Consider the following 112480-nt stretch of genomic DNA (forward strand, 5'->3'; position numbering starts at 1 on the left):
CCGGTACGGCTCACCGGCGCCGTCTGGAGCGGCGACCTCAAGGAGAGCAGGCACACCTTCCAGGCGGACTACAACCGGGTCCTCGTGGGCCGTTCGCACAGCGGTGACGAGAACGGCAAGACCCGCTACCAGCACGCCCTTGTGACCTTCGAGGGCTGATCCGCCCATCGTCGGCCCGGTCGCCGAGGTGATCGGGCCATCCCGGCGGGAGACGGGTCCTGTGGCCGTCATCGCACAGGCCGTGCGGGTCCGTACGAGGCCGCGCGGTTCCGCGCAGGTTCACGCGGGTCCGTGCCGGGGTCGTGCGACCGTGCCGCACCGTGATCCGTGTCCCGCCTTTCGGCCGCAAACGCACGCAGAAGGGAACCGAGAAGATGAAGACGAGGACGTACGGCAGGGCCGTACCCGTGGTGGCGGCCGCCGCCGCGGCGGCGCTGACCATGGCCTCTCCCGCCTCGGCCGCGACGATCAAGGTCGAGCGCATCTACCAGGAGACCGTGCTGGAACGGGCGGACGCCTTCGACTGCCCGGCGAACCAGGTGCTCACCGGTCGTTCGCACATCGGTGACGAGAACACCAGGACCACGTACTACTGCAGCTGGATCTTCATCAACGGCGAGCAGGTCGAGGTGCACTCGGGAGACTGGACCGCCAGCCAGCGGGAGAGCAAGTCCAGCTACATCGCCCCCACGGACCAGGCGCTCGTCGGCAGGTGGCACACCGGTGACGAGAACGGCATGACGCGCTACCGCACCGGCGCCCTGTACTGGCAGGGCCGTCAGGTGCGGCTGACCAACCTGACCTGGAGCGGTGAGTACAAGGAGAGCAACCACAACGCGCAGGCCGGCTACAACCAGGTCATCGTGGGCCGTTCGCACAGCGGTGACGAGAACGGCAAGACCCGTTACCTGTACGCCACGGTGACCTTCACGGAGTGATCCAAGGCCCCCTGTGACCCTGATCGCCGCCGACACCCCCCACGGCGGCGATCAGCCGTTTTCCGAGGTGCCCGCCGTACGGTGAAGGCTGTCAGGTCAGGGGGCCCGCGAAGACGATGATCTCGTCGATGTCTCCGGCGGTGGTCACGTGGACGACGTCCGTGCCGGACAGCACGGTCTCGCCGTCGGCCGTCTCGTAACGCCAGCCGAACCTCGCCCACTCTCCCGGGGCGTCCACCCGGGTCGTCCTGACGAGGCGCCCCGGCCCGGCGGGGTGGCCGTGGACGACCTCGGTGATGAAGTCGTTGACGGCCTCACGGCCGACACCCCGGCCGAGCGGTCCCCAGAAGACGACGTCGGCGCTCACCGCACGGCTCAGGAGGGTGGCGCGACGCTCGGGGTCGGAGGTGGCGGTGGCCTCGACGAAGACGTCGATCGCCTGCGTGTGGAGGTCGTGGAGATCGTCGTCCATGGCCCCGGGGTCCTTTCGACGGTACGTTCCCGACACGCTACAGCGAGCGTACGACGGTCAAGATGTCCTAGGTCGTGGGGGAGGGGCGTTCTACGATCCTGGGAAGGGGGTGGGGGCCATGGCGGAGGAACTGACGGGTCTGGCGGGGCTGCTGTACGAGATGGGGTTGCTCAAGCGGTACCGGCGCACGGGATGGCTGGTCGCGGGGGTGCGGGATCCGGAGAGCATCGCCGACCACTCCTTCAGGGCGGCGGTCATCGCGAGCGTGATCGCGGCGCTTGAGGGCGGGAATCCCGAGCGGGCCGCGTTCATGAGCCTGTTCCACGACACCCAGGAGACCCGGATCACCGACATCCCCTACCTCGGCAAGCGTTACCTGAAGGCGGCCTCGAACGAGGAGGTCACCGCCGACCAGGTGAGCGGGGTGCCCGAGGTCGTGGCGGGGATGGTGCGCGGCGCGGTCGCCGAGTACGAGGAGAAGACCAGTCTCGAAGCCGTCTGCGCCCGTGACGCCGACAAGCTCGAATGCCTCGTCCAGGCCGTCGAGTACCGCGAGCAGGGGCACCAGAACGTCCAGCCGTGGATCGACAGCTCGCTGGCCGCGCTGCGGACGGCCTCGGCCAAGCGGCTGGCGGACGAGGTGCTCGACACGGGGTCGCTGGAGTGGGTGACCCAGGTCCTCAACGGAGACTGAGCGCTTCCCGAGCGGGCGGGCCCGGAGGTCAGGGAACCGTCAAGGGAAGGTATCGTGAGGATGTTCGCCCAGCTCAGCCCCCTTCCGCCTGCTCGGCGGCCCCGTTCGGGGAACCGCCGGAGGAAGGCCGGGGAGAGCCACGGGGAAGCTCGGAAAGCTTAGGAAAGCCCCATGAGCACTCACGTTCACGTCCGTGTCAGCGACGGCTTGGCCGTCACCGAGACCGGCGACCTGGTCGAGGGCTACCGCTGCGGGTGCGGCGCAACCTGGACGAGGATCCACCGGGCCGACGAGGGACAGCCGGAGCGCTGAACCCCCCGCCGTCCCGAGGCGCGTGAGGGCGCGGGTCAGGCGCGTACGGCGCACAGGAGACGGTTGTGGCCGCGCTGCCACAGGCAGCCGACCTCGACGAAGCCCGCGTCCAGCAGCGCGTCGACGTGCGTGGACAGCAGCGGGGACTCGGAGCCGTGGTGGTCGGCGCCCGCGGTGGCCCGCTCGGTGTTGAGCTCGGCGAAGTCGGGGTCGGCGGCGACCGCGTCCCACCACTGACGCCAGTCCTCGGGACGGTTCCCGGCGAACCTGCGCTCGGCCTCCCGGTCGTGCACGACGCGTTCGAGCCGGGCCAGGACCGGGGTGGTGTCGTCGGTCTCCAGGTGGTCGCCGTTGAGCAGCAGCCCGCCGGGGCGCAGTACGGTCGCCACCTCGGCGTACACCTTCGCGATGTCCTGCGGGGAGATCCAGTGCAGCGCCGTGGTGCTCACCACGGCGTCGGCGGGCCCGTCCAGGCCGAGCAGGTCGCTCCAGCCGGGGACGCGCAGGTCGAGGGAGACGAACCTGAGGCGCGGATCGGGGTAGGCGGCCCGGCCGAGACCGAGCAGCAGCGGGTCGGCGTCGACCGCGACCACCCTGGCCTCGGGGAGGCGTTCCAGGATTCGGGCGGCCAGTGAGCCGGGCCCGCAGCCGAGGTCGAGGACGAGAGGGTCGGGACGGCCCGCCGCCTCGACGGCGTCGACCAACGCGGTGAAACGCTCCTCGCGGTCGGGCAGGTAGCCCTCCTGCTGGCGGTCCCAACGCGTGATCCACTCGTGTGCGACATCGTAGGTGAGCACACAGGCCTCCTTGTGACCGTCTTCTATGCTTTAGGCAGTTACAAGCTAGAACGCGAGAAGGTAACCGGTCAAGTGGATTTCAACAGTCACACCGATGGGGTCGTCCGGATCGCGGTCGCACTGGTCAACGCGTTGACGCCGGGAGAGGCCCGAGGCCGTCCCTTCGCGCCGCCCCACGACCTCGCCGCCGCGGCCACCGGGGTGCTGCGGGACGCCGGATACCCCGACCACGAGAGGCTCACCGAGGACGAGGCCGCCGAACTGACCGGGATCGCGGTCAGACTGCGCGAGGTCTTCGAGGCCGTCGCGGCCGAGGACGTCGACACCGCCGCCCTGAGGGTCAACGACCTGCTCACCGAGACGCGGGCCCGGCCCTCACTCCAGCGGCACGACGGCGAACCCTGGCACCTGCACTTCCACGGCCCCGGCGGGACCGTGTCCGCCGACTGGGGGGCCAGTTGCGCCACCGGCCTGGCGATCGTGCTGGGCGGCGAGTTCCGCGACCGCCTCGGCGTCTGTACGGCCCCGCACTGCGACCGCGTCTACGTGGACGTCTCCCGCAACGGCACCCGCCGCTTCTGCGGCACCGCCTGCCAGAACCGCGTCAAGACCGCGGCCTTCCGCGCCAGGGAGGCCAGGGGGAGACTCACTCCGTGACCAGGCCCGCCTCGTGGGCCAGAACGGCGGCCTGGACCCGGTTCCGCAGGTCGAGACGGGTGAGGATGGCGCTGACGTGCCCCTTGACCGTGCCCTCGACGAGCCCGAGCCGCCTGGCGATCTGGGCGTTGGACAGCCCGGCGCCGAGCAGGGCGAGCACGTCGCGCTCCCGCTCCGTGAGCGTCTCGACCCTGGCACGGGCCGCCGTGGCACGGCCCAGCCGGGGCGAGCGGAGCTCCCCGATCACCCGCGCGGCCATCCTCGGCGACAGGTAGGCGCCGCCCCCGGCGACCGCGTGCACCCCGGCGATCAGCTCCCGGGGGTTGCCCGACTTGAGCAGGAAACCACGCACACCGTCGTCGAGCGCCCTGGTCAGGTAGGCGTCCTCACCGAAGGTCGTGAGCACGGCGACGGAGACCGAGGGGGCCGCACGGATGATCTCGACGGCGGCGGAGAGGCCGTCGAGCCGGGGCATGCGGATGTCGAGCAGGGCGACGTCCGGCCGGTGCGCGAGGGCCATCTCGACGGCCTCCCGCCCGTCCCCGGCCTCGGCCACCACCTCGATGGCCGGATCGGTGGCGAGGATGGCGCCGACCCCGGCCCTGACCATCTCGTCGTCGTCGGCCAGCAGCACCCTGATCATGACTCCCCCACGTGTGGCAGCGTGGCCACGACCTCGAACTCCCCGCCGCGCGGTCCCGCGCGGAAGGTCCCGCCGTGCTGCGAGACATACTCCCGCAGCGCCGCCAGGCCCGCCCCTCCTCCCGCGCCCCGCCGTACACGCCGGGGGAGGGGGTTGACGACGGTGACCACGGTCGCGCCGTCCGAGGTGGCCAGCCGTACCCGCACGGCCTCCCCGGCGGCGTGTTTCGCGGCGTTGGTCAGCGCCTCCTGGACGACGCGGTGGGCGACCCGGCCGACCACGGGCGGCAGGTGCCCTACACCGTGCCGTTCGAGCGAGACCGGCAGGCCCGCGCCCGAGGCCCGATCGACGAGGGCCCGCACGTCCTCGGCGTCGCGGGCCGGGGCCGGGCTCAGCGGCGCGGGGCCGCCGTCGCGCAGCAGGGCGAGGACCTCGGCCAGGCGCTCGGTCGCGAGCCCGGCGCCCTCCCGCAGCTCGGCGGCGGCCCTGCGGTGGCGTTCGTCCAGGTCGGAGGCCATCTCAAGGGCCCCGGCGCGCAGCGCGAGCAGGCTCAGCTCGTGTCCGAGCGTGTCGTGCATGTCGTGGGCGATACGGGCACGTTCCTGGAGCATGGCCCGCTCCGCGGTGACCACGACCAGTTCGGCCTGCTGGTGCGCGGAACGGCCGAGCAGCCACGGCAGCGCGACCGTCAGGCCGAGCAGCAGCGCCCCCACCCCCCACACCTCGCCTCTGACCAGGCCGAACACGACGTCGAGCACCACCCCGGCCGCGCACGCGCCCAGAGCGGGAGCCACCTTCGGCGCCCCGCGCCCGGCCAGCAGACTGATCACGAAGACGGCCACGCAGAGCGCGCTGCTCCACACCGGCACGTTGTCGGTCATGCTCAGCGCCACGGTGACGCTCGTCACCGCGCACACCCCGAGCGCGACCACCGGGTACGGCCCCAGCAACGCCACCCCCGCGACGGGGGCGAGCAGGGCGGCGACCAATGCCCACCCGGCCAGCTCGTCATGGGACATGGCGACGACGGCCAGCAGTCCCACGAGCAGGACCGACGCCCACGGCGGGACAGGCGAACGCGCCGCCGCCCGGCGTATCCGGCTCGTCATGACACCGACACTATCCAGGCCATCGCCATCCAGGTCATCACCGGTCAGGAGGTCACCGTCCGGGATGAAAGGTACGGCGGAGCCGTACGAGGGCGACGACGCGGGTGGTCAGCACGGCGAGGTTTGACAGGGCCGCGACCGCCGTCCAGGTGACCAGCGCGACCGAGTAGTAGAACAGCTGCAGGTGGGTGAGGTCCCGTCCACCCCCGGCGAGCATGCCGAGCAGGCGGGGCAGGAGGACCAGCAGGACGAGGGGGAACAGCCGGGGCAGCAGCCTCGGCAGGAGCCGCCACGACGGCCGGGAGACGAACCGCCCCGCCCAGCGTCCGGTGCGCCGCAGGTTGCGCACCCCCAGGGCCAGGCTCAGCAGGGTGAGGCAGGCCAGCACCAGGTCGATGATCAGTCGCAACGAGGAACCGGCCTCCGGGCTTGCGCCGGTCACGAGGGTGGCCAGCTCCTCCGCCAGCGCGCCGATGCCCTCGTTGCCGAGGCCGATGCCGCCGTTGCCGATGACCGCGATGCCGTAGCCGCCGGGAAGCAGCAGCTGGTGGGCGGTGTAGGTGAACCAGATGCCGCTGTGGCTCACCCGGCCCCTCGCGTCGGTGTCCCAGCCGAGGCCGTACGTCCAGCGCCGGTCGGAGGGGGTGTGCGTGGTCCGCACGCCCTCGGTGGACAGCAGCCGGGTACCGTTCGGGGCCACGCCCCCCTTGTTCTGCGTGATCAGCCAGACGGCCATGTCCTCGGCGGTGGTGATCACGCCGTCCGAGCCGCCGACGAACCGCTTCGGCTCCGGGGCGGGGACCGACATCCCGTAGGCGTAGAGGTGTCCCTCGCGCACCCCGGGCGGCAGGTCACGCGGCGTCTGGGAGATCGTGGTCGTCGAACGCATCCCGGCGGGCCCGAACACCTGCCGCCGCATGTACTCGGCGAACGGCTCACCCGTGACGACCTCGACCAGCCGGGCGGCGAGGTGGTAGTTCGTGTTCGTGTAGAGGTGCCGGGTGCCCGGCTCCGCGGCCAGCGTCGCCGTCCTGGCCCGCGTCACGGCGTCGGCGGGGGAGTCGGGCTGCGGCAGGCTCTTCTCCGGGAAGGTGCCGTCGCTGAGCCCGGAGGTCTGCTCCAGCAACTGGCGTACGGTGATCCGCTCGCCACGGGGGTCGGCGATACGGAAGCCGGGCAGATAGCCGCGCACCGGGGCGTCCAGGACCACCTTGCCCGCCTCGGCCAGCCGCATCACGGCGAGCGCGGTGAAGGACTTGCTGACCGACGCGACCGGCATCGGCGTCGCCGCGGTCACCGCCGCGCCCGAGGAGTCGTGGCCGTACCCGCCGGTGTACAGCACCCGGTCACCCAGGGTGATCGCGGTGGCTATGCCCGGGTAGCCGGTCCTGGCGGCGTACTCGGCGACCACCCGTTCGATCGCCGCGGGAGTCGGCTCCCGTACGGCTCGCGCCTCCCGCGCGGCGACCGCCGCGGCCGGCGGTACGGTGACCGCCGTGGTCATCAGGGCCATCAGGAGGGCGACCGCCGTGGTCGCCGTTCTCCGCCTCGAACCTCTGTTCCGCCACACAACGCGCTCCGATCGTCTCGTTGACGAACGTCACGCTAAACACCGCGAATCACCAGGTCAGGAGCCCGAAGTAAGGGGCGACCCCTGACTTTCGTCAGGTGCGGGTTTTCTCTTGGTGGCCTGGGAGGTTCGTGGGGCGCCATAGGCTGTGGGGCATGCAGGAACCGGTGGAGAAGCAGACGAGCGCCCTGTCGAAGATCGCCCTGCTGGCCGGTGCCGGGGTGGCAGCGGGCGCGCTGGTCGCGGGACTCGCGCTACCGGCGGTGGGCGGCGCGGGCTTCGGACTGATCTCAGCGAGTAACGAGATGAACCTCGCACCCGAGGAGCTCGTGGAGCCGCCCCCGGCCGAGGTCACGGTCGTCGAAGACTCCAAGGGCAAGCCGATCGCCCGCTTCTACGAGCAGTACCGCGAGGTCGTGGGGTTCGACGAGATCGCCCCGATCATGAAGACGGCCATCATCTCGATCGAGGACTACCGCTTCTACGAGCACGGCCCGATCGACATCGAGGGCACGATCCGGGCGCTCGCCAAGAACCTGCAGGCGGGCGGGGTCGCCCAGGGCGGTTCCAGCATCACCCAGCAGTACGTCAAGCAGGTGCTGCTCAACGCCGCCGACACCGAGGCGGCCAAGAACAAGGCGCTTGAGGCCAGTTACGCGCGCAAGCTCAAGGAGCTGCGCTACGCCATGGCGGTCGAGAAGAAGTACACCAAGGACGAGATCCTGGCGAAGTATCTGAACATCGCCTACTTCGGTGCGAGCGCCTACGGGGTCGAGGCGGCGGCCAAGCGGTTCTTCGGCATCAGGGCCGACCAGCTCACCCTGCCGCAGGCCGCGACGCTGGCCGGGGCCGTGCAGGACCCCAACGCCACCGACCCCAACCTGGGCAGGAAGCAGCAGGAGAAGCTGCTGAAGCGGCGCAACGTCGTGCTCGACCGGATGGCCGAGCTCGGCAAGATCTCCAAGGACGACGCCGCGAAGGCGAAGGCCACCAAGCTCGGCTACAGGGGCACGGGCCTCCCCGGCGGCTGCGAGTCCAGCAAGTACCCGTACTTCTGCATCTACGTCCGCAACGAGATCCTGAAAAATCCGGACTTCGGGAAGAAGGCCGCCGACCGGCTGAAGTTCCTCAACCGGGGCGGCCTGACGATCAAGACCACGATCGACTCCGACATGCAGGCCGCCGCGGAGAAGGCCATCAAGAAGCGGGTCCACGCCTCGGACAACCCCCTCGCCGCCGAGGCGCTGGTCCAGCCGGGCACCGGGGCCATCAAGGCCATGGCCGCCAGCAAGCCGTACGGCGGGGACACCGACAAGCACGAGCTGGCCTACAACCCCGTCGCCGACGCCGCGCACGGCGGCCTCACCGGCTTCCAGGCCGGATCGACCTTCAAGACCTTCACCCTGATCACCGCGCTGAGCAAGGGCATGAAGATCAGCGACGGCTTCAACGTCGGCGCGGGCTACACCGCGGCCGGTTACTCGACGTTCAAGAACTGCGCGGGCGGCACCGCCGGAGACCCGAGCCACACCGTCACCAACGACGAGGGCTCTCCCGGCTGGCGGACCCTGCAGACGGGCACGTGGGGCTCGGTCAACACCTTCTTCATGACGCTCGAACAGCACGTCGGGCTCTGCGAGGTGGTCAAGACCGCCAAGTCGCTGGGCATCCACCGCTCCGACGGGGCCAAGCTCCAGGAGTACGAGACCTTCACCCTCGGCACCAACGAGATGGACCCGGTGACCGTGGCCAACGCCTACGCCGCGATCGGCGCCCGCGGGAAGTACTGCGCGCCGATGGCGATCTCCCAGATCACCGACCGCGACGGCAAGGTCACCACCTACAAGCCCAAGTGCCGTCAGGCACTCGACCCCGAGGTCGCCGACGCGACGGCCGACATCCTCTCCGGCGTGCTCACCAAGGGCACCATGCGGGGGGTCGGCGGCATCGGCCGGGACGCGGCGGGCAAGACCGGTACCACCGACGGCTACGCCTCCGCCTGGTTCGCCGGGTTCACCCCCGACCTGGCGGGCGCCGTCAGCATCGGCGACCCGCGCGGCTCGCAGACCCACAAGCTGGTGGGCGTCACCATCGGCGGCACCTACTACGGCTCGGTCGTCGGTGCCAGCATCTCCGGGCCGATCTGGAAGGACACCATGCTGGCGGCCCTGAAGGACGTCCCGCCGACCAAGTTCACCCCGATCAACACCTCGCGGTTCGGCGGATGCGGCCAGAGCTGCCAGCCCGCGCCCCCGCCGGACGAGAACGACCGGGGTCCGGGCGACGACAACAACGACGACTGGCGGAGCGACAACGGCGACCGGGGCGGCTGGGGGAACCACGGCCGTGAGAACGACACGGGGGGCAACGGCCGGGGTCCCTTCGGCTGACAGGCGGGCCCGCTCAGGCGGGCCGGGCGATGGTCTCGGTCAGACGGGAGAAGGAGTCACCCCCGTGACCGGCCTCGACGGCCCGCCGCGCGACCGCCCTGGCCGCGTCGATCACCCCGGTGTCCAGCCCCCTCGCCTGGGAGGCGTGGGCGATGTGGTCCATCCCCGCCAGGGCCGACAGCAGCGCCGAGGCGGAGCCGGGATGCTCGCCCTCGTCGACGTGGCGGGCGAACTCGTCGATGGCGACGGGCAGCAGGGCGCCGATCCCCTTGGCGAACGGGGCCAGCTCCCTGGCTGACACGCCCTCGGCCCTGGCCAGCGCGAAGGCGTGGACCAGGCCGCTCACCGACGTCCAGAACAGGTCGAGCAGGGCGACGTCGTAGGACGCGGCCCGCCCGGGGTCGGCGCCCAGATAGACGCCGCCCGCGCCCAGCGCCCCCAGCGTCGCGCGGTGCTCCTGGTAGGTCTCCTGGTCCCCGCTGTACAGGATGACGGCCTCGGGACCCCCGATGGACGTCGTCGGGGTCATGATGGCGCCGTCGAGATAGCGCACGCCGTTCTCCTCGGCCCAGGCGGCGGCCCGGCGGGAGCGTTCCGGCGTGTCGGCGGTGAGGTTGACCAGGGCCCTGCCCTTGAGGGCGGGTCCCGCGGGTTCGACGATCGCGTGCACGACGTCGTAGTCGATCACGCAGACGACCGTCAGCGGGCTCGCCTCGACGGCCTCGGCCGGGGTGCCCGCCCTGGCCGCGCCCCTGGCGACCAGGGTCTCGTCCTTGCCCGCCGTACGGTTCCACACGGTCGTCGGGTGGCCGTTGTCGAGGAAGGCGCCCGCCAGCGCCTGGCCCATCGGCCCCAGGCCGAGAACCGTCACCGGAACACGGTGGTCGTGTGTCATCTTCCATCCGTCTCTGAGTCTGGGAAAGGGGATGTCCTGCCGGCGGGGACGTTTCGATGCTGGTTCCCAGCCCGGGTTTCCTCAAGTACCCACTCTCCTGTCAGCTGCTTACCTCCCGGTAAGTGACCGTGGGGTTCCGTGGACCGCTGCCCGGAGGCCGGGGCCCGGGGTACGGGGTACGGGGTACGGAAAAATCCTGAGAAAAGTTTCGGGTGGGGTGTCGAAATCGCGTCGGCCCGTTCGAAGCGTGGTCAGAAGGCCGGACACACGCCCGGACGATCCGGGCGAAGAAGGAGACACACGATGCGGTACATGATCACCCTCAGCCTCAGCGAGCAGCCGCAGACCCCGCCGCCCGCCGAACTGATGGAGGCCATCGCCAAGCTGGGGGAGGAGGCCACCGCCGCCGGTGTCCTGCTCGACACCGCGGGGCTGGCACCGAGCGACCAGGGGGCACGGGTCGAGCTGACCGGCGGACGGCTGAGCGTCACGGACGGCCCCTTCACCGAGTCGAAGGAGCTCATCAGCTACGCGCTCTACCAGGTGGGCTCGAAGGAGGAGGCCGTCGAGTGGGCCTCACGCTTCCTGCGGCTGCACCGGGACCTCTGGGCCGGTTGGGAGGGGCAGGCGGACATTCGGCGCGTTTTCGGCCCCGAGGACTTCGCCGCCTCCGCCTAGGATCGGTGGCCGTGACGGGTGATGACGTTCGCCGGGTGGTCGAGGCGGTCTGGCGGATGGAGTCCGCCCGGGTGGTCGGTGGGCTCGCCCGCATGGTGCACGACGTCGGGCTCGCGGAGGAACTGGCGCAGGACGCCCTGGTCGCCGCGCTCGAACAGTGGCCGGAGACGGGCGTGCCGGACAACCCCGGCGCCTGGATCACCCTCACCGCCAGGCACCGGGCGATCGACCGGCTGCGCCGCGTGACCCGTTACGACCGCAAGCTCGAAGAGGTCGGCCGGGACATGGAGATCCGCAGGCAGGCGGCGGAGGCGGAACTGGACGACGTCCTCGACGACCACGTCGGCGACGACGTGCTGCGACTGCTCTTCACCGCCTGCCATCCCGTGCTGCCCACGGAGGGACGGCTCGCGCTCACCCTGCGTCTGCTCGGCGGGCTGACGACGCGGGAGATCGCGCGGGCCTTCCTGGTGCCCGAGCCGACCGTCGGACAGCGGATCTCCCGGGCCAAAAGGACCCTCACCGAACGGCGGGTGCGGATCGAGATGCCCGCGCCCGCCGAGATGGGGGAGCGGCTCTCGTCCGTCCTCGAAGTGATCTACCTCATCTTCAACGAGGGTTACTCGGCGACCGGAGGCGGCGACTGGACGCGTCCGGCGCTGTGTGAGGAGGCGCTGCGGCTGGGCAGGCTCACCGCGGGTCTCGTGCCGGGCGAGCCGGAGGCGCACGGCCTGGTCGCGCTGATGGAGATCCAGGCGTCCCGTCTCGGCGCGCGGACCGGGCCGGACGGTGAACCCGTGCTCCTGCTCGACCAGGACAGGAGCATGTGGGACCGGCTGCTCATCCGTCGTGGCCTGGAGGCGCTGGGCCGGGCCGAGGCGCTCGGCACCCTCGGCCCGTACGGCCTGCAGGCGGCGATCGCCGCCTGCCACGCCCGTGCCCTCCACGCCGAGGACACCGACTGGGAGCGGATGGCCGCGCTCTACCGGGTGCTCGCCCACGTGGCGCCCTCTCCCGTCGTCGAGTTGAACCGCGCGGTCGCGGTCGCCATGGCGTACGGCCCGGCGAAGGGCCTGGAGATCGTGGACGGGCTGGCCGGGGAACGCGTGCTCAGGGACTATCCGCAGTTGCCCGCCGTACGGGGGGATCTGCTGGCGCGGCTCGGCCGTACCGAGGAGGCGCGGGCGGAGTTCGGGCGCGCCGCCGCGCTGACCCGCAACGAGCGGGAGCGGGCCGTCTTCCTAGCCCGCGCTTCAGGCCCGGTCGTACCAGGTGACGGTCGCGCCGTTGCTGAAGGAGCGGCTCGCGGCCGGGGTGAAGAGCGTGGGACCGAAGGCTCCGGAGAAGGCTGAGACGCCCGCGCCCGCGACCACGGGGTAGCTCTTGACGATCATTTCGTCGATCTCCGGGAGCAGGGAGCCCGCGAGCTTGCCACCCCCGCACAGCAGGATGTCCAGGCCGTCCTCCTTCTTCAGCGCGCGGACCAGCTCCACGGGATCGCCGGAGACGAGATCGACCGTGGGGTCGGCGATCTCGGGGATGGTGGTCGAGACGACGTACTGCCTCAGGTGCGTATAGGGGCTGGTGATCCCGGCGTCGAGGGCGGGCTGGTAGGTGCCGCGTCCCATCAGGACCGTGTCGAAGCGGTTGTTCGGCGCGTCGAGGCCGAAGTGCGCCCGGACGTGGGCGGGGACGGTCTCCGGGTACCTGGCGTTCATCCACGTCGTCATGTCGTCGGCCAGGGGGTAGAAGTCGTACTCGCCACCGGGACCCGCGATGTAGCCGTCGATGCTGACACCGATGTAGTAGACAAGCTTTCGCATACATTCACTCCATTTGAAGTACTATGTTCGTAGTGGTTTGGACCGTAGTACTACATGTGGAGTGGTGTCAACCGAGATGCGACAGAACCAGGCGAGACGGGCCGCGCTGCTCGACGCCGCCATCGACGTGCTGGCCCGCGAGGGCGCGCGCGGCCTGACCTTCCGTGCCGTGGACGCCCAGGCGGGGGTGCCGGGCGGTACGGCCTCCAACTACTTCGCCAACCGCGACGACCTGCTGACCCAGGCGGGGGTGCGCGTCTACGAGCACCTTGAGCCGGACGCCGAGACCGTGGCCAGGAGCCTTGAGGGCACCCGTGACCGCGAGCGGGTGAAGCAGCTCATGCACGAGCTGGTCGAGCGGGTCAGCACCTACCGGGCCGGCTATCTGGCCCTGCTCGAACTGCGCCTTGAGGCGACCCGCAGGCCCGGACTGCGCGACGTGCTCACTCCGAGAATCAGGGCGGACGTCGACGCGAACATCGGCTATCACCTGAACTCGGGGCTTCCCGGCGACGCGACGGCGGTGACCCTGCTCTATCTGGCGATGAACTGGCTGATCGTGGAACGGCTCACGCTGCCCGGGGTCTTCGGGGAGGAACAGGCGCGTGAGCTGGTCGAACGCGCGGTCGAACGCCTCATCCCGGAGGGGTGACCGTTTCGACGGAAAAGCACTACAAAGCGTGATATAAGTGGCGAGAATTGTCGTTTCGTGAAACCTCGATGAACAGAATATTCGTGGTGATATGAGAATTTTCGCGCTGGTCGCCGGGGCTGTTGTGGCGGTTTTAGTGGCTTTTGGAGTGCTTGGTGATTTAAGTGGAGAAAGTGGCTTTTCCACCTCATCGGTAAGCTCGGTGAACTCGGCGGCGACCGTGCGCGAGGTGGCCTCTGCCGAGGGAGTGCGGGCGGCGGGTGCTCAGGTGGCCGCCGCCGGCACCAAGACGGTGAGGACCTCGATCCTGAAGGTCGGCGGGAAGTCCTACCTCTCCGCCCGCGTGACCAGCACGTACGGCGTCGCCAGGCGGTTCACCGTGAAGCAGCGCGTCTGCGCGGCCCGCACCTGCCGGACGGTCGACGTCGTCCTGACCGTCGGGGCGGGCATGACCGGCTGGCAGGAGAGGTATCTCGGCACCGGCTCCTACCGCAGAAGCGGCGCCCCCCGCGTCACGGCGACCGCCCCGCCCGCGCAGCCCGCCGTACCCGCCGCTCCGCTGCCCGTCGCCACGCCCACGGTGACCGTGACGGTCAGGGAGACGGTGCGGGAGACGGTCACCCTCGCTCCCGTCGTCGCGGCCACCCCCACGGTCACCGTCACCGTCACGGCTCCTCCGCCGGGAACCGTGGACACGTGCGGCGCGCCCGCCAACGCCTACGGCTTCACCTACTGCACGTCAGGCGCCAGGGTGACCACGCCCGTGACGGAGGCCTGCCAGGTGTTCGACTGCATCGACAACTTCTCCGAGGGCCGGGGCTACCTGGTCATGTGCCAGGACGGGAAAGTGAGCATGTCCGGCGGGCTCGACGGGGTCTGCTCCTACCACGACGGCTGGCTCAGGGACATCTACCGCTTCGCGGTCTGAGGGCTTTTCGCGGAGGACCGGGGGAAATACCCTGCACGGCATGATTGAGGTGGAGCTGCGCGGCTGGGGGCCGGACGACGTGGGGGTCGTGATCGGCGCGTTCGAGTCGCCCGACATGGCCGACCAGGCGGCACGGCCGATCGACACGCGGCGGGCCGCGCTCGAATGGATGGGGACGTGGGGCTTCCGTGACGACGCCCACGCCTTCGCGGTCGTCTCCGGCGGCCAGGTGGTCGGCAACGTCGCGGTGAGCAACATCGACGCGCACGACACCGGCTGGGTGTCCTACTGGACGGTTCCGCACGCCAGGGGCCGGGGGGTGGCGGTCGCGGCCGTCACCAAACTGGCCCGCTGGGCCTTCGCCGAACGGGGGCTGTTCCGCCTCGAACTCGGGCACCGGACGAACAACCCGGCCTCGTGCACGGTGGCGACCCGGGCGGGCTTCCCGGCCGAGGGGGTCGAGCGGGCCAAGCTGAACTACGGGGGCGTGCGGCACGACGTGGAGCGGCACGCGCGCCTGGCCACGGACTGATCCAATGGACCGTGCGGGCCAAAATACTGATCCCAAAGCAGGATTTTTCGCGCTATAGGGGAGTTTGTCGATAGCTGCAATATCCGTGCTTGACGCCCTGGTCAGGGCGGGGAAACGGGTGCCGGGGCGGGCGCCGTGCCAACAGCTGATGAACAACGCGGGGGGCGGAAGCTAATCGTTTTTCGGGAAATATAGAGTTTTCTCGGAAACGGGAACCTTTGGCTTCTAAGGCGCGTCCACACTGAGAAAGGGGGAGGCGATCCACGGTGGATGACATCGCGAGGCTGATCGGCTTCGAGGCGAAGCTGGCGTCGCAGGAGGCGCTGGCTCACGGCGGTGACCTGGAGAGCGCGGGCGCCGTCCAGCTCGTCAGGTTCTGCCCGACGCTGATCACGGCGGAGGTCGACGACGACGCCGCCTGTGTACGGTTCCAGATCGTCGACGAGGACCTGCGCTGGTTCTGCACCTGCGAACCGGGCAGAAAAGGCAACTTCTGCGCCCACTGCGTGGCGACGGCCAACTCGGTCGCCGGAGCCGTCCGACGCACCGAGGCCCTCCAGCCCCGCAACACCTCACGCCCGATGGCCGTGTGAACAGGCCCTGACGCACCCCCTGGCACCCGCACCGGTGCCAGGATCGCGGGGGTGTCGGGGCATGATCCCTCCAAGATTGATGAGCGCCGCCGCTTGAGGCGATCACGGGCCTAATCATGTGGGCGTTGCTTGCGAACCCTTCAGGGCGATGAGTGACAACCTCTCTTCCTCATCTCCTTCTTCGACAGGGAGATCACCGCTTTAGCGGCATGTTCGCGTGAACCAGCGGTCTCCCGGCGAACCCGTCTTCGTACGGACCCGGATGGTGTGGCCTTCCACGTGAGGGGTCAGGGGCAGTGGGCGTGGTCGTGGAGGGCTTCCAGGAAGCGTGTGGTGTCGCTCAGGTCCGGTAGGACACAGGACGCCCCCGCCTGTCGAAGCTCCTCGACCCCGGTGCGGCCTGTCGCCACCGCGATGACCGGCACACCGTTCTGAACGGCGGCCTCCACATCAGCCGGGGTGTCGCCGATGACCACTGCCTCGTGCGGTTCCAGCGGCCCGCCGTACAGGGCGGCGGCGCGTTTCACCGCGATCCGCACCAGCTCGGCCCGCACGTCGTCGTCCTCACCGAACGCGCCCGCCTCCCAGGCGATGGCACGGTCAAGCCCGAACGTGTGCAGTTTGAACCGGGCGACCTCGCGGACGTTACCGGTCACCACCGTCTGCACCACCCCGTCTCGGTCGGCCACGGCTTGCAGCGCGGCAGCCGCTCCCGCCAGGGCATGGCCCCGCTGTCGTACCTCAACCCGCCGCAGTAGATGAGCCTCGGCCAGGGCGGCGGCGAACCGCTCGAAATCATCCCTGCCGGTCGTCAGGCCGTGCAGCCGGGCGGTCTCCCGGAAGATCACCGCCTCGGTGAGGCCGTCGATCCTGGCCTGCTGCCGCATGACCGCCCCGGTCACTTGCTCGAACGCCTGCGCCGACAGTTCACGCCCGATGCCTCGCATGTCGATCAGTGTGTGATCGATGTCCCACAACACCACCCGGGTCACCGCCACCCCCTCGATGTACGGCTCGCTCTTGTCGGAATCCGGATCGCCCGAAGATCAAATGTCGGTAAGAGGGTCACTTTATGGGGGGTTCCCGGTGAGGGGAGGCCTCAACGCCAGGCGTGAGGGAGGGGCGTGTTCAGGCTGGTTCGGCGCCGTGGGCGGTGGCGATGGCGTCGATGTGGTGGGCCAGGTCGAAGTCCTTGGCGGTGAGGCGGTGTCCGGCGTCGTGGGTGGTGACGGCGAAGCGGATGCGTTGCCAGGTGATGTGCATGTCGGGGTGGTGGCCGACCTCGCGGGCCTTGGCCGCGACGTACATGGCCAGGTGGACGCACTCGTGGTAGGTGTGCTGGAAGGTGCGCTCGATCGTGTGCCCGTTCCGTTCCCAGCCGGGCAGCCCGGCCAGGCGCTCGGCGATCTCCTCATCGGACAACGGGTGGAGGGTCATTGTCATCTCCATCGTGAGGGGTCAAACCAAGGAAATGATCTCAGCCAGTTCCCGGCCTGAAGCGGTGGCCGCCCATGCCGTCGCGTGTCGCGGAATGGCCTTGAGCTCCTGACGTAGCCGCACCGATCCTGTGCCCTGAGCGATCGGTGCGGTGGTCGAAACGATCTGGATGACTCGTTCCGGCTCGGGAATCGCCGCCAGAGCGCTTGCCTGACGCGCCCAGAAAACGCCGTTGTCGCGCCGGGCTGATTCCGGGGCTGCGCCCAGGATTTGGTCCCAGAGCGTGATGGCCTCACGGTAGGCCCCGAGCCGCAGGTACGCGGTCGCCCGTTGGATGTCGATGTATCCGGGGGTTCGGCGGCATGCGTTGCCCCACGGGTGTTCGTCATCCACACGACCTACCAGTTCGGCCGCCCGGTCAAGGAGACGATCGACCTGCTCCTTGTCCTTCGCGGGAAGCATCGAATGGCCATGCGCCTGATGCACCAGAGCGAGAACGCAGACCTTTGGGCACAGTTTGCTCTCCTCAGTCAGCGCGGCCTCTGCGTAGTCGACCACCATCCGGCCGTCCTCCAGATCGACGGCCAGCATCGCCTTGTTGGTGAGGGCATAGCTGATGAGTTGCGGGTTCTGGGAACGATGGGCCATATCCAGAGTGAGGGTTCGCCAATTTCCGGAGCGCTTGATGTCGCCCGCGTCCTGGTAGAGCCAGCCAAGCAGCGCCGCGTAGGCGACTCCGGCGCTCAACAGGCCACGGCGCACGGGCGCGTCAGCTGCTTGGGCGAGTTCTCTGATCAGCTGAGCCTGGGTTGCGACGGTGGGAATGAGGTGGCGAGGTCCTAGCCACATGTCGGCCTTGTAGTGGCCGGGAAGCTGTTCGAGGAAGTACATGACGAGCTCCGGTGCTACGGGGCCTTGATGGGGCGGGTACGGAGTGGGCTCGACGGTACTTGCGTCCACGTCGGTGATGGTGCGCTGTTCTGGCCGGGCGGAATCGAAGAGCCGGGCCTCTTCAAGGCAGAACACCTGGCAGTACAGCAGGCGGTAGGGGTCTTTGGGCTGGTGTTCGCCAGCTTCCCATTTCTTGATGTTGCGGATGATGCTTTCACGTTCGGGAAGGCGGCTCTGCGTTTCCGGCCCGGCGGCCCTGACGAGCGCCGGGGACGTGCTGTTGGTGCGGGCCGGGTCCGCCGAGGAGCTGGATCGGAAGTTGAGCACCCAGGTGCCTCAGGTGGTGCCGCCGAGCATTCAGGCCGTCGCCGTCGCCCGTGCCATCCAGATCCGGGCCGCCCGGGTCTCCCGGACCGTTCAGGCCGTATGTCCTGGTCAGACCGTTGTGTCGGGTCGCGCTACGGCGTTGCGCAGGTTGCTGCGCTCCCCATAGCCGGTACGGCGACCCCTTAAGCGTGCGGTCCAGGGATGAGGGACCTGGACCGCACTCAACCCCCTGAAAGCCGGTACGGCGGGCGGTGGAGACTCATCCCACCCGTCGCCCGCCGTACCTCCTCGAACGTGCGGCTCAGGTAGGAGGGACCTGGGCCGCACACCTTCGCGAGGTGGCTTCCACGCACGCTGTTCGTGCGGGGGAAGGGGAGCCGCCTGGCGCGCCGGTCTCCATATGCGGAGGCCGGTCCTCCTCCAGGGTGCCCGGCCGTCGTGCTCCCCGGCTCGGGGCCGGGCACCCGCCCCCTGAAAAGGCACCCGCCCCTGAAAAGGCACCCGCTTCCCACCACTCCCGCACCCAGGGACGACCATGACCGACGACGAGCGACGCCTGATCGACCTGCTCATCAGCACCCACCCCGCCTGGCGGTACGAACGCCTCCACCTGCCCGGCCTGCCCACATGGTGGGCCATCCGGTACCGGCCGTTGCGACCCGACCAGCGCAGGGCCGGGGCCAGAGACATGCTCGGCCGTACGACACTGCGCCGCCTCGCCGGAGCGTTGGCCCGGCACGACGAGATCATCCACCGCAGCCGCTACTGAAGGAGTCCCTCCAATGTCCCCCCTCAAGGCCGTCGCCCCTGACGGCACCTTCTCCACCGGGCCCGGCACCACCGAACGTCTCCTCACTCCCGGTGAGGTGGCCAGGATCTTCGGTGTGGACCCCAAGACCGTCAACCGGTGGGCCCTCACGGGGAAGATTCCCTCGGTCAGGACGCCCAGCAGGCAGCGGCGTTACCGGGAGAGCGACATCAACGCCCTGCTCGACGCCGGCTGATCCGGCATCCAGAAAAGCCGCGAAAGACGTGGGTCAGTCGGGGAGGAGGACCGAGAGGAACGCCGCTGAGGCGGTGTCGTCGGCTACGGCGTCGGAGAGGACGGAGCGGATCGACTCGAACGCCGGCGGGTCGGCCTCGCGCAGTGTCGAGGAGCGCGTCCAGACCAGCAGGTGTTCACCGGCAGGCAGCCATTCGAGGTCGGTGAGGCAGTCGTAGAGGGCGTCGAGGTTGTGCCCGAAGTACTCGGGGAACGACAGGGCCTCGGCGATCGCCGACATGGCCTCCGCCGAGGTGGTGATCCCGGAGCCGTCGACCCGGTGCGTGACGGCGTCGCCGTGGTCGGTCTCCACCTGCTCGGCGACCCCGGGAACCTCGGGGACCTCCGTGACCCTGGAGACGCGCGGCGCCCCCGAGGACGACTCGGTGATCTCCGTCGCCTTCGCGACCGTGGGATCCTGCGGGCCGCGGATGGCGCGCAGGGTGCGCAGACTCTCCTGGGCGGTCGGCCCCTCCTCGAACGTTCCCCTGGGCAACGTCGGTCACCTCCGTACGTCGACGATGACGAAAGTCCGGTAGTGGTCGCCGGTGTAGTAGAGCTCCCGGGTCCCGTCGCCGCTGATCAGGCGCCGTGCTCCCCGGTCGCGGCTGCCGGGGGTCGGGACGGTGTACTCGTGGTAGTAGCCCTGCTGCCTGACGGGCAGGCGGCGTTCCCGGTTCTGGAAGACCACGCCGTCGCGGGAGTAGGGGAAGGGGCCACCCTGCCGGATGCGCTTCCAGGTGGCGGCGGCCTCGGGAGGCAGCGCCGACAGCGTCCTGGTGGGCATCGTGCCGTCAGCCCGAGGGCTCGCCGCGGGCGCGCTGCTGGCGCGGGCCGTCTGCTCGGGGGTCGTGCATCCGGACAGCACCATCACCAAGGACAGCACTGCGGACGAGACGAGAGCGGCGGTTCCCCGAGGTGTCACCTGGCCAAGCTACCCGTGACCACGTCAGGAAAAACGGCCGGGGGTGTGTGGCCGACGCAAGGATTGGACAGGCATTGTCTAGTTGTCAGACAATGTCCGAATGAAGTTCGCCGTCGTCGCCGCAGCCGTGCTCTGGGGGACCGCGGGCACCGTGGGGATGCTCGCCGCCGGAGTCGATCCGGTCTCCCTGGCCGCCGCCCGACTGGTCCTCGGAGGGCTGGTGCTGGTGGTCGCCGCGCGCAGACTCCTGCCCAGGCTGCCCCGAGGGGGGATGCTCCCGCTCGCCGCCCTGGCCGTGGCCGCCTACCAGCTCTGTTTCTTCGCCGCCGTCGGCAGGACCGGGGTGGCCGTCGGCACCGTGGTCGCCATCGGCAGCGGTCCCGTCTTCACCGGACTGCTGTCCTGGTTGCTCGACAGGCGGGTGCCGTCGGGGCGTTGGGCGGCGGCGACGGCGGCGGCCGTGGCGGGCTGTGCCGTACTGACCGGTGGGGGAGGGCAGGTGCGCCTTGACGGGGTGCTGCTGGCGCTGCTCGGCGGTCTGCTGTACGCGTTCTACGCGGTGACGGCGGCCAGGGTGATCGCCACCGGGGCCCCCTCCGACGCGGTGATGGCCGCGATGTTCGGCGGCGCGGCCGTGGTGATGCTGCCGGTCCTGCTGTGGACGGGCACCGCCTGGCTGGCCGAACCGCGTGGCCTGCTCACCGCCGTCTATCTCGGCTGCGTCTCCACCGCGCTCGCCTACGTCCTGTACGGCAGGGGCCTGCGGGTGACACCCGTGGCCACCGCGGCGACCCTCGCCCTGGCCGAGCCCGCGGTCGCGGCGCTGCTCGGTGTCGTGGTGCTCGGTGAGCGGCTCACGCTCGTCTCGGCCTGCGGCCTGGCCCTGCTCGGCGCGAGCCTGGTGGTGGTCGCCCTTCCCGAACGCGTGGCGGCGTTAGGGTCTTCGGCGTGACCGTTCCCCTGCGCCCTGTCTCCGCTGTGAACGCCCTCGCCGACGCGCTGCGCAGGCGGGTGCTCTCCGGGGAGATCCCCCCGGCGACCCCGTTGCCCGAGCAGGAGCTGTCCACCCTGTACGGCGTGGCCCGCCCGACCGTCAGGGAGGCGCTGGCCGTACTCGTGCACGAGGGGTTGCTCAGGCGGGAACGGCACCGCAGCGCGCAGGTCGTCGAGGTGACCGTGGCCGATCTCGACGACCTGATGTTCGTCAGGCGCCCCCTTGAGGATCTGATGGCCGTCACGCTGGCCGGGCGCAGGGTCGAGGAGGCGGACGCGGCGCTGGGCAGGATGGCCGCGCTGCCCGCGGACGCGCCCTGGTCGGAGATGGTGGCCGAGCACATGGCGCTGCACCAGGCCCTGGTCGTCGCGGTCGGCAGCCCGCGTCTTGAGCGGCTCTACACCTCGCTCGCCGCGGAGACCCGTCTCGGCCTGGTACGGCTGCGCACGGTCTATCCCGACCGGGAGGTGCTGGTGGCCGAGCACCGGGAGCTGCTCGACGCGATCGGAGAGGGGTCGCCGGAAAAGGCGAGGCGGGCGGTGGCGGCGCATCTGGATCACGGCTGGGGCGAATGAGGCTTGCACCCGGCGCCCGGTAGTCGTCACAATCGCGGCCATGCACGGCAATTCAGTGCCGGACTCCTACGTGTACGTCACGGAGGAAGGCGTGGCCCGTCACTACGCGGACGGCAGCGTCGACGCTCTCGCCTGGGAAGACGTCGTCGAAGTTCGCGTGGAGGGTGACTCGGAAACCGAGTCGGACATACTGTACATTTTACTTAACCGGGGTGGACAGGGATGTGTGGTGCCACAATCGGCAACCGACACCACCTTCCTCGCACGCCTGCGGTACCTGCCTGACTTCGACGTGGAGCGGCTCGGTGAGGCCGTCGAGAGCCTCGGTGAGGGTCATGTCGTGGTCTGGCGCAGCCCTGATCCTCCCAATCCGCTGCCCGACTTCGAGTACGACTGACGTCGTGCGGTCCGGCGCGCCCTCAAACCGACCGGTGGTAATCGTGCACGCGTGGACCGTTCCGTCAAGGCGTTCCTTCTGTCCCTCTTCGGCCAGTAGTGGACAGTAAGGCTGTATTCCCCTGCCCAGAGGTGATCACTAGGATTTCAGTGGGTTTCCACGCTCCTGGTGCATTCGGGAAAGCTGTCAACCAATGAAATGAGATGCGCGTCCCGTTACCTGGTAACGATGGGGCATCTGGGTGGGGTGGTATGAGAGTGGGGACAGAGGAGCCCGCTGCTACGCTCCTCGGCGATTCAGTGCGGACCGCTCCAAGTATCTGGACGCGATCCTACGCACGGATTCTGTTGGCCGGCGATCTCGCGTGCGCGGTTGTCGCGTGTGAGACCGTCCTTGGAGTTCGACTCTGGTTCGGCGCCTTCATCCCCAGGACGGAGGCGTTGTTCGGGCTCGGTCTCGCCCTGGCATGGCCCCTGTTCCTGGCAGTCGGCGGCGCCTACCGCAAGCGCGCGCACGGCGAGGGGACAGAGGAGTTCCGTGCGGTCTTCGACGGCGGGGTCGGACTGACGGCCGCCGTCGCGATCGGGGCGTACGCCACACAGGCCACGATCGCCCGAAGTTTCGTGATGGCCATGCTGCCGCTGGCGCTGGCGCTCACGGTCGCCTTCCGCTACTGGATGCGCAAGCGGCTGCACCGCAGGCGCGCCCTCGGCGAGTACATGCGTCAGGTGGTCGCCGTCGGGCACCGGGAGTCGGTGCTCGACCTGGTCATGCAACTCAGAAGGCAGCCCCACCACGGCATGACCGTGGCCGCGGCCTGCCTGCCCTCCGGTCCCGACGACATGGACGTGGACGGGATCCCCGTGCTCGGCGGCTTCAGCGACGTCCCCGCCGTCGTCGCCAAGGTGGACGCCGACGCCGTGGCCATCCTGGCCTGCCCCGAACTGGACGGCGTCGCGCTGCGCCGGATCGCCTGGGGTCTTGAGGACGCGCGAACCGACCTGTTCGTCGCGCCCGCCCTCATGGAGGTCGCCGGACCCCGGATCAGCATCCGCCCGGTGGCCGGAATGCCGCTGCTGCACGTGGAGCACCCCGAGTTCGACGGCGCCAAACAGCTCGCCAAGAGCCTGTTCGACAAGGCCGCCGCGGGCTTCGCGCTGCTGCTGCTCGCCGTACCGATGCTGGTCATCTGCCTGCTGATCAGGACGACCAGTTCCGGGCCCGCGCTGTTCCGGCAGGTCAGGGTCGGCAGGGGCGGCCGGGAGTTCAACGTCGTGAAGTTCCGCACGATGGTCAACAACGCCGAACGGCTCAAGGTCGAGCTTGAGGAGCGCAACGAGTTCGACGGCGTGCTCTTCAAGATGAGGAACGATCCAAGGATCACCCGGGTGGGGGCGTTCCTGCGCCGCTACTCCCTCGACGAGCTGCCGCAGCTGCTCAACGTGGTCCGCGGGGAGATGTCCCTCGTCGGGCCGCGCCCGCCGCTGCCGAGCGAGGTCGCGCAGTACGGCGCCGACGTGCGCCGCCGCCTGGTCGTCAAACCGGGCATGACCGGACTTTGGCAGGTCAGCGGACGCTCCGACCTCAGCTGGGAGGAGTCGGTCCGCCTGGACCTGCGCTACGTCGAGAACTGGTCGCTCTTCCTTGACCTGCAGATCCTGTGGAAGACATGGAGCGCCGTCATGGGCGGAGAAGGGGCTTACTAGCTGTGAAGGCTCTCGTGCTCGCCGGGGGGTCGGGCACCCGGCTCCGGCCCATCACCCACACCTCGGCCAAACAGCTCGTCCCGGTGGCCAACAAGCCCGTGCTCTTCTACGGGCTCGAAGCCATCGCGGCGGCCGGGATCAGGGAGATCGGCATCGTCGTCGGCGACACGCAGGCGGAGATCGAGGCGGCCGTCGGTGACGGCTCCGCTCTCGGCCTGCAGGTCACCTACCTGCGGCAACAGGCACCGCTCGGGCTCGCCCACGCGGTGCTGATCGCCCGGGACTATCTCGGCGAGGACGACTTCGTCATGTACCTCGGCGACAACTTCATCGTCGGCGGCATCGGCGACGTCGTCGACCGGTTCACCCGGGACCGGCCCGACGCGCAGATCATGCTCACCCAGGTCGGCGACCCCAGGCAGTTCGGCGTCGCGGAGCTGGACGGCGACGGCCGGGTCGTCGGTCTTGAGGAGAAGCCCGCCGAGCCGAAGAGCGACCTCGCGCTCGTCGGCGTCTACCTGTTCACCCCGTTGATCCACCGGGCCGTGGCCGAGCTCAAGCCGTCGTGGCGCGGCGAGCTGGAGATCACCGACGCGATCCAGTGGCTGATCGAACGGGGTCACCGGGTCGAGTCGTCCGTCATCTCCGGCTACTGGAAGGACACCGGCAACGTCACCGACATGCTTGAGGTCAACCGGCTGGTGCTCGAATCCCTCGAAACCCGCCTGGAAGGCCGGGTGGACGACGTCAGCGAGCTGATCGGCCGAGTGGTCGTCGAACCGGGGGCCGTGGTCGAACGCTCCCGCATCGTCGGCCCGGCGATCATCGGCGCGGGCGCGCGAATCCTGGACAGCTACGTCGGTCCCTTCACCTCGATCGCCGCGGACTGCGTGGTCGACGGCAGCGAGATCGAGTACTCGATCGTGCTGCCCAGGGCCTCGATCTCCGGGGTCTCCCGGATAGAGGCCTCGCTCATCGGTCACGACGTCGAGGTCACCCCCGCCCCCAACACCCCCAGAGCCCACCGCCTCGTGCTGGGCGATCACAGCAAGGTGCAGATCAGCTCATGAAGGTCCTGGTCGTCGGTGGGGCCGGCTTCATCGGTTCCCACTACGTCCGCACGCTCGCGGCGGACGGTGTCTCGGTGACGGTGCTCGACAAGCTCACCTACGCGGGCAACCTCGCGAACCTGCGAGGCGTCCCGCACAGGTTCGTGCTCGGTGACATCTGCGACGCGGAACTGCTCGCCGAGGTGGTCCCCGGGCACGACGTCGTCGTCAACTTCGCCGCGGAATCGCACGTGGACCGGTCCATAACGGGTGCCGGGGAGTTCGTCAGGACGAACGTGCTGGGCACCCAGACCCTCATGCAGGCCTGCCTCGAAGCCTCGACCCCCAAGGTCGTGCAGGTCTCGACCGACGAGGTCTACGGCTCGATCGACGTCGGCTCCTGGGCCGAGGACGCGCCGCTGCGGCCACGCTCGCCGTACTCGGCGGCGAAGGCGGGCGGCGACATGATCGCCCAGGCCTACGCGGTCACCCACGGCCTGCCGGTCTCCATCACACGCTGCGGCAACAACTACGGGCCCAACCAGTACCCGGAGAAGGTCATCCCGCTGTTCGTCACCAACCTCCTGCAGGGGCGCAAGGTGCCGCTGTACGGCGACGGCGGCAACGTCAGGGACTGGATCCACGTCGCCGACCACTGCGCGGGCATCAGGCTGGTCGCCGAGCGCGGCGAGCCCGGCGAGGTCTACCACATCGCCGGTACGGCGGAGCTGACCAACGTCCAGCTGACCACCCTGCTGCTTGAGGCGTGCGACGCGGACTGGGACATGGTCGAGCGGGTCGAGGACCGCAAGGGACACGACCGCCGCTACTCCCTGGACGACTCCCGGCTGCGGGCCCTCGGCTACCGGCCCTCGGTGCCGTTCGAACGGGGTCTGGCCGCGACCGTCCGCTGGTACGCCGACAACCCCGACTGGTGGAAGGCCGCCGCCGAGGCCCAGGACAGGACCCCCGAGGAGAAGATCGCCCTGGAACGGGCCGTCGCCGGGGAGAACGGATGAGCCGGTGGCTGGTCACCGGCGCCTCCGGCATGCTCGCCGCCGAACTGCTCGGCCTGTTGCGCGCGCGGGAGGAGTCGGTCGTCGCCCTGACCAGGGACGATCTCGACCTGCGTGACGAGCGGGCCGTACGGGACGTGGTCGCCGAGCACCGGCCCGGCGTCGTGGTCAACTGCGCGGCCTGGACGGCGGTCGACGACGCCGAGACGCACGAGGACGAGGCGCTGGCCGTCAACGGGCACGGTGCGCGGGCGCTGGCCGAGGCGTGCGAGCGCCTGGGCGCGCTCATGATCCACCCCTCGACCGACTACGTCTTCGACGGCACCGGGGCCGAGCCGTACGCGGAGGACGCGCCGACCTCGCCGGTCAACGCCTACGGGCGGACCAAGCTGGCCGGGGAACGCGCCGTGCTCGACACGCTGCCACACACCGGTTACGTCCTGCGCACCGCCTGGCTGTACGGCGCGGCGGGCGGGAACTTCGTCAGTACGATCGCGGGTCTGGAGGGGAGCAGGCCGACCCTGGACGTCGTCGACGACCAGCTCGGCCAGCCGACCTGGGCGGGCGACCTGGCGGCCCGGATCGTCGAACTGGCCGAGATCGCCCCGGAGCCCGGGATCTATCACGCCACCTGCTCCGGGCAGGCGAGCTGGTACGAACTCGCCCGGGAGATCTTCACGCTGCTCGGCGCCGACCCGGGGCGGATCAGGCCGGTCTCCTCCACGGAGTTCCCGCGCCCCGCGCCCCGCCCGGCCTACAGCGTGCTGGGCCACGACCGCTGGGCCACGGCCGGTCTACCGCCGATGCGCGACTGGCGAGAGGCCCTGCGAGAGTCGAAAGTCCTGGTCAGTGATTAAGCTGTGCTTCTTTGCTCCGCCTTCGGCGTCGCGGGGCTTGGGCGCCCTGAGTCGATGCTTTCCCTCGTCGCTCATCCGCTGCGCTCCTTCGCTCCTCAGTCCAAGCACCGACGCGCCCAAGCCGACGCTCCTCACGCACGACACCGGATCAGCTTTGGGTGGCGAGTTTCCGGTAATACGCCTGGCACGCCTCGTAGGTCGGGAGAAGGCCGGTTTCGAGGGCTTCCTTGAGGGTGGGGGCGGCGGCGTCCTTGTCGGAGAGGACGGGGTCGAGGCCTGCGGGCCACTCGATGCCCAGGTCGGGGTCCAGGGGGTTGAGGCCGTGTTCGCGGCCCGGGGCGTACGGCTCGGAGCACAGGTAGGAGACCGTGGCCTGTTCGCTGAGCGCCATGAACCCGTGTCCCAGCCCCTCGGCGACGTAGAGACCGCGCCGGGACTCCTCGTCCAGACGTACGGCCTCCCAGCGGCCGAAGGTCGGCGAGCCGACGCGGATGTCCACGACGACGTCGAGGATGGCGCCGGAGAGGCATGTGACATACTTCGCCTGCCCAGGAGGCACGTCCGCGAAGTGGATGCCGCGCAGCACGCCGCGCCGGGAGACCGAGCAGTTGACCTGTGCGAGATCGATCGCGTGCCCGACGGCTTCCCGCAGGTCATGGGCACGGTAGGTCTCCAGGAAGGCGCCGCGCGGGTCAGTGTGGACACGCGGGGTGTGGCACCAGGCTCCGTCGATGCTCAGGGGTTCCATGGGCGGAAGCATGACACAGCGCGTGGCTGTAACACCCCAGGACCGCTGGGCGAAATCCTAGGGTTCGCCCTCATTGGAACGATCTTGCAAGTCACCGGTCGAGCCGCGTCGCGCGGCGAGGGAGCGTATTGATGACAACGTGCCGCCTGTGCGGGTCCACGAGTCTTGCCAGTGTGGTCGACCTCGGGGCGACGCCGCCCTGTGAGTTGTTCCTCACCGCCGAGCAGGTCGACGAGCCGGAGACGACCTACCCGCTGCACCTGAGGGTGTGCACCGGGTGCTGGCTGGCACAGATCCCGCCGCTGATCACTCCCGAGGACACCTTCACCGAGTACGCCTACTTCTCCTCCTACTCGACCTCGTGGGTCGAGCACGCCAGGCGGTTCGTCGACGGGGCGGCCGACCGGCTCGGGCTCGACGAGAACTCGTTCGTGGTCGAGGTGGCCAGCAACGACGGCTACCTCCTCAAGCACGTCGTCGACCGGGGCGTCCGCTGCCTGGGCGTCGAGCCCTCGAAGAACGTCGGCCAGGCCGCCAGGGACAGGGGCGTGCCGACGCTGACCGCCTTCCTCGGCCCGGAGACCGGCGCCGAGGTGCGGGCCGAGCACGGTCCCGCCGACCTCGTGGTCGCCAACAACGTCTACGCCCACATCCCCGACGTCATCGGGTTCACCCAGGGGCTGCGCGCGCTCGTGGCCGACGACGGCTGGGTCTCCATCGAGGTGCAGCACCTGCTGACGCTGATGGAGCTCAACCAGTACGACACGATCTACCACGAGCACTTCCAGTACTACACGGTCGCCTCGGCGCAGCGCGCCCTCGCCTCCGGCGGTCTGGCGCTGGTCGACGTCGAACTGCTGCCCACGCACGGCGGCTCGATCCGGCTGTGGGCGCGTCCCCAGGAGGTCGCGGGCGACCCCACCTCCCGGGTGGTCGAGGTGCTCGCGGCGGAGAAGGCGGCCGGGCTGCACGAGCTGTCCGGATACGCGGAGTTCGCCGCCCGGGTCGCCCGGGTACGGCGGGACCTGCTGAGGTTCCTGGTCGAGGCCGCGGAGCAGGGCAAGACCGTGGTCGGCTACGGCGCCCCCGGCAAGGGCAACACGCTGCTCAACCACTGCGGGATCCGGCCCGACCTGCTGCGTTACACCGTGGACCGCAATCCGTACAAGCACGGCAGGTTCACCCCCGGCACGCGGATCCCGATCGTGGCGCCCGAGCGGATCGCCGAGGACCGGCCCGACTACGTGCTGGTGCTGCCCTGGAACCTGCGCGAGGAGCTCTCCGCGCAGCTGGCCTACGTCCACGAGTGGGGCGGGCGGCTGGTCTTCCCCATCCCGAACCTGGAGATAGTCGAGGTGAACCCGTGAAGGTCGTCCTCTTCTGCGGCGGGTACGGCACGCGGATGCGCAGCGGCACCCCCGGTGACGTGCCCAAGCCGATGCAGCTCGTCGGTCCCCGGCCGCTGATCTGGCATGTGATGCGCTACTACGCACACTTCGGGCACACCGAGTTCATCCTGTGCCTCGGGTACGGCGCGCACCACATCAAGGACTTCTTCCTCAACTACCAGGAGACGACCTCCAACGACTTCGTCCTGCGCGGGGGAGAGGTGGAACTGCTGTCCACCGACATCTCCGACTGGTCGATCTCGTTCGTGCAGACCGGGATCGACTCGCCGATCGGCGAACGGCTGCGCCGGGTCCGCGACCACCTCGACGGAGACGAGATCTTCCTGGCAAACTACGCGGACGTGCTCACCGACGCGCCGCTGCCGGAGATCATCGACCGCTTCGCCGCCTCGGACGCCGGAGCCTCGATGATGGTCGTCCCGCCCGCGGAGACCTTCCACTGCATCGAACTCGGCGAGGACGGCATGGTCGGAGGGATCACCCCGGTCAGCGACATGCCACTGTGGATCAACGGCGGCTACTTCGTGCTCCGCCAGGAGGTCTTCGACCACATCCCGCCGGGCGGTGACCTCGTCGCCGACGGCTGCGGACAGCTCGCCAAGCGCGGCAGGCTGCTGGCCTACCCGCACCGGGGCTACTGGAAGCCGACCGACACGGTCAAGGAGCGCATCGCGCTCGACGAGGCCTACTCCAGGGGTGACCGGCCGTGGGCGCTGTGGGAACGCGAACCGGAGGTGCGGTCCAGATGATCGGATTCCGGCCCGCGGCGGTCGGCGGCGTCGTCCTGCTCGCCGCCCACTGCGACGACCTCGCCATCGGCGCGGGCGGCAGCCTGCTGACCCTCTGCTCCGCGCGTCCCGGCCTCAGGGTCGACGCCCTGGTGCTCTCCGGCGGCGGCACCGAGCGCGAGGAGGAGGAGCACGCGGCGCTGACCGCCTTCTGCCCCGGGGCGGACCTGCGGCTGACCGTGCTCAAGATGCCCGACGGGCGGCTGCCGGCCAACTGGGAGGAGGCCAAGGCCGCGGTGGAGGACCTGCGTTCCAGGACCGATCCCGACCTGGTCCTCGCCCCCAACCCGGCCGACGCCCACCAGGACCACCGGGGCCTGGCCAAGCTGGTGCCGACCGCCTTCCGCGGTCACCAGGCACTCGGCTACGAGATCGTCAAATGGGACGGCGACCTCGGGCGGCCCTCGGTCTACCAGCCGCTGACGCCCGAGGTGGCCGAGGCCAAGGTGACCCTGCTCCAACAGCACTACCCCTCACAACGGCAACGCCCCTGGTACGACCGTGAGGCCTTCCTGGGGCTGGCCCGCATCCGCGGCATCGAGTGCCAATCGCGCTACGCGGAGGCGTTCTACACAAGCAAGATGACTCTCGACCTGGCTGGAGGATGAACCGGATGCGCGTGCTGCTGACCGGGCACCAGGGCTACCTGGGAACTGTGATGGCCCCGGCACTCACCGAGGCGGGCCACGAGGTGATCGGCCTGGACTCGGGGCTGTTCGCCGACTGCCTGCTGGGGCCCGCTCCGGCCGACCCCGCCGGGCACCGGGTCGACCTGCGTGACGTCACCGCCGAGCACGTGGCCGGGATCGACGCGGTCGTGCACCTGGCCGCGCTGTCCAACGACCCGCTCGGGTCGCTGGCGCCCGAGCTGACCTACGACATCAACCACCACGCCTCGGTGCGTCTGGCCAGGCTGGCCAGGGACGCCGGGGTGCGGCGGTTCCTGTACGCCTCGACCTGCTCCGTCTACGGCGCCTCCGGCGGCGACGAGCTGGTCGGGGAGGAGGCGCCGCTGCGTCCGGTGACGCCGTACGCCGAGTCCAAGGTCCGGGTCGAGGACGACCTGACCGCGCTGGCCGACGACGACTTCACCCCCGTCTTCATGCGCAACGCCACCGCCTTCGGGTTCTCGCCCAGGCTGCGCGCCGACATCGTGCTGAACAACCTGGTCGGCCACGCCCTGCTGACCAACGAGGTGCGGGTGCTGTCCGACGGCACCCCCTGGCGCCCGCTGGTCCACGCCAAGGACATCGCCGAGGCGTTCGTGCTCGCGCTGGCCGCCCCGCGGGAGGCCGTACACGCCAGGGCGTTCAACGTGGGCACCGAGCAGAACAACGTGACCGTCGCGGACATCGCGGCCGAGGTCGTGGAGGCGGTTCCCGGCTCCAAGCTCGTCATCACCGGTGAGGCGGGCGCCGACCCGCGCTCCTACCGGGTCGACTTCTCCCGCATCCGTGCGGCGCTGCCCGGCTACGAGGCGAGCTGGAGCGTCAAGGCGGGCGCGGCCGAACTGGTCGACGCCTACCGGAGGTTCGGGATGACCGAGGACCTGTTCAAGAACAGCTTCACCCGGCTCGCCAAGCTGGCCGCCAGGAGCGCCGACGGCACCGTGGACGAGACGATGAGACCGCGTGAGGCGGGCGTCGGTGACAACTGACGCCCCCCAGACGGCAGCAGGGGAGAGCCGCGAGACCGAGGGCCGTGAGATGCACGCCCTGGTCGAGCGGCTCTACCCGCTCTGCAGGAGCATCACCGGCGACGGGCTGCGCCGTACGCTGGAGATCGTCTCCGGGGAGATCCCGCTGGAGGTCAGCGAGGTGCCGACCGGCACCGAGGTCCTCGACTGGACCGTGCCCAGAGAGTGGAACATCCGCGACGCCTACGTCAAGGACCCCTCGGGCGAGCGGGTGATCGACTTCGCCGCGTCGAACCTGCACGTGGTCGGCTACAGCGTGCCGGTCTCGGCGACCATGACCCTCGACGAGCTGCGCGGGCACCTGCACACCCTGCCCGAACAGCCGGACCTGGTTCCGTACCGCACCAGCTACTACGCCGAGACCTGGGGTTTCTGCCTCAGGGAGAACACCCTGGCGGCGATGGGGCCGGGGCCGTACGAGGTGGTGATCGACTCGACGCTCGCCGACGGTCACCTCACCTACGGCGAGCACGTCGTGCCGGGGCGCAGCACCGACGAGGTACTCATCTCCTGCCACGTCTGCCACCCCTCCCTGGCCAACGACAACCTCGCGGGCGTCGCGGTCGCCACCCGCCTCGCCCGGCGGCTCGCGAAGAGCGACCCGCACTACACCTACCGGTTCGTGTTCGCGCCGGGCACCATCGGCGCCATCACCTGGCTGGCGCGCAACAGGGAGCGCGCCGGGCGCGTCAAGCACGGCCTGGTGCTGGCCTGCGCGGGCGACAGCGGATCGCTGACCTACAAGCGCAGCAGGCGGGCCGACGCCGAGATCGACAGGGCGGTCCGGCACGTTCTGCGCTCCTCGGGGCGTGAGCACACGATCCTGGACTTCTCCCCGTACGGCTACGACGAGCGGCAGTACTGCTCGCCCGGATTCAACCTGCCCGTCGGCTCCCTCACCAGGACGCCGTACGCCGGATACCCGGAGTACCACACCTCGGGCGACAACCCGGATTTCGTCTCGCCCGAGGCGATGGCCGACACGCTGGAGACCTGCTGGGAGGTGACGCGGGTGCTCGAAGGCAACCGCCGTTACCTCAACCTCAGCCCGTACGGCGAGCCGCAGCTCGGCCGGCGGGGACTGTACGGCTCGCTGGGGGGCCGTAGCGACACCAAGCAGGCCCAGATGGCGATGTTGTGGGTGCTGAACCTCTCCGACGGAGAGCACACCCTGCTCGACATCGCCGAAAAGTCAGACCTGCCCTTCGCCGTCGTGGCGGAAGCGGCACAGGCCCTGCGTGGTGCAGGACTCCTCAAGGAGTAGTGGAGATGACGCGGTTGCAGGCCGTCACGGAGCCCGGGGTGCTCAACCTCCGGGTGGGGGAGACGGTTGAGGTCCTGAGCGAGGCCGAGATCATGGCCACTCTGGACGAGAGGGGAGAGCTCGACGAGCTGCCCTTCATGCCGGAGATGCTGGCTTTCTGCGGGAAGCGGCTCACCGTGCACAAGGTCGCCTACAAACTGTGCGACACCATCAGCCGCAGTGGCATGCGCAGGATGGAGCGTGCCGTACACCTCACCGGGGCGCGCTGCGACGGGTCGGCGCACGGCGGATGCCAGACGGCCTGCCTGATGTACTGGAAGGAGTCCTGGCTCAAGCGGGTCGATCCCGGTTCCCCGGAGCCGGAACCGGCCAAGGAGGCCGAGGGGTCAGGGGGTCTGGCGAAGGGCCGCGCGCTGCTGCCCATCCTGGAGGTGGCGTCCAGGAAGGAGCCGGGGGAGGACGGGCAGGAGCGTTACTCCTGCCAGGCGACCGAGCTGCTGCGCGCCGCGCCGACCTGCCTGCCGCTGAAGGAGTTCGGGCAGTACGTCACGGACGTGAAGACGGGCAACGCGAGTGTGTTCTTCACGCTCCGCGCGCTCCTGGTCGGCCTGTTCAACCGTTACCAGGAGCGCAGCCGGCGGTTCCTGCCGTCGTGGCTGCAGATCAGGGGCGGCCTGAAATGGGGCTTCGTCAAGGGGCGGCTCACCGGGGCGACGCCGAGCATGACGCTCGACCTCCAGCCGGGAGAGCTCGTCCGGATCAAGCCCAAGGAGGAGATCCTCAAGACCCTCAACCAGGACCTGCTCAACCGGGGGATGGGGTTCGAGGAGGAGATGTCGCGGTACTGCGGGAAGACCGCGCGGGTCCTCTCCCGGGTCGACCGGTGCATCGACGAGAAGACCGGTCGCATGCTCACGATGAAGAGCCCCTGCATCATCCTTGAGGACATCGTCTGCGCGGGCGCGTACAGCGTGAGCTGCCCCCGGCAGTTCCTCCCGTTCTGGCGGGAGATTTGGCTTGAGCGGGTCCACGAGCCCGCCTGATCGGACCGGGACGCTGCGGCGACGGCGGTTCGGCGGCGAACGGTGAAAGGTAAGAGATGGAACACACGCAGGACTCCGGGCCGGTCGTGACGAAGGTGGAGTCCGGGGCCCCCGATCCGGAGGGCGGGCCGGACACGCCCGCCTCCCAGCTCGGGGAGATCGGCCGCCAGGCGGGCCGGGGGCTGCGGTGGAGCGTGCTGGGCAACATGGTGATGAAGGCGGGCTCCTTCGCCATGAGCCTGGTCATGGCCCGGCTGCTCGTGCCGGCGGAGTTCGGCATCTTCGCCATCGCCCTGGCCGCCAGCCAGTTCGTCATCTACATCAACGACGCGGGCATCATCGCGGCCACCGTGCAGTGGCGGGGCAAGCTTGAGGAGATGGCGCCGACGGCGACGGTCGTCGCGATCACGTCGAGCACCCTCCTGTACGCGTTCTTCTGGGTCTTCGCCCCCTACTTCGCTGAGATGTCCGGCAGCGAGAGCGCGACCGGGGTGATCCGGGTCCTCACGGCGGTCAACCTGGTCTACGGCCTGACCGCCGTGCGCAGCGCGGCACTGCTGCGCAGGTTCGAGCAGGACAAGCTCACCAAGGCCAACCTGGTCGGCTTCCTGGTGACCGCGCCGGTCACCATCACCCTCGCCGCCAACGGCGCCGGGGCCTACAGCTTCGCCTGGGGTCAGCTCCTGGGCGCCGTCGCCACCGGGGTGCTGGTCGTCCTGTACGCCAGGGTCAAGGTCGGTTTCGGCCTCGACCGCGCCATGGCCAAGAAGCTGCTGGTCTTCGGGCTGCCGCTGTGCGTCACCCTCGGCATCGAGGGCCTGCTGCTCAACGTCGACTCCGTCATCGTCGGCGACGCCCTCGGCGCCGAGCAACTCGGCTTCTACCTGCTGGCCTTCAACATCTCCAGCTGGGTCCCCGGGCTCGTCGGCACCGCGGTGCGCTACGTCGCGCTGCCCAGCTTCTCCAGGCTCGCCGAGCAGGGCGGTGACTCGGTCTCCGAGGGGGTGCAGCGGGCCATACCGCTGCTGCTGTCCATCGTGCTGCCGTTCGGTGTCCTGCTGGGCGTGCTCGCGCCCGCGGTGATCGGCTTCCTGTACATCCCGCGCTGGGAACCGGCCGCCGAGGTGCTGAGCTTCCTGTCGGTCCTCATGGTCGTGCGGATGATGACGGCGCTGGTGGTGGACATCCTGGCCGCCATGGGCGCGACCAAGGCCACCATGTGGCTCAACCTCGGCTGGGCGGTCGCGCTGATTCCCAGCCTGATCCTGGGCGCCCAGGTGGGCGGCATCCGCGGCGCGGCGATCGCCCACGCGGTGGTCGCGCTGGTGGTCGCCGTACCGCTTTCCGTGCTGACGATGCGCCGCGCGGGCGTCGTCCTGGGCCCGGTCGTCTCCGCCCTGGGGCGCCCGGTGCTCGGCGGGGTGCTCTGCGCCGCCGTCACGGTGACGCTCGTCACCGTCATCAGCGACGGCATCCCCTTCGTCCACCTGGCCGTGGCCGGCGGCGCGGGGCTGCTCGTCTACGTCCTGGTCGTCGTACCGCAGGCGGTACTCAAGCAACTGGGCAGCCGGGTGACCGGCCTGATCCCGGCACGTTCACGTTGACCCGAGAAGGAAATCGGATGGTTGATTCCGACACACTGGTGTCCATCGGACTTCCGGTGCGCAACGGCGCCGATCGGCTGGAAGGCGTGATCCGGTCGGTGCTGGCGCAGGACCACCGGAACATCGAACTGCTGATCTGCGACAACGCCTCGACGGACGGCACCGAGGAGCTCTGCAGGGAACTGGCTCGCTCGGACGAGCGGATCGTCTACCGGCGGCACCCGGAGAACATCGGGCTGCTCAACAACTTCATGTACGCGGGCAGGAACGCGCGGGGGACGTTCTTCCGGTGGATCGGCGACGACGACCGGCTGGAGTCCCACTACGTCTCCACCACGCTCAGGGCGTTCGCGGAGGACGAGCGGCTCATCCTCGTCACCACGCAGATGTCCTACACCGACCCGGAGGGCACGACCAGCACCAGCGCCTACGAGGGCAGCGGGCTGCTCTCCGACGACCCGGTCGACCGGTTCGCCGAGATGCTGCGCCTGCTCAACGAGAGTCACCTGCTGATCGACCCGCTGTACGGCCTCATGCGCCGCGAGCCCGTGATGTCCATCCCCCGGCGGAACATGCTCCGCGAGGACGAGGTGTTCGCCACCAAGCTCGCGCTGGCCGGGCCGTGGGGCCACGTGCACGAGGTGCTCGCCCACCGGCACTGGAAGCACGAGAGCATGAACGTGATCAGCGGCCGTCTCGGCGTCCCCGGCTGGCAGGTGCACTTCTCGACGACCCTGCAGTACATGGAGATCCTCCACTGGCTGCGTGAGGCCGACCTCGGGCTGACCGAGGAACAGCGGCGCCGCGCGCGTGCCGCCGCCCGCCAGATGTACACCCGCCGCCAGCGGCGGGTGGTGTCCCGGCGCAGCCGCAAGCTCGTACGGCTGGCCACCGGGGCGCTCAGGCCCGGGAACTGACCACCGTGGGACCCCAACCCCAGCCAACCCCCGTAAGCCCCTAACGTCGCGGACAAGGAGCACAGGATGACCACCGTCTTTTCCAACAGCGTGGTGGACGACGACACCCGGCGCGGCTTGCTCTACGAGGGGAAGGTGTTCGTCTACTCCTCGACGCCCGCCTCAAGGGACCTCATCGCCTTCGCCCAGGAACTGATCGCCGACGCCTTCGGCGACCGTGACCCGGAGACCGCCCAGTACGACATGCAGGTCGAGGAGTTCGCGGCGCTGCTGGCCGACCTCAAGCCCCGGTTCATCCACCACCCGGAGTGCAAGAAGCTCCTGCCGGCCGTGCTGGAGGAGCTGGGCTGTCGGCTTGACCAGACCTACTTCGACGTCCCCAGGATGCGTACCTCGACCTCGAACGACTACCTCACCTCCGGCATCTCCTACGCCTTCCACCCGCACCGGGACTGCTGGTACTCGGCGCCGTTCAACCAGGTCAACTGGTGGATCCCGATCTACCCGGTGGTGCCGGAGAACGTGATGGCCTTCCACCCGGCCTACTTCGACGCGCCCGTGCGCAACGGCAGCGCCCGCTACGACTACGCCGAGTGGAACCGCAGCAGCAGGCTCTCCGCGGCCCAGCACGTGCGCAGCGACACCAGGGAACAGCCGAAGCCGGAGGAGCCGATCGAGCTCGACCCGCAGGTACGGGTCGTGCCCGAGCCGGGCGGGGTGATGCTGTTCTCCGGCGCCCAGCTGCACTCCACGGTCCCGAACACCTCCGGCAGGACCCGCTTCAGCATCGACTTCCGTACCGTGAACATCGACGACGTCCGGGCGCGCAGGGGCGCGGTGAACGTGGACGCCGCGTGCACCGGGACCACCCTGCGCGACTTCGTGCGCTGCGCCGACCTCGACCCGATGCCCGAGGAACTGGCGCTGGCGTACGAGGCAGAGGCTCTCGCCCGGGTGAGCTGAGGACCGCGCCGACCGTACGCCCCCGCCGTCAGGGCGCGGGGCGTACCTCCGCGCGCGTCCGCGACATCCTGGCCCGCATCGCCGTACGGAGCGCGGGCCAGCTCCGGTGACGCTGGAACGGCAGCTCGAAGACCGCCGCGAACAGCCAGGCCGTGACCAGCGACAGCGGTACGACCAGCGCCGTGCCCACCAGGAAGGCGGGCAGCCCCGTGGGCACGTTCGGGGCGACGACCAGCAGGAAGACCGTCACGACGATGGGCGCGTGGATCAGGTAGAGCGTGTAGGAGAAGGAGCCGAGGCTCCGGATCGGCCGCAGGTCGAGCAGCCTGATCAGGAGTTTCGCCCGGCCGGTGGCGATCGCGGCCAGCGTCAGGCCGACGGCCGGGCCGAGCGCGATGTCCATCCAGAAGAAGTTCCCGACCGTCCACACCGAGCCGCGCGCGAGGATCACCGCGAGCACCGGCAGCGCGGCCGCCAGGGCCAGCCACTGCCAGGGCAGCCGCCGTACCCGCTCGCCCGCGGCCAGGACGCCCGCGGCCACGACGCCGATCGCGAACAGCACCGCGAACTGGGGGGTCAGCCGCAACAGCATGCTCACCACGTGCACGCTCGGCGCCAGCAGCCCGATCACCGCGACGACGGCGGTGACGGCGGCGAGCATCACGACCGCGCCCGCCCTGCGCAGCAGGATCAGCATCACCGGGAAGAGGAGGTAGAGCTGGGCCTCGACGGCGATGGACCAGAAGGCTCCGTTGGGGCTCGGCGCGCCGAAAACGTCCTGCAGCAGGAGACCGTAAACAAGGACGGACTTGGCGGTCGGCGCTCCTTCACCCGGCTGGGCGGCCAGTGTCCAGGCGATCACCAGACTGAAGACCAGGGCCGCCCAGTAAGGCGGCAGAATGCGCCAGGCGCGTCGCCGGGCGAATCTCCGCAGGCTGCCCAGTCGCCATCCGGACCGGGCGGGGGAGACCGCGAGAGAGAAACCGGACAGTACAATGAACACCACTACGGCAAAGTGTCCGTAAAGGAGAAAACCAAGCCAAACCGGCCCGGCGCTTGCCGGGAATCCCGGGAAGGCCATCAGCCAGCAGTGGTGGAGCATGACGAACAGGGCGGCCACGCCTCGGATACCGTCCAGTCCCGCGAGCCTGCCGCGACCCGCGAGCGTCTCGGCGGGAGTCTCTGGCCGGCTTTCCTGGGCGTCCTGGTGGGACGACCCCATCCGATCAACTCCCGTCTCGGGCCCTCACGGGCTCCTGATTTCTACCCTATCTTGGCCTATCAACGGGTCTATCGCTGTATGGTCCCCAGACGTAACATCCCCAGAGGGCGCCGAAGGCTCGGCCTCCTTTCGATCATGTAACAGGAAGAGCGCACTCGGCGATGGGTAACTGTGTTGTCTCGGGGGTTCGCTGTGCCCCGGTGTGAATGAGGGGCGGAGGCATATGGACTTCTGGAAGACCATTTTCGGTCTCGCCAGACGTAAGGCCATCGGCCCGCCCTTGGCGGTCCTGTCCATCATCTCCGCGAGCCTGGTTTTCTTCCTGCTGCCGACCTATTACGTGTCCACGGCGTCGATGGTCCTGACGACCCCGGCCACCGGTGGAACGCTCTCAGCGGACCCGACCAAGCCGTTGGGCCTGACCAACCCGCTCCTGCAGTTCAGTGACGGCCTGCGCGTCACCTCGGGCATTCTCATCCTGTCCATGAACACCCCCGAGGTCGCGGCCGAACTCGGCGTCGTCCCGAACGGCCCCACCCAGATCGTGATCAACGACGGGCGGACCAACCCCGACCTGCTGGGCATCAGCACCAACGGCCCGTTCGTCTACGTCGAGGTGCAGAGCAGGTCGGCCGCCGCGGCCCAGGACGTCGTGCTGCGCGCCAAGCAGCGCATCCGCAAGGAACTCGCCGACCGTCAGCAGGCGCTCAAGGCCCCGCGTTCGACCTTCATCACGGTCGTCGACGTCGTGCCCTCCTCCGTCCCGACGGCGAAGATCTCCGGCAAGCTCACCGCCGCGGGCGCGACGATGTTCCTCGTGCTCCTCGGCGGCCTGAGCATCGTGTACGGCGTGACCCAGATCAGGGGAGGCCGCAGGCGTCCTCCGCAGGACTCCGCGGGTGCCGCGCGCGACGAGCGCGAGGCCCAGGAGGAGCAGGCCTGGGAGGCCGCGGGAGCGGGCCGTGAGAGCAGGACCCCGGTCGCCGAACCGCCCGTGATGGTGCCGCACGCACCCGTCGTCTCCGACTCCGCTGAAGGACCGTTCCAAGACGAGTCCGCAGGTCTGGTGGTCGTGGTCGACGACGAGGACCAGCACGACCAGGCCTCGGACACGGTTGTCTTCACCCGGGTCGGCTGGCGGGACGAGCGGAAATGACATCTCCGGAAGCCCGGGGCCACGCGGCCCCGCCGTACGGCAGGCCGGGACAGTAACGGCCCGCCGGTGCGGGCGATGACATTGACGGATCACGGTCACGGCGGCCGCGATCCGGTTCGGGGAGGCGCGCGTGGACTTCTGGGGAACAGTCCTTGTTCTGTTCCGGCGCTGGTACGTGGTCCTGCCGACCTTCGTCCTCTCGCTGGTCGCGGCGGCGGGGATCTACTCGACCGTTCCCACGACCTACACCTCCTCAGCCGTCCTCATCCTGACCACGCCGACCACCGGCGGCAGCCTGCCGACCAACCCCCGCATGCCCAACGGCCTGACCAACCCGATGCTGAACTTCGACCGGGGACTGAGCATCTCGGCCTCCATCCTCATCGCCGCGATGGGCACCCCCGACATGGCGACCCAGCTGGGCGCGGTCGAGGGCGGCGACACGGCCTTCAAGGTCAACAACGGCAGCAGCAACATCGAGTCGCTGGCCACCGGGCCGTACGTGTTCATCGAAGGGGAGAGCTCGACGCCGCAGGCCGCCAAGGACATCGTGGTCAGGGTCATCGCCAAGACGAAGCTTGAGCTGATCAACCGCCAGGAGGCGGTGAAGGCGCCGAAGGCGACCTACATCAGCGCCTACGAGGCGGTGCCGCCGACCGAGCCGCTGGCCCAGCGCGGACGCAAGATGCGCGCCGTCGCCGCGGCGGCGGGCGTCGGGGTGATCGCGAGCCTGTTCATGGCGTTCACCGTCGAGAGCTTCGTCACCAACCGCAGGCGGCGCCGTGAGGAGGCGGAGGCGAAGGCCGGAGGAGACCCGGGCACCCCGCCGGGGACCTCCAGGAAGGCGACGCCTCCCGCGGAGCCGGTGGCGGGCCGGCTCAACGGCCGTCTGCCCGCGGGCTCCCCGGTCACGAGGCCGTGACCCGTGGCGTCCTCCTCGACCTCCACCAGAGGCTCCACCGCAAGCGCGCGAGCCGTCTCCCGTGACCTCGCCCCGCCGCTGCCCAGGCACGCCGACGGCGCGACCCTCGTCAGCTTCTTCGTCGTCTCCCTGACGATCATCCCGGCCCGCCTGGTGTTCCGCGGCATCCCGCTCTCGCTCACCCCGGCCAACTTCATGGCCCTGCTGGCCGTCTTCTGCTGGATGTTCGCGCACTTCACCACCACGCTGGGGATGGCCAAGGGACGAACCCCCGTGCGCACCGCGCTGTTCGTCTTCCTGACCGCGATGATCGCCACGTTCGGCTACTCCACGTACGGCTACCTGCCCTCCGACGAGCTCAACCTCGCCGACCACGCGCTGATCCTGCTGGTGGCCAACGCCGGGATCGGGCTGATGGTGTGCGACGGGGTCCGGGGTGCCGACCGCCTGGACTTCGTGCTGAAGACCGTCGTGGTGACCGGCGCCGCCGTCGCGCTGGTCGGCGCCCTGCAGTTCCTGATCGAGTTCGACCTCACCCGCTATCTCGCGCTGCCCGGCCTGCGGTACACCTCGGAGGACGCTTCCATCATCGCCAGGTCCGAGTTCCGCCGGGTGGCCGCGACCACCGGCCACCCCATCGAGTTCGGCGTCATCTGCGCGATGGTGCTGCCGCTGGCCGCTCACTACGGCTTCAAGGCCCGTCAGCTCGCCCAGCCCGCCCTGCGCTGGTGGGCGTGCGCGGGCCTGATCGCGCTCGGCCTGATGTTCTCGGTCTCCCGTTCGGCGGTGCTGAGCCTGGCGGGCGTCGCCTTCGTGCTGTTCCTCGGCTGGCCCGCCAGGCGGCGTGTCCAGGCGGTGCTGGTCGCGCTGGTGTTCCTGGTCGGCATGCGGATCGCGGTTCCCGGCCTCATCAACACCTTCTACAACCTGTTCGCCAACGCGGGCAGCGACGACAGCATCCAGTACCGCACGCACGACTACGACGTGGCCGCCTACGAGCTGGCCAAGCACCTGTGGCTGGGCCGGGGGATGGGCACCTGGTACGCCCCCAAGCACCAGGTCTTCGACAACCAGTACCTGCTGTCCGCGGTCGAGACGGGACTGCTCGGCATCGGGGCGGTCGTGGCGATGTTCGTGTGCGGCATCTACTCGGCGCTCAGGGCCCGCCACCTCAGCACCGACCCCGCGGTCAGGGACCTCGCGCTGACCCTGGCCTCCTGCCTGGTGGTCCCGCTGATCGGGGCCGCGACCTTCGACCTGATGTCCTTCGCCACGGTGACCGGCCTGTCCTTCGTGCTGATCGGCGCGACGGGCGCGTTGCTGCGCGCCACGGTGAGCACCGCCGTACCACGGCCCCGCACGCACCGCCTCACCTGGCGGGAGGCCGCGCAGCTGGGGATGCGGCGCCTGTTCGGCCGGTCGGGGCGCTCGGCGGCGCAGGGCTGAGTCCCGGGAGAGGGCGCCCGGCGGTCTGACACGACGACGGGGCGGACGCGTGCGCGCCCGCCCCGTTCTCACGCCGGATGAAGAAGTGTCAGCCCTCGCACTGCAGCGGTCTGACGATGGAGGTGACGTTGTAGTTCCTGTCGATCGTCACGACCGAGTTGTCCTTCCACCTGATCCTGTCGCAGTCGGCCTCGACCGGGCCGTACTGCCAGCTGTCGTCGACGATCTGGTTGCCCTGCACGATCAGCGTGCCGCGCCCGTTCTTCAGCTGGATGCTGTAGGTGCCGCCCATGACGAGGTTGTCGGTGACCACCGCGTCGACGATCTTCGGGTCGGTCAGGAAGATCGGCGCCGTGATGTCCTTGACGCCCCGCTGGTCGATGGTGTTGTGGTCGAAGACCAGGCCCTTGCCTCCGCCGTAGGTCTGGATGCCGTCGGAGTGGTCGTCGGGGTTGGAGCACAGGTCGATGAAGGAGTCGCGGATGCTGACGCTGTCGCCCCCGACCCGGAAGCCGTCGCCGTGGTTCCTGACGAGCACCCGCTCGGCGGCGAACTTGCTCTCCCCGACGCCGGGCAGGCTCTGGCACTTGTTCTCAAGGCCGACGGTCGAGTCGAAGATCTTGAAGCTGTAGGTGTTCGGGCCGTACTCGTTGATGACCCTCCCGTCGATCTGGCTGTTCCTGACCGTCACGTTGTTGGCGGTGATCACCAGGTCGCCGGGGATGCGCACGCTGTCGAGCACGGCCCCCGCCGTGGTGACCCGGTAGCTGTGCCCGTCGTTCAGGCTCTTGGTCGTCAGCCTCGTGCCGGGCGGGACACCGGTGCAGTCGGGGGTGGGGTGGCCGTCGCAGCTACGGTCGCCCGGCTCCTGGGGCCTGGTCGGCTCGGGGGAGTGCGTCGGTTCGGGGGAGTCCGTCGGCTTCGGGGAGCGCGTCGGTTCCGGGGTCCCGGTGGGGGACTTGGTCGGGGTCGGCTCAGCCGTCCTGGTCCTGGTCGGGGTGGGGGTGTTGCTCCGGGTGGGCGTCGAGGTGGGCTCTTCGGTGGGCTCGTCGGTGGGTTCCGAGGTCGGCCAGCGGGTCCACGTGGGCGTCGGGGTCGGCCGGTGCGTGGGCGTCCGGGTGAAGGTCACGGTCGGCGTCGGCTTGTGCGTGGGCAGGCCCGTCGGAAGGTCCGTCGGGAGATCCGTGGGCAGGCCCGTCGGCAGGTCCGTGGGACTGCTGGTCGGCCAGTGCGTCCACGTGGGGGAGGAGGACGGCCAGCGGGTGGAGGTGGGCTTCGGGGTGGTCGGCCTGCGGTGCCGCTCGTGCCAGCGGAAGACGACGTCGACCCAGTAGTTGTAGCCCTTGGGGTTGGACCGCTTGGGGAAGGCGCTGGTGCCGTACCCGAACACCCCGGCGTTGCGCGACGTCGTGCTGAGCGGGCCGGAAGTGGCCGGTCCCGTCGCCTGGGAGCCGACGTAGGTGCCGTTGGTGCTGTGGTAGGAGACGGTGTAGACCTGGCCGGCCCGCAACTGCACCGGGGAGGCGAACCGGGCCTCCTGCCAGCCTGAGGCGGTCTCCTTGGGGAAGGTGACCTGGGCGAGGCGGCGGCCCCGGGAGTCCCAGAGGCTGCCGGTGTGCCGTCCCTTCTCGCCGGAGGCCTTGTAGAAGCGGACGCCGGTCACCGAGCCGCTCTTGGCGGCGGTGAAGCGGGTGCCGAGCTCGACAGGGGAGCGGTCGGTGTGCGTGGGCGCCTTCACCGTCTCCTCCGACGACCAGAGACTGGTCTCCTGAGGCTGTTCCGGCTCCTCGGAGGCGGCGGGCCCGGCCGCAGCCGCGGGCGTGACGGTGACCTCGTCGTTGTGGGTGACGACCCAGGCGACCGGGACGGTCACCCCCACCAGGGCGACGACCAGGGCCGCCACCAGGCCGGGACGCATCCGTTTGCGAGGGGATAAGCCGTGCTGGGGTTCCCCACCCCGGCGAGGGGGGTGTGTACTGGCCATCTCTCTGACCTCCGCACCGACCTGAGGTCGGCTCGACGACATGTCTGCTTGGTCCTCGTGCAGAGGACATTGTTACGACAGAGGCCAGAGATACGCATCATTTTCAGATGATTATCCGTAAGTGTTATGACATATCGGTCTGATGGCGATGCGAAGATCAAATTTTTCGTGTATGCGGCAGGGACCGAAAATGAAGATCGAAAACGGTCACCCCACGCACTTCAGCGGGCCGACGGTCGAGGTGACGCGGTACTCGGAGTCGATCGTGACCAGCGTGTTGTCCGCCCAGTCGATTTTCTCGCACTCGGAGTCGACCGGCCCGTAGACCCATGACCCGTCGACGAGTTTGTTGCCCCGCATCACGAGCCTGCCCCGTCCGTTACGCAGCTGGATGCTGTAGGTGCCGCCCATCACGAGGTTGTCGGTGACCACCGCGTCGACGATCCTCGGGTCGGTCAGGAAGATCGGCGCCGTGATGTCCTTGACGCCCCGCTGGTCGACGGTGTTGTGGCTGAAGACCAGGCCCTTGCCTCCGCCGTAGGTCTGGATGCCGTCGGAGTGGTCGTCGGGGTTGGAGCAGAGCCGTACGAAGGAGTCGCGGATGACGACGTCGTCGCCCCCGACCCGGAAGCCGTCGCCGTGGTTGCGGACGTGCAGCCGCAGGGCGGTGTACTTGTCCTGGCCGACGCCGGGCAGCGACTGGCAGCCGGTCTCCGGGCCGACGGTCGAGTCGACGATGGTGTATCTGAAGGTCTTCGGGCCGATCGCGTTGATGACCAGCCCGTCGATCCGGCTGTTCCTGATCGTCACGTTGTTGGCGGCCACCAGCAGGTCGGCGGTGATGTGCACGCCGTCGAGCACGCTCCCGGGCTCGGTGACGCGGTAGGCGCCGGGCTCGGTCAGCGTCAGCTTCTCCAGCTTGGTGCCCGGCGGCACACCGGTGCAGGCGGGGGTGGGATGGCCGGGGCAGCGGGCCACGGGGCGGGAGAGGTCGCTGGGAGTCGGCGAGGCGGCTCCCGGGGTGTCCCCCGACGTGCTGCACGCCGTCACCAGGGCCAGCGCGGCCGCCGACAGGACACCGAGCGGGATGAGCCGTCGCATCTTCACTCCGTCGCGGTAGGGGCAACGTCAGGGCCGATGAGCCGCCTCTGCAATTGTGCCCACGAACCGGCGGAAAGGTCTCTCCCGCTGATCGACGAGACCGGAAGCGGCCAGCGAATGCCCAGGTCGGGGTCGTCGTAGCGGACGGAGAGGTCCTCGGCGGGGTCGTGCTCCCTGTCGATGCGGTAGCAGACGTCCGTCTGCTCGGTCAGCGCCTGGAAACCGTGCAGCATGCCCGGCGGCACGTACAGGGTGACGAACGTCTCGTCGTCGAGCAGCACCGAGACCTGCTCGCCGAAGGTCGGCGAACCGGGCCGGGCGTCGACCAGCACGTCCTGTACGGCGCCGCGGGCGCAGCGCACCAGCTTCGCCTCTCCCCGCCCGGAACGGCCGTGCATCCCGCGGATCGTCCCCTGCCGTGAGCGGGACTGGCTGTCCTGCACGAAGCGGGCCGGGTCGAGCCCGGCCTTCTCGGCCATGGCGTTGTCGAACGTCCTGGTGAACAGCCCCCGGTCGTCACGGTGTGGCGTCGGAATGAACAACAACACCCCGTCGATGGCGGTTCGTTCTACTCTCATGCTGTGAATCCCTTCGAGAGGCGGAAGGCGGGCCGGTGAACGACGTCACCAGGCCGATCGTGAGCATCGTGGTCCCGGCCCACAACGAGGAGGCCGTCCTCGCGGGCAACCTCGACCGGCTGCTCGCGGGCACCGAACCCGGCGAGTTCGACGTGATCGTGGTGGCCAACGCCTGCTCCGACCGCACCGCCGAGGTGGCCGTACGGCCCGGCGTGCGTGTCGTCGAGACCCCGGTCCCCGGCAAGGCCAACGCGCTGCGCCTCGGAGACGAGCTCTGCGCGACCTTCCCCAGGATCTACCTGGACGCCGACGTGGAACTCGACTCCGGCTCTGTGCGCGCGCTCGTCGCCGCCCTCGACCGTCCCGGCGTGCTGGCCTGCGCCCCCGTCCCGGTGTGGGACATGACGGGGGTGAGCTGGGTGGCCAGGCGCATGCACAAGGTTCACAACGAGCTGGTGGCCCCGTTCAGGGCGCTGGCCGGGGTCGGCGTCTACGTGCTCACCGAGGAGGGACACGCCAAGGTCTTCCCCATCCCGGACGTGCTGTCCGACGACGGCTGGGCACACGGCAGCTTCGCGGTCCACGAGCGGGTCGTCGTGCCGCAGGCCAGGTCGCTCGTGCGCCCGGCCAGGACCGTGTCCGCGCACCTGAAGCGGCGGGTGCGGGTACGCCTGGGCAACCGCCAGCTCGCCGCACTCGGCCGCTCCGCCCCCGAGGGACGCCTGCGCCTGGGCTCCCTGGGGGCGTTGCTGACCGGGGGGAAGGTGAGCCCGCTCGACGCGGGCTGCTACCTCGCGGTCCTGGTGATGGACCGTGCCATGACCAGGGCGCGCACCTCGCGGGGCGGCCAGGTGCAGTGGGGCACCGACACCGGCAGCCGCTCCGAGGCGGGGTAGCCGGACGGGCCGCCCCGCCGTACGGCGCGGCCTGTCAGGCACCGGCACGCTCGGTGATGGTGTATATCCTGATCGTGCCGAAAGGCCCTTCCTGCTTGTCCCGGCGTCCCCGGTTGACGGTCCTGAGGTGCCGGAAGCGCCCGGTGCTCATCAGGAACTCGTCCTCCGTGGGGTTGAAGTAGATCACCGTGACCTCGCGCGGGTTGTCGTCCACGCTGGCGATCAGCCTGCGCATCACGGTCGCGAAGGTCTCGCCCCTGAAGGGGTTGTTGAGGAAGACGACCGTGACGTCCCGGGGGATCTCGTAGTCGAGCACGTCGGAGTTGACCAGCTCGACGTCCGCGCAGCGCAGGCGCAGCCGGGTGCCCGCGACGTTCTGCCTGGCGATCTCGCTCAGCTCGGCGGACAGCTCGACCCCGATCACCTTCCTGAAGGGGTAGCGCCAGGCCGCCTCAAGCACCATGCGTCCCATGCCGGAGCCGAGGTCGACGAACACGTCGTCCGGGCCGACGGCGTCGCGGGGGAGCGTGCGGCGCAGGGTCTGCCAGTTCGCGGCCGAGTAGTAGACCCGTTCCTCGTGCGCGAGCCCGAACTTCTCCAGGCTCACGACGTCGGAGGTCCGCACGCCGTACCGGCGCTCGAACAGCAGCCGTACGGCGCCGCTGCGCAGCGACCGGTAGTGGCGCCTGAACCCACCGGCGACCCCGCCGAGGAGGGCGCCGGCCCCGGCCGTGACCTCGACGGTGGCCTCGGTGACGGCCTCCACGAAGGAGGCCAGTTCACCGGTGGTGACGCTCAGCAGAAGCCCGCTCATCGGGGGCGCTCCTCTCTCGTTGTCTTTCCCGGCGTCAGGAGACGGCGGCCTCGTAGGCGGCCAGGAGCGCCTTGGAGGACTGCTCCCAGGACAGCGGGCCCGCGACACGGGCCCTGCCGATCTCGCCCATCCGCCTGCGCTCGGCGGGGTTGTCGAGCAGGTGCGCGACGAGCTTGGCGAACTCCGACTCGTCGTTGGCCGGGGCGTAGAGCGCGGCCTCCCCGGCGGAGACCCTGGCCTCCTTCAGGTCGAAGGAGACGATCGGGCGGGACATCGCCATGTACTCCATGATCTTGTTCATGGTGGACACGTCGTTGAGCGGGTTGAGCGGGTCGGGGGCCAGGCACACGTCCGCCGCCGACAGGTAGCGCAGCAGGTCCTCGTCGGAGATCCGCCCGGTGAACTCCACCTGGTCGGACAGACCGAGCCGGTGGGAGAGCGCGACCATCTCGTCGAAGGTGTCGCCGCCGCCGAGGAAGACCGCGTGCCAGTCCTTACGGCCGACCTCGTCGCGGAGCTTGGCCAGCGCCCGCAGCGCGTAGTCGACGCCGTCCTGCGGCCCCATGACCCCCAGGTAGCACAGCATGTACGGCTTGCCCTTCTTGAGGCCCTCCTCGACGGGGACCTGGCGGAAGCGCTCGACCGCGGGCGCGCTGCGCACCACGAACACCTTCTCCGGCCGCTTGCCGCCCCGGCTGACCGCCACGTCGCGGTAGCTCTCGTTGGTGGCGATCACCACGTCGGCGGTCCGGTAGGTGAGCCGTTCGAGCCTGCACACCGCCCGGTAGAGGAAGTCCTCACCCCGGTCGAAGCGGGACAGGTACAGCTCGGGCACCAGGTCGTGCTGGTCGAAGACGAACCGCGCGCCCTGCCGCTTGAGTCGCTTGGCGACGAGGTAGAGCAGGTCGGGCGGGTTGCAGGCGTGCACCACGTCCACCCGGCCGACCCGCCTGGCCAGCCGGAAGGTGTGCCACAGCGCCGAGCCGTACTCCTGGACGTAGCCGAGGGGGCCGCCGGTCGCCGCCTTCAGCGGGTAGCGGTGGATCTTCACCCCGTCGATCTCGGCGTACGGTTCGGTGTCGCGTTTGGTGCCCTGCGGGCAGATGACGTGCACGTCCCACCCGGCGTCGCGCAGCGTGGTGCTCTCCTGCCACACCCGCCTGTCGAACGGGACGGAGAGGTTCTCGACGAGGATGAGTGCTTTACCAGCCAAGGCCAACGTATCCAGGGTGCGCCCGGCGCGTCTCCGCGTCGGGAAGGCGGACGAGGTCGATGATCGTGCGGTCTCCCGCGTTGTCGAGCGCGCTCAGCACCGCGGGGTCCTTGCAGCCGACGACGCAGACGTCGGCGTGCGCGAGCACCTCCTCGACGGAGTTGGTCAGCAGGTCGCCCAGGTGCGGGAGCCTGCCGTCGATGTACTCCCTGTTGGCGCCCATGAGCCGCGACAGGGTGACGTTGGCGTCGTAGATGCGCAGGTCGTAGCCCTTGCCGAGGAGCCGTTCGGCCAGCTCGACCAGTGGGCTCTCCCGCAGGTCGTCCGTACCGGGCTTGAAGGACAGCCCGAACAGCCCGACCTTGCGGCTGCCCGCGGCGGTCACCAGGTCGAAGGCGCGCCTGAGGTGGTCCTCGTTGGAGGGCAGCACGTGCGACAGCAGCGGCACCGAGACGTCGGCCCGCCTGGCCGCGTAGACCAGGCCGCGCAGGTCCTTGGGCAGGCAGGAGCCGCCGAAGGCGAAGCCGGGGCGCAGGTAGGCCGTGCTGACGTTGAGCTTGCGGTCGGCGAGGAAGACGTCCATGACCCGGTGCGAGTCGAGGCCCAGCGCCTGGCAGATCGCCCCGATCTCGTTGGCGAAGCTGATCTTCAGACCGTGGAAGGCGTTGTCGGCGTACTTGGTCATCTCGGCCACCGCGACGGGCACCCGGAAGACCTCGCCGGGAAGCCCCTCGTACAGCGCGGCGACCGCGTCACCGCTGGCGGCGTCGAACTCGCCGATGACGGTCTTCGGCGGCTCGAAGAAGTCGCGCACGCTCGTGCCCTCGCGCAGGAACTCCGGGTTGACCGCGACGCCGAAGTCGACGCCCGCCCGGTAGCCCGAGGCCTTCTCCAGGATCGGGATGAGCAGGTCGGTGCAGGTGCCGGGCAGCATGGTGCTGCGGAAGACGATCGTGTGCCGCCCGTCCTTGGCGGTCAGGGCCTGGCCGATCTCCTCGGAGACCCGCTCCAGGTAGACGGTCGACAGGCTGCCGTTCTGGGCCGAGGGGGTGCCGACGCAGATCAGGGAGATGTCGGTCGCGCCGACGGCCTCCGCCACGTCGGTGGTCGCCCGCAGCGCGCCACTGGCCACGACCTCCGCGGTCAGCTCGCCGATCCGCTCCTCGACCACCGGGGCGTTGCCCCGGGAGATGAGGTCGACCTTCACGGGGTTGACGTCGACGCCGACCACCTCGTGCCCGCTGGCCGCGAGGCAGGCCGCGGACACGCAGCCCACATAGCCGAGCCCGAACACGCTGATTCTCATTTGTGCGCTGCCTCCATCGCGTCATGTGCGGCCGGGCGCGAGGCAGGGGGCGTCTTGCCAAGCCTCGCCCGACTCACCCGACGGCCGGATGATTCCTTGTGGTCGTTGCGTTCTGTGTGGTGGTTCATCGTCAGGGTCCCGGCGTGGCTAGCGGTTCAGGTTCCGGAGGCCGTGGACGATCTTTCGCAGGCCGGGGCCGAGAGCGGACGACTTCGCCGTCTCGACCACGGAGTCGCGCGCCCGCCGCAGTGTCTGCCGGGCCGAGCTACGTGTCACCATTCCTTGGCATACCAGCGTTTCGCCGGTTTTGGCACGCCTTTTGTACTCATCGTCGCCTCGCCCGAGGTCGATACGCGTGATTCCCATCGCCGGGGCGGCGATCGCGAGCTCACGCAGCAGCATCCAGCCGGGGGCGAGGTTGCCGAAGTCGGGGTCGTAGACAGGGAACCACCAGTGCAGCACCGAGCCCGAGCGGATGCCGAAGTGCGCCGCGAGCAGGTGCGGGCCCGCGTGCAGCGTGGACAGCACGCCCGCGAAGGAGGTACCCCGGGTGCGCAGCAGCCCGCTCATCAGCTCGTGCCGGTCGGGCGCGGCGAAGTAGTCCTTGGCACCGGTCGCGGTGTACTGCGCGCGTTTGAGCTCGATCACCCGCTCCAGGACGTCCTGGTCGGTGCTGTCGGCGACGAAGCGCACCGGGCCGTGGGTCCGCTCGGCCTTGGCGGCGCGGCGGCGGGCCTGGCCCATGTTGTCCTTGCCGCTGCGCGAGGCGCGTCCCAGATAGCCGTCGAGGCCGCCGGAGACGTCCAGGAACGGGGAGGGCCTGCGGGACTCGATCCACGGCTCGAAGTCCGCGCAGTCCTCGACGAGGTGGTCGAAGGCGAAGCCGCGTACCCCGTCGGTGAGCAGCCCGAGCGGCGGGAAACCGGTGCCGGGGGCGAGCACGGGCCCCTGGAAGTCGGCGGCGGGCCAGCCCGCGGGCCTGATCAGCGACCGCTCACGGTGGTGGGGCAGCAGCGCCCTGACCGCGCCCGTCCCGTCCCTGCCGACGGCGACCGTCACCTGCCGCCCGCTGGCGTGTACGGCCTGCGCGAAGCCGGGGTGGAAGTAGGGACTGTCCAGGGCGGGGTTGGTCTCCCGCAGCCGGTGCCAGGTCTCCAACTCCTGCGCGGTGAGCGCGTCGAGGCGGACCGTCCGTACGGCGTGCACCCGCGCGGGCTCCGTGCTCGCGGGCATGCTCATCGTGGTCTCTCTTCTCGAAGGCGGCGGGGTCAGTCCGCGAGCTTGTGGACGCGGCGTGAGGGGCGCAGGAGCGCAACCACCGAGGCCTTGGAGATGCGGCGTCCCATGAGCGCGCGAAGCGCCTCGCCGAGGACGACCGCCAGGTAGTAGGCGAGGAAGGCGGGGGTGCTCCTGCGTCTGCGGAAGAGCTTCACCTTGTTCACGATGAGCAGGGAGGCGAGCATCGGGTTGATCGCGGAGTCGCCGCCGATGTGCTCGACGACCGAGGCGGGCTCGTACCAGGTGATCCAGCCGTGGTCGCGGGCGCGCAGCGAGAACTCGGTCTCCTCGCTGTAGAGCAGGAACGACTCGTCCCAGGCGCCGATCTCCTTGATGACGTCGGTCGAGATGAGCATGGCGGCACCGGTCGCCCAGGCCACCTCGCCCGCCTTGGCGTACTCACGCGGGTGGGTGACCATCTCGCCCAGCGTGCCGATCCGGCCCGCGAGGTTGCCTCCGATCACCGCCTCGACCACGGCCCTGCCGACGGCGGGCATCCGGCGCAGCGAGGGCTGCAGGCTGCCGTCCGGGTTGACCAGGAGCGGGGCGGCGATGCCGCGCCCCGGCCGCCGCAGCGACTCCGCGAGCGGCAGCAGGGAGCCGGGGCGCAGCCTGCAGTCGGGGTTGAGCACCAGGACGGCGTCGAGGGTGGCGACGTCCAGCACCTCGACGCCCGCGTTGATCGCCGCGGCGTATCCGGCGTTCCTTCCGACCTGGACGACCTGGACGGGAAGGTCGGTGACCTCGCCGACGACCTTGAGGCAGTCGTCCTTGGAGTTGTTGTCGGCCACGATCACGTGTACGAGGTTGACGCCGCGCGCGCCCTCACCGAGGGACCGCAGACAGCCTTCGATCACCTGGGCGCTGTTGTAGGTGACGATCACTATGGCGATCCGGGGGGGACCAGGCGTCATACACGGGTCATCGTCGACCGGCGTGACGCCGTTACTACGTTCCAAATCACGCTCCCGCCTGTCCGGCACCTGGCCCGGCGCCTACTTTGGCAGCCGGATTCCCCTTTTCGCACTCACGTTCAGATCGTCAGTAGACGACCTTTACAGACGTGTTCAGCCGCGAACGCGTTTGTATGTCCGAGAGGCTATGCGGCGCGCACGAACAGGCAAAGGGGGGGTCCCGTCCAGGACACGAGGAGCCCATGTCGCGTCGATGTCGTGGCGCAGGCTGTTGCGGGCCTGGAGCCAGGAGGCGGGCCTGGCGCGGCCTCCGTCGCTGGTGTAGGCGCGCGTCACGTTCGCCTGCCGCAGCCTGCTGAGCACGCGCCTGTCGTAGGAGCCGAAGGGGATCGCGACCCGCGAGACCGGCCGTCCGGTGAGCGTGCCGAGGAACCGGTTGGCCTCGGTGATCTCCTGGACGGCCTGCTCGGCGTCGAGCTTGCGCCAGTCGCGGTGCCCCCAGCCGTGCGAACCGATCCGCATGCCCGCGGCCTGCAGCTCCAGCACCCCGGCCTCGTCGAGCCTTCCCGGCTCGCCGAGCAGCCCCGCCAGCACGAAGAACTCCGCGGTGAGGCCGCGTTCGAGCAGGCGGGGCAGGCCGATCTCCAGATCCGAGGCGTTGCCGTCGTCGAAGGTGATGCGGACGTCCTCCCGGCCGACCACGGCGTCGAGCACCTGTTCGAACTGCTCGACGCTGACCCAGGTCTGGTCCTCGCCGGGGTCGAGCTCACGGTCGGTCGGACCGATGCCGTGCACCGTGAGATTGACGACCGAATGCACCGACTTCCTCGTTTCTGATTCGGCACCCTGATCGTAGAAGGGTGCTGACTTATGTCCGGTGTCTTGGTGGATATCGTATTTTTGGTTGGACCGTTACAGATGCTTCGCGTACCACTCCACGGTCAGCTCCAGTCCCTCCTCAAGGCCGACGGTGGGGCGCCAGCCGAGCACCTCGGTCGTCGGGACGATGTCGGCGATCCTGGCGCCGTCCAGCGGGCGGCCGGGGAGCGCGCCGTACCGGGGACGCAGCGGGCTGTCGGTGATCCGCACCAGCGCCTCGACGGTGTCACGGATGGAGGTGGCCGTCCCGGTCCCCACGTCCAGGCTCAGGCCCGCGGAGCCCGGACTCCTGCCCGCCGCCAGGAAGGCGTCGACGACGTCGTCCACGTAGACCCAGTCGATCAGGCGCGTCCCGCTGCCGATGGCCGGCTCCTCGCCCCGCAGCAGCGAGAGAGTGACGTACGGCACAAGCCTGTGGTGGTTCATGTCCCCGGGGCCGTAGACCATCCCGACGCGCAGGGTGGTCGCGTGCACGTCCCACAGTTGGTGGAACATCCGCGCGTAGCCGTTGGCCGCCCACTTGGCGACCGCGTAGGGGGAGGAGGGAGCCTTGCCGCCCTCCTCCGGCCTGAGCTCCTCAAGCGACCCGGCCAGCACCGTCCGGGTCTCCGGGTGGTGCTCGGCGACCGCCGTCAGCAGGTTGACCACGCTGGCCAGGTTGCTGTCCAGCATCGCGCGCACGACGCCGGGATCCCGGGTGCCCGTGACCTCGCTGGCCAGGTGGAAGACGACGGAGGGGCGCAGGGAGGCGATGAGGGCGCCGATCGTCTCGGCGTCCCCGACGTCGGCGACGTGCCAGGTCGCCGGGTCGTCGGAGTCCTGCCTCGGGGTACGGCTCACGGCGTGCACCCGCGCGCCCAGCTCGCCCAGGCGCCGCACCAGATGGGTCCCGATGAAGCCGCTCGCACCCGTGACCAGGACGCGTGATCCGCTGTACCGGCTGAAATCCTCCTGCCCGGAGGTGAGGCGATCTCCGGCTAACGGAACCGTGAGCATTGGCGTTCTCCTCGCATGGGACGAGTTCGTCGGATGCTTTCCGTCAGACCCTGCCACATAGGGTATGTCTCCCGAAACACGGTGACACGTTGTGTGCGGGTCTTTGTCCCCATACCTCGCCTGACAGGCGAATGTGGAAGATATCAACTTCACCTGAAACTAACCTGGATTTCCGGAAAAGCAAACGGGGCCGCTCGGGTGAGCGACCCCGTTGCCATGCTTTCCGGGCTTTCCGGTACGGCCCCGTCCGGGAGATCCCGGGAGTCGGGGTCGGTCGTCGTGGTCAGCCGATGCGCCAGGTGTCTCCCGCGAGCAACAGGTCGTCCAGGTCACCGGGGCCGCCCTTGCCGGTCGCCTCGGCCAGCTGGCCGGCCATCAGCTCGTCGTAGGAGGGACGGTCAACGCTGCGGAAGACGCCGATCGGGACGTGCTCGAAGGCGGGCTCGTCCAGCCGGGACAGGGCGAAGGCCAGCGTCGGGTCAGGCCGGCTGACGTCGTGGACGAGGATCTCCTCCTCGCTCGCCTCGGAGCGCGGGACGACCTCGATGCCGCCGTCCGGCCTGCGCCGTACGGCCTTGGTCGCCGAGACGATCGGCTGGCCGTGCTCAAGGCGCAGCGTGATGGAGTCACGCTGGTCGGGGTCCTTGAGCTGGTCGAAGGCCCCGTCGTTGAAGATGTTGCAGTTCTGGTAGATCTCGACCAGCGAGGTGCCCTTGTGCTCGGCGGCCTGGCGCAGCACCGAGTGCAGGTGCTTCCTGTCGGAGTCGATGGTCCTGGCCACGAAGGAGGCCTCGGCGCCCAGAGCCAGCGAGATCGGGTTGAACGGCTTGTCCAGCGAGCCCATCGGGGTGGACTTGGTGATCTTGCCGACCTCGGAGGTCGGGGAGTACTGGCCCTTGGTCAGACCGTAGATCCTGTTGTTGAACAGCAGGATGTTCAGGTTGACGTTGCGGCGCAGCGCGTGGATCAGGTGGTTGCCGCCGATGGACAGCGCGTCGCCGTCACCGGTGATCACCCAGACCGACAGGTCGGGCCTGGAGGCGGCCAGGCCGGTCGCGATCGCCGGGGCCCGCCCGTGGATCGAGTGGAACCCGTAGGTGTTCATGTAGTACGGGAACCGGGACGAGCAGCCGATGCCCGAGACGAACACCATGTTCTCGCGCTTGAGGCCCAGCTCGGGAACGAAGGACTGGACCGCGGCCAGGATGGCGTAGTCACCGCACCCCGGGCACCAGCGGACCTCCTGGTCGGACTTGAAGTCCTTCATCCCCAGCTTGACGTCGGACTTCGGCACCAGGGACAGGCCCCTGCCGTTCTGGATCTCACTCACTGTCGATCACGTCCTGGATCACGCCGGCCAGCTCCTCGGCCTTGAACGGAAGCCCGCGCACGCGGTTGTAGCTGATGATGTCGACCAGGAAACGGGCGCGCAGCAGCAGCGCGAGCTGGCCGAGGTTGATCTCCGGAAGCAGCACCTTGTCGTAGGCGCGCAGCACCTCGCCGGTGTTGGCGGGCAGCGGGTTGAGGTGGCGCAGGTGGGCCTGGGCGACCTTGCCCCCCGCCCTCCTGATCCGCCGTACGGCCGCCGCGATCGGCCCGTAGGTCGAGCCCCAGCCGAGAACGAGCACCCGGGCGTCGCCGTCGGGGTCGTCGACGTCGAGCGGCGGGATGTCCTGGGCGATCCCGTCGATCTTGGCCTGGCGGAGCCGGACCATCTTGTCGTGGTTGTTGGGGTCGTAGGAGATGTTGCCGGTGCCGTCGGCCTTCTCGATGCCGCCGATGCGGTGTTCGAGGCCCGCGGTGCCCGGGATGGCCCAGGGACGGGCCAGGGTCTCCGGGTCGCGCTTGAACGGCAGGAACGTCACGCCGTCCTCGCCGTTGGGGCCGTCGGCGAACTCGGTGGAGATGTCCGGCAGTTCGGCGCTGCCCGGCACCCGCCACGGCTCGGAGCCGTTGGCCAGGTAACCGTCGGACAGCAGCATGACCGGCGTGCGGTACTTCACCGCCAGGCGGGCCGCCTCGATCGCGGCGTCGAAGCAGTCGGACGGGGTCGCGGGCGCCACGATCGGCAGCGGTGACTCGCCGTTGCGGCCGTACATGGCCATCAGCAGGTCGGTCTGCTCGGTCTTGGTGGGCATTCCGGTGCTCGGCCCGGCCCGCTGCACGTCGACCACGATCAGCGGCAGTTCGGTGGTCACCGCCAGGCCGACGGTCTCGGCCTTGAGCGCGACACCCGGCCCGGAGGTCGTGGTGACGCCGAGGGCGCCGCCGAACGAGGCCCCGAGCGCCGCGCCGACACCGGCGATCTCGTCCTCCGCCTGGAAGGTGCGGATGCCGAAGCGCTTGTGCTTGGACAGCTCGTGCAGGATGTCACTGGCCGGGGTGATCGGGTAGGACCCCAGGAACAGCGGCAGCTTCGACTGGACCGAGGCGGCGATCAGGCCGTAGGCGAGCGCCTGGTTGCCGGAGATGTTGCGGTAGACGCCCGGCGGCAGCTGGGCGGGCTTGACCTCGTAGGAGACCGAGAAGGACTCGGTGGTCTCGCCGTAGTTCCAGCCCGCCTGGAAGGCCGCGATGTTGGCCTTGGCGATGTCGGGCCGCTTGGCGAACTTGGTCTCAAGGAACTTGATCGTGGTCTCGGTCGGCCGGTGGTAGAGCCAGCTCAGCAGGCCGAGGGCGAACATGTTCTTGGAGCGCTCGGCGTCCTTCTTGGACAGGTCGAAGCCCTCAAGCGCCTTGACCGTCAGCGAGGTCAGCGGCACCGGGTGGAGCCGCCACTCGGCGAGCGAGTCGTCCTCAAGGGGGCTGACGTCGTAGCCGACCTTCTGCAGGTTGCGCTTGGTGAACTCGTCGGTGTTGGCGATGATGTCGGCCCCGCGCGGCAGGTCGCCGAGGTTGGCCTTCAGCGCGGCGGGGTTCATCGCCACCAGGACGTTCGGCGCGTCACCTGGGGTGAGGATGTCGTGGTCGGCGAAGTGGAGCTGGAAGCTCGAAACGCCCGGCAGGGTGCCTGCGGGGGCGCGGATCTCCGCCGGGAAGTTGGGGAGGGTCGACAGGTCGTTGCCGAACTCCGCCGTGCCCGATGTGAAGCGATCACCGGTCAGCTGCATACCGTCGCCGGAGTCACCGGCGAAGCGGATGATGACGCGATCGAGTTGCTGAACCTGCTTGGTCACAGCTCAGTCCTCCTCGACGCGAAAAGGCGCCGTTGATGGTGGCATGTTCTCAGTTCCATGCTAGATCCCTGGGGATAACCCGTAGTGGCTTCGCGTTCCACTCGGCGGAGGAGTGTGACGCATGTCGCAGATCCCTCGGTGGAGGCCGAGTCGAAATCCGGGCGCGGTGAAGACGCGCGTGGCGGCCTGGCGGCGGCCGTGAAGGAGGTCATGATCGCGAGCGGCAGGCCCGACACAGCCCGGCGGCGAGCCGACACAGATCCACGTGCAGGCGGCCGAACAGGACGGTAAGGGTCACGATGCCTAACTATATGTCCCACCAGGGAGGCGGCCTCATCGCCGGTGGCTATGTACTCATAGCCGGCGGCTATGGGGTGACATGGAGACGCCCTCCGCGGGACGCCGGTTCTCGCGTCCCGCGGAGGGCGTCTTCGCCCAGCTCCTCAGCCCTGTGAGCCGTCGGCCGAGATCATCTCGCGCGGTCCCTCACCCGAGTCGTAGACCTCGCCCGGCTTCATGCCGGCCTTGCCGTACAGCTCGGGGACGGTGACGAAGGTGTAGCCCTTGTCGCGCAGTCGTCGCAGGATCTCGGAAGTCGCCTTCGCGGCGGTGCCGCCGACGTCGTGCATGAGGACGATCGATCCGGGCCTCGTCTGCGAGACGACCCGGTCGGCGACGGCCTTGGGATCCCGGGTCTGCAGGTCCTTGGCGTCGACGTTCCAGCGAACCAGGGCCAGGCGGTACTGCCTGGCGACGGGCGGCACCCGGTCGTTGACCGCCCCGTACGGCGGGCGCACCAGGCCGGGATGGCGTCCGATGGCCCGTCCCAGCGTGCACTGGGCGCGGCCGAACTGGTCGCCCATCCTGCTGTCGTCCAGGGTGGTCAGGTCACGGTGCGACCAGGTGTGGTCGCCGACGAGGTGACCCTCCCGCATGATCCGCCGCAGCAGCGCGGTGTGGGCGATGGAGTTGGTGCCGACGGCGAAGAACGTCGCCCTGGCGCGCTGGGCGTTCAGCGCGTCCAGCAGCTTCCCGGTGCCCGGGCCGGGACCGTCGTCATAGGTGAGCGCGACGCACTTGACCTTGGCGCAGTCCACGCTGCCGTAGGCGGCGCTCTCGGCGACCGGCAGGGCGGCGTACTCCTTGTACTTGGCCATCCGCTCGGCCCGGTGGTCGACCCCGGCGCCGAACTCGACCGCGGAGCGCTGTGCCCGCTCACCGGCGGGGGACAGCAGCCCCTTCACCTTCGCGGCCGGTACGGCGACCCTGCTGAGGGTGGCGCTTCCCACCTGCTGGTCGTCGAACTCGGCCACGAGGTCGCCGCGGCGGTTGAAGGCCAGCGAGTCGAACAGCCTCGCGTCGGCGGTGATCGCCTCGGGGTCGATCCCGGATCCCGACCGGCCCAGCTGGTCACGGGTGAGCCTGGCGAGCTCGCCCAGCGCGGCCCTGTCCTTCAGCAGGTCCGCGGAGTCGAGGACACGCTTGTCCACCCGGTCGTACCAGACGGTGGTGTGCTCCTCCGACCAGCGGGAGCCGACGGTTCTGCCGATGGTGAGGTTCACGCCCATCATCTGGGTCGAGACCGTCGGCAGCTGCCAGTCCACATTGAACTCGGGCCCGGGCCGGCCGGTTTCCGTGCCGCCCCTGTTGGCCTGGTTGAACGACCGCAGATGCTCGGTGATCGTGCGGTGCAGTCTCTCCGTCAGGCGTGGCGCGTCGCTGACGGACGGGTAGACGGCGTGGGCGCGCAGGCCCCCGGTCTCCCCTTCGGTGACGGTGTGCATGGTGAGTCCGGGGACGTCGGCCGGGTCCACGGAATCGATCAGTGTGGGTTCCGAGGGGATCGGCTCCTGCGCCCTGGGTGTCGCTGTCGCGGTGCCGCACCCTGCGGCCAGCACGGCGATAAGCGCGATCCCTCCGGAAAACCGGATTTTAGGCATAAACGGCACATTACTTGAAAAAGGGTGGTATTTACGGATGCTTGGTATTAAAGGGTGCAGAGTTTGGGATTGGCGGCAGGGTCGCATGACGGGGGAGGACGGTGCTGCTATAGCTGGTGGGGAAGGCCTCGCCGTACGCGGAGAGACTTCGGGAAACCCCGTGGAGAGGGGGAGTCATGCACGGTTACTACGGCCCCTACGCGGTGGTCGGCGCGCTGCTCGTACTGGGCGTCGTGATCGTGTCCGGAGCGCTGCTGGTCAACCGCCTCCTGCGCCCGAGCCGTCCCACCCCGGACAAACTGACGACCTACGAGTGCGGCGTCGACCCGGTCGGTGAGGGCTGGGCGCAGTCCCAGGTGCGTTACTACGTCTTCACCTACCTTTATGTCGTTTTCGCGGTGGACGCCGTCTTCGTCTTTCCGTGGGCGACGGTTTTCGCCGACCCCGGCTTCGGTACGGCCGCGCTGGCCGAGATGTTCGTCTTCCTGGGCTTCGTCGCGCTCGGCGTGCTGTACGCCTGGCGCAAACGCGTGCTCGCCTGGGCCTGAGAACCGCCGGGCAGGTGGGGGACAATGAACAACATGGCGGACCTTCCGATGCCCACCCGGGCACCCACCGTCGGACCGGCCTCACGGCTGGCCCCGAAACCCATGCGCTTCATCCTCAACTGGGGGCGGCGCTACTCGCTGTGGGCGTTCAACTTCGGGCTCGCCTGCTGCGCGATCGAGTTCATCGCGACCTCGATGAGCCGCCACGACTTCATCAGGTTCGGGGTCATCCCGTTCGCGAACGGCCCGCGACAGGCCGACCTGATGATCGTCTCCGGCACGGTGACCGACAAGATGGCCCCGGCCGTCAAACGGCTCTACGAGCAGATGCCCGACCCCAAGTACGTCATCTCCTTCGGCGCCTGCTCCAACTCCGGCGGCCCCTACTGGGACTCCTACTGCGTGACCAAGGGGGTGGACCAGATCATCCCGGTCGACGTCTACGTGCCCGGCTGCCCGCCCCGCCCCGAGGCGCTGCTCAACGGCATCATGCTCCTCCAGGAGAAGATCGCCGCCGAGGGCATGGAGGACCACCGTGCGTGAGGCCCTCGTGGAGCGGTACGGCCCGCGCGTGCGGCTTTCGGAGTCCTTCGGCGAGACCACGGCCGACGTCGAGCCGGGCGACTGGCTCGACCTGCTCGCCTTCGCCCGCGCCGGAGGGTACGAGTTCTTCGACTGGCTCACCGCGGTCGACGACCCGCCGGACGCCTTCCAGGTCGTCGCCCACCTCCTCGACCCCGTCTCGCACCGGCGGCTGCTGACCCGCACCCGGGTGCCGCGCGCCGACCCCCACCTGCCCAGCGCGGTCGGCGTCTTCAGGGGCGCCGACTGGCACGAACGGGAGACCTTCGAGATGTTCGGCGTCGTCTTCGACGGGCACCCGAACCTCGTCCCGCTGCTGCTGCCCGAGGGCTTCGAGGGCCACCCGCTGCGCAAGGACTTCGTGCTGGCCGCCAGGGTCGCCAAGGCGTGGCCGGGAGCCAAGGAGCCGGGCGAGTCCGACCACGGCTCGCCGAGCCGCCGCAAGACGCTTCCCCCCGGCGTACCCGCCGACTGGGGGCGCGATGGCTGAGGTGCTGGAGGCGGCCCTCAGGCTCGTCCTGGTCGTCGCCGCCTTCCTGGTGCTGCCGCTGGTCGCCGGTCAGGCCGAACACAAGGTCATGGCGCACATGCAGTCCCGCCTCGGCCCCATGTACGCCGGGGGTTTCCACGGCTGGGCCCAGCTGATCGCCGACGGCGTCAAGTTCGCCCAGAAGGAGGACGTGATCCCCGCCGCGGCCGACCGCCGGGTCTTCGGCCTGGCGCCCGCGGTCGCGCTGATCCCGTACCTGCTGGTCATGGTCGTCATCCCGGTCGGTCCCGGCCTGGTCGGGGCCGACCTGGACGCGGGCCTGTTCTTCGCGCTGGCCGTGATGGGGGTCGGCGTGCTCGGCTCGATCATGGCCGGGTGGTCCTCGGGCAACAAGTACTCCCTCATGGGCGGGATGCGCTCGGCCGCCCAGCTCATGGCCTACGAGCTGCCGCTGGTCCTGGCCGCCTCCAGCGTCGCGATGGCGGCGGGCACGCTCTCCCTGCCGGGCGTCGTGGAGGCCTGGCAGTGGTGGTGGCTGCCCTGGCAGGCGATCGGCGCGGTGGTCTTCTTCGTCGCCGGGCTCGCCGAACTGCGCCGCCCGCCGTTCGACATGCCGATCGCGGACTCCGAGATCATCATGGGCCCGATGACCGAGTACACCGGTATGCGGTTCGCGCTGTTCATGCTGGCCGAGTACGCCGGGATCATCGTGCTCTGCGCGCTGACCACGGTGCTGTTCCTCGGCGGCTGGCAGGGCCCCCTGCTGCCCGGGCCGGTGTGGACGCTGCTGAAGACGGCCCTGCTGGTGTTCGTGGTGATCTGGGTGCGGGTGAGCTACCCCAGACTCCGTGAGGACCAGCTGCAACGGCTCGCCTGGGTCGCCCTGGTGCCGCTTGCGCTGCTCCAGCTCGCGCTGACCGGGATCGTCAGGGTCCTCTGACGCGCCGGCCGGGTCACTCCCGGCGGAAGACCAGCGCGAGCGAGCGCAGCGCGAGCACGAAGCCGACCAGCAGCAACGCGAAGCCGACCAGCGCGAACAGCCGCAGCTCGGGCGTCACCATCGGCCCCGAGTCCGCCGCGATGAGCACGATCGCCCCCAGCGTCGCCGCCGCGGCCAGGACGGCGACGACCACCTGCTGCACGAGGCCGGTCAGGAAACGCCGGTCCCCCTCGTCCGCCAGCGGCCTGATGTTGATCGAGATCCTGCCGTGCTCAAGGTCCTCGGTGAGCTTGTTGAGCCGCCTGGGCAGCCGCTGCAGGATCGGCAGGAAACCGGCGAGACGGCTCTCCAGGTCGGCGCGCACCGACTCTGGCGAGAGGGACTCGCGCATCATCTCCCTGCCCTGCTTCCTGACCGCGCCGACCACGTCGAGGTCGGGGCTGATCAGGGTGAGCGTGCCGTCGAGCGCGGCCAGCGCCCTGAAGGCGGCCGCGATCTGCGGCGGTACGGCGAAGCCGTACGCGTGGATCAGCTTGAACAGCGCGGCGAACAGGCCCGCGCTGCCGTTCCTGCCGAACCCCGAGCGGTAGCGGACCATGAGCTGGCCCAGGTCGCGTTCGAGCTCCCGTTCGGCCAGCCCGTCCGGCCGGTCGAGCATCTCGATGAGGGAGTCGGTGGCGCCGATCGCGTCGTTGTTGTCGACGGCCAGCAGCAGCATGCCGAGCGCGTTACGGGTCGACTGGTCGAGACGGCCCACCGAGCCGAAGTCGAGCAGCCCGAGCCTGCCGTCCTCGGTGAGGAGGATGTTGCCCGGGTGCAGGTCGGCGTGGAAGACGCCGGTGTGCACGAGCTGCCTGAGGATCTCGCCGAGCAGCCGTCCGGCGACCGCCTCCCGTTCGGCCGGGGGCAGCGCGGCCAGCAGCTCGCCGGCCTCACCGACCGGGGTGCCGTCGAGGCGGTCCATGACCAGGAGCCTGCCGGTCGAGTACCCCTCGTGGGCGACGGGCACCCTGATCCCGTCGCCCAAGGTGGCCGCGACACCCCGCAGGTTGTCCAGCTCGACGGTGTAGTCGAGTTCCTCGTCGAGGGAGGCGGCGAAGCCCTCGGCCAGCCGGGACACCCGCAGCGACCTGCCCCACGGCGTCGTCCGCTCAAGCCACGCGGCCAGCCTCAGGATGATCTCGACGTCCGAGGTGACCTGCTTGCGCGCCCCGGGACGCTGCACCTTGAGCACGACGGGTTTGCCGTCGAGCAGCCGGGCGGAGTGGACCTGCGCGACCGAGGCCGAGGCGAGCGGGGTGGGATCGACCGTCTGGAAGACCTCGGTGAGCGGCCTGCCGAGCTCCTCCTCGATGGCCCGTTCGATCTGCTCCCACGGCTCGGGCTCCGCCCTGGTCTGCAGGGTCGCGAGCTGGTCGACGAAGACCTCGGGCAGCAGGTCGCGCCGGGTCGAGAGCATCTGCCCGAGTTTGACGAAGGTGACGCCGCCCTCGTTGAGCGCGTCACGCAGCGAACGGGCGATCGCGGCGGGCCTCTCCCCGGCCCTGCTGCGCCGTCCGAGGTAACCGCCGAGCCCGTGCTTGGCGGCGATCCGCACGACCTGGGTGTAGCGCCGGGCCCTGCTCCTGCGGGCCTTCCAGCCGCGCAGGAACGCCGAGGGCGCGGGAAGCGTGCCCGTCGGGACGAACAGTTCGAGCAGGACCAGGACGATCAGGCCGATCACGAAGGTCCACGCGGTGACCAGCGCCGTGACGACGAAGACCACGCTGAGCGGGGCGCTGATCCTGCCGTTGGCGTAGACGCCGGTCAGCGTGCCGACCTCGGTGGCCGCCCACGCGACGCTCAGGCCCAGGACCACGCCCATGACGAGGGCGCGCGGCCAGCCGACCGGCACCCCGAGCGTCCTTCTGGCGAAGAGCGCGACGAGATAGGCGTTGACGATGGTGGCGAAAACAGCGATCAGGTTGGACATGTCAGTATCCGTCTCCGCCGTTCAGGCCGTCCCCGGGTGCCATGGCGCAACCCTAATGCGTTTTCCGGACATAGATCGGTATGTCCGGTGCCGTGTTCACTGGACGATGCGCAGCATGATGTCGGCGGCGGTCGGCCGGTTGCCCGGCTGCTTGTCCAGGCACTCCGAGGCCAGCGGGCGCAACGACTGGGGCAGCGCCGACAGGTCGGGATGCTGGTTGATCACCCGGTTGAGGATCGCCGGGATCGTGTCCTCGCCGAAGGCCACGCGCCCGGACGCGGCGAAGATCATGGTCGCCGCCCAGCTGAACACGTCCGTCTCCGGGCCGATGTTCCCCCCGGCGAGCTGCTCGGGGGACATGTAGGCGGGGGTGCCCATGATGTTGCCCGAGGTCGCGGTGACCTGGTTGAGGGCGCGGGCGATGCCGAAGTCGATCACCCGGGGGCCGTCCGGGCCGATCAGCACGTTCGCGGGCTTGAAGTCACGGTGCACGACCCCCGCCCGGTGGATCGCGGCGAGCGCGCCCGCCGTGGCCAGGGCGAGCCGGGTCAGGCCGTCCTCGTTGCGGGGACCCTGGTCGCGGACGAGCTGCTCCAGCGAGATGCCGTCCACGAACTCGCTGACGATGTAGGCCTGGTCGTCGGTGATGTTCACGTCGAGCACCCTGGCCGTCGAGAAGGTCGCCACCTTGCGCGTCGCCTCGACCTCCCGCAGGAACCTCTCCCTGACCATCTGGTCGCCGGTGAGGTGCTGGTGCAGGAGCTTGATCGCGACCTTCTGCCCCTGCGGGGTGAGGGCCAGGTGGACCGTGCCCTGCCCGCCCTTGCCCAGCTCCCCGATCAGCCGGTACGGCCCCAGCCAGCCCTTGGTCGGGTTCTGCTGCTGGGTGGGAGCCGGCTGCGGCCGGGACGGCTGGGAGTGCTGGAGGTGAGGCTGGGGCTGGGGCCGTACGGCGTGCTGGACCGGCCGGTGGGCGGGCGGGTGGACGTTCGAGGCGACGGTCGGCGCGGTCGGGTACGGCACGGCATGGACGGGGGGCGGGGGCGCGTTGAAGGACTGCACGCCGTAGTTCGGCATGTTCCGCGGGCCCTGCGCGTTGTGGGGGTCCTGCCTGAAGACCGATCCTCTGATGATCAGCGCGTGCCCCATGCCGCCGAGCCAGCTGCCGAAGAGCCCGATCGTCGTGACGGCGTCCAGCCAGCCCGGCATCAGGTCGGTGTCGTCGTAGACGGAGATCGCGACGATGAACACCCCGATGCCCAGGGCGTACAGGACCGCGGCCAGGGCGTGGAGCGGGCTGCGCAGTCTGCGGGCGGCGTGCGCCATGATCAGGGGCGTCCCCATGCCACAGGTGAACAGGGGGACCAGTGCCCACACCACACTCAGCCCCGTATTCGATCGAGGAGGTGGCGGCTGGTTGTGCCACGGGGCACCGTACTGGTGGGACATGTGGCGAAGAATACGTATTTCTGGTTGGTCTTGCAGTCCTCTTCAAGGGTGATTCTTCGGCGGAAGGCGACACTCGAACACACAGTCTGTGGATAACGGCTGTGGATAACTTGGGATGATCGGCGGACGTGTTGTGTTTTGCGAGGTTCTCGCGCACGGGTTCTCGTTCGCGGGGGACGGGGATGTCAAGATGTTGAGGTGGCACGGATACCAGGAGTGGGGCTGGCGAAGGGGCTCTCCGTCACCCTTCGCCACATGCTGAGCAAGTCGGTGACCCAGCAGTACCCCGAGGTGCGGCCCGACCTGCCCGCCCGTAGCAGGGGCGTCATCGGCCTGGTCGAGGAGAACTGCACGGTCTGCATGCTCTGCGCCCGTGAGTGCCCCGACTGGTGCATCTACATCGACTCCCACAAGGAGACGCTCCCCGCCCCCGAGGGAGGACGGCCCCGCGCCCGCAACGTGCTCGACCGCTTCGCGATCGACTTCTCCCTGTGCATGTACTGCGGCATCTGCATCGAGGTCTGTCCCTTCGACGCGCTTTTCTGGTCCCCCGAGTTCGAGTACGCAGAGGGCGACATCCGCAACCTCCTGCACGAGAAGGACAGGCTGGCCGGATGGGCGGAGACCGTGCCCCCGCCGCCCGCGCACGAGCCGAACGCCGAACCGCCGAAGGAACTGGCCGCCGGGTCCCGGCCGACCCGCACCCCGCCGTCAAGGCCCGGCGGCGGCCGTACGGCGGGGGACGGTCCCGTGGCTCCGGGCGACTCCCCGGATGTTCCTTCAGGTGAGTCCGGAGACTCGGGCGCGAGGCCGCCTCGGGACGCTTCCGGACCACCGGGTTCTTCGGCTGGGGACGGGCCGGCGCGGCGTGTTTCCGCGGGGCATGCGAATGTCCGGGCGATCAGGCCGCCGGGTGCGCTTCCCAGGAAGGACACGCCTCCTGCACAGGACGCCTCGGGGGCCTCCGGGTCTTCCTCCGATCCTTCGGGGGCTTCGGGGCCTTCTGCGGCTTCCGGGGCCTCGGCCGGGGGCAGGCCCGCGCGGCGTGCTTCGGCGGGGCATGCGAATGTCCGGGCGATCAGGCCGCCGGGTGCGCTTCCCAGGAAGGACACGCCTCCCGAGGAAGCGGGGGGAAAGTTTTCCACAGGCGAGCCCGCCGGTGAGAAGTTGTCCACAGGTGGGGGTGGCGTGCCACCGGCGGAGGGCGCGACGGAGCAGACTTCTGCCACGGAACCGAACAGCGGGCCTCAGCGGCCTGAGGAGCCCAGGGAGTCCTAGGAGGAGACGTGGCCGACGTGCCGTCCTATCTGTCACCGACGGGGCAGGAGATCGTCTTCCTGCTGCTCGGCGTCGTGGCGGTCGGGGCGGCGCTGCTCGTGGTGACGACCAGACAGCTCGTCCACGCGGCCCTGTGGCTGGTCGTCTGTCTCGGCGCCCTCGCCGGGGGCTATCTCGTCCTGACCGCCGAGTTCGTCGCGTGGGTCCAAGTGCTGATCTACGTCGGCGCGGTCGTGGTCCTGCTGCTGTTCGGCCTGATGCTCACCCGGGCCCCGATCGGCAGGGCCGCCGATCTCGACAGCCGTAACCGGCCCGTCGCCGCCGTCGTGGCGACGGCCACCGCGGTCGTGCTGGTCACCGTGGTCGTCGACGGCTTCCGTACGGCCTACGCCCCCCTTGAGCCGGGTGGCGGGTCCGCCAGAGAGATCGGCTCCAGCGTCTTCCGCACCTGGGTGCTTCCCTTCGAGGTGCTCTCGGTCCTGCTGCTGGCCGCCCTCGTCGGCGCCATCGTCCTGTCCCGCACCGACATCCGCGGGAGGAGATGACGTGCACGTCGTCTATCCGGCGGTCGTCTCCGCGCTGCTGTTCTCCATCGGGGTGTACGGCGTGCTCGCCCGCCGCAACACGATCCTCGTCCTGATGTCGGTCGAGCTGATGCTCAACGCGGTCAACCTCAACCTCGTCGTGTTCGACGTGTGGCTGCGTGACCGGCTGCACAGCGGCCAGGTGCTCACGCTGTTCGTCATCGTGATCGCCGCGGCGGAGGTCGGTCTGGGGCTGGCGATCGTCCTCGGCCTCTACCGCAACCGCGCGACCGTCGACCTCGACCGCCTCCGCGCCCTGGCCGAGTCCCCCGACCCGCCCGCCGAGACTCCCACCGGGAGCCCTTCAGGAGAGCCACGGAAGGGCTCGGCCGGGCAGACCGCCAGGGCGGCCGTCGCCACGGCTCCCACCCACCCGCCGGGCCGGGACGACCCCCCGGAGGTCACGCCGTGACCGCCGTCGCCCTCGTCATCCTGCTGCCCTTCCTCGCCGCCGTCGCCGGGCTGCTGGGCTCCAGACTGCCCGGGGGAGCCAGGGGCGGGGCCGCCGACCTGGCCGCCAACCGCAGGGCGGCCCTGATCGCGGTCGTCCCGGCCGCCCTCTCCACCCTGCTCGCCCTCTGGACGGCCTACACCGCCCTCACCGGCGGGGGCGTGTCAACGGGCACACTCGACGTCATCCCCACCGGGTCACTGCCGATCTCAGTCGGCCTCCTCATCGACCCCCTGTCCGCCTCGGTCGCGGTGCTGGTGACCGTGGTCGCGTTGGCCGTGCAGGTCTACTCGGTGGGCTACCTGTCAGGAGACCGGCGCTACCCCTCCTACAGCGCCTTCGTCAGCCTGTTCACCAGTGCCATGCTCCTGGTGGTCCACGCCGCCGACCTCCTCGTCCTCTACGTGGGCTGGGAGGTCATGGGCCTGTGCTCCTACCTGCTGATCGGCCACTGGTGGGAAGACCGCGCCAATTCCCGGGCCGCGATCAAGTCGTTCCTGGTCACCAGGGTCGGCGACGTCGGCTTCCTGTTCGGGGTCTTCGTCCTCGGCACGGCGGCCGGGAGCTTCAGGATCGCCGACGTCATCGCGGCGGTCCCGCTGATGTCCTCGGGCACGGTCGTCACCGCGACTCTGCTGCTGCTCGCCGGGGTCGCGGGAAAGAGCGCCCAGGTGCCGCTGCACACCTGGCTTCCCGACGCGATGGCGGGCCCGACCCCCATCAGCGCGCTCATCCACGCCGCGACCATGGTCGCGGCCGGGATCTTCCTCGTCGCCCGTCTCCACCCGGTCTTCGCCGGGGCGGGTCCCACCCTGGACGTGCTCGCCGTGGCCGCCGCGCTCGGCATGCTCGGCGCCGCGCTGGCGGCCCTGGCGCAGGACGACCTGAAACGGGTCCTGGCCTACTCCACGATCAGCCAGCTCGCCTACATGGCCGGAGCCCTGGCCGCCGGGTCGGACGACGCCGCGATCCTTCACCTGATCACCCACGGCGCCTTCAAGGCCCTGCTCTTCCTGTGCGCGGGGGTCGTCATCCACACGGTCGGCTCCAACCTGATGAGCGCGATGGGCGGCCTGCGGGGAAGGCTTCCCGTCACCTTCGCCGCGATGACCGTCGGCTTCGCCGCCCTGATGGGCCTGCCCCCGGCCAGCGGCTTCTTCAGCAAGGACGAGGTGCTGGTGTCCATGGAGCGGGCCCTGTCCACCGGGCCGCTCACCGACGCCGCCGCCCTCCTGCTGTACGGCTGCGCCCTGGCCACGGTCGCGGTGACCGGTGCCTACGCGACCCGGGCGTGGCTGCGGACCTTCTTCGGCGAGCGCCGGGCCGTACCGCTTCCGGTGTCCGCCGCTCCGCACACCGGCGGTTCCCGTGAGGCTCCGGCGAGCATGCTCTGGCCGGTCGTCGTGCTCGCGGTGCCCACGCTGCTCCTCGGGTTCACGGGCGTCGGCTTCGCGGGTGCCGCCGACGTCCACTGGGGCACCGCCGTCCTCAGCGTCCTGCTGGCGCTGCTCGGGGCCGCCTCGGTCTACGTCGTCTGGCGCGGCGCCCCGCTGGACGACCCCGCCCGGGTGCTCGGCCCCTTCCGGGTGTTGTTCGAACGGGCCTTCTTCGTCGACTCCCTCTACCGCGCGCTGTTCGTCCTGCCGGTGCTGCGCCTGGCCCGTCTGACGGCCCGCGCCGACGACCGGGTGGTCGACGGCGCCGTCCGCGGCTCGGGAAGGGCGACACTGAGCCTGTCCGGCCTGGTCAGGGCGACACAGAACGGCAACGCCCAGCTCTACGTCACCGCCGTCCTTGCGGGTGTCCTCCTTCTCGCGGTGGGGGCGGTGGTCCTCGGATGACCGGCCACCTCCAACGCCGAGCGCCGTGCCCTGGTCGCCGTGATCCAGGCGGTGGTCCTCGGACGACCGGCCGCCTCCGCCACGGCCCCGCGTGCCAGGTCTCTCCCGCCGACCGTTCCCGCTGCGATTCCCACCGTGATCTCACCGCCCGGGGCACCGTCCCGGCCCAGGAGAGGGGGGCCGGGAGATGAGCTGGGTGCCGGTGGCGATGCTCGCGGTTCCGCTGGCCGGGGCCGTGGCGCTGCTCATGCCGTACGGGAGGGGGCGGCTGCTCAGGGCGCACGCGCTGACGGTCTCCGGGGTGACGTTCGCGCTCTCCCTGGTGGCCGCCGTCACGTACGTCCGTGGCGGCGCGACGGGCATCGGCCTGGAGACCGACCTGGCCTGGGTCCCCTGGCTGAACCTGAGGTTCCACCTCGGCGTCGACGGGGTCTCCCTGCCGCTGGTCGTGCTGACCACGCTGCTGACGTTCCTGTGTTTCGTCTACCTGTGCCGTGGGGGCGCCGGTGGAACGGACCGGCTGCCAAGAGGGAGGCCGGGGCCGGAGCGGGCCAGGGCACTGGTGTTCACGCTCCTGCTCCTCGAAGTCGGCATGGTCGGCACCTTCCTCGCCCTCGACCTGCTGCTGTTCTTCGTGTTCTTCGAGGTCGTCCTGGTCCCGATGTACTTCGTGATCGCCATCTGGGGCGGTCGTGCCCGGCGGGCGGCGGCGACCAAGTTCATCCTCTACACGCTGCTCGGCTCGGTCGTCCTCCTGATCGGCCTGCTGTTCGTCTGGGCGCGGACCGGCACTCTGGACATGGTCTCCCTCGCCGCGGCGCACGGGGCGGGCATGTCCCGCCCGGCGCAGATCCTCGCCTTCGTCGCCATCGGCGTCGGGCTCGCCGTCAAGGCCCCGATGTGGCCGCTGCACACCTGGCTGCCGGCCGCCCACACCGAGGCGCCGACCGTCGGCTCGGTGCTCCTGGCGGGTGTGCTGCTGAAGATGGGCACCTACGGCTTCGCCCGCATCGCCATCCCGATCCTGCCCGAGGGCGCCGCGGCCGTCGCCCCCTGGCTCGGCGCGTTCGCGGTGATCGGCGTCATCTACGGCTGCCTGGCCTGTCTGGCCCAGCGTGACCTGAAGCGGATGATCGCCTACTCCTCGATCGGCCACATGGGGTTCGTGCTCCTGGGCTTCGCCACGCTCACCCCGGTCGGGCTCAACGCCGCGCTCTTCGGCAACATCGCCCACGGCCTGATCACCGCGCTGCTCTTCTTCGTCGCCGGAGCGATCAAGGAGCGCTACGGCACCGCCGACATCCCGGCACTCGGCGGCGGCATGCTGGCGCGCCTGCCGCACCTCGCGTCCCTGCTCACCTTCGCCTGCTTCGCCTCCCTCGGCCTGCCCGGTCTGGCGGGCTTCTGGGGGGAGATGCTCGCCCTCCTCGGCGCCTTCGACCCGGCACCGGGTCTGTCCCGGCCGCTCTTCCTGCTCTTCATGGTCGTCGCGGGGGTCGGCACCGTCCTGACCGCGGCCTACTTCCTGGTCATGCTGTCCAGGGTCACCCACGGCCGTCCGACCGAGACCGTCCACGCCCCCCTGCTCACCGCGGCGGGCGCCACCGGGACGCCGGAGGCGGGTGAGGCGGCCCAGGAGGCGATGGTGGCCGCGGAGCGGGTGACGGAGAAGGTCACCGCGGACGCCGAACAGGTGGTCGAGGAGACCATGGCGGGTGACGGCCCGCCGGACACGACCGAGAGAGCCGGAGGTTCGGGAAGCGCGGGAGAAACCGGAAGCGGCCGAGGCACCGGAGGAGCCGGGAGCGGGCGCACGCGGGACGTGACCGCCCACGAACTGGCCGCCTGGGTGCCGCTGGTCGCCCTGATCCTGCTGTTCGGTCTGTGGCCGAAGGCGCTGCTGTCCCTCACCGACCCGGTGGTCCACAGCCTGCTGGGGACGCCATGATCCAGTCGATCGACTACTTCGCGGTGGCGCCGCCACTGGTTCTGGCGCTGGCCGCCGGGCTGGTGCTGCTCCTGGACGCCTTCCTGCCGCGCAGGCCGTACGTCAGGCCGATGCTCGGCGTGGTCACGCTGGCCGGGGTGCTCACCGCCCTGGGCTTCGTGGTCGCGCAGGCGTCGCGTTCGGGGGAGGCCCTCCGGACCTTCTGCGTGCCCGAGGGCCTGACCACCGCGCCCAGGATCGTCCCGGCCCTCCCACCGGGTGTGCGGCCGACGACGGGGAAACTCACCGGAACGATCGCGGTCGCCGCCTCCGGGCCTGAGACGGGGGCCGTGCCGTCGTGCTCGTTCGTGGTCGACGACTTCACCCTGGTCTTCGCCGGGCTCGCCCTGGCCGCCGGGATCGTCGTGGTGCTGCTGTCCATGACCTTGCTCGCCTCCGGTGAGATCCCCGTCGGCGAGTGGCACTTCCTGCTGCTGTGCACGCTCACCGGCGCCGTCGCCCTGCCCGCCTCCCGAGACCTGATCATGCTGGTCGTCGCGCTTGAGCTGGTCTCGCTGCCGGTCTTCGCGCTCACCGGGCTCAGACGCCACGACGGCCGTGCCTCAGAGGCGGCGGTCAAACTCTTCCTGGTCTCCGTGGTCTCGACGGCGGTGACGCTCTTCGGCGTCTCCCTGCTGTACGGCGCGACGGGAACCGTCCACCTCGACCGGCTGGCCCAGACCCTGCGTGAACGCGCGGCCGTTCCCGCCGTCCCCGGTCCCGGCCAGGCGGCCGGTGACGCGCTGCCCCAGGTGACCGGGACCACCGAGGCCTACGTCTCCGCGCTTCACCTCTCCTACGACTCGCCGCCTCCCGACCTGTCGTCCGTGCTGGCCGTGGCCGTCGTCCTGGTGCTGGCCGGGTTCGCCTTCAAGGTCGCCGCGGTGCCGTTCCACGCCTGGGCGGGTGACGTCTACCAGGGGGCGCCGGTCCCGGTGGCCGCGCTGCTCTCGGTGATCTCCAAGGCGGCCGGGTTCGCCGGGCTGATCCTCATCCTCGTCACGGCGCTGGGGAGCGAGGCGAGCACCTGGGGCCCACCGGTGGCGCTCGTCGCGGCGCTGACCATGACGGTCGGCAACCTCCTGGCGCTACGGCAACGCCACGCCGTACGGCTGCTCGCCTGGTCCTCGGTGGCGCAGTCGGGCTACATCCTGGCGCCGCTCGCCGTCCGTGACGACGAGGCGACGGGCGCGTCGATCGCCTATCTGGTGTTCTACGCGGCGATGAACCTCGGGGCGTTCGCGGTGGTCATGCTGGTCTCGCGGCGCGCCGCACGCAACGAGCTGGACGACTACCGGGGGCTCGCCTTCCGTGACCCGGCCGCCGGGCCGGCGCTGGCGTTCTTCCTGCTCTGCCTGGCGGGCCTGCCGCCGGGGCTGGCGGGTCTGTTCGCCAAGATCGTGGTGTTCCGCGAGCTCGTCGGTGGCGGCGTGGCATGGCTGGCCGTGGTGATGGCGGTCAACACGGTCATCGGCCTCTACTACTACGTGGCCTGGGCGGCACGGATCTTCACCCCGGCCCCGCGCGGAGCCGGCCAGGGGGTTGTTTCGGATATGCCGGATATATCGGCTCCGGGGGTCGTGGCGGCCCCGGAAAACCCGGTCGGCTGGGGGGAGGAAACGGGTGGCGGTCGCAGGGGGTGGTTGCCGGTCGTCGTCGCGATCGGACTGACCGTTGTCGTCGCCCTGGTGTTCTCGGTCGCGCCACAGGTGGTGCTCGACCTCCTCCCCGGGGGCGCCGGCATCGGGAGGTGAACGTTTCCGGGAACGTTCGGCCAGGCCGGAGACGTTGGAGAAGGTGAATCGGCATCAACCGACAAGGGGGGTGTAGTGCACCACAACGGTCTGCGTACCGCCGTCCTCCTTGGCGCACTGTCCGCGGCGATCATCGCCGTCGGGGCGTGGCTGGGCGGTGGCGTGGGCCTGCAGATCGGGGTTCTGGCCGCCCTGCTGACCAACGGTTTCGCCTACTTCTTCTCCGACAGGATCGCCCTGTCGGCAATGCGGGCCCGTCCGGTGAGCGAGGTCGAGCAGCCGACCCTGTACCGGATCGTGCGTGAACTCTCCACCGAGGCCCGTCAGCCCATGCCCAGGCTGTACGTCTCGCCGACCATGCAGCCCAACGCCTTCGCCACCGGACGCAACCCCCGTAACGCCGCGGTCTGTGTGACCTACGGCATCACCCAGTTGCTCGACGAGTCCGAGCTGCGCGGGGTCATCGGACACGAGCTGTCCCACGTCTACAACCGTGACATCCTGATCTCCTCCGTGGCCGGGGCACTGGCCACGATGATCACCTATCTCGGATACATCGGCCTGTTCTTCGGCGGAGGAGACGACGACGAGGGGCCCGGTTTCCTCGGCGCGCTGCTCATGATCGTGCTCGGCCCGGTCGCCGCGGGGATGATCCAGATGGCGGTCTCCCGCTCCCGGGAGTACCAGGCGGACGAGTCGGGGGCCCGGCTGACCGGAGACCCCCTGGCCCTGGCCTCCGCGTTGCGGAAGATCGAGATGGGCGCCCGGCAGCTTCCCCTCCCGGAGAACGCCCGTCTCGCCTCGGCCTCACACCTCATGATCGCCAACCCCTTCCGGGGCGCGGGCATCGGCAGGCTGTTCTCCACCCACCCGCCGACCGCCGAGCGCATCGCCCGTCTGGAGCGGATGGCGGGCTACCGCCGCTGAGCGGGGCGGTAGCCCGACCGGCCGTCACGTATGCCCGGCACACACCTCGCCGCCGGTCACCGTACGTCTCTCAGCAGGCCGACCAACGGGGCGGCGGCCAGCGTCAGCAGGCCGCAGACCGAGAAGAGCACGAAGTAGTTCGGCCCCTCGGCGAAGGGGTCGGACCCCAGGCCGAGCAGGACCGGAGCCAGCGCCGGGGCGATAGCGCTCGGCAGGTGCTTGGCCATCGCGAAGGCGCCGAGATAGCGGCCCGCGTCCCGCTCGTCAGGAAGCACCTGGGTGACCAGGCCGAGATCGACGGCGTAGTAGACGCCGGTGGCGGCGCCGCTGATGACCGCTACGACGATCACCACGCCGACGCTGGCGGTCGCGGCCTTCAGCAGCAGCGTCACACCCAGGATCGCCGTCGCCCACAGCACGAACGGACGGCCCCTGCCGATCCTGGCCGACCAGCGGCCACCGAGATAGGCGAAGAGACCGGACAGCAGGGTGCTGGCGATGGTGGTCAGCCCGACCAGCGCGACGGCCTCGGCGGTCGGCATGCCGATGCGACTCTGCAGGTAGTAGAGCGAGTAGGAGGAGATCAACGCGAAGCCGATGCTGACGAGCAGCCGCTGCACCCACAGCAGCCGGTAGTCACGGGCGTGCCGGGGCAGTACGAGCAGCGCCGAGGCGAGACTGCCGACGTTCACCGGGCGTCGCTCGGCCGGGTCGAGACGACGGTCGGGCAACAGCGCGCAGAGCACGCCGGCGGCCGTCACGGCGAGTCCACCGCAGATCGTGAACTGCAGCAGCAACTCGCCCTTGAACATCTGGGACAGCGCCATGGCCGGGACGACGCCGAGCATGTTGCACATCGAGAACACGCCCGCCACCCGGACGCGGCGTTCCACGGGGAACTGGTCGACGACCGTCGCGGTCAGCCCGGCGACCATGGCCTGGTAGCCGGTGACGGCGACCATCCAGCCGACCGCGACGAGGGCGATCGACCCGGCGAGCGCCAGGAGGATCAGCCCGGCCAGGCCGAGCAGGGAACCGCCCAGGATCCACGGCCTGCGCATGCCGTACCGGCTGGTGGTGCGGTCGGACAGGTGGCCGCTGAGCGGGTTGGAGATCACCGTGGCCACTCCGCCGAGCGCGGCGACGAAGCCGAGTACAGCCTCCTTGTTGGCGGGCGCGATCTCCTGGACCTTGAGGCCGAGACCGAGGATCAGCGGCAGGGCCCCGGCCGCCGCGTAGAAGAGTTCGGCCACACCGATGGCCGCGACCAGCCCACGGCCGGTTTTTTGGGGTGCGCCGGTTTTCCGGGGAAGGGTGAGGGACACGGGGTCGCCTTTCTGGTCAGCCGACGAGGGCGGCGCGCAGCCGCTGGACGTGGCCCTCGGTCAGACCGTGGGCGGTGAGCAGCCGTTCGGCGCCCCCGCGGGCGTCGAGAGCGGTCAGAAAGGTGCGGATGGCGGCCTCGGGGGCGTCGAGCAACCCGGACACGGCCCCCGCCACCGAGACCGAAGCGGCCGGGGACAGAGCGGCCGGGGGCGGGGTGGTCAGGGGCGAAGCGGCCGGGGGCGGGGTGGTCAGGCCGAGCATCGTCATGATCTGGGGGAGGTGCGTCACGGTCGCGGCGTAGTCGCGGACGATCGCCTCGTGATCCACCCCGACCAGATCGAGGATCAGGGCGACGACCAGGCCGGTGCGGTCCTTGCCCGCCGCGCAGTGCACCAGGGCGGGCAGCCCGTCGGCGATCTCCGCCACGACGGAGGCGAACCAGGCGGTGCGGTGGTCGAGCATCAGCACATAGAGGTCGCCGAGGTCGATTCCCGGCGGAAGGGCGGACAGGTCGGCGGGGGATCCCGAGGTGCCGAGGCGGGTGACCCTGACACCGAGGTCGGTCAGGAGGGCCCAATCGTCCCCGGCGAGTTCGGCCTCGCTTCGCAGGTCCGCGACGAGCCGTAGTCCTTCGAGCTGCCCACCGAGGAGATCCGCCAACCGGTCGGTGTCGGCGGCGGTCAGCCGGTGGGGTTGCGCCGAGCGCAGCAGCATCCCGGAGCGGACAGGAGTTCCGGCGCCTTCGGCGACGTCACGGAGGTTCAAGAGCGGCATGAGTCATATATATGACTGGCTGACCTGCGTGAACGCGGCGAAAAGATGGATTCGCGATGAACGGCCGGGCAATCCCTGGATCATCGGCGGGGCAGGGAAGGCGGGAGCCGTACAGTTGTCCAGATGCCCAGAGAAGCCCGCTACCGCGCGATCGCCCGTGAGCTCGGGCGGCGCATCGAGTCCGGTGAGCTGCCCCCCGGTGAGCGGTTGCCGACCGAGGACGCGCTCGCCGAGCGGTTCGGCGTGCACCGGCTCACCGCCAGGCAGGCCATGGTCGAGCTGCGCAGGGCCGGGCTGGTCGAGACACGGCACGGTCTGGGGAGTTTCGTCAGGCGTGTCCCGCGCCGGATCGAGGTGTCCATCGACCCGGTGACCCGCAGGCACCGGCGGGCCGACCTGGAGGGGCTGGCGACGGTCTTCGCCGGGGGAGAGGAGATCCTCGGCCGGGGGCTCGTCGAGCATCCGGCGGGGGCGCGGCACCTGAGGGTCGCGGGTGAGGAGGTCTACGAGATCACCACCCTGCTCAGGTCCGAGGGGGCGCCATGTGTGCTGAGCCGCTACCGGCTCCACCCGGAGCGCGCCGACCTGCTCTGCGACCCCGAACTCGGCGTGCTCGGCTCTCTGGAGGCCGGTGGGGTCTCCTACCGCTACACCTGGCACGCGATCTCGGCGGACCTCGCCGACCTCGCCGACCAGTCCGCCCTCGCGCTCGACGCGGGCGCCGCCGTACTGGTGCGTGAGGGGCTCGTCATGCACGGCGACGAGCCCCTGTGTCACGTCGAACGGCGCTGCCGGGCCGACCTCGTCTCCTTCGTCACCCGCTATGACCGGCCAGGTGACTGAGCAGCACCTCGGTGTCCAGCTCGTAGACCGGGGGAGCCGACGTCATCGGGACGACCGTGGTGATCACACCGTCCTCGGTGACGTCCACCCGGCTGAAGGCCTGTGACGGTATGCCCCTGGTCTTCCCCGCGGGCGCCATGGTGTCGGCGGCGTAGGCCCCGCCGGGGCCGATCCAGACGGGGATGCCCGCCAGCGTGCCCGCGGACGCGCTGTGCGTGTGCCCGGCGAGGACGATCCGTACGTCGGAGCCGGTCAGTGCCCGCGCCAGCCTCTCCGGCTCCCGCAGGCCGATCCCGTCCATCAGCGGCAGCACACTGGGGATGGGCGGATGGTGCAGCACCAGCACGCTCCCGTCGGGCGCGGGCTCGGCCAGCACCGAGGCCAGCCACTCCAGCTGGTCGGCGGACAGTTCGCCGTGGTGCTCACCGGGCACGGTGCTGTCCAGCGTCACGATCCGCAACCCGCCGACCCAGGTCACCACGTCGTACGGCTCACCGCCCACCTGGTCGCCTGTCCGGTCACCTTCTCGGCCGTCCGCCTGGTCGTTGACGAGGGCCGAACGGAAGGCGCCCCGCTCGTCGTGGTTGCCCATCGCGACCACGACGGCCGCGCCGAGCTCACCGGCGGCCTTCTCCAGCGCCCGCGCGACCAGCCGGTAGGAGGGTTCGTCCCCCTGGTCGGCGATGTCGCCGGACAGGATGATCGCGTCCACGGGCTGCCCCGCGGCGACCACGGTGTCCAGCGCGTTCCTGAACGCCGTGGTCGAGTCGACGTGGCCGTGGAGCAGGCCGTCGGCGACGGCGTGGACGTCGGTGAGATGGATGAGGGTGTAACGCTTCATGACCACAACGGTCGTCCACGCCACTGAACGTGACCGGTCATCTATATGAATTACGGCCGTACGGCTCGCGGCGCACCGGTCAGGAGTGCTGGGTGACCGGGTCCGTCTCCTCGGGGGCCAGGCCGGCGATGCCGTCGATGCTCTCCCGGTTGTTCTTCGCCCGGTAGATCCGTCGCTGCTGCACGTCCTTGCGCTCCGCCCACTCGTCGAGCAGCGTCCGGTCCTTGTCGAACGACATGAACGGCACCGAGAAACCACAGGAGTCGGCGATGCGCTCACAGTCGACGACGATGATCGACCGGACACCCGGATGCGACCCGAACCTCGTGAGCAGCCCGGAGAACTCGGCGTCGCCGGGGGTGACGACCCGGCCTGTGCCGTACAGGCGAAGGATGTTCGGAGGACCGGAGAAGGCGCAGAACATGATCGTGATACGCCCGTTCTGGCGGAGGTGGGCGATGGTCTCCACACCGCTGCCGTCCAGATCGAGGTAGGCCACGGTGGTGTCGTCGATCACGGAGAACGTGTCGGCGTATCCCTTGGGGGAGACGTTGACGTGACCGCCCTGCTCGGGAGCGGTGGCGACGAAGAAGACCGGCTGCGCCTCGATGAACGCACGCAACCGGTCGCTGAGCTTTTCATGGACTTTCCCCATGAAGAGAAGATATGTCCTCCCACCCGCCAAGCCTTGGCGCACCCGCCGGGTTCCAGACCACCGGCCATCAGCGGGCCTCGACTCATCAGCCGGGCTCTGGGCCGCTTGCCGGGCCTGGGTCGTCGGCCGGGCGTTGGATCACTCGCCGGGTAGCCACCAGCTCCACGGGGCGTTCTTGATCGGGAAGGAGTCCACCGTGTGGACGGTGCCGGTCCTCGCGTTCACCGTACGCTTCGCCGCCGAGGTGACCTGTCCGCCGTGGGCCTCGCTGAAGCTCGTCCAGAGCGTCAGCGTGCCCGCCGGGTTCCAGGAGAGCCGCTGCGCGCCGTCGTTGACCGAGACGCCGAGCCGGACCGCCGCCGAGACCGTGTCCGAGGTCAGGCTGTAGGTGTGCAGCCGAGCCTTCTTCGTCATCGCCCCGGTGACGACGAACGCCGTCGTGGTGCCGTCGTTCGCCAGCGCGACCGGGGAGTTGTTGGCCACGATCTGCGGCACGACCCGGCTGGCCGTCACCCGCCCCGCACCGTCGAAGACCACGAACTCGGTGGTGCTGTCATCGGTGTAGCGGCTGGTGAGCACGTGCCGTCCGTCCGGGCTGAAGCCCATCACGTTGATCTTCGCGGGAAGCGTGGCGATCTTCCCGCTCTCACGGTCGACGAGCAGGGACGGCAGTCGCTCCTCTTCGTCGAGGTAGTCGATCACGACGGCCGATCCGTCCTCGGAGAGCATGGTGTCCACGCTGGCCTGGTCGAGCCCCTTGGGCAGGGTCGCGGCCCTTCCCGGCAGCGGGACGACCTTCCCACTGGTGACGTCACGAACGACGAGGACGTCCTCCCTGAGGTAGTTCACGACCCGGCCGTCACCGCTGACCGCGAAGGTCGTGCCCGCGTCCTTGTCCACGGTGCCGTTGGCCCGCCGGGGATTGACCCGCGCGTCGTCGAGCCTGACGGTCCTGCCGCTGCGCAGCGTCAACGTCCACTTCCCGCAGGGGACCGTGTGGTCTCCCTTGGCGCAGCTCTTGATCCACGCGTACCGGACCAGGTCGTCCGTCCCGGCCTCCGCCGGGGGAACGGTCATGGTCATGGCCACCACGGTGGCTGTCACGGTGCCGAGCGCGAGTACGGCCAGGCCGCGGATCGAGGACATCGCGTCTTCCTTTCGTCACCGAGGTAGATGCCTCCTCCGGGCGAAAGGTTCTGTCACGGATCAGCCACACCACCGGTTCCGGTACTCCAGCGGGGTGAGCCCGATCCTGCGGCGCATCAACGCGCGCAGGTTGGCGGCGGTTCCCAGCCCGCTGCGCCGCGCGACCACCTCGAAGCGCGACTCGCCACGCTCGATCATCCGGCACGCCACGTCGAGCCGTTCCCCGGTGAGCCAGGCCAGCGGCGTGGTGCCCAGCTGCGCCCGGAAACGGCGGTGCAGCGTCGCCTGACTGACCGAGGCCCGCGCCGCCAGGTCGGAGACCGTGAGCGCGGTGTCCAGCCGTTCCTGCGCCCAGGCCAGGAGGGGTGCCAGGGACTCGTCCGGTACGTCGGGAACCGGCCGTTCCACGAACTGCCGCTGCCCGCCGTCGCGGTGCGCGGCGAAGACGAGCCGCCTGCTCACGGCGTTGGCGACCTCCGCGCCATGGTCGAGCCGGACGATGTACAGACCGAGATCGAGCGCCGCCGAACTCCCCGCGGCGGTCAGGATGTCGCCGTCGTCCACGAACAGCACGTCCGTCTCCAACCGTACCGACGGGAACCGGGACCGGAAGGAGTGCGCCCACTGCCAGTGCGCCGTGGCCCGCCGTCCGTCGAGGACCCCGGCCTCGGCAAGGGTGAAGGCACCGCTGCAGAACCCGACCAGCCGGGCGCCCCGTGCGTGCGCCCGCCGAATGGCCGCGAGTACGGCGGGGCGCCGGGGAACCTCCACGTCGGGGCGGTTGGGGACGATCAACGTGTCCGCCGTCTCGGCCGCCTCAAGGCCCGCGACGCCTGTGAGCGTGAAGAAGCCGTCCCGCATCGGCGTACGCGGCTCCGGCGAGCACAGCCGAAAATCGTAGAGGTCACGCCCGAGCTCCGGCCTGCGCAGACCGAAGACCTCGGTCGCGCACCCCAGCTCGAACGGGTTGGAGTTCTCGTCCACGATCACGACAACCCGGTGCAGCGCCTCCCCCGCACCCACCGCTCGTCTTTTGCCCTGCTCCGCATGCGCTTCGCGGACCGCGCGCACCGCCTGTTCCATGTGCGCTTCACGAGCTGCGTGTGCCGCTTGTCCCATGTGTGCTTTACGGACTACGCGCGTTGGCTGTCCTGCACGCGCTGTCTGCTCCGTATGCGCTTCGCGGGCCGTATGCACCGCCTGTTCCGCGTGCGCTTCTCGAACCGTGTGCGCCATCCGTTCTGTGTGCGCCTCACAGGTTGCCTGCTCTGCGTGCTCTGCCTGCTCTGCGTGCGAGGATTCTTGCGCCATGTGCTATTCCTAGCACTCGCCCCGGCCGTACCGGTGGGCCAGGATTCACCTGTGAGCAACGAACCCATCGCCCTCGACGAGGCCCTGACCTCGTTCGACGCCCTCTGGAGTCCCCGCGTCGTCACGCACGTCAACGACTACGACGTTCGGATCGCCAAGGTCGAAGGCGAGCACATCTGGCACGTCCACCAGGAAACCGACGAGTTCTTCCTGGTGCTCGACGGGGAACTGACCATCGGCCTGCGCGAACCCACCGGAGAACGCACGGTACGGCTCCCGCGCGGCTCGGTGTTCACCGTCCCCCGCGGCACGGAGCACAGACCGTCGGCACCGAACGGCGCCGCGATCCTCATGTTCGAGCCGACCGGAACCTCGTCGGTCGGTGACCGGCCAACCGAGATCCCCGCCCACATCGACGCCACGACGGGCCACCCCCTCGGCACCTGACCGGAAGACCCGTGATGCCGCACAGCACCGCCAACCTTCGGGGGCCGGCATCACACGGACACGGCCGCCGTCGTGGGGAGGGCGGGGCGCCGTACGGGGGCTCCACTCCGGGCCTTGTCGCCGTGGACGCACGCCAGGCTTCTCGTGGGGCGTTTCTTCCCGGGAACGGACACGGCCGCCGTACGAGGGCCTTGCGTCGTCGTGGACGCACACCACACCTCTTTAGGGCGCGGCGGCCTCTCTGCGGGCGTGCCGGGTTTCCTTCCGGAGGAAGTGCGCGGAGGCTGCGCCACCATCTCCCCGCGACTGAGGCCGTACACCGGTCCAGATGGGCGCGTCCCGGTCTGCCGGACCGGGGTTTGCCGAAGCGGGGCTCCGTGGGGCCGGAGTTCTGCCGGATCGGAGATTTCGTCGGGTCAGGGCACAGGCCTTCGGCCGTGTGCCCCTGGCATACCCGTTGGCGCTATCGGTAGTTCGTGAACTGCAGCGCGATCTCCAGATCCTTGCCCTTGAGGAGGGCGATGACCTCCTGGAGCTCGTCCCTCTTCTTGGAGCTCACCCGCAGTTCGTCACCCTGGATCTGGGCCTTGACACCCTTGGGGCCCTCATCCCGGATGATCTTCGAGATCTTCTTGGCGTACTCCTGGTCGATGCCCTCCTTGAGGGTGACCACAAGCCGGTACTCCTTGCCGGACAGCTTCGGCTCACCGGCGTCCAGGATCTTGAGGGAGAGCCCCCGCTTGATCAACTTGTCCTTGAACACGTCAAGGACGGCGTTGGCGCGCTCCTCGCTGTTGGCCTTGATCTCGATGGCTTTCTGCCCGCCCGACCAAGCGATGGTCGCGCCGGTGCCCTTGAAGTCAAACCGGTGCCCGACCTCCTTGACCGTCTGGTTCAGCGCGTTGTCGGCCTCCTGGTGGTCGATCTTGCTGACGATGTCAAAACTGCTGTCGGCCATGCGTCGACTGTCCTCTCTAGCTCTCCTGCCGACCCTAGCGCCTCACCTGTCGGCTCATGATGAACGTGACCACCAACACCACGACAACGGTGTCGAAAACCGCCGGGCCCAGCACCCCACGTGAACCGTCATCCCCTTCGTTCCCAGCCGGTACCCCCATGGCGCGGGCGGCAAAAGTCCTGGTACGGCGGGCTTTCGGTAGGCAGTCTCCGCCGATGTCACGTCACACCCGGAAGTCCGCTATTCTTCTTCCTGTCGCCGCCGCAGGCGGAGGACAAGGCAGGTTGCCCGAGTGGTCAAAGGGAGCGGTCTGTAAAACCGTCGGCTCAGCCTACGCAGGTTCAAGTCCTGCACCTGCCACCAGCCAAAACGGCAGCTCAGAGCCCCGCGAGGGGCTCTTTTGCTTTTCCGGGACATGCGGTCGTACGCGGCCAGGAGCAGCCGTGTGTCACCGCTCCACCGACATACGTGCAATGATCTTGAAGGCGTTTCCCCAGGTGGAGCCGGGGTTTCCGGGCGCTGCGGGGGCGGGAACCGGCCTCCGGAAACGCCAAGGGACCCCGGGGTCTCCGAGGTCCTGGTCGTACGGCAGGCAGCTCAGGCGGCCAGTGCGTCGTCTATCCGCCGGTTGGCCACGTCCTTCTGCCCGTCGAGGCACTTGGCGTAGACCCGCAGCAGGACGTCCACGCTGTGCCCGGCCCGCTCGGCCACCTCGGGAGCGGGGACACCCGCGTTGAGTCACAGCGACACCGCCGCGTGCCGCAGGTCGTACGGCCTGCGCGCCAGGGGAGGGGCCACCTGGGCAGGAGTGAGAGCAAGCTTCCTGGCCTTCTGCCAGACCTCGGTGTAGGCCGTCGAGGCGACCACCCCGCCGCGCCACTCCGGAAGAGCCGCCCGTCCTGGCCGGTGCCGTACTCGGCGATGTGCTCCCGGAGGATCTCGACCAGCGTCGGCGGGATCGGCACCGGCCGTACGTCGTCACGCCCTCGATGCTTGAGTCCCCGCTGTCGGTCCACCGCGTGTCGACCTCGGGACGGGAGACGTCGACCGTCAGCTGCCCCCAGCCCTTGAGCGGAAGGTGGCAGTCCTGCACTCGCGGGCCGACCGCCCTCGGCCGGGCGCAGGGCCGCGTAACACATGTACGCGAACAGCGCCATGAGCCGCCGACGCCGGCCGCGACCGCCCACGTGGGTGACCATGGTCAGGAGTTCCTGAGCCCGCCGCGGATTGACCGCCACGCGAGGGTCAACGGTCTCGGTGGTCTTGGGCGGCTTCCACTTGACCTTGTGCAGCGGGTTGGAGTCCAGTTCCTCAAGCTCCACCGCGTACTCAAGGACGGCATGAAAGACGGCCCGCTTACGGGCGATCGTGTTTGGAGCGGCGGCCTTGCCGTCGAGGCGGAGGGCGAGCGCGTCGAGGGCCAGCCGTACCGTCCTGGCCTCGTTCAGGGCCGTCAGTTCGAGCGACGCCGACCGGAGCCAGCGGACCGCCTGCGCCGACTCCGGGGGAGTGGCCGGCCTTCTGCTCTCCGGGAGAAGGAGGTGCTTGCGGAAAGCCGTCCGCAGATCTTCGGCGTCGGGACAGCCGGGGCGGTCCTTGGTCAGCGCGGGAAGGCTCGTCGCGAGCGCGTCGGACATGCCGTCCCTGGTCTTGGCCGCCGCATGGGGCCACTTCATCTCGATGAAGGCCGTGACGAACTCAAGGACGGTCCGGGCGTCCTTAGCGGGCGACCAGCGCGTCACCTCCTATGTCCTCATGCGCAAAAGCGCCATCGCCATCGAATCCGGCGACCATGGCCACGGCCTTGGCCTGGCCAACGCCGCCCTGTCCAACGCCGACGCCCTCACCTCCCGCCTGCGAGCCGTCATCCTGCGCACCCGAGCCATCGCCAACGCCTACCTCGGAGAAGCCGCGGACTCCGCCCGGGACTAAGAAACCGCCCTCATCGAGGCCACCGCCGGAATGATTCAGACCGAGCCCGACCGGGCGCCGTACTGCACGCCCGCCTACGTCGCCATGGAGACCGGAGCCATCCACCTGCTGTTCGGTCAGGCCACTACCGCGATACCGATCTTCGAGGCCAGCCGCTCCCAGTGGACACCCGCCAGCCAGGCCCGCGACCACGCCCTGTTCCCGACCCGCATGGCCACCGCCTACGCCACGGCAGGCGAGCGCGACCAGGCATGCACCGTGACTGAGGAGGCCATCCCGCGTGTCCTGGCATTGCGCTTCAGCCGGGTGGCCGGCCAGCTTGCCGCACTCCGAATCCAGTTGGCCCGGTGGTCGGCGGATCGGTCCGTGGCAGACTTGCTCACCAGACTCGATCTCCTCACAGAGCCCTTCTTTCTGCCAGCATCTCGGCCACCAGAAGGAGAACGGTGATCGACGCGCTGCCCACCGCGACCACCACCGAGGAACACCACCGCAACGCCCCCGTCGCCATCCTGCCTGTCGGTAGCTTCGAACAGCACGGCGACCACCTGCCTTTGAGTACTGACACGATCATCGCCACCCTGATCTGCCGAAAGATCGCTGAGGCCTACCCTGTCCTGCTGCTGCCCCCGATCACGATCTCCTGCTCTCATGAGCACAGCGCCTGGCCCGGAACCGTCAGCGTCTCCGCCCGTACTTTGCACGCCGTCATCACCGACGTGTATGACTCGGTCACCCGTACTGGCCCCCGGGCTCTGGTGGTGGTCAATGCGCACGGCGGCAACTACGTGCTGAGCAACGTCGTCCAGGAGGCCAGTCCCAAGGGCATGCGATGGCGCTGTTCCCCACCCGTGAGGACTGGCAGACGGCGCGGACCGCTGCCGAGCTGGCCAGTTCCACGCACGAGGACATGCACGCCGGAGAGATCGAGACCTCGATCTTGCTGCACGCTCACCCCGAGGTCATCCGCCCCGGCTACGAGGGAGCCGACCACATCGCCGACGACCGCCGCCACCTGCTGACCGAAGGCATGCAGGCCTACACCGAAACCGGCGTCATCGGCCGCCCCTCCCTGGCCACTGCCGAAAAAGGCAAGGCCGTCCTCGACTCCCTGACCAGCAGCTTCGCTGACGTGATGAATCTACTCACCAAGCTCTGAGCACCATGTGCGGAGCGATCACGATCACGTAGCGCGGACACTGCCGAATTGTTCTCATGGGTTATCAAGCGCGCCGCCGCACGGCCCGCCGCCCGAGCGTGCGGCGTGGGCGCGGGTCTCGGACGGCGGCGGGACACGGCCCGCCCGCCGCACCGCGCACCCGCCGTACTCGACCACCGACCGCCGTACCAGGGCCACACCGCCGCTCTCGAAACTCGGGTTTTGGATAGTTGCGCCCGACGATCGCCTGATGATGGCTGATCTTCGCTCAGGGCTGGGGGCGATCGACGGACCGAGACTTCGTTCCTCAGCCCCGGTCCACCGGATATCTCAGCTAGCAGGATCCGGTCGCCAACTTGCCCTGTCGATCTGACCTGCGTAGATGCGATGCATCACCTTTTCATGCGACAGATCATGTTTCGTGAGGCAAAATTTCCCTCACTGGCACCATCAGGAAGCTCGCTGGTCGAACGGAGGGGTTATGACGATCATGACCGATGCCGAGCTCCTGCTTGGCCTCTCAAGACACCTCTCCGTCTTCCAAATGGGACCGGAGAAGGCTGCGCTTGAGCAGCTTGAGTTCGCGGGTCGAGTGCTCGACATGGCCTTTCGGCTGCGCGGGAGCACAACCAGCAGCGCTGAACGTCTTAGTGCCATCGGTTTGGACGCCGGACTTGGCCGCACAATGTTGCAGCCTGTGATCGCCACCATGGAGACCCTCGGCTGGATCAACGTGACGCGGGACACCTACAGCGCCCCCATCGCCGTCGCCGAGAGCATCCCCGCTCCAGGGGATCTTGTAGCCTCCGCTTCCTCCCTCTTGGACATGCTTAGGGCCACCCCTCAGGAACGTGCTGCCCTGTCGATCCTTCGAGCGACCTCGCTCCAACCGTTGTTGGTTGACGACGCTCTCCAGATGGCAACCACCTCGGCCTGTGACGAGGCGACGGGAGAGGACGCGATCCGCCACCTCACCTACCTGAAGCTCGTCCGTCGGGTGAAAACTGAAGCCGATGATCGCGAGGTGCTGTATAACCCCAACGTCTGGACGCAAGGTGACAGCATTGCTCAAGCGGCGCTGAAAGCTGCGGATGCAAGGGCGACCAGAGAGGTAGCAGCTCTTTTGGAGGAGGTTTCGGCTAATCCAGGCATGCCTGAGGCACACGTGAAGTCGACTGACTCCAAGTGGGTCACGTTCGCCGTCTCGCAGGGTTTGGTACAGCGGTCGGTAATTCAGACGTCAGAAGATGCCGAGCAGGGTTTTCTATTCACACCACATCTGACACGTGGGCCGTTTAGCGGAACCGCAGGTGACGCTTCTGGACAAGTGCGTCAGCTTGTGGGGTCGATGATCTACGCTTCAACGTTTGCAGCTTATAGACTCAGGTCCCCTGCGGTCTTTCTCAGGGCACTTATTGATCGGGGTGTCGCAGGCAACGCAACCTCCATCGGCACTGACTATTTGATGCTGGAGAAGGCGGGGGTTGTCAAAGTCATTCAGGGGAGTGGCCTCGGTTACTGCCAACTTGAACTGCTCCAGTCCGAGGTGGCTGAAGACGCTCTACAGTTGCTCATCGCGCGTGAAGGAACCGGTGTCAGCAATGCTTCGTCCGCAGACATTGCGGCCCTTCGAGCGCAACGATCGTACATTCATGTCGAGAGCGACCGCGCTAAGATGGCCTTGACCGCCGATGTCGATGAGATCGAACAAGCGCGCCTGCTCGCCGCCCTTCGCGACGTACCCATTCGGCGCATGATGAGTGGACGCTCATGAGTGAATCTGCAGAGAAGAGCTCAGGTAGTGCGGACCGTCAGCCTCGCTCCGGTTCGGCCGAAGGCCGTGTATCTGAAACCGCACAGAGCGTTAGAAGTTCACGGCGAGGGCCAGCAGCTGGCACAAAGCCGAGTGAAACAAGCGGGGGCCAGCTAGAACGACGCGTTGCCCGCCTTGAGTTCGCAGAAGGGGCTTTTACACGACTTAGAGTACCCATCACAGCTGATGGTGCCGACAGCGGGCGAGATGTCTTGACCGATATCGATGTTCTGTCTCTGGATCTCGATCGGCGGCTTCGTCTTTCCAGGTCAGTTCTAGAGTGTAAGAGCGGAAGAGGGCAGAGTGGCGAGCCGAACACAATCGTCTGGCTCGCCGGTTTCCGCCAACTCTTGAAGCTAGATCGTGCCACACTCGTGCGCCAGACGGTAAGCAGGCGCGGCGTAAGTCTTGCCCAGAAGCTGGATATTACACTTATAGACGAGGAGGCTGTAAAGCGGCGGGAGGTCGCTCACGCTTGGCTTCCGCAGAGGTTTGCGCATCTTGATGGGGCAGCATGCACAGCCGCTGAAGCTCGGACGGATACTCAGCTCAAGGGACTCCCTGGCATATCGCAAGAGCTGATCCGATTCCTGCGAGGAGAGGCTCTCCTAGCAGATTCTCCTTCCATCTTGGCCGCTTTAGAAGCTTTCGGCGCAGCCGTACAGAATCAGGGCATACTTCCTGATCCGAGCGCAAAGGTACTGTCGGGTCATGCCTTTATAGCGATCCTTCTCGCAGGACTTCAAGACGCTGGACGGCTTGACGTTATTCCATCTCGTGCTTTGCTGGGGCGGCTCGAACGGGCTCTTACAGTCGGTAACCCTGATGATGTCCACCTCCTTCCGCTACTAGAACGAGCGGATGCACTGGTGCGTCACATCCAAGACCGCACTCACAAGGCATACGTCAATGCTGGGGCCGAACCGATCCATGTCGACGTACCTTCTCTGCGAGACTCTGTTGCCACTCCACCCGAATATCTTGGCGATTATGTGGATCTCGTGGAGCGGCTGCGCAGCAATCCTCAAGTGTCGCGGGACCTTCTTCAAACTGCTGAGTTGGTCTGCTTCGATGCTCTGCTTGACGATCAGAATTGGCGTGCTCCTGCCTTCTCGCATCTTTTCACCATCGAGCATCGCGGGCTCCTCTTGGTTGCACTTCGATGCCTCACTCGGGTCGCCGGTGTGCAAGCAACCGCACCCTTGCGAGAAATGAGTGACCTTCCTTTCGATGGTCCAGTAGTCGGTGTCCCAGACCGGCATCAGCCACTGCTTAATGAGGGCAACCAGAAGCTCTTTTAATTGACAGCAGGAATGATCGGAGCGCGCTCACGTAATTTTCATTATTCGTTCACTCCGGTAGCTCATCAACGAGGGTCTACTCATTCGTGGACGCGGGCGGACCGTTCGCTCACAAACACGGCTGTACTGGCAGCGACCAGCGAGACACTTTGTCGGTGACCTCGGCCGCGAGAGGGCTTCTCGGGGTAGTCGGTTTCCATCCACGTGGCGGCCAGGTCTCGACAGGCCATCATGACCGTTCTCGGCCGGAAGACGATCTCGTGGCTGCATCTATCGGGGCGTGGCAGGATCTCGTCGAGGATCACCACGCTGCGCGGTTCGATCCCGGAGGGTGCGCGTCTCTCATGCTGTGTGCAGTGGTGTGTGGCTCTCAGCGGGCGACTGCGGCTGGCTGTGCCGAATACGTGCGCAAGTTTCTGGATCGATTTCGGATCATTGTCCACCTCACTCCACAGCAAGCACCGTTCTCTCATGCCCCAAGCCGCAAGCAGGGCAGAGCCCACTCGTCGTGTGCATGTCCCTCAAGGCCGACCGATTATGTAACGATCTCTGCATCCTGTATGTCCGTGACATGCTTGCGCACTGATATGGCCAGTATGGGTCTGCCTGCATGGATGCGTCGCCACCCTTCCCCTCTTCCTGCCGCTCCGCCTCCCCTACGTGAACCCCGACCTGCCGCATGGTGGATCATTCCCATCACCTGCTGATCAGTGGCGTGATCTACGGAGTGGCGTGGTGGTTGCTTGCCAACGCGACCTCTCTCGCCTCGACAGGACCTCTCACCCCAACGGCAACAGCAAGCCTTGCCCCTTCACAAGGCATCAACTCCATTCAGCTCCGCAACGAGGTTTTACGCACCGCTCTAGCAGCAGGTGCCGGCGTCGGCGCAGCCATTACGCTCATGCTGGCCTTCCGCCGTCAACGCCATCAGGAACTCACGACCCTCGCCACTACTGAGGATGAATTCCCGGGGTTAGGTCGGTTCGAGGGCCAGACCGGTCTCGGCGAAGAAGCCGTCGATCAGATCGGGCCGGTACTGCATGCGTTTCAGTCGGGTCTTGATCGTCGCGTTGAGGGCGTCCAGGCCGTCGACCAGGAGATTGCCCAGGCCATGCTTCATGCTGGCCCAGATGCCTTCGACGGGGTTGAGCTCGAAAGCGTAGGCGGGCAGCCGGTAAACCGTCAGCCAGTCACGAGCGGCAATGTAGCTGCGCATCGCGTGGCTGAGGTGGGTGTTCAGATTGTCCCAGACGAGCACGATGGAGCCGCCGAGTTGCTGGTGGGCGGCATCCAGCAGGGCGGCGTAGTCGCGTTCGGCGAAACTGCGCCGCTCGCCCTTGCGGCCGCGGTGCAGCCGGACACGGTAGATCATCCGGCTGCGGTGCCCGGCCTTGAGGCAGATCATGCCGGTGATCGACACCCGGCCTGATCCCTTGCCCGACACCGTCGCCACGGGCGTGTGGCCGCGGCGCGCCCAGGTCCGGCCCCGGGGCGGTCTCAAGATCTGACCGGCCTCGTCCTCGAAGCAGATCCAGCCGTCTAGAGCCGCCGCCGTCTTTTTATCCGCTGCCACTGCTCAGTCTTCCACCAGGTGATCACCACCTCGTCGCGTTCGGCGGCCCGGTGCACGCTCACCTGCGGCGACCAGCCCATCCGGTGCAGCAGCAGCGAGACCCCGCGCAGGCTGTAGCGGATCCGAAACAGCCAGACGATCAGATCCGCCACCCGCGCCAGCGTCCAGCGCTGATCGGCCCAGCCGTGGGCGGCCGGGCCCGCCTGGAGTTCGGCTTCCAGCCGGGCACGTTGTTCCTCATTGAGCCGGCAGGGCCATCCGGCCGCTCCCTTGGAGGCCAGTGCCGCGATTCCGCCGGCTTTCCAGGCCCGATACCAGCGGCTGGCCGACATCGGAGAGACATGTAACCGCCGGCGACCTCGGCTTGGGACACGTCTTGCGCGAACATCTCCGCCGCATGCAGCCGTACCGCTTCGCGTCGTGCCCGGTCTTTGGCGGTCAGCCCGCCACCTTCCGGATACCTCATAATTCCGGCATATCGGATGCATGGCCATCTAGTGGTCATGAATCATGCATGATGATCTAACTTCCGAGCTTCAGCCTCAGTAACTACTACGCCGAACGCACTGCCGGGCACACTGAGCATGACGCCACCGAGCATAGGGTCACGGACCTATATACCAAAGCCGTTGAGCAGCTCGGCAGCGAGAAAGCCGCCGTCCGCCTGGACGGGTTATACGCCTTGGAGCGCCTAGCTCAGGGCAACCCCACCCACCGACAAACCATTGTCAACGTCCTCTGCGCCTACCTGCGCATGCCTTACACCGTACCGAACACCGATACCTGCGCGGCACAACCCCCTGGCCCGTGGCAGATCAAGACCAGTCCCTCCCCCCACGAGGAGGGGGAACGCCAGGTTCGACTCACCGCCCAACGCATCCTTACCGAGCACCTGCGGGATGAACCCACCACAGAGGAATATGACACAGACCAGCCCGCCGACCTTCGCTTCTGGGACGGTATGCGAATCGATCTAACTGGCGCTACCCTCATTAACTTGCATTTCCTAAACTGTCGTATGGTCGAATCCGTCTTCCGTAAATCGACCTTCTCTGGTGACGCCGTATTTATCGGAGCGAATTTCGCTGGAAGCGCCTGGTTCGAGCGGACGACCTTCACTTGGAACACCAGTTTCCAGAGGACGACCTTCACTAGTAATGCAACGTTCGGAGGTAAAGGCGTACGAATATCCAGCCAGGAGGCGACCATTTCTGGCCGGAGGGATGGGCCGTCGTTGTCCAACCGGATGGAACTGGTCTTCTCCAATCACAGGAGAAAACTGCCGCCTCTTCAGCAGACCCGGCTGATTCAGATGGTGATGCCAACGTCTGACCTGTGCGGATCAGTTCGTGCGACCGCTCCGGATTACTCCACACCCCTTGAGTGCGTCGGTGATCCGGCGCTTGGCAGCTTCGTCCTGGCCGAAGATGCACTTAGCGTAGATTGAACCGCGCCGGGATTGCTGGAAGCTTTGGTCTGCCTGGGTCTGGCGGAGGCGCGGTTTATTTGTTGTTCCTATTCGAATCCGGCAGAGCTACAGCAGCGTCCTGAGTGAGTTGGAGGACTGCACCGACGGTCGCGGAGATCATGCCGACGCCTCAGTCGTTGTCTATGATCGTTACCCTGATCACCAGGTCCTCACCGAACTTGATTCCAATAGCTTGCTGGCCGCGAAAGTCATCCTCGGAGCGGCCAACATCGATGAGGTCTGGGGGTTCGGAGAGACCTGTGGCCTGTCGCCAAGCATCGCGCCCGTTGGCACTCTCGCTGAGGTAGCCGCCGTCTTCGCAGTCCTCGCAACTGCCACAAGCACCGCACTCGGCGACACGATTCTCCTCGTGTGTCCGGAAAATGTGCTCCACGAAGCTGCTCGCGTACACGAACGCTTGGAAAGGGTTCTCCCTCACCGGGACGACGACATCCGGACGCGTCACGGTGAGCACGGCCGTGAACCCAGACGCGTCCCGCAGCAGCACCTCGGAGCGGGCGGCGTCGAAGTCCAAGGCGTAAAGATCGCCCTCAAAGATCTCATTGACGATATCGCGATTGCGTCGAAGGAAGCCGAGAAGCACGCTCGCGATGAACTCCGGTGCGGCGATGGCGCTTCCATCGGCCTTTCGCCATTCGTTCAGGGCCGCATCCAGCGGATCCCACCAGCGGTAGGGGTGCAGTCGCGAAAGCTTGATACGGCCATCGGATCCGATGTGATCGGCGATCTCATCCTCAGTGAATTCAGGAAACCCGAATGGGAAGCGCGAGATCTCCAACGCGACACCGTCCCAGTCCGGGTCGTCCCTTCGGTGCTCGATACCCTTGACGTACTGCCACGGAGGCATGTCGTCCCACGTCCCACGCCCCCAGCTTATGGCCGCGTGCAGCACGTACTCTTCCGCTAGGTTCTGGAGTCTCGGCCTTACGCCACTGTCGAGCAGGGACGCCATCCGCTGAAAATTCTTCGCCAGCTTCTCGCGCCATGCATGATTCCCCTGAACCCGGAACAGAACAGAGTCAGGTAGCTCTTCCATAAAGTCTGGAAGATCCGCCTGATCATGGGTACTCATGTCGTAGGCCATGCCGCAAGTGGCTGATAGATGCACCGCCATAGCAGGCGTCAGAGACCCCTCCTGGAAACTCTCGTTCAGCCTCCTCGCGTGTAAGGATAGTTCGGCCGCTTTCTCCTGCGGCCGACGCCGAGTTGCCTTGAGCACACGCTCGACCGCGGACCTGGTTTTGGCCGACACCGACGAGAGGTCGTCCTCGGCGCGTCTCCATGTGGCCACAGAGACGCGCGCGCCCTTCGCCGCCTCGGCTTGGGTCAGCCCAGCCGCCTTTCGCGCGACCTTCACATCGACAACTTCCTCCATCGAACCTCCTCTTGCGAGCACCAACCGATTATTGAGCGCTCAGTGAGCACTCAATCTAAATGACCTTCAGTGCGATGGCAAGTTCTGCGACATCTGGCCCAAGCGACTTCTTTTGTCAGGCAGCGCCATACGATCCCCCTTCTCAAGAACCTCCTCGCCCCACGGAGCTGATCGCTGATTGGCTGGCGGAGGGGCCGGTGAAGACGCAGATCGATCGCCGGATGGATCCCCGGCCGCGCCTGTCGTGGCGTGCAATATACGTGCAATGATCATGATGGCGAGAGGGCTGCGAACGTGCTGCGTACCAGGTCAGCGGCCATGCCACCTGAAGAACGGTCACGAGCTGTAAAACCGTCGGCTCAGCCTACGCAGGTTCAAGTCCTGCACCTGCCATATCAGCAGAAAGAGCCCTCTCACCAGCGAAAACGCGGTGAGAGGGCTCTTCTCGTATGTCCGGCTGACGGCGGGTCGCCATGGCTCGTCGCGGCCAATATGCGGCCAAGTTTTCAGGCCCTGGTCGCCTCACAGAGGCGGCACATCGCCTCGCCCTGTTGGCAGTGGACGCACTTGGCGTAGACCCTCAGCAGGACGTCCACGCTGTGCCCGGCCCGCTCGGCGACCCGGGCGCCGGAACACCGGCGTTGAGCCATGTGGACACGCAGGAGTGTCGCAGGTCGTACGGCCGTTCGGCGGGCATCGGGGCGGCTCCTTCGAGGGCCGGAGGGAGACAGCATGACCGAGACGATCCGCTCGCGCATGCCGGCACCGAACGAGTCCGAGATGGTGGCGCTGCCCGCCACTGAGCCGGGTCATGACCCTGCAGCGGCGTATGTTCACGCGTGAAGGCCGCCTGGTCGGGTTCGCCCGTGGTGTGCACGTCGCGTCGCGCTTCGCGAGTCCTACGCGTTCAAGATTCCCGACTGAGGACAGCTAGAGGCCATGACCGCCGGTGCCGTTGTCCCCGACGTTCTCCGTGCTGACGTCGAGACGTTGTGGAACTACCACGACATGCACCATGCCGTCCGGCCGGCAGACGTCGGCATCGGCCTGGGAAGTCACGACCTCGGAGTCGCCACCCATGCCGCCGATCTCCACCTGCGAGGACTGTTCCCGCTGATCGTGTTCACGGGAGCCAACGCCCCCACCACGATCAGCAGGTTCCCTCACGGCGAAGCCGTCCACTACAAAGAGCATGCCGTCGGACGAGGGGTCCCTGATGGGGCGGTGCTGGTCGAGCCACGGGCGACGAACACGGGAGAGAACTTCACCTACACCCGCGATCTTCTGGCCCGGCACGGGATCACCGTCACGTCGGCGGTGCTCATCTCACGCCCTTACCAGCAGCGGCGCGCGTACGCCACGTGCAAGAAGATCTGGCCGGAGATCGAGATCACCTGCGCGTCACTCCCGCTCTCGCTTGCCGACTACGTCGAGAGCATCGGGGATGTGGATCGCGTGATCAACATGCTGGTCGGCGACACCCAGCGGATCACGGAATACGCCAAGAAGGGCTTCGCCGTAGAACAGCCATACCCGGATGAGGTCCGGACGGCCTTCGAACGCTTGGTGGAAGCCGGGTACACGAGTCGCCTGATCTAATTATGGACGTGCACAGCACGAAGCCCTGACGATGATTCCACCCATGCCGGGGCTCCGCTCTGCTCCGCAGGAGCGTAGGTCCAGGTAGCCGCTCTTACTACCTGGACCTACGCCGCTTCAAGTGCCAGACGACCGCGAAGACGGCGATTCCCAAAGGGAGAACCCATCGCCAGTCGATATGGTCGGACTTTTTCCTATTTATCTGCCTCGCATGCTTTGGCACAGGTACCTCATCTTCCGGACCAGCAAGCTCCTTGCGAGAGACGGGTGATGTGCTTATCCTTCACCGTTTTAGGAAGCTTTGATTAGTACTCTCCTGGGGAATATTTCCGATTTGGTGGATTGGATGATCACCGTTTCTCTGCCTCCCGTGACTTTAAACACGCATCTAAGGTTGCACCATACCTGCGCTTGGGAGGGTGGCGCACACAAAAAGGTGCCGACCGTATACTTTTAGCTGTCGGTCGAGATTCTCGCTTTCCTTGCGTATGCGGGGATGGTCCCCTTAGGTGCGTGTTTATCCTAAGTAAGGGTTAATGCTCCCCGCGCACGCGGGGATGGTCCCAGCGGCTGATCTACATCGAGTGGATCAACGGCTGCTCCCTGCCATGAATCAGGTGGTGTCCAGCCACAGGTCCCGCTGTGGCCCTGGAAGACAGGAGAACGGTTCAAGTCTTCCTCGAGCGCAAATCGGTCGCCTTTGGAGTCCTGGTCACGAGCAGAAGTGACCAGGACTCTTTGCTTGGACGGGTGGTGGACCAGCCGTAGGCCGATATTCCCGTAGATCTTGACCTTCCGTATCAGGTCGACCCGCGTGAGAACCGGACCATGTCGCCGAGTTCACGCGTCACCTCAGCCGTCTTGGGGATGGACGTGCACGCGGCTGAGGAGCGTCCTACGGCCGAGCTTTTCCTGGAGCCATCCGGCGACGAGCGCGGGGTTGGCCCCCGCCTCAAGAGTGGCGCGGTGCTGGGCGGTCTGGTGGCGGGAGGGATTCGCCGTTCGCCGCAGCGCAGAACCGGACGATCGGGGCGGCGGGCGGTGACCCGCGCGACACTATGCTCACTCGCGGTGCAGCCGTATATCGCCCCCCGGGCCAATGGTTGAAGATCCGGCAGGCCCATAGGCTCGAACGAGGTCCCACACCGCAGCATCGGCGGACGGCGTGTTCCGCCGCGCCGGCGAAGGACACGCAGATCCCACCAGGGGAGGCACCTCGATGGAAGGCCGCCACGAACAGGACAGCGCGACCGCCGACGGCCGAACGTCGGCGTCCTTCCTGATCGACGAAGCGCTCATGTTCTATTATCCGGCCGCCCTGCGGGCCGTGGCCGCGACCGGCGTGGCGGACCATCTCGCGGACGGTCCGCGTACCGTCGAAGACCTGGCCCGGCGTACGGGTGTCAACGCGCGGAGCCTGTACCGGGCCCTGCGGGTGTCGGTGACCCGCGGGATCTTCGAGGAGTTGGACGACGGCCGGTTCCGCCTCACCCCTGCGGGGGACGCGCTGCGCACGGACGCGCCCCTGTCGGCGCGGTCGGCCGTACTGATGCTCACGGACCAGTCGATGTGGCGGCCCGCCGGCGAGATGGAACGCTGCCTGCAGCAGGGCGGTCCGGCGTTCGACGACATCTTCGGCATGCCGTTCTTCGACCATTTCGCACGAGATCAGGCGACGGCGGCCATCTTCCACCATGGGATGGCGGCCATGTCCGCCCAGGAGAACGCGCCGATCGCCGCGGCCTGCGAATTCCCCGAATCGGGAGTCGTCGTCGACGTCGGTGGTGGCCAGGGCGGGCTGCTGCGGGAGGTGCTGGGCCGGAGGGACGGCCTGCGGGGCGTGCTCTTCGACGCCGAGCACGTCCTGCGAGACCACCTGCTGGACGTGGCGGAGACCCGTGGCCGCTGGGAGCTGGCCGTGGGGGACTTCTTCACCGAGGTCCCCAAAGGAGACGTCTACCTGCTGAAGCGCATCCTGCACGACTGGGAGGACGACCAGTGCGTGGCCATTCTGCGCAACTGCCGTACGGCGATGCGGCCGGGCGGGCGGATCCTGGTCATCGACGCGGTCGTTCCCCCCGGCAACGCCCCGCACCAGGCGAAGCTCGTCGACCTTCTGCTGATGGCCTCTCTCGTCGGTCGTGAGCGCACGGCGCAGGAGTTCTCGCAGCTTTTCGAGGCGGCCGATCTGCGGCTGTCCCGCGTCGTCCCCACCGGTACCGTCCTGTCCGTCGTGGAGGCGACTCCGAAGGACCCGGACGGCTGATCCCGGCCCGCGCCGAGCCTCCGGCGAGCGGGTGAGAACTCCTGTGCGGCTGCCCGCCGCCACCGCCCCGCGGGGTCGAGCCGATCTGTCCGAGCGACGACGTCAACGGACACCGGCGCGCGTTCCAGGTGTCTCCGTCGTACGGACAGGGGGCGGTCGGTCCGTCTCCCGGATCCCGCACGTCGCGGGGAGAGGGTGGTGCCCGAAGCGCTCCGGGCCGTCCCAGGTTTCAACTCGTGCGGTCACAGGGGCCCGCCTTTGGGGAGGTCACGGACGGGTGGCCACCAGTAGATCGACCACGTAGGTCTCCTCCAGGGTCTCGTCGGGGAAGGCGTCGCGCAGGCGTCGACGCTCCTCGGTGAGGAAGGCCTGGGCCGTGGCCTGGTCGAGGACGAGGAACGCCGAGCGACTGCCGATGTTGGCGAGGTGCGTGTCGAAGGAGACCGTCCGCTGCCAGCGGAGCAGCCGGCGGACGACCCGTAGGCCGGTCAGACCGGTGAGCCGGATGGCCTCGCCGTCGTCGGGACGTGTCACAGGGTGCGGGGGCACTCCACAGTGATGCGCGATGCGCTCGTCCTGGGCGCGGATCCACGGAATGTCGAAGGCGTTGGTGTTCCACCACAGGGCGAGCGCGCCACCCGGGCGCAGGACACGCAGCGCTTCCGGGACGGAACGCTCGATATCGGTCCACTGCCAGGACTGCGCGTACGTGATGAGGTCGTGAGAGGAGTCAACCAGCGGCAGGGCGTTGCCGTCGCCCCGGACGATCGGCACGTCAGAGAGCATCCGGCGGAACTCGGTGACCATCGCCTCACCGGGTTCGACGGCGATCACGTCGGCGCCCCGTTCACTCAGAAGTCTGGTCGCGATTCCAGTCCCTGCGCCGATGTCCGCGACACGGGCACCCGCCAGTGAACGGCCCAGTGATTCCTCAATGAAGTCAAAGAGCGCGGGAGGGTACGAAGGACGGCTCGCCTCGTACTGGGCGGCTGCCGCGTTGAACGAATGGGCGCGGGATTCGGTGGTCATCTCCTCGTTATCTTTATCCGGTTCATGTTGACGATCGCTTCCGGTATCGGTCGGACCGTGGACATTGGAAAGCGACGGAGAAAAGCCACTCGTCGGGAAGTCGCGGCGGCACGTTCACGACGCGCTCCCGGAACCGACGGGCACACGCCTCAGCCGGGCCGCGCCGACGGCGTTGAGACCTACGCCCCAGATGAGGAGGACGGTGCCCCATTGCAGCCATGCCAGGGGGGTCATCTGGCCGGAAAGCAGGTTCCGGGCGGTGGCGTACGGCGCCAGCCAACCTTGGACGGGACTGGCGCGCAGCACCAGCCACAGGCCCATCGGCAACACGATGGTGCCGAGGCAGGCGACCACGGGTGACCGTAGCAGCAGGCCCAGCGCCGTACCCGTCAGCTGGGCCACGACCTGTACCAGCACGCCGCCCAGGACGAGAGTCTCCACGTTGAGCCAGGGGTTCGCTCCGGGGACGGCCGGAGTGAGGATGAGGGCCAGGGCGCAGGTCAGGGCCCCGAACACGCCGAAGGCGGCGGCCAGCAGAGTCGCCGCCAGCAGGGTCGGGGCGAGCCGTGCCGTACGAGGTGTTCTTCGCAGGTCGTGGGTGAGCAGTACGCCCAGGAACGGCACCGTGATCGACATCAGGCTCTGCGCCGCTTCCGTGAGCATGGCGAACGTCCGGCCTGCGGGCGGTGCCTTACTCATGCCCACGGCCGCCGCCACGCCCGCCAGCAGGGTGATCGTGACCAGTCGGCGGCGGGTGCGTGTTCCGACGGAGCGCCGGAGCGCGTCGCCCAAACCGTTGTCAGCGTTCACCGGACATTCCCTCCAAAGTTCGCCCCGTCCACTTCTTATGGCATATGTCGCGCGATTGTTGAAGGTATCGGCATTAAGACCGTGTCCTATGTGGTGATGGCTTGTTGGTTGGGGCATGGGGCGGGGTACGTGGAGTTGGATTGTCCCGGACGGGTTGTGGGAGATCGCGAAGCCGCTGATCCCACCGGACCGGGTGCGGCCGCAGAACGCGCCCGATGAGCCGCTGTTCGCGGCGATCGTTCACGTGCTGGTCAGCGGGTGCGCATGGCGTGCGTTGCCGCCCTGTTTCGGGGTCTCCACGTCCACCGTTCACCGCCGCCTCCTCATCGAAGGCCGGTGTCTGGGGTCGGCACGCAACCGGTCCAGGGCCGGGCCCAGGTGCTCGACTGTGGTCGCTTCGGCGCCGGCCCGGTCGGGGAAGCGCACTCGCACGTCGTCCCCGCCCAACGGGACGGACGGCCCCTCTGATCAACTTCCTGTTCGACGGCGGCGTGCTCAGCCCGGCCGAGGCCGCTCTCGCCACTCGGCTGCCGCGCGGCGAGAGGTGAAGGGCTTCGTCGGCCCCGTCCTGGCTGTCCCGGTGATCCTCTACGCCGCTGCGGGCCCTGGAGAGGATTCTCCGCCGCGCGTCGGCCGATTCGCCGTCGAACGCCACGCGAGTGACGTCCGGCGGCGAATCCTTGCGCTCAAGTTCGTCCGACGAGCCGCCGGTGAAGCTTGAGGAGTATCTCGGACCATCACCAATGGGGTCGGAGGATTATGTACTGGACGCCGCTGTCGGGTCTTTTCAGAGGGATGTCCCGCCCCTTGGTGTGACCGTGCTGGGTGATGAAGACACCTCCCCAGGCGACATTGGGGCTCCCCTTTTTGGTGACAACGGCCGCATGACGCCATGGGTCCTGGCCCGCGGACTTCTTGTGATGGTTGAACCAATAGATGATGTCACCGACCCGGACCTCGGGCCAGGTACCGTAAAGGCGGACTTCGGTGGCTCTTCTCCGCTTGCTGTAGAAGTGGTCGAAGTTATGCCGTACCGCCGCCCAGGAGTATGAATCGTGATCGAACCGTTCATACCAGAGCTTGTTGTTTTTCCGATGCTTCCAGCCATCCCATTTGCCGAACATCCGTAGCCCTCCGCCGTGGTTGAGGACACGGGAAACGAAGTTGGTGCAGTCCTGGCCGTATTCCCAACGGTCGTAGGCGTGCTTGTGGGCCCAACGAACCATTCCTCCGGTGTTCACGGCGCTCTGGGACACCACGCCGGCACGGGGTGTCTGGGCCCCTGAGACAGTGCTCACCGGCGGTTCGGGGATCTCCTCCCCGTCTGTCAGGCCGTTGAGCTCGAACGAGGAGGGTTCGACCTTGGCATCGACGTAGTCACCGCCGAGCTGCCGGGTCATCTCATAACCCGATGTCTGCGCGGCCTGGGCCCGGAGGTGCAAGGACGCCGCCGGCGTTCGCTGCTCGAAGACGTAGTCGGTGGTCTCCTCCCAGTCACCACCGGTGGGTGTGTCCGCGTCCTGCGCGGGATAGACCAGGTCCGCGCTCACGGTCGCGCGAACAGTGATCTTCCCGGCCGAGGTGACCGACACGAGCGTGTCGCTCAGCCGGATGTTCCTCGTGGTCTGGCTGTTCTCCTGCGCGGGTGGGGGGATGTCGTCGGCCACCGTGCTCAGCACGGCGTTCACCGTCTCACCTTGCGGGCTTTCGGCCAGGGCGTCGTCAGCGGTCGTGTACTGACCGTCGGCGATCCCGGCACGCGCCTGGACGTAGGCGCGCACCGCATCGAGGTACTGCCCGGGGCCCCCGGGGACGGCGGCCGGGGTGGTCACCTCGCTGGTGACCCACGGCCCGCTGCCGAACGTGGTCCGTGCGCGTACCCGGAAGCGGTAGGCGGTGCCGTTGGTCAGTTCGCCGACCACGACGCGCTGCCCTTCGCTGTCGACGGTGCGTACGACACCGCCGTCCGCTCCGATCACCTGCAGGTCGTAGCCGTCGACAGGAACGGCCGCGCCGACGTCGTCGGGCTGGGACCAGTTCAGGAGCACCCCGCCGTCGCCGGGTCGGGTGTCGATCTTCGTGATCGCTCCCGGTGCCGTGGGCGCCACATACCGGATCTGGACGGTGGCGTTCTCCCCCAGCGAGGCCGCGGGCACGCCGTCATCCGCGATGAGGACCAGGCCAGGGTCACGGAACTCCGAGTCGGCCGGTGTCGCGTGCCAGTCCTGGACGAAGGGCGTGACGTCGAGCGCGGCATCGCCGAATCCGTACTCGGCCTCGGGTTCTTCCACCAGTTGCTGGACGACGTCGGCGCCTGTCGCGTTCTCGGGAAGTTGCTGCTTGAGCGCGTGGAGCTTGAGCTTCGCGTCGGCGGGGCACCCGGCGGCGCAGTGCGCGCTCCCCATGTTCACCGTGGCGGAGGTGATCTGCGCGCCTGCGGGAATCGACGCCGGATCGATGGTGACCAGGGTCAGCTTCCGGGAGGCGCCCCCACCGCCCAGTTGCGCGTCATCCGTCACCGCCAGCTGACACGCCGCGCCGCCGCACGCGTCCGGCGCCGAATGCGCCACCCGGAAGGTGATCGTTTGCCTGTCCAGCGTCGCGGTCCGCTCGGCCGGTGACTCCGGTTGCCGAGGCACGGTGAAGTCGATCGCACCGGAACGCGCGCTGCACGCGCCTCCGTCGGCACATGACTCCATCTGCCAGCGGTAGGCGCCCCCTTGCTCGACAAGGCCCTCGGGGACGCGAAGGCTGACACGCCGGCCGCCTTCGGCCGTGGCCACGCCGAGGGGCGAGGCGCCGACAGGCTTGCCGTCGACGTCGAAGAGGTAGAACCGAGCGGTCATGGATCGGGTGGACACCCTGCTGACGACACCGGACAGCACCGGGCTGGTCGGTTCTTCAAGGCCTGTGGCAAGGTCAGTGGGCACGTTCGCGGCATCGGTGGTGAACTTGCGCCGGACGGACCAGAGACTGACGTCGCTGCCGGTGCTCACCTTCACCTTGAAGTCGTAAGACTTCGCATTCTCAAGGACACCCGCGGGGACCGTCCATGACGACGTGCCCCCTGAGGGAACGTCCGGAACGTCCCCGCTGGCCACGACGTCGCTCCCGCCCTTGGGCATGACCACGAACGAGTGCTTCAGCGGACGCCCGTGAGGATCGACGGCCTTGGCGGTGAGCGTGGGAGTGGTGGTAGCGACGACATCCGCCCACGAGGTGTTCGACACGGCCGGTGTGGCCCTGAGGTCACCAGCCGGATCCGGGGTGGTTTCCTTGTCGACGGCGAAGAACACCGCGTCGAGCGAGCCGCGATACTGGTCGGCCGCCGAGTTCGGTATGCCGCCCAATGTCGGTCGGCCACTGCCGAGCTGGTCGACGAGACCGCCCGGAACAGGCTTGCTGCCCTTCAGCACGTTGCCGATGTAGACGGCCAGGGTCGTGCCGGTCTTCCGGCATTCGACGTCGTGCCAGGCCGTGTCCACGATGGTCCCTGCCTGGACCCGGACTTCGGCACCACCGTCGATCTTGACGACGCAGCTGGCCACTCCGTCGTCGACGTCCAGCTTCCACTGGTCGGAGGCGCTGGGGAAACCCTGCTGGATCACAGTGTGCTTCCCCGCCACCGGCGCGGAGCCGAACCGGATCCTTGCCCCGAAGCGGAAGGTTCTCGCCCCGGCGGCGGGGACGGCGGCGCCGCCTACTTCGATGAGCGCCGAACCGGTGGACGGGAACTGGACGGCGAGCCGACCGTTTTCGCCTGGGACGAGCTGAAGCACGGTGGTGTCGGGTTTGACGGTGCCGTGGTGCTTCTGGCCGGTGACGTCGATTACGGGGGCGAGTTTACCGTCATTGAAGTCGTAGCGGAAAACCTCGTTCAGCATTTCGTTGGACGCTGCCGCCGGGACGGCGGGCACCATAATGACCAATGAAGCAAGTACATTGAATGCGAACACCGTCGCCAAGATTCTTCGCCACACGGGACCACCTGCCGAAAGGTTGAATGATAAATCGGGAGAAAACACCGAAGCATGTAAATTGGAATACCTTCGCCAAGAGTCTTCGCCGCACGAAACAACTTGTCAAGAGAGTGAATAAGGCCGGATAGGCACATCGATGACGGAGGTATGCCGCCCCGGCAGGTGGAGGCGGGATTCCACGCCTCCAGGGTGCGGTGAGACAGGATTTTTACCGACGGTTATCTTTCGTCCACACCCGCATGGGTCCTGAGGGGGATCCTCCGGCTGTGCATCGGCCGATGCTCCCTCAACCTCACCGCTCCGACGATTTTCACCCTGACCGGGCAGGACACAGTGACCGGATCGGCCGCCGTCCGCGCCGCCGGGCTGACCAAGACGTACGCCCCGGGAAGACAGAGGCGATCGCGCTCGCCGACGTCCATGTGGAGTCCCCGTGCGAGCACTTCTCCGCGATCATGAGCCCGCCGGATCGAAGGAGCCAACGCTGCCCTGCCGTCCTCCCCGGAGACGACCGACGAGCAGCACACCAAGCCGGCCCAGTTGCGCGCGGACCGGATGGAGGCTTCAAGGCCGCTCAACGGCGACGAGTGGTGGGGTCGGCGCAGGCCGGCGTCGCGCCCGGGAGAAGGCGTTGAAGGAGGCGGCACGGGAGGAAGGCTGACAGGGAGGCGTGCCCCGCGCTGGTGGCCGGGGCGCGCCTGTCAGGTTCAGGGGATGTATATGAGGAAGTAGAAGCCCGCCCGGCGGTACTGGTCACCGGCGTAGTAGCGGCAGCCGGCCAGCCCGGTGAAATCGCCGTGCTCGGCGGCATCCTGCCAGCCGGCCCGGCAGTCGTCCATCGTCGCGTACCACTTGGACCAATACCAGTCCGGAGGCAGCGGAGCGAAGGCGTGGCTTCCGGCGCTCCCGACCGAGGCGGTCTGGTAGTTGACGGATGCGGATGCGGATGCGGCGCCGGCCAGAACGGCGGCGCCCAGCGCCGTCGCGAGTAACGCGGCAGGTAATCGGCGGATCTTCACGGTGACTCTCCTCGGTCGGGTGGGTGGGAGAACACCTTCAGATGAGCACCGATCGACGAGGTCGGGGAACTCTCGGATTTCCATATTTCGGCTGCATGGTCCCGCTTCGGCGCCTGCCGGCTCGGACCCGAATCAGCTGCTCGCCTGGTCGGCTGTCACGCTGCCCCTCATGCCCGGCCTCGGCGGCTTTCAGCACCGCCTGGTGCACCTGCTCGACGGTCCGGTCTTCGAGCTGGATGGGCGAACCGGCCAGGACATGCCATTACTGCATCCGCACCAGGGCCTGGTCACCGTCGGCTTCGGTGACCACCGTGACATCCCCCGTGATCACGCCCGCCTCATCGGTCATCAGCCGCCCGGCCCTACGACTACTTCGTCCTCGTACTGTGCCGTCTCGCCCATCTCGCTCCTGCTTCCTGGCCGACCTGTCTACAGGTGTCCCGCATCTCAGTCAGTGCCGCCCGCTTGTCCGCCACCGCCGTCTCACCAAATGAGTCAGGTCTGATCCGGATAGCCCAGATCGAAGGCGGCGTCGGTCAGGTGGGCCGTTCTCACCTCCGGGTCGTCGAGGAGTTCGCGGAGGGCGGCGAGTTTCCAGCGGTCGAGGAGGAGGGCGTGCACGACGCCTTCCTCGGCCGCTCCGGTCAGCTGGTACGGGGTCAGCCCGAATCCTTGGAGGTCGTCCGTTTCGTGGAGCAGCCCGGTCCATCGGCGGAACTCGGCCAGTGCCGTCGCGGGTTCGGCCTCGCACTGGTAGGTGGGGCTGTTGCCGGGGAGCATGCCGCGGTTCCAGACGATCGCGTTCGTCCGGGGAACGAAGGAGGAGTCGTCGTAGAAGGACGGGTCGTAGACGTAGGAGACGTCCGCTCCCGCGCAGATCCGGTGTTTCCGGTTGAAGGCGATGAGCTGTTCGGTGGTCATCGCGTGGGTGAACTCCACGACCGCGACGGTTTCGAGCGTCTTCGGGAGGGCGTCCACGGTCTTGCGGGTCTTCTCGGCGAGCGCGTCGTCGGCACCGGGATTCGTCTCCACGGCGGTGATCGCGTCTCCCAGGGCGCCGGAGGGGCCGGAGAGGGAGGGGGCTCGTATGGTGCCGAACAGGTCCTCCGTGATCTCGTACTCCTGTTGGGGCTGGTCATGACCGGCCCGGCGCGGTTCCCCGGTCAACGTGTAGGTCGCACCCAGCAGCCTTCCACCGTCGCTGTAGCCGTCCGACAGGCGTTTGTCGGGGTTCGCGACGCGGGCGACCGTGCCGTACACCTGGGCCAGTCGTTCGTCGTCGAGGTCGACGTATCTCGCCAGGAGTCCTTCGGCCGCGTTGAGCGCCAGGAACAGCAGGACGCTGACGCTCAGGACCTTGAGGAGGGACTTGGCCGCGTACGCCCAGTCGGGCTCTCTCGTGTTCATCGCCACGCTCCGGTGATCTAGATCAAGGAGCACCATAGCCACCCAGGTATGGAAATATGGTGAAATTTCAGCGAAAGGTGCTCGTAACAGAGAGCCTCCGGCTGGAACGGGAGATTTTCCGATCGGCACCTGGCCATGATTGTGGGATGAATTCCCTCAGGACCGTTGTCGCGGTTGTCATGGCCGGGGCGTTTCTCACCTCCTGTGGTTCGGCGCCGACCTCCTCCGCGCAGGTGAAGAACAGTGCGACGGCCACGCCGACGGGAGGCGCCGGCGGCGAAGGCCTTTATCCCTCCGGTTTCGATCCCGGTGCCTACACGCCGCCGGACGACTGGCAGGAGGCCTGCAAAAAGAACTACACCGCTTTCGCCGTCCCCCTGCTCGCCGGATGGAACGCGATCCGGGGACTTGTCGAGAATTCGGAGTATTCCTCCTACCACTCCGGATCGCTCAAGGTGATCCACGAAATGCTCACCGAGCCCGCGCAGCAGAAGGTGCTGAAAGCCTGCCTGCGGGCCGATCCGGTGGTCGGGGGCCGGTTCGAGAACGGTGTGGCGGTCCTCGGGGAGGTCGTGGACATCGTCTGCCGGGGGGAGGAGGCGCGGTCGTGCGGGAGGTGGGAGCTGACGGCGGACGAGCGGGTCGTGCTGGGCAGGAGCATCCCGCAGGTGCTCGCCGCGCTCCCCCCGAAACGCCAGGAGGGAAGCGCGAACGTCTCCGGGCAGAGCTGAGGCGACCGGGACCGCCGGTGCGCCCCGATCGGGTTCCGTCGCCCGGAAGATTCGTCGCCGCACTTGGAAATAGAACCCCTGGGGGGTATGTTGATGCCACACGACGACATACCCCCCGTGGGTAATGAGAGGAGAGGTCAATGTGCACTGCGTGTGCGTGCGGCACCCAGAACGGCGACTCCGCGCAGGCGGTGACCGGTGGCGCCGGGGCGGCTGAGGCGAACGTCTACACGGTCAGCGGCATGACCTGCGGCCACTGCGTCTCGTCGGTCTCCGCCGAGATCGGCAAGGTCGGCGGCGTGACCGACGTCCGGGTCGACCTGTCCAGTGGTGCGGTCACCGTCAGCGGAGCGGGCTTCTCCGACGAGGAGATCCGTGTGGCGGTCGAGCAGGCGGGTTACACGCTGGCCACCGCCTCGCCCGCCGGCGCCGCCTAGGCAATGCCCCCTGGGGGTAGCGAACGCGACCTGTGGGCGGTGCCGTACAGGGGGCGGCGTTCTCCCGGAAACAAGGTGCCGCCCAGGAACAGGACACCCAAGGACAGGAACCAGAACAAGCTGCCCGACAACAGGTGGTGGGCGTGCATTGGCGTGCACGCCCACCGCGGGGCCGGTCGAGTCGAATCACACCCAATCCCCACCCCCATCCTGCCTCGTCGGCAGGAATGCGAGAAATCAGGAGTGCGGCATGAATGCCGTCAATCCACGCAGGTGGCAGGCACTCGTCGTGCTCGCCGCCGCGCAGTTCATGGTCATCATGGACACCTCGATCATCGGTGTCGCCCTGCCCGACATGCAGCGCGACCTCGGCTTCTCCCCGGGCGGTCTGCAGTGGGTCTTCAACGCCTACGTGATCGCGTTCGGCGGCCTGCTGCTTCTCGGCGGGCGGCTGTCCGACCTGCTCGGCGCCCGTAAGGTCTTCACCACCGGCTGGGTCATCCTGATCGCCGGATCGGTCGTCGCCGCGGCGGCGAGCACCGCCTGGGTCGAGATCCTCGGCCGTGGCATCCAGGGAGTCGGCGGAGCGCTCATCGCCCCCGCCTCGATGACCCTGCTCATGATGCTCTTCGGGCACAACCCCCGTGAGCTGGGAAAGGCCATGGCCCTGTACGGCGCGGCCGCCCCGGCGGGAGGCACCGCGGGGGTGTTCCTCGGCGGCGTCATCACCGAGTACCTGAGCTGGCCGTGGGTCTTCATCGTCTACGTGCCCATCGGCCTGGCCACCCTGGCGGCCGTACCCGCGCTGCTTCCCTCCGTCCGGGGCAGGCGCGGTTCGGTCGACGTGCTGGGCGCGGTCTCCGTGACCGCGGGAATCGCCCTGGCGGTCTACGCCATCGTGCGGGCCCCTGAGCAGGGCTGGACCTCGGCGGCGACGGTGCTTGAGTTCGCCGGAGCGCTCGCGCTGCTGGCGCTGTTCCTGGTGGTCCAGCGCACCGTTCGCGAACCCCTCATGCCGCTCGCCGTCTGGCGCACCCCGGGCCTGGCCACCGCGAACCTCGCGATGACGCTGCTCGGCGCGGCCTGGATCCCGATGTGGTACTTCCTCAACCTCTACCTCCAGCAGGTCCTCGGCTACGGCGCGTTCCCCAGTGGCGCCGCGCTGCTGCCGATGACCGTAGCGATCATGATCTTCATGATCGGCATCACCGCCCGGCTGCTCGGCCGGTTCGGCGCCAAGCCGCTCATCGTCATCGGCCTCGCGGTCATGGCGGCGGGTGTCGGAGGCCTGTCCCTCGCCCGGCCGGACGGCGTGTTCGCCGTGGACGTCCTGCCCGCCTCCCTGATCGCGGCCGTGGGAATGTCCCTGGCGTACATCCCGGCGATGATGTCGGCCATGTCAGGGGTGGGGCCGCAGGAGAGCGGACTGGCCTCGGGCATCGTCAACACCACCTACCAGATCGGTTCGGCGATCGGCCTGGCGGCCATGACCGCGATCGCCACCTCCCGGCCGGTCGAACCGGGTGACCTCGCCGGTCTCACCGACGGTTTCCAGGGCGCCTTCGTCGGCGCGGGAACGGTGGCCGTCGTGGGAGCCGTCCTCGCCCTGCTGCTCATCCGCAGACCGAAGCGGGCGGCCGAGAGCACGGGTGGGGAAAAGGAGACGGCTCACGCGTGAGACGGTTTCGGGGGTCCGCTTCGGCGGGCCCCCGAATCGTCGGTTCAGCCGTGGACCGGTATTCCAGTGGATGATCCGGCATGTCAGGCCATATGCGGTAGAAGTAAGAAGCATGACCGCAGAACATTCGTCCGTGAGACTCGTGAAGCTCGGAGCGAGCGTCCGGATCGGGGTGCTGTTCGGGGCGGTTTTCGGGGCGGCGACCTCTCTGGTCAACGCGACCTCCAACCACTACGCGGACCTCGAAAGCCGGGTCGCCACGACCAGTGGGGCGTCGGCCATCGAGATCGTGAGCGTGATGATCGACTCCGGCTGGGCCTGGGCGGGGTTGGCGGTCGCCATGGGATGGCTGATGGCCCGCACCATGGGGGGTGACCCAGGGGAGAGGACTTCCAGGCCGCTCGTCCGGGGGGCCGTTGCCGGGGCCGTGGCGCTGCTCGCGGCCACGGCGGCCTACGCCTTCGTGGACACCGTCTGGAGAGGCGAACCGCTGCTCTCCTGGTATCTCTCCGAATCGCCCATATGGTGGGTGGCCGGTGTCGTCCTCGGGGCGCCCCTGGGGGCCGTGGGTGCCTGTGCCGTACGGCCGGGAGCGATCGGTCTTCTCGCGAGGATGGTCGTGCCGGTCGGCGCGGCCGTACAGATGGTCGTGCTTCCTCCGGGCAGGAACGAACGGATCACGACCATCGGTCAGACGGTCGTGTGGACGCTCGCCGCCCTGTTCGTCGGCTTCGTCGGCGCCCGCTTCCTCAGCGGACGCCGTTCCGCACCACCGGTCCCGGAGCCCGAGTGAACACCGAGGGCGTCACCGCCCCAGCAGGTCGGGCTGGTCGATCGTCCACAGCCACGTGCCGTCACTCTGACGACGGGCCACCTCGACGGTGACACCGCCGTCGGGCAGGAGCACAGAGGTGAGCGCCAGGTCGCCGTTGCGCAGCGCGGGCAGCCTCCGTCCGGGGGTGAAGACGGGCCGGTCGCCGACCAGCCGTGTGTAGGCCTGGCGGATCTCGTCGGCCCCCCGGGCGAGCAGGCCGCCGGGCAGCGCCAGCACCGCGTCCGGCTCGTAGAGCGCCACCAGCCCCTCGACGTCGCCCGCGTTGAGGCGCTCCACGACGAACCGGCTGAGATCCTCCGGTTGGACGGCACGCTCTCGGACATCGTCAACGCTCATCGCCCATGCTCCCCTCGAACGCGGCATGTCGCCTCGGACGACAGGGATCATGCCAGGGAGGTCCGACAGAACCGGGACTCAGCGAAGGAACTCCAGGAGCACCGGGGTGATGGCCTCGGGGGCGGGGCCGTGGCCCTGGCCGGGAAGGACGCGGCGGGTCGCGTTGGGCAGGGCCGCGGCCACCGCGTCGGCGGCCTCGGGAAGGCCGGGGAAGGTCTGGTCACCGGAGTAGACCACCGTCGGCACGGTGACCGAGGACCAACGACCGGCCCAGTCGGGGTCGACGTTGATCTCGTGGACGCCGGCGAGGTCGTAGACGAGCGTCGGGGCGACGGAGACCATCTCCGCCCAGCCGGGAGACTGGGCCATCCCGTCGACGACCTCGGCCGGAACCCCGATGACCGAGGTCAGGTTGTAACGCATCGCCTCGTCGTTCTCGCCCTTGGCCAGCAGGGCGCGTAGCGCGGCCAGGTGCTCGGTGTGGTCGGCACCGGCGAACAGCGGCGGTTCGTAGAGCGCCAGTGCGGTGACGCCGATCCCGGCCTCCGCGGCGGCCAGGGCCACGGTGGCCCCTGAGGAACTGCTGTAGAGGGTGGCGGTCCCTCCGACGGCCTTGACCAGCGCGGCGAGATCCTCGACCTCGCGCTCAAGCGCCCACGGCGCGGTGTCGCCGGAGCGCCCACGGCCGCGCCGGTCGTAGTCGACGGCGGTGAAGCCCTCGGCGGCGAGCAGTCGCGCGACCTGGCCGGTGTTGTGGTCGATGGCACGGTGCTGGGTGGCGCCGCCGACGAAGACGACGGCGGGTCCGTCACCGTATCGGTCGTAGTCGACGACCGTGCCGTCCTGGGAGATGACTGTGCTCAAGATCCTGTCTCGATTCGTGAGGTCGGGTGAGGGACGTGTGGCGCGCCGCCGTCGCGGCCAAGGGTAGGTCGCGGCCAAGGGTAGGGAGGGGGACCGACACTTTCGGTCCCTCCTTCGGCGATCAGGTCGACATCCGGGCGTTTCCACCTGGTGAAGGCGCCAACGGAGTGGGGGTAAGTCCGATTTGAGGGCACATGTAACATGCGTCTCGCCTGACCGATTCAGCACCAGTCCGAGCGAGGAGCGGCTGTGCGAGACATCACCGTGTTCAGCGGAAGCGCCCACCCTGAACTGGCGGAGGAGATCTGCTCCCACCTGGGGACACCGCTGCATCCGGTAAGGATCAAACGGTTCGCCAACGACTGTCTTGAGGTGCAGTTGCAGGCCAACTGCCGGGAACGGGACGTGTTCCTGATCCAGCCGCTCGTCCCGCCGGTTCAGGAGAACCTGGTCGAGCTGCTGCTGATGCTGGACGCCGCGCGAGGGGCGTCGGCGGCCAGGACGACCGTGGTGATGCCGCACTTCTCCTACGCGCGCTCCGACAAGAAGGACGCCCCGCGCATCTCGATCGGGGCGCGGCTGGTCGCCGACATCCTGGCGACCGCGGGCGCCGACCGGGTGCTCACCATGACCCTGCACTCCCCGCAGGTGCACGGCTTCTTCAGCGTGCCGGTCGACCACCTGCACGCCCTGCGCGAGCTGGCCGCCCACTTCCGGCAGTACGACCTGTCCAACACCGTCGTCGTCTCTCCCGACCTGGGCAACGCCAAGGAGGCCGCGGCCTTCGCCCGCTTGCTGGGCACCGAGGTCGCGATGGGGGCCAAACAGCGCTTCAGCGACGACCGGGTCACGATCGGCTCGGTGATCGGCGACGTCACCGGCAAGGACGTCATCGTCCTGGACGACGAGATCGCCAAGGGCACGACCGTGATCGAACTGCTCGACCGGCTCCGCGAGCGGGACGTCAGGTCGGTGCGGATCGCCTGCACCCACGGGGTGTTCGCCGCAGGGGCCCTCGACAGGCTGGGGGAGCAGCCGGACGTCGAGGAGATCGTCTGCACCAACACCGTCCCGCTTCCCGATCTCAAGCCGGACTCCAAGCTCCGCGTCCTGTCGATCGCCCCCGTGCTCGCCGAGGCCATGCGCCGCATCCACGACGGCGAGTCGGTCAGCGCCCTGTTCGACGCCTCCTGAAACCCGGCCCCGCCGTACGGGAAATCCGCCGTACGGAAATGCGCCGTACGGGAAAGGTGTCTTTCCCGTACGGGGAACCACTTCGAGAATGCGGTCTTTCCGATTTCCGGGCTTCTCAAAAACGGTGTTCACGAAGGGGCCGGAAAACAGAAAGCCCACGAAGGGCTCCATGGTCGTCTCCAGGTCGCAGATTGGCGCCGAAGTGCGTTCTTGTGTCCTTCCTCCCGGCATTCCAGGATGAGGTCGTGTAGCTCATCCGGCATACCAGAAGAGGCGACAGTGACACAGACCGTGGAAATTCCGGGATATGTGACGGGGACGTGGACGATAGATCCGGCCCATTCCGAGGTCGGTTTCGTCGTACGGCACCTGCTGATCAGCAAGGTGCGCGGGCGGTTCACCGCGTTCGAGGGGCGGATCGTCACCGGGGCCGACCCGCTGGAGTCGAGCGTCACCGCGCGGGTCGACCTGGCCTCGGTGGACACCGGAAACCCGCAGCGGGACGACCACCTGCGCTCGGCGGACTTCCTGGAGATCGACAGGTATCCGACCCTGACCTACCACGCCGACGCGTTGCGGCGTGAGGGGGAGGAGTTCGTCCTGGACGGCGAACTCACGCTCAAGGGGGTCACCCGCCCGGTCCCGCTGAGGGTCGAGATCAACGGCTTCGGCCCCGACCCCTATCTTCCGGACCCCAGGGCCGGTGCCCGGGTCGGTTTCTCGGCGCGCGGCGAGATCGACCGCACGGATTTCGGGGTCAGTTTCAACAGCCCCATTCCCGGCGGTGAGGGGCTGACACTGGGGGAGAAGGTGCAGATCTTCCTGGAGATCCAGGCGGCGCTCGTCGTGTGAGAGGGGATCACCCGCCGAGCGCGTCCCACAGGGTGGCGAACTCCTCCTCGGTCAGCGGGTTCAGGCCGAAGTCGTCGGGATAGAGCGGGCCCTCGGCCAGGAAACCGTGTTCGTCGGAGATGTGCCGCCACGAGTACCGGCGGGCGACGCCGTCGGCGCCGAGTTCGGCGTGCCTGACGGGCCAGTACTCGCCGCCGTCGTCGATGACGGCCTCGAACAGCCACACGTGGCCGTCGCCGTCCCTGCCGTACCAGTACCAGTGCCGCCGGTCGCTCTCGTCGAGCGCCCGGATCGCCGCCCTGCGTGGTTCCTGGGACATCGCGCTCCTTTGCGTAATGTGAAATACGCTACTTTCCGTTATGTTGCGTGTTCTTGGTCCGCTCCAGGCGGAGGTCAACGGTCGTCCTGCGGACCTGGGCGCCTTCCGGCAGCGGGCCGTACTGGCCCGGCTGGTCGCCGCGGGCGGCCACGTGGTCTCGACAGATCGTTTCATCGACGACCTCTGGCGTGGACAACCCCCGCCCAAGGCGCTGGCCGCGCTCCAG

General features: G+C 68.7%; 111 protein-coding genes, 1 tRNA gene and 2 pseudogenes (2 of these 114 only partly in view). 63 read left to right on the forward strand and 51 right to left on the reverse strand.

Translation table 11 applies throughout. From position 1 onward, the window contains the following. Positions 1-159, forward strand: partial view of a hypothetical protein gene (locus ABZ470_RS19155; RefSeq protein ID WP_362780815.1) — the end only. 417 nt of this gene lie to the left of the window's left edge; 159 of the gene's 576 nt are visible here — the last part of the coding sequence; its start codon lies off the left edge, out of view; its stop codon occupies positions 157-159. A gap of 215 nt (positions 160-374) precedes the next feature. Next, complete coding sequence (locus ABZ470_RS19160) at positions 375-938, forward strand: hypothetical protein (protein ID WP_352010888.1); 564 nt, start codon at positions 375-377, stop codon at positions 936-938. Between the two features lie 91 nt (positions 939-1029). Here ABZ470_RS19160 and ABZ470_RS19165 read toward each other — a convergent pair whose 3' ends face one another. Next, a complete protein-coding gene (locus tag ABZ470_RS19165; protein ID WP_362912536.1) occupies positions 1030-1410 on the reverse strand; it encodes a nuclear transport factor 2 family protein in 381 nt (126 codons plus the stop codon). 118 nt (positions 1411-1528) lie between these two features. Here ABZ470_RS19165 and ABZ470_RS19170 point away from each other — a divergent pair, with 118 nt between their 5' ends. Together ABZ470_RS19170 and ABZ470_RS19175 are read left to right on the forward strand one after the other, a co-directional pair. Continuing rightward, entirely contained in the window at positions 1529-2104 is a 576-nt protein-coding gene (locus tag ABZ470_RS19170) for an HD domain-containing protein (RefSeq protein ID WP_352010886.1), read from the forward strand. A gap of 171 nt (positions 2105-2275) precedes the next feature. After that, on the forward strand, positions 2276-2416 hold the full coding sequence (locus ABZ470_RS19175; protein WP_362912538.1) for a hypothetical protein: 141 nt from the start codon (positions 2276-2278) through the stop codon (positions 2414-2416). A gap of 35 nt (positions 2417-2451) precedes the next feature. On the opposite strand, the gene ABZ470_RS19180 is transcribed toward ABZ470_RS19175, so the two are convergent. After that, positions 2452-3213 carry a class I SAM-dependent methyltransferase gene (locus tag ABZ470_RS19180; RefSeq protein WP_362912540.1) on the reverse strand — a complete coding sequence of 254 codons (762 nt, stop codon included), beginning with the start codon at positions 3211-3213 and terminating at the stop codon, positions 2452-2454. A 72-nt stretch (positions 3214-3285) separates the two neighbouring features. Here ABZ470_RS19180 and ABZ470_RS19185 point away from each other — a divergent pair, with 72 nt between their 5' ends. Beyond that, positions 3286-3870: a CGNR zinc finger domain-containing protein gene (locus ABZ470_RS19185; RefSeq protein ID WP_362912542.1), complete on the forward strand. Its 585-nt coding sequence runs from the start codon at positions 3286-3288 to the stop codon at positions 3868-3870. Here the strand turns inward: ABZ470_RS19185 and ABZ470_RS19190 are convergent. From ABZ470_RS19190 to ABZ470_RS19200, 3 genes are read right to left on the reverse strand one after another with little or no spacing between them, the layout of a single operon-like run. Then, positions 3860-4513 (reverse strand): response regulator transcription factor, encoded by a 654-nt coding sequence (locus ABZ470_RS19190; RefSeq protein ID WP_352010882.1) that lies wholly within the window; start codon positions 4511-4513, stop codon positions 3860-3862. The two genes, ABZ470_RS19185 and ABZ470_RS19190, sit on opposite strands and share 11 nt — an antisense overlap. Next, a complete protein-coding gene (locus tag ABZ470_RS19195) occupies positions 4510-5622 on the reverse strand; it encodes a histidine kinase (RefSeq protein ID WP_362912544.1) in 1113 nt (370 codons plus the stop codon). Before ABZ470_RS19195 ends, ABZ470_RS19190 begins: the two co-directional genes overlap by 4 nt. A gap of 52 nt (positions 5623-5674) precedes the next feature. Then, positions 5675-7126 carry a serine hydrolase domain-containing protein gene (locus ABZ470_RS19200; protein WP_362912546.1) on the reverse strand — a complete coding sequence of 484 codons (1452 nt, stop codon included), beginning with the start codon at positions 7124-7126 and terminating at the stop codon, positions 5675-5677. A 221-nt stretch (positions 7127-7347) separates the two neighbouring features. On the opposite strand from ABZ470_RS19200, the gene ABZ470_RS19205 reads away from it, so the two are divergent. Beyond that, a complete protein-coding gene (locus ABZ470_RS19205) occupies positions 7348-9582 on the forward strand; it encodes a transglycosylase domain-containing protein (RefSeq protein ID WP_362912548.1) in 2235 nt (744 codons plus the stop codon). A gap of 13 nt (positions 9583-9595) precedes the next feature. On the opposite strand, the gene ABZ470_RS19210 is transcribed toward ABZ470_RS19205, so the two are convergent. Then, the gene (locus ABZ470_RS19210) at positions 9596-10453 is read right to left on the reverse strand and encodes an NAD(P)-binding domain-containing protein (protein WP_362912550.1); all 858 of its coding nucleotides are present in this window, start codon (positions 10451-10453) and stop codon (positions 9596-9598) included. A gap of 327 nt (positions 10454-10780) precedes the next feature. On the opposite strand from ABZ470_RS19210, the gene ABZ470_RS19215 reads away from it, so the two are divergent. Continuing rightward, the gene (locus ABZ470_RS19215) at positions 10781-11155 is read left to right on the forward strand and encodes a YciI family protein (protein ID WP_362912552.1); all 375 of its coding nucleotides are present in this window, start codon (positions 10781-10783) and stop codon (positions 11153-11155) included. 56 nt (positions 11156-11211) lie between these two features. After that, positions 11212-12507, forward strand: coding sequence for an RNA polymerase sigma factor (locus ABZ470_RS19220; RefSeq protein ID WP_362912771.1), 1296 nt, complete (start codon positions 11212-11214; stop codon positions 12505-12507). On the opposite strand, the gene ABZ470_RS19225 is transcribed toward ABZ470_RS19220, so the two are convergent. Beyond that, a complete protein-coding gene (locus ABZ470_RS19225; RefSeq protein WP_362912554.1) occupies positions 12409-12978 on the reverse strand; it encodes a dihydrofolate reductase family protein in 570 nt (189 codons plus the stop codon). The genes ABZ470_RS19220 and ABZ470_RS19225 overlap by 99 nt on opposite strands. Positions 12979-13054: 76 nt before the next feature. On the opposite strand from ABZ470_RS19225, the gene ABZ470_RS19230 reads away from it, so the two are divergent. From ABZ470_RS19230 to ABZ470_RS19245, 4 genes are all read left to right on the forward strand, one after another. After that, positions 13055-13630, forward strand: coding sequence for a TetR family transcriptional regulator (locus ABZ470_RS19230; RefSeq protein ID WP_352010875.1), 576 nt, complete (start codon positions 13055-13057; stop codon positions 13628-13630). Between the two features lie 229 nt (positions 13631-13859). After that, entirely contained in the window at positions 13860-14558 is a 699-nt protein-coding gene (locus ABZ470_RS19235; RefSeq protein ID WP_362912556.1) for a hypothetical protein, read from the forward strand. A 40-nt stretch (positions 14559-14598) separates the two neighbouring features. After that, positions 14599-15090 carry a GNAT family protein gene (locus ABZ470_RS19240; RefSeq protein WP_362912558.1) on the forward strand — a complete coding sequence of 164 codons (492 nt, stop codon included), beginning with the start codon at positions 14599-14601 and terminating at the stop codon, positions 15088-15090. A 266-nt stretch (positions 15091-15356) separates the two neighbouring features. Then, complete coding sequence (locus ABZ470_RS19245) at positions 15357-15683, forward strand: hypothetical protein (RefSeq protein ID WP_352010872.1); 327 nt, start codon at positions 15357-15359, stop codon at positions 15681-15683. 287 nt (positions 15684-15970) lie between these two features. Here ABZ470_RS19245 and ABZ470_RS19250 read toward each other — a convergent pair whose 3' ends face one another. From ABZ470_RS19250 to ABZ470_RS19260, 3 genes are all read right to left on the reverse strand, one after another. Continuing rightward, on the reverse strand, positions 15971-16681 hold the full coding sequence (locus ABZ470_RS19250) for an HAD family hydrolase (RefSeq protein WP_362912560.1): 711 nt from the start codon (positions 16679-16681) through the stop codon (positions 15971-15973). A 130-nt stretch (positions 16682-16811) separates the two neighbouring features. Next, positions 16812-17120 (reverse strand): 4a-hydroxytetrahydrobiopterin dehydratase, encoded by a 309-nt coding sequence (locus ABZ470_RS19255; RefSeq protein ID WP_362912562.1) that lies wholly within the window; start codon positions 17118-17120, stop codon positions 16812-16814. 21 nt (positions 17121-17141) lie between these two features. After that, positions 17142-18338, reverse strand: a complete 1197-nt coding sequence (locus ABZ470_RS19260; protein WP_362912564.1) for a hypothetical protein — start codon at positions 18336-18338, stop codon at positions 17142-17144. Positions 18339-18873: 535 nt separating this feature from the next. On the opposite strand from ABZ470_RS19260, the gene ABZ470_RS19265 reads away from it, so the two are divergent. Both ABZ470_RS19265 and ABZ470_RS19270 read left to right on the forward strand, forming a co-directional pair. After that, the gene (locus tag ABZ470_RS19265; protein ID WP_362912566.1) at positions 18874-19107 is read left to right on the forward strand and encodes a hypothetical protein; all 234 of its coding nucleotides are present in this window, start codon (positions 18874-18876) and stop codon (positions 19105-19107) included. Between the two features lie 13 nt (positions 19108-19120). Continuing rightward, positions 19121-19342: a BldC family transcriptional regulator gene (locus ABZ470_RS19270; RefSeq protein WP_362912568.1), complete on the forward strand. Its 222-nt coding sequence runs from the start codon at positions 19121-19123 to the stop codon at positions 19340-19342. 33 nt (positions 19343-19375) lie between these two features. Here ABZ470_RS19270 and ABZ470_RS19275 read toward each other — a convergent pair whose 3' ends face one another. Further along, a complete protein-coding gene (locus ABZ470_RS19275; RefSeq protein WP_362912570.1) occupies positions 19376-19876 on the reverse strand; it encodes a barstar family protein in 501 nt (166 codons plus the stop codon). 6 nt (positions 19877-19882) lie between these two features. Next, positions 19883-20305 carry a ribonuclease domain-containing protein gene (locus ABZ470_RS19280; RefSeq protein WP_362912572.1) on the reverse strand — a complete coding sequence of 141 codons (423 nt, stop codon included), beginning with the start codon at positions 20303-20305 and terminating at the stop codon, positions 19883-19885. Between the two features lie 100 nt (positions 20306-20405). Between ABZ470_RS19280 and ABZ470_RS19285 the strand changes: the two genes are divergently transcribed. The 7 genes from ABZ470_RS19285 to rfbD all read left to right on the forward strand — a co-directional run bounded on the left by ABZ470_RS19285 (position 20406) and on the right by rfbD (position 26899). Beyond that, a complete protein-coding gene (locus ABZ470_RS19285) occupies positions 20406-21257 on the forward strand; it encodes an EamA family transporter (protein WP_362912574.1) in 852 nt (283 codons plus the stop codon). Continuing rightward, a complete protein-coding gene (locus ABZ470_RS19290) occupies positions 21254-21874 on the forward strand; it encodes a GntR family transcriptional regulator (protein ID WP_362912576.1) in 621 nt (206 codons plus the stop codon). The genes ABZ470_RS19285 and ABZ470_RS19290 overlap by 4 nt, the downstream gene beginning before the upstream one ends. Before the next feature lie 40 nt (positions 21875-21914). Then, positions 21915-22271: a hypothetical protein gene (locus ABZ470_RS19295; RefSeq protein WP_352010859.1), complete on the forward strand. Its 357-nt coding sequence runs from the start codon at positions 21915-21917 to the stop codon at positions 22269-22271. A gap of 251 nt (positions 22272-22522) precedes the next feature. Continuing rightward, a complete protein-coding gene (locus ABZ470_RS19300; RefSeq protein WP_352010858.1) occupies positions 22523-23977 on the forward strand; it encodes a sugar transferase in 1455 nt (484 codons plus the stop codon). Positions 23978-23979: 2 nt separating this feature from the next. After that, positions 23980-25047, forward strand: coding sequence for a glucose-1-phosphate thymidylyltransferase (locus ABZ470_RS19305; protein ID WP_362912578.1), 1068 nt, complete (start codon positions 23980-23982; stop codon positions 25045-25047). Continuing rightward, the gene (rfbB, locus tag ABZ470_RS19310) at positions 25044-26045 is read left to right on the forward strand and encodes a dTDP-glucose 4,6-dehydratase (protein ID WP_362912580.1); all 1002 of its coding nucleotides are present in this window, start codon (positions 25044-25046) and stop codon (positions 26043-26045) included. The genes ABZ470_RS19305 and rfbB overlap by 4 nt, the downstream gene beginning before the upstream one ends. Further along, positions 26042-26899 carry a dTDP-4-dehydrorhamnose reductase gene (gene rfbD / locus ABZ470_RS19315; protein WP_362912582.1) on the forward strand — a complete coding sequence of 286 codons (858 nt, stop codon included), beginning with the start codon at positions 26042-26044 and terminating at the stop codon, positions 26897-26899. The genes rfbB and rfbD overlap by 4 nt, the downstream gene beginning before the upstream one ends. Before the next feature lie 148 nt (positions 26900-27047). On the opposite strand, the gene rfbC is transcribed toward rfbD, so the two are convergent. After that, positions 27048-27647 carry a dTDP-4-dehydrorhamnose 3,5-epimerase gene (gene rfbC / locus ABZ470_RS19320; RefSeq protein WP_362912584.1) on the reverse strand — a complete coding sequence of 200 codons (600 nt, stop codon included), beginning with the start codon at positions 27645-27647 and terminating at the stop codon, positions 27048-27050. A gap of 131 nt (positions 27648-27778) precedes the next feature. Here rfbC and ABZ470_RS19325 point away from each other — a divergent pair, with 131 nt between their 5' ends. The 9 genes from ABZ470_RS19325 (at position 27779) to ABZ470_RS19365 (ending at position 37331) form a co-directional block, all read left to right on the forward strand. Then, positions 27779-29014: a class I SAM-dependent methyltransferase gene (locus tag ABZ470_RS19325; RefSeq protein ID WP_362780764.1), complete on the forward strand. Its 1236-nt coding sequence runs from the start codon at positions 27779-27781 to the stop codon at positions 29012-29014. Beyond that, positions 29011-29805, forward strand: a complete 795-nt coding sequence (locus ABZ470_RS19330; RefSeq protein WP_362912586.1) for a sugar phosphate nucleotidyltransferase — start codon at positions 29011-29013, stop codon at positions 29803-29805. The genes ABZ470_RS19325 and ABZ470_RS19330 overlap by 4 nt, the downstream gene beginning before the upstream one ends. Next, positions 29802-30452, forward strand: coding sequence for a PIG-L family deacetylase (locus ABZ470_RS19335; RefSeq protein WP_352010851.1), 651 nt, complete (start codon positions 29802-29804; stop codon positions 30450-30452). The genes ABZ470_RS19330 and ABZ470_RS19335 overlap by 4 nt, the downstream gene beginning before the upstream one ends. A 5-nt stretch (positions 30453-30457) precedes the next feature. Then, a complete protein-coding gene (locus ABZ470_RS19340) occupies positions 30458-31501 on the forward strand; it encodes an SDR family oxidoreductase (protein WP_362912588.1) in 1044 nt (347 codons plus the stop codon). Beyond that, positions 31491-32804 carry a DUF4910 domain-containing protein gene (locus ABZ470_RS19345; protein WP_362912590.1) on the forward strand — a complete coding sequence of 438 codons (1314 nt, stop codon included), beginning with the start codon at positions 31491-31493 and terminating at the stop codon, positions 32802-32804. The genes ABZ470_RS19340 and ABZ470_RS19345 overlap by 11 nt, the downstream gene beginning before the upstream one ends. Before the next feature lie 5 nt (positions 32805-32809). Then, positions 32810-33847 (forward strand): hypothetical protein, encoded by a 1038-nt coding sequence (locus tag ABZ470_RS19350; RefSeq protein ID WP_362912592.1) that lies wholly within the window; start codon positions 32810-32812, stop codon positions 33845-33847. 56 nt (positions 33848-33903) lie between these two features. Further along, positions 33904-35451 (forward strand): oligosaccharide flippase family protein, encoded by a 1548-nt coding sequence (locus tag ABZ470_RS19355; RefSeq protein WP_362912594.1) that lies wholly within the window; start codon positions 33904-33906, stop codon positions 35449-35451. Positions 35452-35468: 17 nt separating this feature from the next. Continuing rightward, a complete protein-coding gene (locus ABZ470_RS19360; RefSeq protein WP_362912596.1) occupies positions 35469-36368 on the forward strand; it encodes a glycosyltransferase family 2 protein in 900 nt (299 codons plus the stop codon). Between the two features lie 66 nt (positions 36369-36434). Further along, entirely contained in the window at positions 36435-37331 is an 897-nt protein-coding gene (locus ABZ470_RS19365; protein WP_362912598.1) for a hypothetical protein, read from the forward strand. Between the two features lie 28 nt (positions 37332-37359). On the opposite strand, the gene ABZ470_RS19370 is transcribed toward ABZ470_RS19365, so the two are convergent. Continuing rightward, a complete protein-coding gene (locus tag ABZ470_RS19370) occupies positions 37360-38469 on the reverse strand; it encodes an acyltransferase (RefSeq protein ID WP_352011276.1) in 1110 nt (369 codons plus the stop codon). Positions 38470-38776: 307 nt separating this feature from the next. Between ABZ470_RS19370 and ABZ470_RS19375 the strand changes: the two genes are divergently transcribed. The 3 genes from ABZ470_RS19375 to ABZ470_RS19385 all read left to right on the forward strand — a co-directional run bounded on the left by ABZ470_RS19375 (position 38777) and on the right by ABZ470_RS19385 (position 42077). Further along, positions 38777-39709, forward strand: coding sequence for a hypothetical protein (locus ABZ470_RS19375; protein WP_362912600.1), 933 nt, complete (start codon positions 38777-38779; stop codon positions 39707-39709). A gap of 130 nt (positions 39710-39839) precedes the next feature. Next, entirely contained in the window at positions 39840-40631 is a 792-nt protein-coding gene (locus ABZ470_RS19380) for a hypothetical protein (protein ID WP_362780749.1), read from the forward strand. A 3-nt stretch (positions 40632-40634) separates the two neighbouring features. Beyond that, entirely contained in the window at positions 40635-42077 is a 1443-nt protein-coding gene (locus tag ABZ470_RS19385; RefSeq protein WP_362912602.1) for an O-antigen ligase family protein, read from the forward strand. 88 nt (positions 42078-42165) lie between these two features. Here ABZ470_RS19385 and ABZ470_RS19390 read toward each other — a convergent pair whose 3' ends face one another. From ABZ470_RS19390 to ABZ470_RS19400, 3 genes are all read right to left on the reverse strand, one after another. Beyond that, entirely contained in the window at positions 42166-43995 is a 1830-nt protein-coding gene (locus tag ABZ470_RS19390; protein WP_362912604.1) for a DUF4082 domain-containing protein, read from the reverse strand. A 273-nt stretch (positions 43996-44268) separates the two neighbouring features. Continuing rightward, on the reverse strand, positions 44269-45162 hold the full coding sequence (locus tag ABZ470_RS19395; RefSeq protein ID WP_362912606.1) for a hypothetical protein: 894 nt from the start codon (positions 45160-45162) through the stop codon (positions 44269-44271). 2 nt (positions 45163-45164) lie between these two features. After that, entirely contained in the window at positions 45165-45740 is a 576-nt protein-coding gene (locus ABZ470_RS19400; RefSeq protein ID WP_362912608.1) for a dTDP-4-dehydrorhamnose 3,5-epimerase family protein, read from the reverse strand. Between the two features lie 35 nt (positions 45741-45775). Here ABZ470_RS19400 and ABZ470_RS19405 point away from each other — a divergent pair, with 35 nt between their 5' ends. Next, positions 45776-46636, forward strand: coding sequence for a glycosyltransferase family 2 protein (locus tag ABZ470_RS19405; protein WP_352010838.1), 861 nt, complete (start codon positions 45776-45778; stop codon positions 46634-46636). 34 nt (positions 46637-46670) lie between these two features. Here the strand turns inward: ABZ470_RS19405 and ABZ470_RS19410 are convergent, their stop codons facing one another. The 11 genes from ABZ470_RS19410 to ABZ470_RS19460 form a co-directional block, all read right to left on the reverse strand. Further along, a complete protein-coding gene (locus ABZ470_RS19410) occupies positions 46671-47450 on the reverse strand; it encodes a methyltransferase domain-containing protein (protein ID WP_352010837.1) in 780 nt (259 codons plus the stop codon). Between the two features lie 34 nt (positions 47451-47484). Continuing rightward, entirely contained in the window at positions 47485-48663 is a 1179-nt protein-coding gene (locus tag ABZ470_RS19415; RefSeq protein WP_352010836.1) for a glycosyltransferase family 4 protein, read from the reverse strand. Then, positions 48653-49969: a nucleotide sugar dehydrogenase gene (locus ABZ470_RS19420; RefSeq protein WP_362912610.1), complete on the reverse strand. Its 1317-nt coding sequence runs from the start codon at positions 49967-49969 to the stop codon at positions 48653-48655. The genes ABZ470_RS19415 and ABZ470_RS19420 overlap by 11 nt, the downstream gene beginning before the upstream one ends. A 147-nt stretch (positions 49970-50116) precedes the next feature. Further along, positions 50117-51202: a GNAT family N-acetyltransferase gene (locus tag ABZ470_RS19425; protein ID WP_362912612.1), complete on the reverse strand. Its 1086-nt coding sequence runs from the start codon at positions 51200-51202 to the stop codon at positions 50117-50119. A gap of 35 nt (positions 51203-51237) precedes the next feature. After that, on the reverse strand, positions 51238-52161 hold the full coding sequence (locus ABZ470_RS19430) for a glycosyltransferase family 2 protein (RefSeq protein WP_352010833.1): 924 nt from the start codon (positions 52159-52161) through the stop codon (positions 51238-51240). A 153-nt stretch (positions 52162-52314) separates the two neighbouring features. Further along, positions 52315-52980 (reverse strand): polysaccharide deacetylase family protein, encoded by a 666-nt coding sequence (locus ABZ470_RS19435; protein ID WP_352010832.1) that lies wholly within the window; start codon positions 52978-52980, stop codon positions 52315-52317. A gap of 93 nt (positions 52981-53073) precedes the next feature. Continuing rightward, positions 53074-54036, reverse strand: a complete 963-nt coding sequence (locus ABZ470_RS19440; protein ID WP_352010831.1) for an NAD(P)-dependent oxidoreductase — start codon at positions 54034-54036, stop codon at positions 53074-53076. A 283-nt stretch (positions 54037-54319) separates the two neighbouring features. Further along, positions 54320-55366, reverse strand: a complete 1047-nt coding sequence (locus ABZ470_RS19445; protein ID WP_362912615.1) for a 2-oxoacid:ferredoxin oxidoreductase subunit beta — start codon at positions 55364-55366, stop codon at positions 54320-54322. Then, positions 55359-57212 (reverse strand): 2-oxoacid:acceptor oxidoreductase subunit alpha, encoded by a 1854-nt coding sequence (locus ABZ470_RS19450; RefSeq protein WP_352010829.1) that lies wholly within the window; start codon positions 57210-57212, stop codon positions 55359-55361. The genes ABZ470_RS19445 and ABZ470_RS19450 overlap by 8 nt, the downstream gene beginning before the upstream one ends. Before the next feature lie 208 nt (positions 57213-57420). Next, positions 57421-57510, reverse strand: coding sequence for a putative leader peptide (locus tag ABZ470_RS19455; RefSeq protein WP_352001834.1), 90 nt, complete (start codon positions 57508-57510; stop codon positions 57421-57423). Positions 57511-57655: 145 nt separating this feature from the next. Then, the gene (locus ABZ470_RS19460) at positions 57656-59026 is read right to left on the reverse strand and encodes a polysaccharide deacetylase family protein (protein WP_362912617.1); all 1371 of its coding nucleotides are present in this window, start codon (positions 59024-59026) and stop codon (positions 57656-57658) included. A gap of 302 nt (positions 59027-59328) precedes the next feature. Between ABZ470_RS19460 and ndhC the strand changes: the two genes are divergently transcribed. From ndhC to nuoH, 4 genes are all read left to right on the forward strand, one after another. Continuing rightward, the gene (ndhC, locus tag ABZ470_RS19465) at positions 59329-59700 is read left to right on the forward strand and encodes an NADH-quinone oxidoreductase subunit A (protein WP_352010827.1); all 372 of its coding nucleotides are present in this window, start codon (positions 59329-59331) and stop codon (positions 59698-59700) included. A 102-nt stretch (positions 59701-59802) separates the two neighbouring features. Next, positions 59803-60243 (forward strand): NADH-quinone oxidoreductase subunit B family protein, encoded by a 441-nt coding sequence (locus ABZ470_RS19470; protein ID WP_352011275.1) that lies wholly within the window; start codon positions 59803-59805, stop codon positions 60241-60243. Further along, positions 60236-60772 (forward strand): NADH-quinone oxidoreductase subunit C, encoded by a 537-nt coding sequence (locus ABZ470_RS19475; RefSeq protein WP_362912619.1) that lies wholly within the window; start codon positions 60236-60238, stop codon positions 60770-60772. Before ABZ470_RS19470 ends, ABZ470_RS19475 begins: the two co-directional genes overlap by 8 nt. Then, entirely contained in the window at positions 60765-61712 is a 948-nt protein-coding gene (gene nuoH, locus ABZ470_RS19480) for an NADH-quinone oxidoreductase subunit NuoH (RefSeq protein WP_352010825.1), read from the forward strand. The genes ABZ470_RS19475 and nuoH overlap by 8 nt, the downstream gene beginning before the upstream one ends. Positions 61713-61725: 13 nt before the next feature. Here nuoH and ABZ470_RS19485 read toward each other — a convergent pair whose 3' ends face one another. Both ABZ470_RS19485 and ABZ470_RS19490 read right to left on the reverse strand, forming a co-directional pair. Next, the gene (locus ABZ470_RS19485; RefSeq protein WP_362912621.1) at positions 61726-63684 is read right to left on the reverse strand and encodes an AarF/UbiB family protein; all 1959 of its coding nucleotides are present in this window, start codon (positions 63682-63684) and stop codon (positions 61726-61728) included. 96 nt (positions 63685-63780) lie between these two features. Further along, entirely contained in the window at positions 63781-65064 is a 1284-nt protein-coding gene (locus tag ABZ470_RS19490) for a protein kinase (RefSeq protein ID WP_362780714.1), read from the reverse strand. A 267-nt stretch (positions 65065-65331) separates the two neighbouring features. On the opposite strand from ABZ470_RS19490, the gene ABZ470_RS19495 reads away from it, so the two are divergent. From ABZ470_RS19495 to htpX, 7 genes and pseudogenes are all read left to right on the forward strand, one after another. Beyond that, positions 65332-66411, forward strand: coding sequence for a 4Fe-4S binding protein (locus ABZ470_RS19495; protein WP_362912623.1), 1080 nt, complete (start codon positions 65332-65334; stop codon positions 66409-66411). Between the two features lie 8 nt (positions 66412-66419). After that, positions 66420-66956: an NADH-quinone oxidoreductase subunit J gene (locus ABZ470_RS19500; RefSeq protein ID WP_352010822.1), complete on the forward strand. Its 537-nt coding sequence runs from the start codon at positions 66420-66422 to the stop codon at positions 66954-66956. Between the two features lies 1 nt (position 66957). Continuing rightward, positions 66958-67242, forward strand: a pseudogene (nuoK, locus tag ABZ470_RS19505) (NADH-quinone oxidoreductase subunit NuoK); the annotation flags it as partial. Between the two features lie 161 nt (positions 67243-67403). Continuing rightward, positions 67404-69287: an NADH-quinone oxidoreductase subunit L gene (locus tag ABZ470_RS19510; protein WP_362912625.1), complete on the forward strand. Its 1884-nt coding sequence runs from the start codon at positions 67404-67406 to the stop codon at positions 69285-69287. 187 nt (positions 69288-69474) lie between these two features. Further along, positions 69475-71235, forward strand: a complete 1761-nt coding sequence (locus tag ABZ470_RS19515) for an NADH-quinone oxidoreductase subunit M (RefSeq protein WP_362912627.1) — start codon at positions 69475-69477, stop codon at positions 71233-71235. Next, a complete protein-coding gene (locus tag ABZ470_RS19520; protein WP_362912629.1) occupies positions 71232-73028 on the forward strand; it encodes an NADH-quinone oxidoreductase subunit N in 1797 nt (598 codons plus the stop codon). The genes ABZ470_RS19515 and ABZ470_RS19520 overlap by 4 nt, the downstream gene beginning before the upstream one ends. 75 nt (positions 73029-73103) lie before the next feature. Then, positions 73104-73955 carry a zinc metalloprotease HtpX gene (gene htpX, locus ABZ470_RS19525; protein WP_352010818.1) on the forward strand — a complete coding sequence of 284 codons (852 nt, stop codon included), beginning with the start codon at positions 73104-73106 and terminating at the stop codon, positions 73953-73955. A gap of 56 nt (positions 73956-74011) precedes the next feature. On the opposite strand, the gene ABZ470_RS19530 is transcribed toward htpX, so the two are convergent. Next, positions 74012-75280, reverse strand: a complete 1269-nt coding sequence (locus tag ABZ470_RS19530) for an MFS transporter (protein ID WP_362912631.1) — start codon at positions 75278-75280, stop codon at positions 74012-74014. Positions 75281-75296: 16 nt separating this feature from the next. Continuing rightward, positions 75297-76055: a tyrosine-protein phosphatase gene (locus ABZ470_RS19535; RefSeq protein ID WP_362912633.1), complete on the reverse strand. Its 759-nt coding sequence runs from the start codon at positions 76053-76055 to the stop codon at positions 75297-75299. 123 nt (positions 76056-76178) lie between these two features. Here ABZ470_RS19535 and ABZ470_RS19540 point away from each other — a divergent pair, with 123 nt between their 5' ends. Further along, positions 76179-76898, forward strand: coding sequence for a GntR family transcriptional regulator (locus ABZ470_RS19540; RefSeq protein WP_352010815.1), 720 nt, complete (start codon positions 76179-76181; stop codon positions 76896-76898). On the opposite strand, the gene ABZ470_RS19545 is transcribed toward ABZ470_RS19540, so the two are convergent. The 4 genes from ABZ470_RS19545 to ABZ470_RS19560 form a co-directional block, all read right to left on the reverse strand. Next, a complete protein-coding gene (locus ABZ470_RS19545) occupies positions 76870-77739 on the reverse strand; it encodes a metallophosphoesterase (protein WP_362912635.1) in 870 nt (289 codons plus the stop codon). The genes ABZ470_RS19540 and ABZ470_RS19545 overlap by 29 nt on opposite strands. A gap of 79 nt (positions 77740-77818) precedes the next feature. Continuing rightward, on the reverse strand, positions 77819-78394 hold the full coding sequence (locus ABZ470_RS19550) for a pyridoxamine 5'-phosphate oxidase family protein (RefSeq protein ID WP_362912637.1): 576 nt from the start codon (positions 78392-78394) through the stop codon (positions 77819-77821). 138 nt (positions 78395-78532) lie between these two features. Continuing rightward, a complete protein-coding gene (locus ABZ470_RS19555; protein WP_362912639.1) occupies positions 78533-79540 on the reverse strand; it encodes a hypothetical protein in 1008 nt (335 codons plus the stop codon). A gap of 60 nt (positions 79541-79600) precedes the next feature. Beyond that, positions 79601-80563, reverse strand: a complete 963-nt coding sequence (locus ABZ470_RS19560) for a helix-turn-helix domain-containing protein (protein ID WP_352010811.1) — start codon at positions 80561-80563, stop codon at positions 79601-79603. Positions 80564-80902: 339 nt separating this feature from the next. Between ABZ470_RS19560 and ABZ470_RS19565 the strand changes: the two genes are divergently transcribed. Then, positions 80903-81298, forward strand: coding sequence for a cupin domain-containing protein (locus ABZ470_RS19565; protein ID WP_362912641.1), 396 nt, complete (start codon positions 80903-80905; stop codon positions 81296-81298). A gap of 463 nt (positions 81299-81761) precedes the next feature. Here ABZ470_RS19565 and ABZ470_RS19570 read toward each other — a convergent pair whose 3' ends face one another. Beyond that, entirely contained in the window at positions 81762-82256 is a 495-nt protein-coding gene (locus ABZ470_RS19570; protein ID WP_352010809.1) for a YajQ family cyclic di-GMP-binding protein, read from the reverse strand. A gap of 278 nt (positions 82257-82534) precedes the next feature. On the opposite strand from ABZ470_RS19570, the gene ABZ470_RS19575 reads away from it, so the two are divergent. After that, positions 82535-82619, forward strand: a tRNA-Tyr gene (locus ABZ470_RS19575). Positions 82620-82994: 375 nt separating this feature from the next. Here the strand turns inward: ABZ470_RS19575 and ABZ470_RS19580 are convergent. Continuing rightward, entirely contained in the window at positions 82995-83123 is a 129-nt protein-coding gene (locus ABZ470_RS19580) for a hypothetical protein (protein ID WP_362912643.1), read from the reverse strand. 678 nt (positions 83124-83801) lie between these two features. Here ABZ470_RS19580 and ABZ470_RS19585 point away from each other — a divergent pair. The 4 genes and pseudogenes from ABZ470_RS19585 (at position 83802) to ABZ470_RS19600 (ending at position 87121) form a co-directional block, all read left to right on the forward strand. Continuing rightward, entirely contained in the window at positions 83802-84188 is a 387-nt protein-coding gene (locus tag ABZ470_RS19585) for a hypothetical protein (protein ID WP_362912645.1), read from the forward strand. 30 nt (positions 84189-84218) lie between these two features. Next, positions 84219-84638 carry a hypothetical protein gene (locus ABZ470_RS19590; protein WP_362912647.1) on the forward strand — a complete coding sequence of 140 codons (420 nt, stop codon included), beginning with the start codon at positions 84219-84221 and terminating at the stop codon, positions 84636-84638. Further along, positions 84635-85347, forward strand: a pseudogene (locus ABZ470_RS19595) (creatininase family protein). Before ABZ470_RS19590 ends, ABZ470_RS19595 begins: the two are co-directional and overlap by 4 nt. A gap of 481 nt (positions 85348-85828) precedes the next feature. After that, positions 85829-87121: a hypothetical protein gene (locus ABZ470_RS19600; RefSeq protein ID WP_362912649.1), complete on the forward strand. Its 1293-nt coding sequence runs from the start codon at positions 85829-85831 to the stop codon at positions 87119-87121. An 887-nt stretch (positions 87122-88008) separates the two neighbouring features. Here the strand turns inward: ABZ470_RS19600 and ABZ470_RS19605 are convergent. The 3 genes from ABZ470_RS19605 to ABZ470_RS19615 form a co-directional block, all read right to left on the reverse strand. Further along, the gene (locus tag ABZ470_RS19605; RefSeq protein WP_362912651.1) at positions 88009-88422 is read right to left on the reverse strand and encodes a hypothetical protein; all 414 of its coding nucleotides are present in this window, start codon (positions 88420-88422) and stop codon (positions 88009-88011) included. Positions 88423-89434: 1012 nt separating this feature from the next. Continuing rightward, positions 89435-90034 carry a transposase gene (locus tag ABZ470_RS19610; protein ID WP_362912653.1) on the reverse strand — a complete coding sequence of 200 codons (600 nt, stop codon included), beginning with the start codon at positions 90032-90034 and terminating at the stop codon, positions 89435-89437. Continuing rightward, the gene (locus ABZ470_RS19615; protein WP_362912655.1) at positions 90001-90366 is read right to left on the reverse strand and encodes a winged helix-turn-helix domain-containing protein; all 366 of its coding nucleotides are present in this window, start codon (positions 90364-90366) and stop codon (positions 90001-90003) included. Before ABZ470_RS19615 ends, ABZ470_RS19610 begins: the two co-directional genes overlap by 34 nt. A gap of 422 nt (positions 90367-90788) precedes the next feature. Between ABZ470_RS19615 and ABZ470_RS19620 the strand changes: the two genes are divergently transcribed. After that, a complete protein-coding gene (locus ABZ470_RS19620) occupies positions 90789-91481 on the forward strand; it encodes a pentapeptide repeat-containing protein (RefSeq protein WP_362912657.1) in 693 nt (230 codons plus the stop codon). Positions 91482-91632: 151 nt separating this feature from the next. Here the strand turns inward: ABZ470_RS19620 and ABZ470_RS19625 are convergent, their stop codons facing one another. Beyond that, complete coding sequence (locus ABZ470_RS19625; RefSeq protein WP_362912659.1) at positions 91633-92898, reverse strand: helix-turn-helix transcriptional regulator; 1266 nt, start codon at positions 92896-92898, stop codon at positions 91633-91635. Between the two features lie 506 nt (positions 92899-93404). Then, on the reverse strand, positions 93405-93548 hold the full coding sequence (locus ABZ470_RS19630; protein ID WP_362912661.1) for a hypothetical protein: 144 nt from the start codon (positions 93546-93548) through the stop codon (positions 93405-93407). 289 nt (positions 93549-93837) lie between these two features. Between ABZ470_RS19630 and ABZ470_RS19635 the strand changes: the two genes are divergently transcribed. Both ABZ470_RS19635 and ABZ470_RS19640 read left to right on the forward strand, forming a co-directional pair. Then, positions 93838-94497, forward strand: coding sequence for a YdcF family protein (locus ABZ470_RS19635; RefSeq protein WP_362912663.1), 660 nt, complete (start codon positions 93838-93840; stop codon positions 94495-94497). Positions 94498-95716: 1219 nt separating this feature from the next. Next, positions 95717-96763 carry a methyltransferase gene (locus ABZ470_RS19640; RefSeq protein ID WP_362912665.1) on the forward strand — a complete coding sequence of 349 codons (1047 nt, stop codon included), beginning with the start codon at positions 95717-95719 and terminating at the stop codon, positions 96761-96763. A gap of 267 nt (positions 96764-97030) precedes the next feature. Here the strand turns inward: ABZ470_RS19640 and ABZ470_RS19645 are convergent, their stop codons facing one another. Continuing rightward, positions 97031-97792, reverse strand: a complete 762-nt coding sequence (locus tag ABZ470_RS19645) for a class I SAM-dependent methyltransferase (RefSeq protein ID WP_362912667.1) — start codon at positions 97790-97792, stop codon at positions 97031-97033. A 114-nt stretch (positions 97793-97906) separates the two neighbouring features. After that, positions 97907-98602: a hypothetical protein gene (locus ABZ470_RS19650; RefSeq protein ID WP_362912669.1), complete on the reverse strand. Its 696-nt coding sequence runs from the start codon at positions 98600-98602 to the stop codon at positions 97907-97909. A 115-nt stretch (positions 98603-98717) separates the two neighbouring features. On the opposite strand from ABZ470_RS19650, the gene ABZ470_RS19655 reads away from it, so the two are divergent. Continuing rightward, positions 98718-99323 (forward strand): transposase, encoded by a 606-nt coding sequence (locus ABZ470_RS19655; RefSeq protein ID WP_362912671.1) that lies wholly within the window; start codon positions 98718-98720, stop codon positions 99321-99323. A gap of 16 nt (positions 99324-99339) precedes the next feature. Here the strand turns inward: ABZ470_RS19655 and ABZ470_RS19660 are convergent, their stop codons facing one another. The 3 genes from ABZ470_RS19660 to ABZ470_RS19670 all read right to left on the reverse strand — a co-directional run bounded on the left by ABZ470_RS19660 (position 99340) and on the right by ABZ470_RS19670 (position 105008). Continuing rightward, a complete protein-coding gene (locus ABZ470_RS19660; protein ID WP_362912773.1) occupies positions 99340-102558 on the reverse strand; it encodes an amidase domain-containing protein in 3219 nt (1072 codons plus the stop codon). A 731-nt stretch (positions 102559-103289) separates the two neighbouring features. Then, entirely contained in the window at positions 103290-103601 is a 312-nt protein-coding gene (locus ABZ470_RS19665; RefSeq protein WP_352010794.1) for a hypothetical protein, read from the reverse strand. 495 nt (positions 103602-104096) lie between these two features. Beyond that, positions 104097-105008 (reverse strand): hypothetical protein, encoded by a 912-nt coding sequence (locus ABZ470_RS19670; protein WP_362912673.1) that lies wholly within the window; start codon positions 105006-105008, stop codon positions 104097-104099. A gap of 146 nt (positions 105009-105154) precedes the next feature. On the opposite strand from ABZ470_RS19670, the gene ABZ470_RS19675 reads away from it, so the two are divergent. The 4 genes from ABZ470_RS19675 (at position 105155) to ABZ470_RS19690 (ending at position 108647) form a co-directional block, all read left to right on the forward strand. Beyond that, entirely contained in the window at positions 105155-105739 is a 585-nt protein-coding gene (locus ABZ470_RS19675; RefSeq protein ID WP_362912675.1) for a hypothetical protein, read from the forward strand. 140 nt (positions 105740-105879) lie between these two features. Beyond that, a complete protein-coding gene (locus tag ABZ470_RS19680; RefSeq protein ID WP_352010791.1) occupies positions 105880-106176 on the forward strand; it encodes a heavy-metal-associated domain-containing protein in 297 nt (98 codons plus the stop codon). A 250-nt stretch (positions 106177-106426) separates the two neighbouring features. Beyond that, positions 106427-107854, forward strand: coding sequence for an MFS transporter (locus ABZ470_RS19685; protein ID WP_362912677.1), 1428 nt, complete (start codon positions 106427-106429; stop codon positions 107852-107854). 133 nt (positions 107855-107987) lie between these two features. Beyond that, entirely contained in the window at positions 107988-108647 is a 660-nt protein-coding gene (locus ABZ470_RS19690; protein WP_352010789.1) for a hypothetical protein, read from the forward strand. A gap of 12 nt (positions 108648-108659) precedes the next feature. Here ABZ470_RS19690 and ABZ470_RS19695 read toward each other — a convergent pair whose 3' ends face one another. Together ABZ470_RS19695 and ABZ470_RS19700 are read right to left on the reverse strand one after the other, a co-directional pair. Beyond that, positions 108660-109025, reverse strand: a complete 366-nt coding sequence (locus ABZ470_RS19695; RefSeq protein ID WP_352010788.1) for a nuclear transport factor 2 family protein — start codon at positions 109023-109025, stop codon at positions 108660-108662. 78 nt (positions 109026-109103) lie between these two features. Beyond that, entirely contained in the window at positions 109104-109889 is a 786-nt protein-coding gene (locus tag ABZ470_RS19700) for an alpha/beta hydrolase (protein WP_352010787.1), read from the reverse strand. Positions 109890-110138: 249 nt separating this feature from the next. On the opposite strand from ABZ470_RS19700, the gene ABZ470_RS19705 reads away from it, so the two are divergent. Together ABZ470_RS19705 and ABZ470_RS19710 are read left to right on the forward strand one after the other, a co-directional pair. Further along, positions 110139-111083 (forward strand): ribose-phosphate pyrophosphokinase, encoded by a 945-nt coding sequence (locus tag ABZ470_RS19705; protein ID WP_352010786.1) that lies wholly within the window; start codon positions 110139-110141, stop codon positions 111081-111083. 279 nt (positions 111084-111362) lie between these two features. Next, positions 111363-111935, forward strand: a complete 573-nt coding sequence (locus ABZ470_RS19710; protein ID WP_362912680.1) for a YceI family protein — start codon at positions 111363-111365, stop codon at positions 111933-111935. 7 nt (positions 111936-111942) lie between these two features. Here ABZ470_RS19710 and ABZ470_RS19715 read toward each other — a convergent pair whose 3' ends face one another. Beyond that, the gene (locus tag ABZ470_RS19715) at positions 111943-112254 is read right to left on the reverse strand and encodes a hypothetical protein (protein ID WP_352010784.1); all 312 of its coding nucleotides are present in this window, start codon (positions 112252-112254) and stop codon (positions 111943-111945) included. A gap of 40 nt (positions 112255-112294) precedes the next feature. On the opposite strand from ABZ470_RS19715, the gene ABZ470_RS19720 reads away from it, so the two are divergent. Then, positions 112295-112480, forward strand: the beginning of a protein-coding gene (locus ABZ470_RS19720) for a BTAD domain-containing putative transcriptional regulator (RefSeq protein WP_362912682.1). The gene runs 3063 nt beyond the window's last position; only the first 186 of its 3249 coding nucleotides appear in the window; it begins with the start codon at positions 112295-112297; its stop codon lies beyond the right edge, outside the window.

The sequence above is a fragment of the Streptosporangium sp. NPDC020072 genome (genome assembly GCF_040631445.1).
In the GTDB taxonomy this organism is placed as follows: domain Bacteria; phylum Actinomycetota; class Actinomycetes; order Streptosporangiales; family Streptosporangiaceae; genus Streptosporangium.

What these genes read in the sequence shown, in the direction of transcription:
- ABZ470_RS19160 (WP_352010888.1), top strand. Translation starts at nt 375, where the DNA reads ATGAAGACGAGGACGTACGGCAGGGCCGTACCCGTGGTGGCGGCCGCC.
- ABZ470_RS19165 (WP_362912536.1), bottom strand. Translation starts at nt 1,410, where the DNA reads ATGGACGACGATCTCCACGACCTCCACACGCAGGCGATCGACGTCTTC.
- ABZ470_RS19170 (WP_352010886.1), top strand. Translation starts at nt 1,529, where the DNA reads ATGGCGGAGGAACTGACGGGTCTGGCGGGGCTGCTGTACGAGATGGGG.
- ABZ470_RS19175 (WP_362912538.1), top strand. Translation starts at nt 2,276, where the DNA reads ATGAGCACTCACGTTCACGTCCGTGTCAGCGACGGCTTGGCCGTCACC.
- ABZ470_RS19190 (WP_352010882.1), bottom strand. Translation starts at nt 4,513, where the DNA reads ATGATCAGGGTGCTGCTGGCCGACGACGACGAGATGGTCAGGGCCGGG.
- ABZ470_RS19195 (WP_362912544.1), bottom strand. Translation starts at nt 5,622, where the DNA reads ATGACGAGCCGGATACGCCGGGCGGCGGCGCGTTCGCCTGTCCCGCCG.
- ABZ470_RS19200 (WP_362912546.1), bottom strand. Translation starts at nt 7,126, where the DNA reads ATGACCACGGCGGTCACCGTACCGCCGGCCGCGGCGGTCGCCGCGCGG.
- ABZ470_RS19205 (WP_362912548.1), top strand. Translation starts at nt 7,348, where the DNA reads ATGCAGGAACCGGTGGAGAAGCAGACGAGCGCCCTGTCGAAGATCGCC.
- ABZ470_RS19215 (WP_362912552.1), top strand. Translation starts at nt 10,781, where the DNA reads ATGCGGTACATGATCACCCTCAGCCTCAGCGAGCAGCCGCAGACCCCG.
- ABZ470_RS19220 (WP_362912771.1), top strand. Translation starts at nt 11,212, where the DNA reads ATGGAGTCCGCCCGGGTGGTCGGTGGGCTCGCCCGCATGGTGCACGAC.
- ABZ470_RS19225 (WP_362912554.1), bottom strand. Translation starts at nt 12,978, where the DNA reads ATGCGAAAGCTTGTCTACTACATCGGTGTCAGCATCGACGGCTACATC.
- ABZ470_RS19230 (WP_352010875.1), top strand. Translation starts at nt 13,055, where the DNA reads ATGCGACAGAACCAGGCGAGACGGGCCGCGCTGCTCGACGCCGCCATC.
- ABZ470_RS19240 (WP_362912558.1), top strand. Translation starts at nt 14,599, where the DNA reads ATGATTGAGGTGGAGCTGCGCGGCTGGGGGCCGGACGACGTGGGGGTC.
- ABZ470_RS19255 (WP_362912562.1), bottom strand. Translation starts at nt 17,120, where the DNA reads ATGACCCTCCACCCGTTGTCCGATGAGGAGATCGCCGAGCGCCTGGCC.
- ABZ470_RS19265 (WP_362912566.1), top strand. Translation starts at nt 18,874, where the DNA reads ATGACCGACGACGAGCGACGCCTGATCGACCTGCTCATCAGCACCCAC.
- ABZ470_RS19270 (WP_362912568.1), top strand. Translation starts at nt 19,121, where the DNA reads ATGTCCCCCCTCAAGGCCGTCGCCCCTGACGGCACCTTCTCCACCGGG.
- ABZ470_RS19285 (WP_362912574.1), top strand. Translation starts at nt 20,406, where the DNA reads ATGAAGTTCGCCGTCGTCGCCGCAGCCGTGCTCTGGGGGACCGCGGGC.
- ABZ470_RS19295 (WP_352010859.1), top strand. Translation starts at nt 21,915, where the DNA reads ATGCACGGCAATTCAGTGCCGGACTCCTACGTGTACGTCACGGAGGAA.
- ABZ470_RS19300 (WP_352010858.1), top strand. Translation starts at nt 22,523, where the DNA reads ATGAGAGTGGGGACAGAGGAGCCCGCTGCTACGCTCCTCGGCGATTCA.
- rfbB (WP_362912580.1), top strand. Translation starts at nt 25,044, where the DNA reads ATGAAGGTCCTGGTCGTCGGTGGGGCCGGCTTCATCGGTTCCCACTAC.
- rfbD (WP_362912582.1), top strand. Translation starts at nt 26,042, where the DNA reads ATGAGCCGGTGGCTGGTCACCGGCGCCTCCGGCATGCTCGCCGCCGAA.
- rfbC (WP_362912584.1), bottom strand. Translation starts at nt 27,647, where the DNA reads ATGGAACCCCTGAGCATCGACGGAGCCTGGTGCCACACCCCGCGTGTC.
- ABZ470_RS19325 (WP_362780764.1), top strand. Translation starts at nt 27,779, where the DNA reads ATGACAACGTGCCGCCTGTGCGGGTCCACGAGTCTTGCCAGTGTGGTC.
- ABZ470_RS19335 (WP_352010851.1), top strand. Translation starts at nt 29,802, where the DNA reads ATGATCGGATTCCGGCCCGCGGCGGTCGGCGGCGTCGTCCTGCTCGCC.
- ABZ470_RS19340 (WP_362912588.1), top strand. Translation starts at nt 30,458, where the DNA reads ATGCGCGTGCTGCTGACCGGGCACCAGGGCTACCTGGGAACTGTGATG.
- ABZ470_RS19350 (WP_362912592.1), top strand. Translation starts at nt 32,810, where the DNA reads ATGACGCGGTTGCAGGCCGTCACGGAGCCCGGGGTGCTCAACCTCCGG.
- ABZ470_RS19355 (WP_362912594.1), top strand. Translation starts at nt 33,904, where the DNA reads ATGGAACACACGCAGGACTCCGGGCCGGTCGTGACGAAGGTGGAGTCC.
- ABZ470_RS19360 (WP_362912596.1), top strand. Translation starts at nt 35,469, where the DNA reads ATGGTTGATTCCGACACACTGGTGTCCATCGGACTTCCGGTGCGCAAC.
- ABZ470_RS19365 (WP_362912598.1), top strand. Translation starts at nt 36,435, where the DNA reads ATGACCACCGTCTTTTCCAACAGCGTGGTGGACGACGACACCCGGCGC.
- ABZ470_RS19375 (WP_362912600.1), top strand. Translation starts at nt 38,777, where the DNA reads ATGGACTTCTGGAAGACCATTTTCGGTCTCGCCAGACGTAAGGCCATC.
- ABZ470_RS19390 (WP_362912604.1), bottom strand. Translation starts at nt 43,995, where the DNA reads ATGCGTCCCGGCCTGGTGGCGGCCCTGGTCGTCGCCCTGGTGGGGGTG.
- ABZ470_RS19395 (WP_362912606.1), bottom strand. Translation starts at nt 45,162, where the DNA reads ATGCGACGGCTCATCCCGCTCGGTGTCCTGTCGGCGGCCGCGCTGGCC.
- ABZ470_RS19400 (WP_362912608.1), bottom strand. Translation starts at nt 45,740, where the DNA reads ATGAGAGTAGAACGAACCGCCATCGACGGGGTGTTGTTGTTCATTCCG.
- ABZ470_RS19410 (WP_352010837.1), bottom strand. Translation starts at nt 47,450, where the DNA reads ATGAGCGGGCTTCTGCTGAGCGTCACCACCGGTGAACTGGCCTCCTTC.
- ABZ470_RS19420 (WP_362912610.1), bottom strand. Translation starts at nt 49,969, where the DNA reads ATGAGAATCAGCGTGTTCGGGCTCGGCTATGTGGGCTGCGTGTCCGCG.
- ABZ470_RS19425 (WP_362912612.1), bottom strand. Translation starts at nt 51,202, where the DNA reads ATGCCCGCGAGCACGGAGCCCGCGCGGGTGCACGCCGTACGGACGGTC.
- ABZ470_RS19430 (WP_352010833.1), bottom strand. Translation starts at nt 52,161, where the DNA reads ATGACGCCTGGTCCCCCCCGGATCGCCATAGTGATCGTCACCTACAAC.
- ABZ470_RS19440 (WP_352010831.1), bottom strand. Translation starts at nt 54,036, where the DNA reads ATGCTCACGGTTCCGTTAGCCGGAGATCGCCTCACCTCCGGGCAGGAG.
- ndhC (WP_352010827.1), top strand. Translation starts at nt 59,329, where the DNA reads ATGCACGGTTACTACGGCCCCTACGCGGTGGTCGGCGCGCTGCTCGTA.
- ABZ470_RS19470 (WP_352011275.1), top strand. Translation starts at nt 59,803, where the DNA reads ATGCGCTTCATCCTCAACTGGGGGCGGCGCTACTCGCTGTGGGCGTTC.
- nuoH (WP_352010825.1), top strand. Translation starts at nt 60,765, where the DNA reads ATGGCTGAGGTGCTGGAGGCGGCCCTCAGGCTCGTCCTGGTCGTCGCC.
- ABZ470_RS19485 (WP_362912621.1), bottom strand. Translation starts at nt 63,684, where the DNA reads ATGTCCAACCTGATCGCTGTTTTCGCCACCATCGTCAACGCCTATCTC.
- ABZ470_RS19515 (WP_362912627.1), top strand. Translation starts at nt 69,475, where the DNA reads ATGAGCTGGGTGCCGGTGGCGATGCTCGCGGTTCCGCTGGCCGGGGCC.
- ABZ470_RS19520 (WP_362912629.1), top strand. Translation starts at nt 71,232, where the DNA reads ATGATCCAGTCGATCGACTACTTCGCGGTGGCGCCGCCACTGGTTCTG.
- ABZ470_RS19535 (WP_362912633.1), bottom strand. Translation starts at nt 76,055, where the DNA reads ATGCCGCTCTTGAACCTCCGTGACGTCGCCGAAGGCGCCGGAACTCCT.
- ABZ470_RS19540 (WP_352010815.1), top strand. Translation starts at nt 76,179, where the DNA reads ATGCCCAGAGAAGCCCGCTACCGCGCGATCGCCCGTGAGCTCGGGCGG.
- ABZ470_RS19545 (WP_362912635.1), bottom strand. Translation starts at nt 77,739, where the DNA reads ATGAAGCGTTACACCCTCATCCATCTCACCGACGTCCACGCCGTCGCC.
- ABZ470_RS19550 (WP_362912637.1), bottom strand. Translation starts at nt 78,394, where the DNA reads ATGGGGAAAGTCCATGAAAAGCTCAGCGACCGGTTGCGTGCGTTCATC.
- ABZ470_RS19555 (WP_362912639.1), bottom strand. Translation starts at nt 79,540, where the DNA reads ATGTCCTCGATCCGCGGCCTGGCCGTACTCGCGCTCGGCACCGTGACA.
- ABZ470_RS19570 (WP_352010809.1), bottom strand. Translation starts at nt 82,256, where the DNA reads ATGGCCGACAGCAGTTTTGACATCGTCAGCAAGATCGACCACCAGGAG.
- ABZ470_RS19590 (WP_362912647.1), top strand. Translation starts at nt 84,219, where the DNA reads ATGATTCAGACCGAGCCCGACCGGGCGCCGTACTGCACGCCCGCCTAC.
- ABZ470_RS19600 (WP_362912649.1), top strand. Translation starts at nt 85,829, where the DNA reads ATGACGATCATGACCGATGCCGAGCTCCTGCTTGGCCTCTCAAGACAC.
- ABZ470_RS19605 (WP_362912651.1), bottom strand. Translation starts at nt 88,422, where the DNA reads ATGCCGGTCTGGGACACCGACTACTGGACCATCGAAAGGAAGGTCACT.
- ABZ470_RS19615 (WP_362912655.1), bottom strand. Translation starts at nt 90,366, where the DNA reads ATGTCGGCCAGCCGCTGGTATCGGGCCTGGAAAGCCGGCGGAATCGCG.
- ABZ470_RS19620 (WP_362912657.1), top strand. Translation starts at nt 90,789, where the DNA reads ATGCCTTACACCGTACCGAACACCGATACCTGCGCGGCACAACCCCCT.
- ABZ470_RS19625 (WP_362912659.1), bottom strand. Translation starts at nt 92,898, where the DNA reads ATGGAGGAAGTTGTCGATGTGAAGGTCGCGCGAAAGGCGGCTGGGCTG.
- ABZ470_RS19630 (WP_362912661.1), bottom strand. Translation starts at nt 93,548, where the DNA reads ATGGCTCAACGCCGGTGTTCCGGCGCCCGGGTCGCCGAGCGGGCCGGG.
- ABZ470_RS19635 (WP_362912663.1), top strand. Translation starts at nt 93,838, where the DNA reads ATGACCGCCGGTGCCGTTGTCCCCGACGTTCTCCGTGCTGACGTCGAG.
- ABZ470_RS19640 (WP_362912665.1), top strand. Translation starts at nt 95,717, where the DNA reads ATGGAAGGCCGCCACGAACAGGACAGCGCGACCGCCGACGGCCGAACG.
- ABZ470_RS19645 (WP_362912667.1), bottom strand. Translation starts at nt 97,792, where the DNA reads ATGACCACCGAATCCCGCGCCCATTCGTTCAACGCGGCAGCCGCCCAG.
- ABZ470_RS19655 (WP_362912671.1), top strand. Translation starts at nt 98,718, where the DNA reads ATGGGGCGGGGTACGTGGAGTTGGATTGTCCCGGACGGGTTGTGGGAG.
- ABZ470_RS19670 (WP_362912673.1), bottom strand. Translation starts at nt 105,008, where the DNA reads ATGAACACGAGAGAGCCCGACTGGGCGTACGCGGCCAAGTCCCTCCTC.
- ABZ470_RS19675 (WP_362912675.1), top strand. Translation starts at nt 105,155, where the DNA reads ATGAATTCCCTCAGGACCGTTGTCGCGGTTGTCATGGCCGGGGCGTTT.
- ABZ470_RS19680 (WP_352010791.1), top strand. Translation starts at nt 105,880, where the DNA reads ATGTGCACTGCGTGTGCGTGCGGCACCCAGAACGGCGACTCCGCGCAG.
- ABZ470_RS19685 (WP_362912677.1), top strand. Translation starts at nt 106,427, where the DNA reads ATGAATGCCGTCAATCCACGCAGGTGGCAGGCACTCGTCGTGCTCGCC.
- ABZ470_RS19695 (WP_352010788.1), bottom strand. Translation starts at nt 109,025, where the DNA reads ATGAGCGTTGACGATGTCCGAGAGCGTGCCGTCCAACCGGAGGATCTC.
- ABZ470_RS19715 (WP_352010784.1), bottom strand. Translation starts at nt 112,254, where the DNA reads ATGTCCCAGGAACCACGCAGGGCGGCGATCCGGGCGCTCGACGAGAGC.